The sequence below is a fragment of the Streptomyces sp. NPDC051909 genome, assembly GCF_040681095.1.
In the GTDB taxonomy this organism is placed as follows: Bacteria; Actinomycetota; Actinomycetes; order Streptomycetales; family Streptomycetaceae; genus Streptomyces.
This window is the reverse complement of the sequence record NZ_JBFAYA010000014.1, coordinates 1-113,313: the sequence shown is the minus strand read 5'-3', so window position 1 is coordinate 113,313 and position 113,313 is coordinate 1. Positions and strand designations below refer to the sequence as shown.

The 113,313-nt window shown below is 73.7% G+C and carries 98 protein-coding genes and 3 pseudogenes (1 of these 101 only partly in view); 40 read left to right on the top strand and 61 right to left on the bottom strand.

Features of this window, described 5'->3' with window-relative positions; translation table 11 throughout:
* Positions 1-765, top strand: the 3' portion of a protein-coding gene (locus tag AB0M18_RS22815; protein WP_365760793.1) for a phosphoribosyltransferase family protein. The gene continues 504 nt to the left of window position 1, outside the view; 765 of the gene's 1,269 nt are visible here — the last part of the coding sequence; the start codon falls outside the window, past its left edge; its stop codon occupies positions 763-765.
* Positions 766-921: 156 nt separating this feature from the next.
* Here AB0M18_RS22815 and AB0M18_RS22810 read toward each other — a convergent pair whose 3' ends face one another.
* The 3 genes from AB0M18_RS22810 to AB0M18_RS22800 all read right to left on the bottom strand — a co-directional run bounded on the left by AB0M18_RS22810 (position 922) and on the right by AB0M18_RS22800 (position 4,632).
* On the bottom strand, positions 922-1,068 hold the full coding sequence (locus tag AB0M18_RS22810) for a hypothetical protein (RefSeq protein ID WP_365760791.1): 147 nt from the start codon (positions 1,066-1,068) through the stop codon (positions 922-924).
* 86 nt (positions 1,069-1,154) lie between these two features.
* Positions 1,155-4,025 (bottom strand): SpoIIE family protein phosphatase, encoded by a 2,871-nt coding sequence (locus AB0M18_RS22805; RefSeq protein WP_365761017.1) that lies wholly within the window; start codon positions 4,023-4,025, stop codon positions 1,155-1,157.
* A 97-nt stretch (positions 4,026-4,122) separates the two neighbouring features.
* Positions 4,123-4,632, bottom strand: a complete 510-nt coding sequence (locus tag AB0M18_RS22800) for an SRPBCC family protein (protein WP_365760789.1) — start codon at positions 4,630-4,632, stop codon at positions 4,123-4,125.
* 126 nt (positions 4,633-4,758) lie between these two features.
* Here AB0M18_RS22800 and AB0M18_RS22795 point away from each other — a divergent pair, with 126 nt between their 5' ends.
* Positions 4,759-5,829 (top strand): enoyl-CoA hydratase/isomerase family protein, encoded by a 1,071-nt coding sequence (locus AB0M18_RS22795; protein WP_365760787.1) that lies wholly within the window; start codon positions 4,759-4,761, stop codon positions 5,827-5,829.
* A gap of 18 nt (positions 5,830-5,847) precedes the next feature.
* On the opposite strand, the gene AB0M18_RS22790 is transcribed toward AB0M18_RS22795, so the two are convergent.
* Entirely contained in the window at positions 5,848-6,651 is an 804-nt protein-coding gene (locus AB0M18_RS22790) for a VOC family protein (protein ID WP_365761015.1), read from the bottom strand.
* Positions 6,652-6,776: 125 nt separating this feature from the next.
* Complete coding sequence (locus AB0M18_RS22785) at positions 6,777-7,727, bottom strand: endonuclease/exonuclease/phosphatase family protein (RefSeq protein WP_365760785.1); 951 nt, start codon at positions 7,725-7,727, stop codon at positions 6,777-6,779.
* 122 nt (positions 7,728-7,849) lie between these two features.
* On the opposite strand from AB0M18_RS22785, the gene AB0M18_RS22780 reads away from it, so the two are divergent.
* Positions 7,850-8,767 (top strand): glutaminase, encoded by a 918-nt coding sequence (locus tag AB0M18_RS22780; protein WP_365760783.1) that lies wholly within the window; start codon positions 7,850-7,852, stop codon positions 8,765-8,767.
* A 17-nt stretch (positions 8,768-8,784) separates the two neighbouring features.
* Here the strand turns inward: AB0M18_RS22780 and AB0M18_RS22775 are convergent, their stop codons facing one another.
* The 5 genes from AB0M18_RS22775 to AB0M18_RS22755 all read right to left on the bottom strand — a co-directional run bounded on the left by AB0M18_RS22775 (position 8,785) and on the right by AB0M18_RS22755 (position 14,387).
* The gene (locus tag AB0M18_RS22775) at positions 8,785-9,432 is read right to left on the bottom strand and encodes a 1,4-alpha-glucan branching protein (RefSeq protein ID WP_365760781.1); all 648 of its coding nucleotides are present in this window, start codon (positions 9,430-9,432) and stop codon (positions 8,785-8,787) included.
* 100 nt (positions 9,433-9,532) lie between these two features.
* A complete protein-coding gene (locus AB0M18_RS22770) occupies positions 9,533-10,978 on the bottom strand; it encodes a GH1 family beta-glucosidase (protein ID WP_365760779.1) in 1,446 nt (481 codons plus the stop codon).
* An 83-nt stretch (positions 10,979-11,061) separates the two neighbouring features.
* The gene (locus AB0M18_RS22765) at positions 11,062-11,928 is read right to left on the bottom strand and encodes a carbohydrate ABC transporter permease (RefSeq protein ID WP_365760777.1); all 867 of its coding nucleotides are present in this window, start codon (positions 11,926-11,928) and stop codon (positions 11,062-11,064) included.
* Between the two features lie 3 nt (positions 11,929-11,931).
* Positions 11,932-12,948: a sugar ABC transporter permease gene (locus AB0M18_RS22760; protein WP_365760775.1), complete on the bottom strand. Its 1,017-nt coding sequence runs from the start codon at positions 12,946-12,948 to the stop codon at positions 11,932-11,934.
* An 89-nt stretch (positions 12,949-13,037) separates the two neighbouring features.
* Positions 13,038-14,387 carry an ABC transporter substrate-binding protein gene (locus AB0M18_RS22755; RefSeq protein WP_365760773.1) on the bottom strand — a complete coding sequence of 450 codons (1,350 nt, stop codon included), beginning with the start codon at positions 14,385-14,387 and terminating at the stop codon, positions 13,038-13,040.
* A gap of 359 nt (positions 14,388-14,746) precedes the next feature.
* Between AB0M18_RS22755 and AB0M18_RS22750 the strand changes: the two genes are divergently transcribed.
* On the top strand, positions 14,747-15,793 hold the full coding sequence (locus tag AB0M18_RS22750) for a LacI family DNA-binding transcriptional regulator (protein ID WP_365760771.1): 1,047 nt from the start codon (positions 14,747-14,749) through the stop codon (positions 15,791-15,793).
* Positions 15,794-15,864: 71 nt separating this feature from the next.
* On the opposite strand, the gene AB0M18_RS22745 is transcribed toward AB0M18_RS22750, so the two are convergent.
* From AB0M18_RS22745 to AB0M18_RS22735, 3 genes are all read right to left on the bottom strand, one after another.
* On the bottom strand, positions 15,865-16,614 hold the full coding sequence (locus AB0M18_RS22745) for a dienelactone hydrolase family protein (protein WP_365760769.1): 750 nt from the start codon (positions 16,612-16,614) through the stop codon (positions 15,865-15,867).
* A gap of 188 nt (positions 16,615-16,802) precedes the next feature.
* The gene (locus AB0M18_RS22740; RefSeq protein WP_365760767.1) at positions 16,803-18,527 is read right to left on the bottom strand and encodes a glycoside hydrolase family 6 protein; all 1,725 of its coding nucleotides are present in this window, start codon (positions 18,525-18,527) and stop codon (positions 16,803-16,805) included.
* Positions 18,528-18,543: 16 nt separating this feature from the next.
* Positions 18,544-20,097 carry a cellulase family glycosylhydrolase gene (locus AB0M18_RS22735; protein WP_365760765.1) on the bottom strand — a complete coding sequence of 518 codons (1,554 nt, stop codon included), beginning with the start codon at positions 20,095-20,097 and terminating at the stop codon, positions 18,544-18,546.
* 272 nt (positions 20,098-20,369) lie between these two features.
* Here AB0M18_RS22735 and AB0M18_RS22730 point away from each other — a divergent pair, with 272 nt between their 5' ends.
* Both AB0M18_RS22730 and AB0M18_RS22725 read left to right on the top strand, forming a co-directional pair.
* Positions 20,370-23,294: a glycoside hydrolase family 48 protein gene (locus AB0M18_RS22730; RefSeq protein ID WP_365760763.1), complete on the top strand. Its 2,925-nt coding sequence runs from the start codon at positions 20,370-20,372 to the stop codon at positions 23,292-23,294.
* Between the two features lie 140 nt (positions 23,295-23,434).
* Positions 23,435-23,869, top strand: a complete 435-nt coding sequence (locus tag AB0M18_RS22725) for an archease (protein ID WP_365760761.1) — start codon at positions 23,435-23,437, stop codon at positions 23,867-23,869.
* 8 nt (positions 23,870-23,877) lie between these two features.
* Here AB0M18_RS22725 and polX read toward each other — a convergent pair whose 3' ends face one another.
* Entirely contained in the window at positions 23,878-25,614 is a 1,737-nt protein-coding gene (gene polX / locus AB0M18_RS22720) for a DNA polymerase/3'-5' exonuclease PolX (protein ID WP_365760759.1), read from the bottom strand.
* Positions 25,615-25,742: 128 nt separating this feature from the next.
* Here polX and AB0M18_RS22715 point away from each other — a divergent pair, with 128 nt between their 5' ends.
* Positions 25,743-27,167: an RtcB family protein gene (locus tag AB0M18_RS22715; RefSeq protein ID WP_365760757.1), complete on the top strand. Its 1,425-nt coding sequence runs from the start codon at positions 25,743-25,745 to the stop codon at positions 27,165-27,167.
* Positions 27,168-27,264: 97 nt separating this feature from the next.
* A complete protein-coding gene (locus AB0M18_RS22710; RefSeq protein WP_365760755.1) occupies positions 27,265-27,894 on the top strand; it encodes a 3'-5' exonuclease in 630 nt (209 codons plus the stop codon).
* Here AB0M18_RS22710 and AB0M18_RS22705 read toward each other — a convergent pair.
* The 3 genes and pseudogenes from AB0M18_RS22705 to xylA form a co-directional block, all read right to left on the bottom strand.
* Positions 27,854-28,993, bottom strand: coding sequence for a right-handed parallel beta-helix repeat-containing protein (locus AB0M18_RS22705; protein ID WP_365760753.1), 1,140 nt, complete (start codon positions 28,991-28,993; stop codon positions 27,854-27,856). The two genes, AB0M18_RS22710 and AB0M18_RS22705, sit on opposite strands and share 41 nt — an antisense overlap.
* A gap of 57 nt (positions 28,994-29,050) precedes the next feature.
* Positions 29,051-29,290, bottom strand: a pseudogene (locus AB0M18_RS22700) (pectin esterase); the annotation flags it as partial.
* Positions 29,291-29,348: 58 nt separating this feature from the next.
* Entirely contained in the window at positions 29,349-30,518 is a 1,170-nt protein-coding gene (gene xylA / locus AB0M18_RS22695; protein ID WP_365760751.1) for a xylose isomerase, read from the bottom strand.
* A 154-nt stretch (positions 30,519-30,672) separates the two neighbouring features.
* Here xylA and xylB point away from each other — a divergent pair, with 154 nt between their 5' ends.
* Positions 30,673-32,148, top strand: a complete 1,476-nt coding sequence (xylB, locus tag AB0M18_RS22690; RefSeq protein WP_365760749.1) for a xylulokinase — start codon at positions 30,673-30,675, stop codon at positions 32,146-32,148.
* A 65-nt stretch (positions 32,149-32,213) separates the two neighbouring features.
* Here xylB and AB0M18_RS22685 read toward each other — a convergent pair whose 3' ends face one another.
* On the bottom strand, positions 32,214-32,675 hold the full coding sequence (locus AB0M18_RS22685; protein ID WP_365760747.1) for a MarR family transcriptional regulator: 462 nt from the start codon (positions 32,673-32,675) through the stop codon (positions 32,214-32,216).
* Positions 32,676-32,901: 226 nt separating this feature from the next.
* Here AB0M18_RS22685 and AB0M18_RS22680 point away from each other — a divergent pair, with 226 nt between their 5' ends.
* The 6 genes from AB0M18_RS22680 (at position 32,902) to pcaD (ending at position 38,336) form a co-directional block, all read left to right on the top strand.
* Entirely contained in the window at positions 32,902-33,681 is a 780-nt protein-coding gene (locus tag AB0M18_RS22680; protein ID WP_365760745.1) for a CoA transferase subunit A, read from the top strand.
* Positions 33,678-34,388 carry a CoA transferase subunit B gene (locus tag AB0M18_RS22675; RefSeq protein ID WP_365760743.1) on the top strand — a complete coding sequence of 237 codons (711 nt, stop codon included), beginning with the start codon at positions 33,678-33,680 and terminating at the stop codon, positions 34,386-34,388. The genes AB0M18_RS22680 and AB0M18_RS22675 overlap by 4 nt, the downstream gene beginning before the upstream one ends.
* Before the next feature lie 60 nt (positions 34,389-34,448).
* Entirely contained in the window at positions 34,449-35,228 is a 780-nt protein-coding gene (pcaH, locus tag AB0M18_RS22670) for a protocatechuate 3,4-dioxygenase subunit beta (RefSeq protein ID WP_365760741.1), read from the top strand.
* The gene (gene pcaG / locus AB0M18_RS22665) at positions 35,225-35,803 is read left to right on the top strand and encodes a protocatechuate 3,4-dioxygenase subunit alpha (RefSeq protein ID WP_365760739.1); all 579 of its coding nucleotides are present in this window, start codon (positions 35,225-35,227) and stop codon (positions 35,801-35,803) included. Before pcaH ends, pcaG begins: the two co-directional genes overlap by 4 nt.
* A 77-nt stretch (positions 35,804-35,880) precedes the next feature.
* Positions 35,881-37,209, top strand: coding sequence for a 3-carboxy-cis,cis-muconate cycloisomerase (pcaB, locus tag AB0M18_RS22660; RefSeq protein WP_365761013.1), 1,329 nt, complete (start codon positions 35,881-35,883; stop codon positions 37,207-37,209).
* The gene (pcaD, locus tag AB0M18_RS22655; protein ID WP_365760737.1) at positions 37,206-38,336 is read left to right on the top strand and encodes a 3-oxoadipate enol-lactonase; all 1,131 of its coding nucleotides are present in this window, start codon (positions 37,206-37,208) and stop codon (positions 38,334-38,336) included. Before pcaB ends, pcaD begins: the two co-directional genes overlap by 4 nt.
* 25 nt (positions 38,337-38,361) lie before the next feature.
* Here pcaD and AB0M18_RS22650 read toward each other — a convergent pair whose 3' ends face one another.
* Complete coding sequence (locus tag AB0M18_RS22650) at positions 38,362-40,032, bottom strand: IclR family transcriptional regulator C-terminal domain-containing protein (protein ID WP_365760735.1); 1,671 nt, start codon at positions 40,030-40,032, stop codon at positions 38,362-38,364.
* 200 nt (positions 40,033-40,232) lie between these two features.
* Here AB0M18_RS22650 and AB0M18_RS22645 point away from each other — a divergent pair, with 200 nt between their 5' ends.
* Positions 40,233-41,417: a 4-hydroxybenzoate 3-monooxygenase gene (locus AB0M18_RS22645; protein ID WP_365760733.1), complete on the top strand. Its 1,185-nt coding sequence runs from the start codon at positions 40,233-40,235 to the stop codon at positions 41,415-41,417.
* Positions 41,418-41,452: 35 nt separating this feature from the next.
* On the opposite strand, the gene AB0M18_RS22640 is transcribed toward AB0M18_RS22645, so the two are convergent.
* A complete protein-coding gene (locus AB0M18_RS22640) occupies positions 41,453-42,055 on the bottom strand; it encodes a TetR/AcrR family transcriptional regulator (RefSeq protein ID WP_365760731.1) in 603 nt (200 codons plus the stop codon).
* Positions 42,056-42,190: 135 nt separating this feature from the next.
* On the opposite strand from AB0M18_RS22640, the gene AB0M18_RS22635 reads away from it, so the two are divergent.
* Positions 42,191-43,048 carry an NAD(P)H-binding protein gene (locus AB0M18_RS22635; protein WP_365760729.1) on the top strand — a complete coding sequence of 286 codons (858 nt, stop codon included), beginning with the start codon at positions 42,191-42,193 and terminating at the stop codon, positions 43,046-43,048.
* 27 nt (positions 43,049-43,075) lie between these two features.
* Here the strand turns inward: AB0M18_RS22635 and AB0M18_RS22630 are convergent, their stop codons facing one another.
* The 5 genes and pseudogenes from AB0M18_RS22630 to AB0M18_RS22610 form a co-directional block, all read right to left on the bottom strand.
* The gene (locus tag AB0M18_RS22630; RefSeq protein ID WP_365760727.1) at positions 43,076-43,747 is read right to left on the bottom strand and encodes an LUD domain-containing protein; all 672 of its coding nucleotides are present in this window, start codon (positions 43,745-43,747) and stop codon (positions 43,076-43,078) included.
* Positions 43,744-45,171: a lactate utilization protein B gene (locus tag AB0M18_RS22625; protein WP_365761011.1), complete on the bottom strand. Its 1,428-nt coding sequence runs from the start codon at positions 45,169-45,171 to the stop codon at positions 43,744-43,746. The genes AB0M18_RS22630 and AB0M18_RS22625 overlap by 4 nt, the downstream gene beginning before the upstream one ends.
* Before the next feature lie 14 nt (positions 45,172-45,185).
* The gene (locus tag AB0M18_RS22620; RefSeq protein ID WP_365760725.1) at positions 45,186-45,908 is read right to left on the bottom strand and encodes a (Fe-S)-binding protein; all 723 of its coding nucleotides are present in this window, start codon (positions 45,906-45,908) and stop codon (positions 45,186-45,188) included.
* 30 nt (positions 45,909-45,938) lie between these two features.
* A pseudogene (locus AB0M18_RS22615) lies at positions 45,939-46,196 on the bottom strand (MarR family transcriptional regulator); the annotation flags it as partial.
* Positions 46,197-46,309: 113 nt separating this feature from the next.
* Positions 46,310-47,083 carry a LysR family transcriptional regulator substrate-binding protein gene (locus AB0M18_RS22610; protein WP_365761009.1) on the bottom strand — a complete coding sequence of 258 codons (774 nt, stop codon included), beginning with the start codon at positions 47,081-47,083 and terminating at the stop codon, positions 46,310-46,312.
* Between the two features lie 202 nt (positions 47,084-47,285).
* Here AB0M18_RS22610 and AB0M18_RS22605 point away from each other — a divergent pair, with 202 nt between their 5' ends.
* Together AB0M18_RS22605 and AB0M18_RS22600 are read left to right on the top strand one after the other, a co-directional pair.
* Positions 47,286-47,705, top strand: coding sequence for a DUF5997 family protein (locus AB0M18_RS22605; RefSeq protein WP_365760723.1), 420 nt, complete (start codon positions 47,286-47,288; stop codon positions 47,703-47,705).
* 79 nt (positions 47,706-47,784) lie between these two features.
* Positions 47,785-48,882 carry an aminoglycoside phosphotransferase family protein gene (locus tag AB0M18_RS22600; RefSeq protein WP_365760721.1) on the top strand — a complete coding sequence of 366 codons (1,098 nt, stop codon included), beginning with the start codon at positions 47,785-47,787 and terminating at the stop codon, positions 48,880-48,882.
* Here AB0M18_RS22600 and AB0M18_RS22595 read toward each other — a convergent pair.
* Complete coding sequence (locus tag AB0M18_RS22595; protein ID WP_365760719.1) at positions 48,840-49,769, bottom strand: methyltransferase domain-containing protein; 930 nt, start codon at positions 49,767-49,769, stop codon at positions 48,840-48,842. The two genes, AB0M18_RS22600 and AB0M18_RS22595, sit on opposite strands and share 43 nt — an antisense overlap.
* Before the next feature lie 67 nt (positions 49,770-49,836).
* A complete protein-coding gene (locus AB0M18_RS22590; RefSeq protein ID WP_365760717.1) occupies positions 49,837-50,781 on the bottom strand; it encodes a LysR family transcriptional regulator in 945 nt (314 codons plus the stop codon).
* A gap of 72 nt (positions 50,782-50,853) precedes the next feature.
* Between AB0M18_RS22590 and AB0M18_RS22585 the strand changes: the two genes are divergently transcribed.
* Both AB0M18_RS22585 and AB0M18_RS22580 read left to right on the top strand, forming a co-directional pair.
* Complete coding sequence (locus AB0M18_RS22585) at positions 50,854-51,792, top strand: dihydrodipicolinate synthase family protein (RefSeq protein WP_365760715.1); 939 nt, start codon at positions 50,854-50,856, stop codon at positions 51,790-51,792.
* Positions 51,793-51,991: 199 nt separating this feature from the next.
* Entirely contained in the window at positions 51,992-52,654 is a 663-nt protein-coding gene (locus tag AB0M18_RS22580; protein ID WP_365760713.1) for a hypothetical protein, read from the top strand.
* A gap of 392 nt (positions 52,655-53,046) precedes the next feature.
* Here AB0M18_RS22580 and AB0M18_RS22575 read toward each other — a convergent pair whose 3' ends face one another.
* Positions 53,047-53,412, bottom strand: a complete 366-nt coding sequence (locus AB0M18_RS22575; protein ID WP_365760711.1) for a YrdB family protein — start codon at positions 53,410-53,412, stop codon at positions 53,047-53,049.
* A gap of 255 nt (positions 53,413-53,667) precedes the next feature.
* On the opposite strand from AB0M18_RS22575, the gene AB0M18_RS22570 reads away from it, so the two are divergent.
* Together AB0M18_RS22570 and AB0M18_RS22565 are read left to right on the top strand one after the other, a co-directional pair.
* The gene (locus tag AB0M18_RS22570; RefSeq protein ID WP_365760709.1) at positions 53,668-55,521 is read left to right on the top strand and encodes a S8 family serine peptidase; all 1,854 of its coding nucleotides are present in this window, start codon (positions 53,668-53,670) and stop codon (positions 55,519-55,521) included.
* A gap of 330 nt (positions 55,522-55,851) precedes the next feature.
* Positions 55,852-57,045: a M48 family metalloprotease gene (locus tag AB0M18_RS22565; protein ID WP_365760707.1), complete on the top strand. Its 1,194-nt coding sequence runs from the start codon at positions 55,852-55,854 to the stop codon at positions 57,043-57,045.
* A 16-nt stretch (positions 57,046-57,061) separates the two neighbouring features.
* On the opposite strand, the gene AB0M18_RS22560 is transcribed toward AB0M18_RS22565, so the two are convergent.
* Positions 57,062-57,274 (bottom strand): ferredoxin, encoded by a 213-nt coding sequence (locus AB0M18_RS22560; protein WP_365760705.1) that lies wholly within the window; start codon positions 57,272-57,274, stop codon positions 57,062-57,064.
* Between the two features lie 14 nt (positions 57,275-57,288).
* A complete protein-coding gene (locus AB0M18_RS22555; protein ID WP_365760704.1) occupies positions 57,289-58,479 on the bottom strand; it encodes a cytochrome P450 in 1,191 nt (396 codons plus the stop codon).
* 208 nt (positions 58,480-58,687) lie between these two features.
* On the opposite strand from AB0M18_RS22555, the gene AB0M18_RS22550 reads away from it, so the two are divergent.
* Positions 58,688-59,014: a putative quinol monooxygenase gene (locus AB0M18_RS22550; RefSeq protein ID WP_365760702.1), complete on the top strand. Its 327-nt coding sequence runs from the start codon at positions 58,688-58,690 to the stop codon at positions 59,012-59,014.
* A 113-nt stretch (positions 59,015-59,127) separates the two neighbouring features.
* On the opposite strand, the gene AB0M18_RS22545 is transcribed toward AB0M18_RS22550, so the two are convergent.
* From AB0M18_RS22545 to AB0M18_RS22535, 3 genes are all read right to left on the bottom strand, one after another.
* On the bottom strand, positions 59,128-59,646 hold the full coding sequence (locus AB0M18_RS22545; RefSeq protein WP_365760700.1) for a DUF1801 domain-containing protein: 519 nt from the start codon (positions 59,644-59,646) through the stop codon (positions 59,128-59,130).
* 140 nt (positions 59,647-59,786) lie between these two features.
* Positions 59,787-60,452: a class I SAM-dependent methyltransferase gene (locus tag AB0M18_RS22540; RefSeq protein WP_365760698.1), complete on the bottom strand. Its 666-nt coding sequence runs from the start codon at positions 60,450-60,452 to the stop codon at positions 59,787-59,789.
* A gap of 52 nt (positions 60,453-60,504) precedes the next feature.
* Positions 60,505-61,182 (bottom strand): metalloregulator ArsR/SmtB family transcription factor, encoded by a 678-nt coding sequence (locus AB0M18_RS22535; protein ID WP_365760696.1) that lies wholly within the window; start codon positions 61,180-61,182, stop codon positions 60,505-60,507.
* Positions 61,183-61,291: 109 nt separating this feature from the next.
* Between AB0M18_RS22535 and AB0M18_RS22530 the strand changes: the two genes are divergently transcribed.
* The 5 genes from AB0M18_RS22530 to AB0M18_RS22510 all read left to right on the top strand — a co-directional run bounded on the left by AB0M18_RS22530 (position 61,292) and on the right by AB0M18_RS22510 (position 66,181).
* Positions 61,292-62,671, top strand: coding sequence for an MBL fold metallo-hydrolase (locus tag AB0M18_RS22530; protein WP_365760694.1), 1,380 nt, complete (start codon positions 61,292-61,294; stop codon positions 62,669-62,671).
* Positions 62,668-64,002 (top strand): MFS transporter, encoded by a 1,335-nt coding sequence (locus AB0M18_RS22525; protein ID WP_365760693.1) that lies wholly within the window; start codon positions 62,668-62,670, stop codon positions 64,000-64,002. The genes AB0M18_RS22530 and AB0M18_RS22525 overlap by 4 nt, the downstream gene beginning before the upstream one ends.
* A 10-nt stretch (positions 64,003-64,012) precedes the next feature.
* The gene (locus AB0M18_RS22520; protein ID WP_365760692.1) at positions 64,013-64,495 is read left to right on the top strand and encodes a diadenosine tetraphosphate hydrolase; all 483 of its coding nucleotides are present in this window, start codon (positions 64,013-64,015) and stop codon (positions 64,493-64,495) included.
* Positions 64,496-64,629: 134 nt separating this feature from the next.
* Complete coding sequence (locus tag AB0M18_RS22515; protein ID WP_365760690.1) at positions 64,630-65,721, top strand: chitinase; 1,092 nt, start codon at positions 64,630-64,632, stop codon at positions 65,719-65,721.
* A gap of 22 nt (positions 65,722-65,743) precedes the next feature.
* The gene (locus AB0M18_RS22510) at positions 65,744-66,181 is read left to right on the top strand and encodes a glutaredoxin domain-containing protein (RefSeq protein WP_365760688.1); all 438 of its coding nucleotides are present in this window, start codon (positions 65,744-65,746) and stop codon (positions 66,179-66,181) included.
* 18 nt (positions 66,182-66,199) lie between these two features.
* On the opposite strand, the gene AB0M18_RS22505 is transcribed toward AB0M18_RS22510, so the two are convergent.
* The 3 genes and pseudogenes from AB0M18_RS22505 to AB0M18_RS22495 form a co-directional block, all read right to left on the bottom strand.
* Positions 66,200-67,807 carry a DUF4139 domain-containing protein gene (locus AB0M18_RS22505; protein ID WP_365760686.1) on the bottom strand — a complete coding sequence of 536 codons (1,608 nt, stop codon included), beginning with the start codon at positions 67,805-67,807 and terminating at the stop codon, positions 66,200-66,202.
* 5 nt (positions 67,808-67,812) lie between these two features.
* Positions 67,813-69,971, bottom strand: a pseudogene (locus AB0M18_RS22500) (DUF4139 domain-containing protein).
* Positions 69,972-70,084: 113 nt separating this feature from the next.
* Positions 70,085-70,612, bottom strand: a complete 528-nt coding sequence (locus tag AB0M18_RS22495) for an NUDIX hydrolase family protein (RefSeq protein ID WP_365761007.1) — start codon at positions 70,610-70,612, stop codon at positions 70,085-70,087.
* 175 nt (positions 70,613-70,787) lie between these two features.
* On the opposite strand from AB0M18_RS22495, the gene AB0M18_RS22490 reads away from it, so the two are divergent.
* Complete coding sequence (locus tag AB0M18_RS22490) at positions 70,788-71,501, top strand: DUF2993 domain-containing protein (RefSeq protein ID WP_365760684.1); 714 nt, start codon at positions 70,788-70,790, stop codon at positions 71,499-71,501.
* Between the two features lie 25 nt (positions 71,502-71,526).
* Here AB0M18_RS22490 and AB0M18_RS22485 read toward each other — a convergent pair whose 3' ends face one another.
* The 4 genes from AB0M18_RS22485 to AB0M18_RS22470 all read right to left on the bottom strand — a co-directional run bounded on the left by AB0M18_RS22485 (position 71,527) and on the right by AB0M18_RS22470 (position 76,335).
* Positions 71,527-72,924, bottom strand: coding sequence for a GH1 family beta-glucosidase (locus tag AB0M18_RS22485; protein ID WP_365760682.1), 1,398 nt, complete (start codon positions 72,922-72,924; stop codon positions 71,527-71,529).
* Between the two features lie 72 nt (positions 72,925-72,996).
* On the bottom strand, positions 72,997-73,917 hold the full coding sequence (locus tag AB0M18_RS22480; RefSeq protein WP_365760680.1) for a carbohydrate ABC transporter permease: 921 nt from the start codon (positions 73,915-73,917) through the stop codon (positions 72,997-72,999).
* Positions 73,914-74,867, bottom strand: a complete 954-nt coding sequence (locus AB0M18_RS22475) for a sugar ABC transporter permease (RefSeq protein ID WP_365760678.1) — start codon at positions 74,865-74,867, stop codon at positions 73,914-73,916. The genes AB0M18_RS22480 and AB0M18_RS22475 overlap by 4 nt, the downstream gene beginning before the upstream one ends.
* 145 nt (positions 74,868-75,012) lie before the next feature.
* The gene (locus tag AB0M18_RS22470) at positions 75,013-76,335 is read right to left on the bottom strand and encodes an extracellular solute-binding protein (protein ID WP_365760676.1); all 1,323 of its coding nucleotides are present in this window, start codon (positions 76,333-76,335) and stop codon (positions 75,013-75,015) included.
* A gap of 290 nt (positions 76,336-76,625) precedes the next feature.
* On the opposite strand from AB0M18_RS22470, the gene AB0M18_RS22465 reads away from it, so the two are divergent.
* Positions 76,626-79,415 (top strand): glycosyl hydrolase, encoded by a 2,790-nt coding sequence (locus tag AB0M18_RS22465; RefSeq protein WP_365760674.1) that lies wholly within the window; start codon positions 76,626-76,628, stop codon positions 79,413-79,415.
* A gap of 99 nt (positions 79,416-79,514) precedes the next feature.
* On the opposite strand, the gene AB0M18_RS22460 is transcribed toward AB0M18_RS22465, so the two are convergent.
* Complete coding sequence (locus AB0M18_RS22460; RefSeq protein ID WP_365760672.1) at positions 79,515-80,540, bottom strand: LacI family DNA-binding transcriptional regulator; 1,026 nt, start codon at positions 80,538-80,540, stop codon at positions 79,515-79,517.
* Positions 80,541-80,771: 231 nt separating this feature from the next.
* Here AB0M18_RS22460 and AB0M18_RS22455 point away from each other — a divergent pair, with 231 nt between their 5' ends.
* A complete protein-coding gene (locus AB0M18_RS22455) occupies positions 80,772-81,353 on the top strand; it encodes an ATP-dependent Clp protease proteolytic subunit (protein ID WP_365760670.1) in 582 nt (193 codons plus the stop codon).
* A gap of 6 nt (positions 81,354-81,359) precedes the next feature.
* Here AB0M18_RS22455 and AB0M18_RS22450 read toward each other — a convergent pair whose 3' ends face one another.
* Positions 81,360-82,541, bottom strand: a complete 1,182-nt coding sequence (locus tag AB0M18_RS22450; RefSeq protein ID WP_365760668.1) for a M20/M25/M40 family metallo-hydrolase — start codon at positions 82,539-82,541, stop codon at positions 81,360-81,362.
* Positions 82,542-82,646: 105 nt separating this feature from the next.
* Between AB0M18_RS22450 and AB0M18_RS22445 the strand changes: the two genes are divergently transcribed.
* Positions 82,647-83,183 carry a hypothetical protein gene (locus AB0M18_RS22445; RefSeq protein ID WP_365761005.1) on the top strand — a complete coding sequence of 179 codons (537 nt, stop codon included), beginning with the start codon at positions 82,647-82,649 and terminating at the stop codon, positions 83,181-83,183.
* A 14-nt stretch (positions 83,184-83,197) separates the two neighbouring features.
* On the opposite strand, the gene AB0M18_RS22440 is transcribed toward AB0M18_RS22445, so the two are convergent.
* Both AB0M18_RS22440 and AB0M18_RS22435 read right to left on the bottom strand, forming a co-directional pair.
* Entirely contained in the window at positions 83,198-84,343 is a 1,146-nt protein-coding gene (locus AB0M18_RS22440; RefSeq protein WP_365760666.1) for a DUF6596 domain-containing protein, read from the bottom strand.
* 2 nt (positions 84,344-84,345) lie between these two features.
* Positions 84,346-84,753 carry a YciI family protein gene (locus tag AB0M18_RS22435; RefSeq protein ID WP_365760664.1) on the bottom strand — a complete coding sequence of 136 codons (408 nt, stop codon included), beginning with the start codon at positions 84,751-84,753 and terminating at the stop codon, positions 84,346-84,348.
* 241 nt (positions 84,754-84,994) lie between these two features.
* On the opposite strand from AB0M18_RS22435, the gene AB0M18_RS22430 reads away from it, so the two are divergent.
* Complete coding sequence (locus AB0M18_RS22430; RefSeq protein ID WP_365760662.1) at positions 84,995-87,505, top strand: ABC transporter permease; 2,511 nt, start codon at positions 84,995-84,997, stop codon at positions 87,503-87,505.
* Positions 87,506-87,552: 47 nt separating this feature from the next.
* On the top strand, positions 87,553-87,717 hold the full coding sequence (locus AB0M18_RS22425; protein ID WP_365760660.1) for a hypothetical protein: 165 nt from the start codon (positions 87,553-87,555) through the stop codon (positions 87,715-87,717).
* A 531-nt stretch (positions 87,718-88,248) separates the two neighbouring features.
* Here the strand turns inward: AB0M18_RS22425 and AB0M18_RS22420 are convergent.
* From AB0M18_RS22420 to AB0M18_RS22370, 11 genes are all read right to left on the bottom strand, one after another.
* Positions 88,249-88,803, bottom strand: coding sequence for a Clp protease N-terminal domain-containing protein (locus AB0M18_RS22420; protein ID WP_365760658.1), 555 nt, complete (start codon positions 88,801-88,803; stop codon positions 88,249-88,251).
* On the bottom strand, positions 88,804-89,013 hold the full coding sequence (locus AB0M18_RS22415; protein ID WP_365760656.1) for a helix-turn-helix domain-containing protein: 210 nt from the start codon (positions 89,011-89,013) through the stop codon (positions 88,804-88,806).
* A gap of 37 nt (positions 89,014-89,050) precedes the next feature.
* Positions 89,051-89,647 carry an NUDIX domain-containing protein gene (locus AB0M18_RS22410; protein WP_365760655.1) on the bottom strand — a complete coding sequence of 199 codons (597 nt, stop codon included), beginning with the start codon at positions 89,645-89,647 and terminating at the stop codon, positions 89,051-89,053.
* On the bottom strand, positions 89,644-91,083 hold the full coding sequence (locus tag AB0M18_RS22405) for a phosphotransferase (RefSeq protein ID WP_365760653.1): 1,440 nt from the start codon (positions 91,081-91,083) through the stop codon (positions 89,644-89,646). The genes AB0M18_RS22410 and AB0M18_RS22405 overlap by 4 nt, the downstream gene beginning before the upstream one ends.
* 1 nt (position 91,084) lies before the next feature.
* Complete coding sequence (locus tag AB0M18_RS22400) at positions 91,085-91,858, bottom strand: methyltransferase domain-containing protein (protein WP_365760651.1); 774 nt, start codon at positions 91,856-91,858, stop codon at positions 91,085-91,087.
* The gene (locus AB0M18_RS22395; protein ID WP_365760649.1) at positions 91,855-92,319 is read right to left on the bottom strand and encodes an NUDIX domain-containing protein; all 465 of its coding nucleotides are present in this window, start codon (positions 92,317-92,319) and stop codon (positions 91,855-91,857) included. Before AB0M18_RS22395 ends, AB0M18_RS22400 begins: the two co-directional genes overlap by 4 nt.
* Positions 92,320-92,483: 164 nt before the next feature.
* A complete protein-coding gene (locus AB0M18_RS22390; RefSeq protein ID WP_365760647.1) occupies positions 92,484-94,532 on the bottom strand; it encodes an ABC transporter ATP-binding protein in 2,049 nt (682 codons plus the stop codon).
* A gap of 339 nt (positions 94,533-94,871) precedes the next feature.
* Positions 94,872-95,738 (bottom strand): GNAT family N-acetyltransferase, encoded by an 867-nt coding sequence (locus tag AB0M18_RS22385; RefSeq protein WP_365760645.1) that lies wholly within the window; start codon positions 95,736-95,738, stop codon positions 94,872-94,874.
* 87 nt (positions 95,739-95,825) lie between these two features.
* Entirely contained in the window at positions 95,826-96,128 is a 303-nt protein-coding gene (locus tag AB0M18_RS22380; RefSeq protein ID WP_365760643.1) for a hypothetical protein, read from the bottom strand.
* Positions 96,129-96,476: 348 nt separating this feature from the next.
* Positions 96,477-96,953, bottom strand: a complete 477-nt coding sequence (locus tag AB0M18_RS22375) for a cytidine deaminase (RefSeq protein WP_365760641.1) — start codon at positions 96,951-96,953, stop codon at positions 96,477-96,479.
* Positions 96,954-97,083: 130 nt separating this feature from the next.
* The gene (locus tag AB0M18_RS22370; RefSeq protein WP_365760639.1) at positions 97,084-97,545 is read right to left on the bottom strand and encodes an Lrp/AsnC family transcriptional regulator; all 462 of its coding nucleotides are present in this window, start codon (positions 97,543-97,545) and stop codon (positions 97,084-97,086) included.
* A 99-nt stretch (positions 97,546-97,644) separates the two neighbouring features.
* Here AB0M18_RS22370 and AB0M18_RS22365 point away from each other — a divergent pair, with 99 nt between their 5' ends.
* Positions 97,645-98,598 (top strand): SMP-30/gluconolactonase/LRE family protein, encoded by a 954-nt coding sequence (locus AB0M18_RS22365; RefSeq protein WP_365760637.1) that lies wholly within the window; start codon positions 97,645-97,647, stop codon positions 98,596-98,598.
* A gap of 59 nt (positions 98,599-98,657) precedes the next feature.
* Positions 98,658-99,578, top strand: coding sequence for a TauD/TfdA family dioxygenase (locus AB0M18_RS22360; RefSeq protein WP_365760635.1), 921 nt, complete (start codon positions 98,658-98,660; stop codon positions 99,576-99,578).
* Positions 99,579-99,595: 17 nt separating this feature from the next.
* On the opposite strand, the gene AB0M18_RS22355 is transcribed toward AB0M18_RS22360, so the two are convergent.
* On the bottom strand, positions 99,596-100,516 hold the full coding sequence (locus AB0M18_RS22355; RefSeq protein WP_365760633.1) for an NAD-dependent protein deacetylase: 921 nt from the start codon (positions 100,514-100,516) through the stop codon (positions 99,596-99,598).
* A gap of 169 nt (positions 100,517-100,685) precedes the next feature.
* Positions 100,686-101,726, bottom strand: coding sequence for a vWA domain-containing protein (locus tag AB0M18_RS22350; protein ID WP_365760631.1), 1,041 nt, complete (start codon positions 101,724-101,726; stop codon positions 100,686-100,688).
* Between the two features lie 176 nt (positions 101,727-101,902).
* Between AB0M18_RS22350 and AB0M18_RS22345 the strand changes: the two genes are divergently transcribed.
* From AB0M18_RS22345 to AB0M18_RS22335, 3 genes are all read left to right on the top strand, one after another.
* Positions 101,903-102,283: a hypothetical protein gene (locus AB0M18_RS22345; protein ID WP_365760629.1), complete on the top strand. Its 381-nt coding sequence runs from the start codon at positions 101,903-101,905 to the stop codon at positions 102,281-102,283.
* A gap of 24 nt (positions 102,284-102,307) precedes the next feature.
* A complete protein-coding gene (locus tag AB0M18_RS22340; protein WP_365760627.1) occupies positions 102,308-104,365 on the top strand; it encodes a helix-turn-helix transcriptional regulator in 2,058 nt (685 codons plus the stop codon).
* 89 nt (positions 104,366-104,454) lie between these two features.
* On the top strand, positions 104,455-105,009 hold the full coding sequence (locus tag AB0M18_RS22335) for an XRE family transcriptional regulator (RefSeq protein WP_365760625.1): 555 nt from the start codon (positions 104,455-104,457) through the stop codon (positions 105,007-105,009).
* 317 nt (positions 105,010-105,326) lie between these two features.
* Here AB0M18_RS22335 and AB0M18_RS22330 read toward each other — a convergent pair whose 3' ends face one another.
* From AB0M18_RS22330 to AB0M18_RS22315, 4 genes are all read right to left on the bottom strand, one after another.
* Positions 105,327-105,959, bottom strand: coding sequence for a dihydrofolate reductase family protein (locus tag AB0M18_RS22330; RefSeq protein WP_365760623.1), 633 nt, complete (start codon positions 105,957-105,959; stop codon positions 105,327-105,329).
* A gap of 287 nt (positions 105,960-106,246) precedes the next feature.
* Entirely contained in the window at positions 106,247-108,064 is a 1,818-nt protein-coding gene (locus AB0M18_RS22325) for a hypothetical protein (protein ID WP_365760621.1), read from the bottom strand.
* The gene (locus AB0M18_RS22320; protein WP_365760619.1) at positions 108,061-112,071 is read right to left on the bottom strand and encodes a DUF5682 family protein; all 4,011 of its coding nucleotides are present in this window, start codon (positions 112,069-112,071) and stop codon (positions 108,061-108,063) included. The genes AB0M18_RS22325 and AB0M18_RS22320 overlap by 4 nt, the downstream gene beginning before the upstream one ends.
* Positions 112,068-113,222, bottom strand: coding sequence for an AAA family ATPase (locus tag AB0M18_RS22315; RefSeq protein ID WP_365760617.1), 1,155 nt, complete (start codon positions 113,220-113,222; stop codon positions 112,068-112,070). The genes AB0M18_RS22320 and AB0M18_RS22315 overlap by 4 nt, the downstream gene beginning before the upstream one ends.
* Between the last annotated feature and the right edge of the window lie 91 nt (positions 113,223-113,313).

Below are 113,313 nucleotides of genomic sequence, written 5' to 3'. Positions count from 1 at the left end.
GCGGGCGTGGCGGACGAGACGTACTGCGTGCGCGAACCGGAGTCCTTCTATGCCATCGGCCAGTTCTACGGGGACTTCGCGCAGACCCCGGACGAGGAGGTGGTCGCGGCGCTGCGGCTGCGGCGCTCCGGCCCCGTGGCCGATCCCGAGGTACGCATCCCGCTGGGCGGCCGGGAGACCGGCGGCCGGCTCGCGGTGCCCGAAGGCGCCACCGGCGTGGTGCTCTTCGCGCACGGCAGCGGCAGCAGCCGGCACAGCCCGCGCAACCAGGCTGTGGCCGAGACCCTGAACCGGGCCGGGGTCGGGACCCTGCTGTTCGACCTGCTGACCGAGGAGGAGGCCGCCGACCGGTCCAATGTCTTCGACACCCCGCTGCTCGCCGAACGCCTGCGGCAGGCCGGCGACTGGCTGGCCGGCCGCCCCGAGGCCGCGGGCCTGCGCTTCGGCTACTTCGGGGCCAGTACGGGCGCGGCGGCCGCGCTGTGGGCCGCCGCCGAGCCGGGCAGCACCGTCGCCGCCGTGGTCTCCCGGGGCGGGCGCCCCGACCTGGCCGAGGAGCGCCTCGGCGGCGTCACCGCACCCACCCTGCTGATCGTGGGCGGCGCCGACCCGCTGGTCCTCGACCTCAACCGGCAGGCCGAGCGGCTGCTGCGGTGCGAGCACCGGCTCGTCACGGTCCCGGGCGCGGGTCATCTCTTCGAGGAGCCCGGCGCGCTGGCGGAGGTGGGCCGGCTGGCGGCGGGCTGGTTCGCCGAGCGGCTGTGACGCCGGGGCGGGTGCCGCCGACCTTCCCGGTCCTGCCGTCGGTCCGGGTCCGGTCGTCGTTCCGGGCGCGGTCGGCCCGGTGCCAGATCATCCGCATCCCGAGGGCCGGGACCACCAGGGCCAGGACCACGATGCCCACCTTGACCAGGCGGTCCATCAGCACGCGGTGCCCGGCGGGACGGCCGCCTCGGTGTCCACCGAGCGGAAGGTGAGGCCCCGGGCGCCCTCGCGGGCCAGCACCTCGATCGCGGCGTCCACCAGCGCCGCCCGGCGCTCCGGGTTCCTGCGCGCTATCGTGCCCACTCCTGTCGCTCGCCTGGCACCGCCGATACGCCGCCGAGAGTACGACGGCTGGAGTGGAACCCGGTTCGCCGAACCGGCCCCGACCGTCACCAGGCCAGGTCCTCCAGGGCGTCCAGGTCCGGCACCGGCCCCGCCCCGTTGCCGTTCGGCTCGTCCGGGGCCACCGGGAGCTCCGCCCAGATCGTCTTGCCGCGCCGCGCGTACCGGGTGCCCCAGCGCTGGGCGAACTGCGCCACCAGGAACAGGCCACGACCGCCCTCGTCGGTGTCCGCCGCATGCCGCAGGTGCGGCGAGGTGCTGCTGCCGTCGGAGACCTCGCAGATCAGCACCCGGTCGTACACGAGCCGCACGCGCACCGGCGGACGCCCGTACCGGATCGCGTTGGTGATCAGCTCGCTCAGCACCAGTTCCGCGGTGAACCCGACGTCCTCCAGGCCCCACTCGGCGATCCGGGCGGCCGCCGCGGCGCGCACCGGCGACACCGCCGACGGGTCCGCGGGCACCTCCCACTCGGCGATCCGGTCCGTCGGGACCCGGTCGGCGCGTGCCACGAGCAGCGCGATGTCGTCGCCCGGCACCGGGAACAGCAGTGTCGCGAGCACGTCCGCACAGGTCTGCTCGGGCGTCCGGCCCGGCCGGGTCAGTGCCTCCCGGAGCAGTTTGAGCCCGGAGTCGTAGTCGCGCTGCCGGCCCCCCAGAAGCCCGTCCGTGAACAGCACCAGCTTGCTGCCCGGCTCCAGTTTGAGCCGCGCCGACGCGAACGGCCGGTCGCCGAGCCCCAGGCCGAGCGGCAGGCCGGCCGGCACCGACGGGAACTCCACGCTGCCGTCCGGCCGCACCAGGGCCGGGCCCGGATGCCCGGCGCTCGCCATCGTGCACGCCCCCGAGGTCGGGTCGTAGATCGCGTACAGACAGGTCGCGCCCGCCGTGCCCTCGGCGGTGTCCCCGTCGCCGCCGACCCCGACCTCGCCCCGCGGTCCCGGTTCGGTCTCCTCGCCGAGCCGGTCGATCAGCTCGTCCAGATGGCTCAGGAGCTCGTCCGGCGGCAGATCGAGGGTGGAGAAGTTCGCCACCGCCGTACGCAGCCGGCCCATCGTCGCCGCCGCGTGCAGCCCGTGCCCGACCACGTCGCCCACCACCAGAGCCACCCGCGCCCCCGGCAGCGGGATCACGTCGAACCAGTCGCCGCCCACGCCCGCCGTCGCCGGGAGATAGCGGAAGGCGACCTGCATCGCGTTCTGCTCGGGCAGCACCCGCGGCAGCAGACTGCGCTGCAGCGCCACCGCCATCGAGTGCTCCCGGGTGAACCGCCGCGCGTTGTCGATCGCGAGCGCCGCGCGCGCCGCCAGCTCCTCCGCGAACGACAGGTCCTCCTCGCCGTACGGCTCCGGCGTGTTCGCGCCGCGCCAGAAGTTCGCCATCCCGAGCACCACCCCGCGGGCGAGCAGCGGCACCGTGACCAGCGAGTGCAGTCCGTACGCCAGCGCCCGCGCCGCGCCCTCCGGGTCCTGCGCGCGCCAGCCCTGCGCGGCGGCCAGATCGGCCTGGATGACCGCCCGGCCCTCGTCGAGCGCCGTGGCCATCGGCGTGGTCGGCACCACGAAGCGGATCAGGTCGCCCACCGGCTGCAACGGGGTGTCCGCGCGCACCCCGCTCAGCGCCGTCCGCCGCATCTCCGTGAACGCCCCCGAGGGTTCCTCGCCCCGCACCACCGGGTCGAGCAGCTCCACCGTCACGAAGTCGGCGAACCGCGGCACCGCGACCTCCGACAGCTCCTCCGCCGTCCGTACGACGTCCAGCGTCGTCCCGATCCGGGTGCCCGCCTCGTACAGCAGCCGCAGCCGACCCCGCGCCACCTCCGCCCGGCCCGTGAGCGCCGTGAGCTCCGTGGTGTCGCGCATCGTCATCACACAGCCGCCCTCGGCCGGCCGGTACCCGGTGGGCCGCACGTTCACGGCGAGCAGCCGGTCCCCGGCCAGGTGCACCTCGTCCGTCGCCGCCCGCCCGGACAGCAGCAGCGCGGCGGTACGGGGTTCCAGGCCGAGCTCGCGGACATGGCGCCGCTCCGCGTCCTCCGGAAGCTTGAGCAGCCGGCGCGCCTCGTCGTTCGCGAGCAGCAGCCGCCCGTCGCCCCCGACGATGACCACACCCTCCTTCACCGAGTGAAGGACCGCCTCGTGGTGCTCCTTCAGACGGGTCATCTCCGCCGGGCCCAGGCCGTGGGTCTGTCGCCTCAGCCGGGCGCTGACCAGGCCCGCGCCGCCCACCGCGAGCGCGAGACCGCCCGCCGCCGCGCCGAGCAGCAGCGGCAGCCGGCCCTCCACGGCCTGGCCGACCGTCTCCACCTCGATGCCGCTGCTCACCATGCCGACGACGGTGCCCCGGTCGTCCCGGACCGGCACCACCGCGCGCACCGCGTCGTTCGGCGCGCCGTGGAAGATCTCCGTGAACGACTCGCCGCCCGCCGCCCGCGCCACGTCCCCGCTGGCCTTCTGGCCGATCAGGGCCGGCTCCGTGTCCGTGTAGCGGGTGCCGTCGACCGCGAGGACCGCGACGAAGTCGACGCCCGAGGCCAACCGGGCGGCCTCGGCGCGCGGCTGCAGCACCGCCGTCGGATCGGGGGACGTGAGCGCGACCGCCGTGCCGGGCGCGCGCGCGAAGGCCTCGGCGACGGCCAGTGACCGGTTGCGGGCGTCGCGCTCGCTGTCGTACCGCCCCTGCAGCACCAGTGCGACCGCCGCGGCGGCCACGATCAACAGGGCGATGACCGCCTGCAGGGCGAAGACCTGGCCCGCTACGCTCCGCAGCCCGGTCGGTCGCGCGCGCTCGCCACCCGCGGACCGGTCCGCCCGTCCCGTCACGGTGCGCTCCTTCCCGCCCTGCTCGCCGGGGCCTCTTACCATGCTGCCCCCGGCCCCGCCTACAGGGGAAACGGAGACGCGGGGGAGCCCCGACATGAGCAGCCCGGACCCCGTGACGGTCACGGAGCGCGGTCGGGGGGAGCCGCCACGGAGAGCGACCGGGAGCGGGGCCGGGATCGGGATCGGGAGCGGGTCAGCCGGCGGTGCCCGCCGTGGCCGTCCGGGCGAGCCGGTCGAGCGTGGTGCGCATCCCGTGCCGGTTCACGGCGATCCGGCGGTGCGCGTTCGTCCCCGCGAACACCGTGCCGAGCAGCGTCGCGAGCCCGCCGCCGCGCCCGGTGCGCAGGTCCTCCCAGGTCTCGGTGACCAGCGTGGCACCGCCGGGGTCCTGCTCGTCCTCCTCGAAGCGGTAGCCCCAGCGCGCGATCGGCAGCCCGAGCACCCCCACCTCGAAGACGAAGGCCTCGCCCGGGCGTGCGGTGGTGACCCGGCCGGTGGTGAACCAGACGAAGGGGCCGCGCCGGTTGAATCCGACGAACCGGGTGCCGGGCCGCACCGGCGGCCGCCGCACCCACACCCCCCGGCACTCGGGGCTCCAGCGCCCCATGTTCCGCAGGTCCGCCACCAGGCCGTACAGGGTCGCGCGGTCCGCGTCCACCCGTACCGACTCCTCGAGACTCCACCGCCGTGCCGCGTCCGCCATCGGTCCGCTCCCCTCCACCGTTGTGTTACCCGCGGGTACGGTAGCGGACGGAGGGCCCTGTGCGGACGCCGCCGGGACCGTTACGGTGGACGGAAGATCGTTTCGGCAGCCGGAAGGACACCACCCATGTCGGTCACCGCCGACCTCCCCGAGCCCGAGGTCCTCGTCCACACCCAGGGCCGCGCGGGCCTCCTCACGCTCAACCGGCCGCGCGCCATCAACGCCCTCACCCACGGCATGGTGCGCCGGATCGACGAGGCGCTCACCGCCTGGGCCGGCGACCCCGCCGTCGGCACCGTCGTGCTGCGCGGCGCCGGCGAGCGCGGACTGTGCGCGGGCGGGGACATCCGGGCCATCCACGCCGACGCCGTCGCCGGCGGCAGCGCCTCCGTCGCCTTCTGGCGCGACGAGTACCGCCTCAACGCGCGCATCGCCCGCTACCCCAAGCCGTACGTCGCCCTCATGGACGGCATCGTCATGGGCGGCGGCGTCGGCGTCTCCGGTCACGCGTCCGTCCGCGTCGTCACCGAACGCTCCCGGGTCGCCATGCCCGAGACCGGCATCGGCTTCGTCCCCGACGTCGGCGGCACCTGGCTGCTCGGCCGCGCCCCCGGCGAACTCGGCACCCACCTCGCCCTCACCGGAACCCCCGTCGGCGCCGCCGACGCGATCCTGGTCGGCCTCGCCGACCACCATGTGCCCGCCGCCGAGCTGCCCGCCCTCACCGCCGCCCTCACGCACGAGGACGCCGCCACCGCCGTCGCCCGCTTCGCCCGCCCCGCCCCGGCCGGCGAGCTCGCCGGCCGCCGCGCCTGGATCGACGCCTGCTACGCCGCCGACACCGTCGAGGAGATCGTCCAGCGGCTCACCGACTCCGGCGTCCCCGAGGCCAAGGAGACCGCCACCCTCCTGCTCACCCGCTCGCCCACCGCTCTCAAGGCCACCCTCGCCGCCGTCCGCCGCTCCCGCACCCTCGACTCCCTCGAAGCGGCCCTCACCATGGAATTCCGCCTCTCCTGCGCCGCTCTGCGCTCCCCGGACCTGACCGAGGGCATCCGCGCCCAGGTCGTCGACAAGGACCGCGACCCCCACTGGACCCCGGCGACCCTCGCCGAGGTGACGGAGCAGGACACGGTGACGTGGTTCGCGCCGGGGGCGGAGGGCGAGCTGGGCCTGGAGGCGCTGGAGCGCGGCTGAGCGGCCCGGGCCGGTGGCTCAGTCCTCCACCCACTCGTCCAGCGTGAACAGCCCGCCCTGCGGGTCCCGGACCGCCGTGCGGCGGCCCTCCGGGGCGGGCCAGCCGTGATCGGCCTCCGGGACCAGGTGCCCGCCGAGGTCCAGGACGGCGGTCTTGGCCCGCTCCAGGTCGGGGACCCGGAAGTGGACCAGCCAGCGGGGGCGCAGCTGGGGCTGGGGGGAGGCCGCCTCGGCGGGGCCGCTGTTGAGGCGGGCGACCGCGGCGCCCTGGCGGCGGAGGACGACCTGGTCGTCCTCGTAGGCCACCTCGAAGCGCTGCGGCGCGTCCTCCGTGCCGTTGACCCAGTTCAGGACGCCGCCGTAGAAGAGGGCCGCGTCGAAGGCGTTGCGGGTGCGGAGCTCCAGCCAGGCCGGCGCGTGGTGCTCGCCGATCCGCCACCGCGAGGACACCCGGCCCTCCCAGACGCCGAACGCCGCGCCCTCCAGGTCCGTGGCCAGGGCCGCCCGCCCGCGCGGCGGGTAGGCCACCGGGCCGACCCCGACCGTGCCGCCGCGTTCCCGGATCCGCGCCACCGCCGCGTCCGCGTCGGCCACCGCGAAGTACACCGTCCACGCCACCGGCACCGACATCCGGTCGGCCACCTCGCCGATCCCGGCCACCGGCATGCCGTCGCGCTCGCCGACCGCGAAGCCGTGGCCCAGCGGCCCGTGCCGGAAGGTCCAGCCGAGCACCGCCCCGTAGAACACCTCCGCCGCGCCGAGGTCGCGCGCCGCCAGGCTCAGCCAGCAGGGCGCGCCCGGCTCGTCCGCGGTCAGCGGCACCCGGCTCACCTCCGTCCCAGTCAGCCCCCACGGGGTGGTCACGCCCCATGTCACCCTCACCCGGACGCCTCGGCTCCGCCACTCGCGGGCACCCGCCCGCGAGGCGCCCAGGGGCCCGGCGGGGGCTACCTGACGGTCACCGTGCCGACGAGTATCCGATGGTCGGAGCAGGCTGCGACGTTCGCGCACGCGGTCGAGATCGCGAGCGAGTCCGCGCTGTACGGTCCCGCCAGTGCGCTCTCCCGGACGAAGATGTGGTCGATCTTCGCGTACCCGCCGCACGGCGGGGTCGCCCCGGGCGTCCCGTCCGCCGTCCACTCCCCATAGCCCGGGCAGTGCTCGGCGTCGCTGTCGTCGAGCTCCCGGTACTGGCCGGTGTTGTTCGTGTTGTACGGCGTGTCCAGACTGGGCGCGTAGTACGAGTTCAGCCGGCCGTAGTGCGGCTGGGCGTTGAAGTCGCCCGCGATGAGCGCCGTCTCACCTGCGCCCGCGTACTCCTCCAGCTTCTGCCGCACGAACTCCAGCTGCGCCACGTTGAAGTCCTGGCTCGTCGTGATGTGCGTCGTGCAGAACCGGGTCGACGTGCCGTCGGTCAGCGGCGCGCACAGCATGTTGCGCTTCTCCGCCGTCCCGTCGTCCGGGAGCGCGAAGCGGGCGGCGGAACCGAGCGGCCGCTTGCTGAACAGCGCGTTGCCGAACGCCTCGCCGCCGCACACCGCCGCGTTGCCCGCCGGGCGGCTCGGCTCGAAGCGGGCGAAGTTCTGCGGGTCCTGCGGCCAGCCCTTGGCCCGCAGTTCGTCGACCAGGGCGCTGTACTGTCCCTGACACAGCTCGTTGAAGGCCGCGAAGTCGGCAGAGCGGTTGACGACCGAGGCGGCGGCCTGGGTGACCAGGCCGTCGGTGGTCGAGCCGTGGTGGATCGTGTTCCCCGCCACGTTCCACTGCCAGACCGTGTACGTGCGCGGGCTCGGCGTCGCCGCCCGGGCCGTGGCCGTCGTCGCGGGCAGCAGCACCGCGGCCACCACCCCCGCGAGAACCGTTCGAAGACCGCCCCGTCGGGCCAGTCGTCGGTGCATGAGACAACCCCTCCCCCTTGACCGGCCGCACCGCGGCCGGGTGCCGGCACCTGCGACACAAGACAAGATCATAGGAGGGGGTACCGACAGCGACCCGGGACCGCACAGCGCATGATGTGATCATGCTGTTGACGTTCGAACCCGTCCTCGACCGGATCGCCGAGGAGATCGCCGTCCTCGCGGAACGCGGGCGACCCGCCGACTACATCCCCGCACTCGCCTCCGGCGACCCCGGCAGCTTCGGCATGGCGGTCGCCGAACTCGACGGCACCGTGTACGGCGTGGGGGACTGGCAGCGGCCCTTCTCCACCCAGTCCGTGACCAAGGTCTTCACCCTCGCCCTCGCCCTGGCCCGCAAGGGCGAGGCACTCTGGGAGCACGTCGGCCGCGAACCCTCCGGCAACCCGTTCAACTCGCTGGTCCAGCTGGAGTACGAGAACGGCATCCCGCGCAACCCGTTCATCAACGCCGGCGCCCTCGTCGTCACCGACCAGCTGCACCGCATCACCGGCGACGCCTCCGGCGTCCTGCTCGACTTCCTGCGCGCCGAGAGCGGCAACCAGGACCTCGACTTCGACCGCGACGTCGCCGCCTCCGAGACCGCGCACGGCGACCGCAACGCCGCCCTCGCGCACTTCATGGCCGGTTACGACAACATCGCCAACCCGGTGCCGACCCTGCTGCGCGAGTACTTCCGCCAGTGCTCCGTCGAGGCCTCCTGCGCCGACCTCGCCCTCGCCACCGGCTTCCTCGCCCGGCACGGCATCCGCGCCGACGGCTCCCGGCTGCTCACCCGCAGCCAGGCCAAGCAGGTCAACGCGGTGATGCTGACCTGCGGAACGTACGACGCCGCCGGCGACTTCGCCTACCGGGTCGGGCTGCCCGGCAAGAGCGGTGTCGGCGGCGGCATCATCGCCGTCGTGCCCGGGCGCTGCACACTGTGCGTGTGGAGCCCCGGCCTGGACGAGCGGGGGAACTCGGTCGCCGGCGTCACCGCCCTCGACCGGTTCACCACCATCACCGGCCTGTCCGTGTTCTGACCGGCCGGCCGACGGCCTCAGGAGGCGTCGAGCACCAGGACGTACGCCCCGCGGCGCGCCCCGCCGTCCGGCAGCGACCAGCCGGTGACCACATGGCCGCGCGGGCCGGCCGCCTTCTCGTCGAGCACCCGGGCCAGCCGCAGCGGCGGCGCGCCCGCCCCGAGCCGTATGTCCGTGCCGTACGCACCCTCCTCGACGACCGGCGCGGCCGACACGTCCCACGCGCCCGCCGGCCCGTCGAAGGAGGCCTCGACCGTCGGGTCCGGCGTGTCCGTCTCGCTCTGCGCCTGGGGGACCGCCCGGCCCTCCAGGAGCGCGGCCAGCCGGCCGAGCAGGACCGGGTCGTGAGCGCCGTCGTAGATCCACCGGGTGCCGAGCACCCCGTGCTCCGAGGTGCCGATCAGCGCGTGCTCGGCGCCCGCGAGCGGCGCCCCGCGATAGGTCATCGCCGCCAGATACGCGTGGACCTCGTCGCCGGCGGAGTCCGCGACCACCATGAACTCGATGCCCACCTCGCCTTCCGGGTCGTCGAGCCGGAAGCCGCCCGCCTTCGCCAGCTCGGGCACGCCGCCCTCGCCGCCCCGGTACCAGGGACGGGTCGGCAGCCAGGCCGTGAGCAGCTCCAGCTTGGTCGGCGCCATGGTGGTCCTGTGGATCACAGACATACGCGAGCACTTCCTCCGTGACGGTACGGTTCCCGGTCGGCGGACCGCCCGGAAACCGTACCTCTACACGATCTTCGCCCGGACACCCGATCCGGTGCGATCAGGCGTCCGCCCCCGGGGCGTGCAGCTCGCCCGACCGCGCCACCTCCGCGTACCACCGGGCACTCGACTTCGGCGTGCGCCGCTGCGTCGCGTAGTCCACGTGCACCGCGCCGAACCGCTTCGCATAGCCGTACGCCCACTCGAAGTTGTCGAGCAGCGACCACAGGAAGTAGCCGTGCACGGGCGCGCCCGCCTCCACCGCCCGGTGGACCGCCTCCAGGTGCGCGTGCACATAGGCCGTCCGCTCCGGGTCGTGCACCGAGCCGTCCGCGCCGACCACGTCCTCGTACGCCGCGCCGTTCTCGCTCACCACCAGGGGCAGGTCCGGGTAGCGGGCCGCGACCCGGGTCAGCAGGTCCGTCAGACCGGACGGGTCCACCGGCCAGCCCATCGCCGTGCGCGGCCCGTCCGCCTGGTGGAAGGCCACGTCGTCCGCGCCCGGCCACGGCGAGAACGGGCTGGCGCCGTGCCCGTCGTCCTGCGGCTTCGCCTCGCCCTCGGCGACCTTCGAGACCACCGTCGGCGTGTAGTAGTTGATGCCCAGCCAGTCGAGCCGCTGCCCGGCCGTCGCCTCGTCCCCGGCCCGGACGAAGCCCCAGTCCGTCAGGTGCGCGGTGTCCGTGAACAGCTCCTCGGGATAGCGGCCCTCCAGCATCGGGCCCAGCCACACCCCGTTGCCGACGGTGTCGATCCGGCGGGCCGCCTCGCGGTCCTCCGCGGAGCCGGTCAGCGGCCGCACCTCGTGCAGATTGAGCGAGACCGCCAGCTTCGCCCCGGCCGGCAGCGCCGCACGCAGCGCCTGCACCGCGAGCCCGTGCCCCAGGTTCAGGTGGTGCGCGGCGCGCAGCGAGGCCACCTGGTCGGTCCGGCCCGGCGCGTGCACCCCGGATCCGTACCCCAGGAAGGCGCTGCACCACGGCTCGTTCAGGGTGGTCCAGCGGCTCACCCGGTCGCCCAGCGCGTCGGCGACCAGCGTCGCGTACGCGGCGAAACGCTCCGCCGTCGCCCGCTCCGGCCAGCCGCCCGCGTCCTCCAGCTCCTGCGGCAGGTCCCAGTGGTACAGGGTGAGCGCCGGTTCGATGCCGGCCGCGAGCAGCTCGTCCACAAGGCGTCGGTAGAAGTCCAGACCCTTCTGCACCGCCGGGCCGCGCCCGGTCGGCTGCACCCGCGACCACGACACCGAGAAGCGGTACGCGTTCAGTCCGAGCTCGGACATCAGCCGGACGTCGTCGCGGAAGCGGTGGTAGTGGTCCACGGCGACATCGCCCGTGTGGCCCTCGAAGACCTTCCCGGGGGTGTGCGAGAAGGTGTCCCAGATGGACGGCGTCCGGCCGTCCTCGGCCGCCGCTCCCTCGATCTGGTACGCGGCGGTGGCCGCGCCCCACAGGAAGTCGGACGGGAATCGGCGGACGGCGGTCAGCGGCCGGGTTTCGGACGCGGTCATAGGAGAGCGCTCCCAACGGAAGACAGAAGGGGTGACATGAGGACGTACCGGGGCGGTACGGGAAAGGAAGCGGCGGCCGGGCGTCAGCTCTTGACCGCGCCCGAGGTGATCCCGCCGACGATGTGCTTGCCGAGCACGGCGAACACGAGCAGCAGCGGCACCGTCGAGATCAGCGCGCCGGTCAGCACCACGGCCTGGTCGACGGTGTGGTTGCCCGCGCCCAGGCCCGCCAGGGCCACCTGGAGGGTCGGGTTGCCGTCCGGGGTGAGCGCGATGAACGGCCAGAAGAAGTCGTTCCACGCCTGCACGAAGACCAGCATGCCGAGCACCGCCATGGCGGGCCGGGCGACCGGGAACACCACGTGCCAGATGATCCGCAGCGAGTGCGCCCCGTCCATCCGGGCGGCCTCCACCAGCTCGACGGGCAGCGCCTCGACGAGGAACTGCCGCATGAAGAACACGCCGAAGGCGGCGACGAGCGAGGGCAGCACCACCGACTGCAGCTGGTCGACCCAGCCCAGGTCGGTGATGATCTGGTACAGCGGGATCACGCTCAGCTGCGGCGGCACGGTCATCGTCGCGACCACCAGGGCGAGGAGCACGTTGCGGCCCTTGAACGGCAGCTTGGCGAAGGCGAAGCCGGCCAGGGTGGAGAACAGCACGGTGGACAGGGAGACCAGCGCGGCGACGATCGTCGTGTTGACCAGCGCCTCGCCCATGTCGACCTGGTTCCAGGCGAAGGACAGGTTGTCGAAGAGCCGCGGCCCGGGCAGCAGCGGCGCCGGCGGGCTGACCACCCGCTCACCGGTGTGCGAGGCCGCCACCAGGTTCCAGTAGAGCGGGAACAGCGAGACCAGCGCGGCGAGGCCGAGCAGGACGTAGGTCAGCGGCCCGGCGTCGTGCTGCCGGCCGGCCGACTGACGGAACGACGGGCGGAATCGGGTGCGCACGGGTCAGCCCCCCAGCTTCTTGCGGTTCGCGCGGGCGACGAGCGACTGGACGCCGCCGATGAGGAGCAGGAGCAGCAGCATCACCCAGGCGATCGCCGACGCCTGGCCCAGCGCCCCGGTGACCCAGCCCTTCTCGTACATCAGCAGGCTCAGCGTCTGGAACTGGTTGCCGCTGCCGCCGGAGATGCCGACACTGCCCCCGTAGAGCATCGGCTCGCCGAACAGCTGGGTGGCGCCGATGGTCGAGACGATGATCGTGAACATGATCGTCGGCCGGATCGAGGGGATGGTCACGCTGAGGAACTGCCGCCAGCGCGAGGCCCCGTCGAGGGCGGCCGCCTCGTACAGGTCCTGCGGCACGGCCTGCATCGCGGCCAGGTAGATCAGCGCGTTGTAGCCGGTCCACCGCCAGGTCACGATCACCGAGATGGCGATCTGCGCGGGCCACTTGGAGGACTCCCAGTCGACCGGGTCGAAACCGACCAGGCCGAGAGCCGAGTTGATGAGTCCGTAGTCCTTGTTGAAGAGCTGGGTGAAGACCAGCGTCGCCGCGGCGATCGAGGTCGCGTACGGGGCGAGGACCGCGACCCGGAAGAAGCCCCGGCCGCGCAGCTTGTAGTTGAGCAGGTGCGCGAGACCGAGCGCCATGAGCAGCTGCGGGACGGTCGAGATCACACCGATGGTGAAGGTGTTGCCGAGCGCGTTCCAGAAGAACTCGCTGCCGGCCAGGTCGGTGTAGTTCTCCAGGCCCTTCCACTGCGGATCGCCGCCCAGCTCGACCCGGTTGAGCGACAGCCAGCCGGTGTAGAGCAGCGGGAAGAGCCCGAAGGCGGCGAAGGTGAGGAAGAAGGGGGCGACGAAGGCGTACGGGGTCGCCTTCAGGTCCCAGCGGTAGAGCCGGCGGCGCAGGGCGGACGGGCCGCCGCCGTCCGGGCGCCGGGCGCCGGGACGCGAGGAGCGGGCGGGCGGTGCGTCGGGCGACGCGGAGCCGCCCTTCCTCGCCCGTACGGAGGTGGCCACGGGGGCGTCCTTCCAGTTCGGTGCGTACGGGTGGGGCGCTGCGGCGGGGACCGCGGCCGTGTGAACGGCCGGGCCCCCGCCGCCTCCCGCTACTGGTCGATCTTGTCGTCGACCAGCTTCTTGACGTTCTCCCAGGCCTTCGCCGGATCGGTGCCGCGCTGCTCGATGTCGAGGATGCCGTTGTCGGTGAGGAAGGTCTTCACCTGGCCGTCGTAGCGGCTGATCGGGGCGGGCTTGATCTGGGCGGCCGCGGCCGCGTAGATCTCACCGACCGGGGTGTCGCCGAAGTAGGGGATCTTCGCGCCGACCACGGCGGCGGAGGACAGCGTGTCCTTGGTGGACGGGATGTTGCCGTTCACCGCGAACACCTTGGCGTGCTGGGCCGGGGCGGTCAGCCAGGCGGCCAGCTCCGCGGCCTCCTTGGCGTGCTTCCCGGACTTCGGCACGGCGAGGAAGGAACCGCCCCAGTTGCCCGCCACCGGCGGCGTGGCGATGTCCCACTTGCCCTGGTTGCCCGGTCCTGCCTGGTCCTTGATGTAGCCGGTCATCCAGCTCGGGCAGGCGACGGTGGCGAACCTCGAGTTCTTGAAGGCGGCGTTCCAGGTGCCCTTCTCGTCGAACTGGCGCAGCTTGGCGGTGATTCCGGCCTGCGCCGCCTTGACGGCGGTGTCCCAGCCCTTCTTCACGCCGGGGCTGGTCTCCCAGACGAGCTCGCCCTTGGTGTTCGCGTACTGCTCGGGGTCGCTGTTGACGACGGCGTTGAACAGGCCGCTTGCCGAGTCGTGGAAGAAGGTCCCGGCCGGCGCGCTCTTCTGGTAGTTCTTGCCGGTCTCCAGGAACTTCTCCCAGTCGCCCGCCCACAGCCGGCCGACCTCGGTGCGGTCGGTGGGCAGCTTGGCCTTGGCGAAGAGCTCCTTGTTGTAGCAGATGGCCATCGGGCCGATGTCGGTGCCGAGGGCGATCACCTTTCCGTCGGGGGTGCTCGCCTGCTTCACCTTCCAGTCGAGGAAGGTATCGAGGTCCGCGCCGCCGGTCTTGGACAGGTCGACCCACTTGTCCGCCATCGCGGGGCCGGTCGCCTCGGCGATGTAGCCCACCTCGACGGCCTGGATGTCCGCCAGGCCGCTGTTGCGGGAGAGGCGCAGCTTGAGGGTGTCCCAGTACTTCTGTCCGTCGGCCACGTTCGACTCGACGATCTTGATGTTGGGGTGGCTCTTCTCGTACTCGGCGTAGAGCTTGGCGCCGGTGTTGTTGTCGTAGCCGAAGGAACCGTAGGTCCCGACCCGCAGCGTGATCGTGCCGCCGTCGGCGGAGTCCCCTCCGTCGCCGCCGTCCCCGCAGCCGGTGAGCAGGGCCGTACCGGTGACCAGGGCCGCCGTCGCCGCCAGCGCGGTACGGCGGGCGCGGCCGGGGGCCCGTCTGCTGCTGGATGTGCGCATTCCACTCTCCTCGTCCCAAAGGTGGTGCTCGTCGTGCGCCGAAGTCTCGGTGCGCGGGGAGCGCGCGACTCGCCCCGCCGGTCCCCGATGGGACCGGATGGGAGCGCTCCCACGTCGTCGTTGCCGGAAGGTTCCTGCCTCTCGGGCGGCAGTGTCAAGACATGAACGCGGATTCGTTACGAGGGGCCGCGGCCGGTGCGCCGTGTCCTGGTTCGGGTAATGTGGGAGCGCTCCCACCGCAGGGAACCGCCTTCGCTTTCCGAACGGTGCCGTGCGCGACGGGCGCCTGGATCGTGGCCTATCTTGACCTGATCGCCGCAAGGAACGGGGCGAGGCCGCACGAGGGGAGTACGAGGGTCGTGAGCGGACGGCACAGTGGCAGGCCCACGCTGGAACAGGTCGCGGCCCGGGCCGGAGTCGGCCGGGGCACGGTGTCCCGGGTCATCAACGGCTCGCCCCGGGTCAGCGACCAGGCCCGCGAGGCCGTCCACCGGGCCATCGAGGAACTGGGATACGTGCCCAACCAGGCCGCCCGCACCCTCGCCGGCAGCCGCACCGACGCCATCGCGCTGGTCATCCCCGAGACCGAGGCACGGCTCTTCGCCGAGCCGTACTTCCTGGACATCATCCGCGGCATCAGCGCCGAACTCGGCGAGGCCGACCAGCAGTTGCTGCTCACCCTGGTTCGCACCGAGCGGGAGCGGCAGCGCTTCGAGCAGTATCTGGCCGCCCGGCGCGTGGACGGCGTCCTGCTCGCCTCCGTGCACGCCGACGACCCGCTGCCCGACCGCGTCCGCGAACTCGGCCTGCCCGTCGTCCTCAACGGCCGGCGCACCGCCGACGAGCCCGCCGCCTACGTCGACTCCGACAACACCGGCGCCGGCCGCGCCGCCGTCGCGCACCTCGCCGCCCGCGGCCGCCGCCGGATCGCCACCATCACCGGCCCGCTCGACATGTACGTGGCGCGGGCCCGCCTCGACGGCTACCGCGAGGGGATCACGGGGGCCGGTCTCGCGCCCGACGAACTCCTCGTCGCCACGGGCGACTTCACCGAGGAAGGCGGCCGCCGCGCCATGCGCGCCCTGATCGACCGCGCGCCCGACCTGGACGCCGTCTTCGCGGCCTCCGACGTCATGGCCGCCGGCGCCCGCGGCGTCCTGCGCGAGACCGGCCGCCGGGTCCCCGAGGACGTCGCCCTCGTCGGCGTCGACGACTCCGCCGTCGCCCGCCTCATGGACCCGCCCCTCACCAGCGTGCGCCAGCCCATCGAGGAGATGGGCCGCACGATGGCGCGGATGCTGCTGCGGGAGCTGTCCGGCGAGGCCGGGGGCGAGGGGGAGCCGGCCGCCGCGGAGGGCGCGCGCCAGGTGCTGCCGACGGAGCTGGTGGTGCGGGAGTCCTCGTGAGGCGGGCGCCCGCACCACGGACGCCCGCATCACGGCCGCCCGCACCACGGGCAGGGATCGGCGGGCAGCGGTCAGCCGAGGTGGCGGGCGAAGAACCGCACCGCGCTGTCCAGCTCGTACGCCGGGATCCCGCCGTGCGGGCCGGGGTTGGCGTGCAGGGTCTTCTCCGTCGAGCCCAGGGCGTCGAACAGCGCCAGGCCGTCGGCCCGTGGCACCCGCTCGTCGTCCCACTGGACCAGGAACTCCACCGGTACGGTGATCCGGGCGGCGGCCTCGGCCGAGGCGAGTGCCCCGCCCAGGCCCAGGACGGCCGCGCGGACCCGGGCCTCGGCGGCGACGAAGGGGACGCCGAGGCCGCAGCCCAGACAGACGCCCCAGTAGCCGACCGGGCCGGTGCCCACGTGCCCGAGCCGCTGGACCGCGTCCAGGACCGCCCGCCACTCCGGCACGGTCCGCCGGGCCACCATGGCCTGGAACTCGGCGACCAGCGGCGCCAGTTCGGCCCCCGCCGCCACCCGGGCCTGGTTCTCGGCCGCCAGTCGGTCGTACTCCTCGACCTTCGGCCGGTCGCCATGGGCGGGGACGTCGACCGCCACGACCGCGTAGCCGCACTCGGTCACGAAGCGGTGCGCCCGGGTCACGATGTCGGGCGCCTTCTTGTGCTGCCCGCCGCCGTGGCCCATCAGGACGAGCGGACGCGTCCCGGCGGCGCCGGCCGGCGTCCACAGCACGCCGGGAAGCTCGCCGAGGCTGAAGAGCTGTTCGCGGACGCCGGCGGACGACGTCTCGGAGGTGAAGGAGAGCGAAGAGGGGAAGCTCATGGCGTTTCGAGCCTTTCGGGATGCCTTCTGCGGGCTCCCTAGGCCATGCGGGGGAGGGAAGCCCGACCTGTCATCGTGTTGATCGGTCTCACCTCCTGAAGTCGCAGCAACGCACGGCGCCGCGAAACGTATCACGGAGGGGGCGCGGGCGACGTCCCGCGCCCCCTCCGTGCCCGTCGGTCAGTGCGTCACAGTGCCGGGTACGCGTTCTTCATGAGCTCCTGGAACTGGGCCGAGAACCACTTGCCCGACAGCGGGGAGTTCGGCAGGGCGCCGGACAGGTTGTTGTTGTTCCGGGGGTTGCCGGTGTACGTCGGGTCGCACATGCGGTCGAAGCCCTTGCCCTCGTCGTTCGGGATCTCGGAGCTCGCCCCGTCGGACTCGCCCGGGGGCTTCATCCAGACGTACGCGTCGATGCCCGGCTCCGGGGCCGCCTTCGGACGTTCCCCGAGTCCCGCGCCCGCCTGGTTGCACCAGTTGCCGGGGTTGATGCGGCGGTCGTAACGACCGCCGTCGACATAGGTGTTGACGTCGGTCGTCGCGCCCGGGCCGGTCGGCCGGGCGGTGCCGCCCCAGCCGTTGCGGGAGGTGTCGATCAGCATGCCGATCTTCGGGTCGAAGCCGATCGAGACCAGCTTGTCGCGCATCGCCTGGGCGTACGACAGCTCGTCGGTGTAGCGGTTCCAGTCCACCCACGTGGACTGGCGCACCGTGGTCCCGTTCACGGTGTCGTTGATGGTGAAGTGGTCCTCCTTCAGGGCGCTGTAGTTGGCGGTGTTGACGATGAAGCCGGTCACGTTGGCGAGGGTCGAGCCCTCGGCGGTCGCCGCCGTCTTGAACAGCTCTGCGGAGGGCCCGAAGTTGTCGTCCCAGCCGAGCCAGCCATGGTGGCCGGCGTCCAGGTAGTTGTAGACGTTGGGGATCGCGCCCAGCTTCTTGAGGGCGTAGCCGACGCCCTTGATGTAGTTGCCGTTGGACTTCATCACGTCGCAGTTCGGGGTCGCCGTGGGGCGTCCGCTCACATTGGTGACGAGGTTGGGCAGCGAGTCGAGCTCGACCGTGGTGACGATCCGCAGGCTCGCGTACTTCGGGTCGGAGAGGATCGCCGCGATCGGGTCGATGTACTGCGTCTCGTACGTGCCGATCTCCGTCGGGCCGAGCTCGCCGTTGGAGGAGAGGGCCGCGCAGTCACGGCCGGGCAGGTTGTAGATGACGAACTGGACGACCAGCTCGCCGTCGCCCTTCTGGCGGAGCGCTTCGTCGAGATGCGCGCGCACGCCCATGCCGCCGTTCGCGCCGTCGATGGCGGCGATCCGGTCCACCCAGATGCCGGTGGGCTGGTTCGACACCCGGGTGCCACCGGGCTCCGCCGCCGCGTTGGCGGACCACTCCGGGTTCACGTACACCCGCGCCCCGGCGTACGGGTTGTCGGCCTTGGTGCCGGCCGGCGGCGGCGTCGTCGGGGGAGTGGTGGGCGGGGTGGTCGGCACCGAGCCGGTGCAGGCGACGCCGTTGAGCGTGAAGGTCGCGGGCACGGCGTTGGTGCCGCTGTACGTGGCGTTGAAGCCGAAGGAGGTGGACCCGTCGGTCGCGAGGGTTCCGTTGTAGGAGAGGTTCTTCGCGGTCACGGCGGCGCCGGTCTGGCTGATGTCGGCGTTCCAGCCCTGGGTGACCTTCTGGTCGCCTCCGTAGCTCCAGCCGAGCGTCCAGGCGTTGACCGGGTCGCCGAGGTTGGTGACGACGACGTTCGCGGTGAAGCCGGTGTTCCACTGGCTGGCGATCTGGTAGTCGACCTTGCAGCCCGCGGCGGCGGCGCCGGCGGTGGCGGTGCTCAGGGCGGTGGCCGTCGCGCCGGTGGCGGCGACCAGGCCGAGCGCCGCGAACAGGGCGGTGCGGCTCTTCGTGCGGCTCATGGGGGTGGGGGCCCTTTCAGTGTCCGTTCAGGGTGCGCAGGTGGTCGCGCAGCCCGATGCCGAATGCGGTGGGAGTGCCGTCGTACGAGGTGATCAGGGCGGGCCCGGAGCCGCAGTTCCAGGTGTTCCAGGTCCAGCCCAGATAGGACAGGCCGCGGTCGTCGAACCACTTCATGACCCGGTCGACGAATCCGTGTGCGCAGGTGTTCTCACCGATCTCGCCCGCGAGCAGCGGCACTTGGGCGGCAACAGGGGCGAGGGTGTCGTTCCAGCACGTCTCGGTGGAGCAGCTGTTGAAGTTGTAGACGTGCCAGGCGGCGGCCAGATTGCCCGCCGGGTCCGCGGGGCGGTTCTGCAGCCACCGGCTCAGGTCGTTGGAGTACGCGATGCCGGGCACCAGGACGAGGTTCTTCGCCCCGGTCGTACGGACCGCGTCCACCAGGTCCTGCATGCCGGCGACCTCGTAACCGATGCCGGGGCAGCTGCCGCCGTCCCGCCAGCAGCTCCAGGCCTGGGCGGCGGTGGAGGTCGCCCGGTCCGGGTACGGTTCGTTGAACAGGTCGAAGACCACCCGCATGTCGTCCTTGAAGGTGTTCGCGACCGAGGTCCAGAACGCGGGCGTGTACTGGGCGTTCGGCATCGGCTTCTGACAGGACGCGTGGACGTCGGAGCAGCCGGCCGAGTTGCCGGTGTACTGGCCGTGGGTCCAGTGGAGTTCGACCACCGGGGTCAGGCCGTGGGCGAGTACCCGGTCGACCAGGCCCTCGACCGCGGAGACGTAGTTCGCCCCGCGGTACTCGGGCTTGATGTTGTCGAGACCGAGCCAGCACTCCTCGTTGAGCGGGATGCGGACGGTGTTGGCCTTCCAGTCGGCGATCGCCGCGATCGAGGCGTCGTCGACGGGACCGTCCCAGATGCCGTAGCCCTGGACGCACATGAACTCGCCGCCGGAGCGGTTCACGCCGAGCAGCCGGCGGGTCGCGCCGTTCTGGTCGGTGAACCTGTTGCCGGAGACGCTGAGTTCGGGCGCGCCGGTGACCGGGCTGGGCGGTGTGGTCGGCGGCGTGGTCGGGGGAGTCGTCGGATCGGTGGGGTTGGGGGTCGGTGTCGTCGGCGTGGGTGTCGGAGTGGTGGGGGTGGGAGTGGGCGTCGATCCGCCCGTGTCGCACGGTGCGCCGTTCAGGGTGAACGCGGTCGGGGCCGGGTTGCTGTCCGTCCAGGAGGCGATGAAGCCGGCCGTCACCGTCGCGCCCGTGCCGAGTGCGCCGTTCCAGCTCTCGTTCACGACGGCCACGGACGTCCCGGACTGGGACCACTTGCCGCCCCAGCCCTGGCTCACCGCCTGACCTGCGGGGAAGCCGAAGCCGAGGGTCCAACTGCTGAGCGCCGTGCTGTTGTTCGTGACGCTGACGGCACCCTGGAAGCCCCCGGACCACTGGTTCGTGACCGAGTACTCCACGGTGCAGGCGGTGGCGGCTCCCGAGGCCGTACCGGTGACGACGAGAGCGGTGCTCGCCGCCGTGAGCGCCGCTCCCGCGAGCAGCGCCGTCAGACGTGGGGGATGTCGCATGAGCGAGTCCTCGCAGCGAGGACACCCCGGGAAGGGGTGCCGACGGGATGGATTCGCTCCCACTGGTCCGGCAGACCGTAGCGCCAACCGCCGCCAAGGAAAAGAGGAGTTGAACAAATTTCCCGGGCGGGTGCGTTCGCCTGCCTTCGACTCTTCGGCCGTCTTGACGGGGTCACGCCGGATCTGCACAGTGGGAGCGCTCCCACTGGTTCAGAGCTTGACCACTCACCCTCGCACCACCCCATCTTCGAGCCGCGAGGAGAACCACCCGCATGCCATCACGCCCCCGCCGGCCCCGCGGCCCACGCCGCCCGGTCCGGCCCCTCACCGCGCTGGCCGCCGTACTGGCCCTGCCCGCCGCACTGCTCGCGGTCGGACCGCCCACCGCCCAGGCCGCCGACGTGCAGTGCAGCGTCGACTACACGACCAACGACTGGGGCTCCGGCTTCACCGCCGAGCTCACCCTCACCAACCGCGCCACCACCGCCCTCAACGGCTGGACCCTGGGCTACACGTACGCCGGTGACCAGAAGCTGAGCAACGGCTGGAACGGCACCTGGACCCAGTCCGGCAAGAACATCACCGTCACCAACGCCGCCTGGAACGGCACCGTCGCCGCCGGGGCCGCCGTCACCACCGGCGCCCAGTTCTCGTACACCGGCAGCAACACGGCGCCCACCTCCTTCACCGTCAACGGCACCCCCTGCACGGGCGCCCACCAGCCCCCGGTCGCCGTCCTCACCAGCCCCGCGCCCGGCGCCGTCTACACCCAGGGCGATCCCGTCCCGCTCGCCGCCACCGCGGCCGCCGCCGACGGCGCCACCGTGAGCAAGGTCGAGTTCTACAGCGACACGACCCTCCTCGGCACCGACACCACCGCCCCCTTCACCCTCGGCGCCACCTCCCTGGCCGCCGGCACCCACTCCCTCTACGCCAAGGCCTACGACTCGCTCGGCGCCACCGGCGAATCCGCCCCCGTCGGCATCACCGTCGCCGCCGGAGCCGCGCTCGTCGCCACGCCCGCCCAGCTCTCCGTACGCCAGGGGACGACCGGCACCTTCGACCTCAGGCTCTCCACCCAGCCGGCCGCGAACGTCACCGTGAGCGTCGCCCGCACCTCCGGCGTCACCGGTCTCACCGCGAGCCCGGCCACCCTCACCTTCACCCCGGCGAACTGGAACACCGCCCAGAAGGTGACCGTCACCGCCGCGCCCACCGGCACCGGCACCGCCGTCTTCACCGCGACCGCCCCCGGCCACACCAAGGCCGAGGTCACCGTCGCCCAGTTGGCCGCGAGCTCGACCTACGAGGCCCGCTTCCTCGACCTCCACGGGAAGATCACCAACCCGGCCAACGGCTACTTCTCGCCCGAGGGCATCCCGTACCACTCCGTCGAGACCCTGATCGTCGAGGCCCCCGACCACGGCCACGAGACGACCTCGGAGGCGTACAGCTATCTCGTGTGGCTCCAGGCCATGTACGGGAAGATCACCGGCGACTGGTCGAAGTTCAACGGCGCGTGGGACACCCTTGAGCGCTACATGATCCCCACCCACGCCGACCAGCCGACCAACTCCTTCTACAGCGCCTCCAAGCCCGCCACCTACGCACCCGAGTGGGACCTGCCGTCCCAGTACCCGGCGAGGCTGGACACCGGTGTGACGTCCGGCGTCGACCCGATCGCCGCCGAGCTGAAGAGCGCGTACGGCACCGACGACATCTACGGCATGCACTGGATCCAGGACGTCGACAACGTCTACGGCTACGGCAACGAGCCCGGGAAGTGCTCCACCGGCCCCACGGCGACCGGCCCCTCGTACATCAACACCTTCCAGCGCGGCCCGCAGGAGTCCGTCTGGGAGACCGTCACCCACCCCACCTGCGACAACTTCTCCTACGGCGGCAGGAACGGCTACCTGGACCTCTTCACCGGGGACTCCTCCTACGCCAAGCAGTGGAAGTTCACCAACGCCCCCGACGCCGACGCCCGGGCCGTCCAGGCCGTCTACTGGGCCGACGTCTGGGCCAAGCAGCAGGGCAGGGGCGCCCAGGTCGCCACGACCGTCGGCAAGGCCGCCAAGATGGGCGACTACCTGCGCTACTCCCTGTTCGACAAGTACTTCAAGAAGGCCGGCGACTGCGTCGGACCGACCACCTGCCCGGCCGGCACCGGCAAGGACAGCTCGATGTATCTGATGTCCTGGTACTACGCCTGGGGCGGCGCCACCGACACCAGCGCAGGCTGGGCCTGGCGGATCGGCTCCAGCCACGCCCACGGCGGCTACCAGAACCCGCTCGCCGCGTACGCCCTGAGCACCTACGCCCCGCTCAAGCCGAAGTCGGCGACCGGCGCGGCGGACTGGGGCACCAGCCTGGACCGGCAGCTGGAGTTCTACCGCTGGCTCCAGTCCGACGAGGGCGCCATCGCGGGCGGCGCCACCAACAGCTGGCAGGGCCGCTACGCCACCCCGCCGGCCGGCACCCCCACCTTCCACGGCCTCTACTACGACGAGAAGCCCGTCTACCACGACCCGCCGTCCAACCAGTGGTTCGGCTTCCAGGCCTGGTCGATGGAGCGCGTCGCCGAGTACTACCAGCAGACCGGCGACACCGACGCGAAGACCGTCCTCGACAAGTGGGTCGCCTGGGCGCTCTCCAAGACCACCGTCAACCCCGACGGCACCTACCGCATCCCCGCCACCCTCCAGTGGTCCGGCGCCCCCGACACCTGGAACGCGGCGAACCCCGGCGCCAACGCCGGTCTGCACGTCACCGTCGCCGACTACACCGACGACGTCGGCGTGGCCGCCGCCTACGCCAAGACCCTCACCTACTACGCGGCCAAGTCCGGTCACGCCGAGGCCGGGCGCGTCGCCAAGGCCCTCCTCGACGGCATGTGGACCCACCACCAGGATCCGCTCGGCATCGCCGTCCCGGAGACCCGCGCCGACTACAACCGCTTCGACGACCCCGTCTACGTCCCCAGCGGCTGGACCGGCACCATGCCCAACGGCGACGCGGTGAACTCCTCGTCCACCTTCGCCTCGATCCGCTCCTTCTACCGGAACGACCCGGCCTGGCCGAAGATCGAGGCCTACCTGGCGGGCGGCGCCGCCCCCGTCTTCACCTACCACCGGTTCTGGGCCCAGGCGGACATCGCCCTGGCCATGGGCTCGTACGCGGAACTGCTCGAATAACAACCGCCGCCCCGCGAAGAGCATCCGCTCCGCGTACGAACCGGCCGGGCGGGCCCGAGAAGGGGCCCGCCCGGCCGCATGCCACGGGGAACAGGCCGGGGTAGGCTCGGCACCCGCTCCGAGGAGGAGGGAGAACGTCCGTGGGACCGGACCCGTCGGCGGGCCGCAGTGGCCACCGCAGCGTGCCGCACACGGCGGACCTGCGGGTGGAGGCCTGGGCTCCCACCCGGGAGGAGTGCCTTGCGCAGGCCGTACGGGGTGTCTGCGCGTCGTTCCTGGACCTGACGGGGGCGGTGGGTGACCACAGGCGGGACGTGGAGGTGCGGGCGGACCGGGACGAGGACGTCCTGGTCGCTCTCCTCGACGAGGTGGTGTACCGGCTGGACACGGAGGGAGAGGTCCCGGTCGAGGTGGAACTGGTCCCCGTGGACGGAGGCGTGCGGGGCGTCCTGTGGACGGCTGACGCGGGGGCGTTTCCGGTGACGGGCGCCGCGCCGAAGGCCGTCACGCTGCACGAGACCGCGATGACCCCGGGGCCGGGCGGCTGGACCTGTTCGGTGACGCTCGACGTGTGAGAGCGCACTCACGCCGACCGGCCCGCCCGGTCCTTCTTGAGGAAGCGGCGCAGCCGCCGCAGCGGCCAGGTGTTGATCACGTCGTCGGCGGTGAGCCATCCGCGTTGCGCCGTGCCGACGCCGTAGCGGAGGTGTGCGAGCTGGGGGATCGAATGGGCGTCGGTGTCGACGGCGAACCTCACCCCGTACTCCTTGGCCCGCAGGATGTCCTCGTCGCCCAGGTCGAGGCGGTCGGGCTGGGCGTTGATCTCCAGGGCGGTGCCGGTGCGGGCGCAGACGGCGAACACCTCGTCGAGGTCGGCGTCGACGCCTGGGCGTCTGCCGATCAGCCGGGTGGTGGGATGGCCGATGACGTTGACGTACGGGTTCTCGCAGGCACGGACGAGCCGCCGGGTCATCGCGTCCCGGTCAAGGCCGAAGTGGGAGTGCACCGAGGCCACACAGAGGTCGAAGTCCCGGAGGAACGCGTCTGGCCAGTCCACCTCGCCGTCCGGCCCGATGTTGAGTTCGGTGCCGTGCAGGAGCCGCATCCGGTGGTGCCTGCCGTCGAGCTCGCGTACCCGCTCGCGCTGGGCGAGGATCTTGTCGTCGGTCATCTGCTGCATGGCCAGGCCGGGTGCGTGGTCGGTGACCGCGTAGTACGCGTATCCGTGCGCGGCGGCCGCCTTCACCATGTCGTCCAGCGGCGCGAGGCCGTCGGTGAGATCGGTGTGGGTGTGCAGATCACCTTTGATGTCGCCCTCCGTCACCACTGCGGGCAGCTGGCCGCGCAGGCCGGCTTCGATCTCCCCGCGGTCCTCCCGCAGGGTGGGCGGGATCCACGGCAGGCCGAGCCGGTCGTACACCTCCTCCTCGGTCCGGGAGGCGACCCGTTCGCCGCTCTCCGTCTCGAACAGGCCGTACTCGGAGAGCTTCAGACCCGCGCGGACGGCGATCGTGCGGGTGTGGATGTTGTGCGCCTTGGAGCCGGTGAAGTACTGCAGGGCGGCGCCCCATGACTCCGGCTCCACCACCCGCAGGTCGACCTGGATGTTGTCGACGGTGCGGACGGAGGTCTTCTTGGGGCCGTGTACGAGGACCTCCGCGGTGGCCGGAAGTTCGGTGAGCGCGTTCATGAACGGCGCCGACCGGGCGGCGGCGACAAGGATGTCGAGGTCCCCGACCGTCTCCCTCATCCGGCGCAGCGACCCCGCGTAGGCGCAGTCCTCACAACCGCTGATCCCGGACAGTGTCGTGACGATGTCCTCGGCGGTCTCCATGGCGGCGCTCAGCAGGATCCGCCCACCGGCCCGCCGCATCAGCTCGATGCCGTGCAGGATGTTCGCCTCGGTCTTCTCGCCGAAGCCCCGCAGGTCGCGCAGACGCTCCGCCTTGATCGCGTCGGCCAGCTCGTCCACGGAGGAGATGTGCAGGTCCTCGTAGAGCGCCAGGGCCTTCCTGGGGCCGAGGGTGGGGATGGCCATCAGCTGCCGCACACCGTCCGGAATCCTCGCCCGCCGCTTCTCGATCATCTCGACCCTGCCGGTGCGGAAGTACTCGACGACCTTCTCGGCGATGGACCTGCCGACGCCGGGGATCTCCCGCAGACCCGCCGCGTCGAGCCGGGACACGTCCGCGGGGTGCCCGCCGATGGCGCGGGCGGCCTTCTCGTAGGCGCGCGCCTTGAACGCCTCGCCTCCGGTGATGGCGATGAGGTCCGCGTACTCCTGAAGGAGCGCCTCGACCTCTTCGTTGGGCCGGGCCACGCCTTCCAGTCTAGGAACCGGGCGCCCGCCGTGCCCGACGGTGCGCGAAGCCGGGATGCCGAGGGTCTACTGGAAGAGGGCCCACCGGAAGGCACCGGAAGGCAGGGGACGGGGAAGGGACGACGGGCATGGACATCACCCTGGTGGAAGAGACTCCGGTACGGTTCCGCATCGCGAAGCAGGGCCCGATGCGGGTTCCGGGCGTCGTCTTCGCGACACGGGAGCTCCTGCCGGAGGCGGCCGGCGACAAGGCGCTCGAACAGGTCGCGAACGTGGCGACGCTGCCGGGCATCGTGCGTGCCTCGTACGCCATGCCCGATGTGCACTGGGGGTACGGCTTCCCGATCGGAGGCGTGGCAGCCACGGACATCGACGCCGGCGGAGTGATCTCGCCGGGCGGCGTCGGATTCGACATCTCCTGCGGTGTGCGACTGCTCGCCGCCGACATCGATCGCAGCGCCCTGGTCCCCCACACGCGCCGCCTGATGGACATCCTCGGAGACACCGTTCCGCGCGGTCTGGGGCGCGGCGGGCTGTGGAAGCTGTCCGGACGCCCCCAGCTGGAGGAACTCCTGGCCACCGGTGCCGCGTACGCGGTCGAGCACGGCCGGGGCGTCCCCCGCGACCTGGAACGCTGCGAGGACGGCGGGACGCTGGCGGGGGCCGACCCGTCGCAGGTCGGTCAGCGGGCGGTGGACCGCGGGCTCCAGCAGGTGGGGAGTCTGGGGTCGGCCAATCACTTCCTCGAAGTGCAGGCCGTGGACCGGGTGTACGACCTGCCGACCGCCACCGCCTTCGGCCTGCGTCCCGGCCAGGTGTGCGTCATGATCCACTGCGGCTCGCGCGGCCTGGGACACCAGGTGTGCAGCGACCATGTCCGCGTGATGGACCAGTCCCTGCGCTCCTTCGGCATCCAGCTGCCGGACCGGCAGCTGGCCTGCGCCCCCGCCGTCTCCACGCCCGGCCGTGCCTATCTGGGGGCGATGGCGGCCGCCGCCAACTACGGGCGCGCCAACCGGCAGCTGCTCACCGAGGCCGCGCGGCACGCCTTCGACGTCGCGGCCGGGGCGAGTCTGGACCTCGTCTACGACGTCTCCCACAACATGGCGAAGATCGAGACCCACGACGTCGGCGGTGTCCGGCGCCGACTGTGCGTCCACCGCAAGGGCGCCACCCGGGCCCTGCCGCCCGGCCATCCGGACCTCCCGGAGGACCTGGCCGAGGCCGGGCAGCCCGTGCTGGTGCCCGGCACGATGGGGACCGCCTCGTACGTGATGGCCGGCACCGCCGGCAACGACGCCTTCTGGTCCTCCGCCCACGGCGCCGGCCGCGTCTGGAGCCGCCACCAGGCGCTCCGCCGCGTCCGCGGCGAGGAACTGCATCGGGAACTGGAGTCCCACGGCATCGCCGTGCGGCCGATCTCGTGGCGGGCGCTCGCCGAGGAGACGCCCGACGCCTACAAGGACGTCGACGCCGTGGCCACCGCGACCGAGCGCGCGGGACTCGCGAGGCTGGTCGCCCGACTCGTACCGCTCGGGGTCGTCAAAGGATGAACGATCGGGGGGGCGTCGGGGCGGGCCGTGGGCGAACGGCGGTTCGTCCGCGGAAAACCGGATGACCCGCCCCGTGCCACGTCCCTACCCTGCCGCCATGGAACACGGACCCGCCCTGCTGAACGTCGTCGACGTCGAGGCCACCTGCTGGGACGGGCAGCCGCCGCCCGGCGCGGTGAGCGAGATCATCGAGATCGGGCTCACCGTCGTGGATCTGACGGCGCGTCGGCGCGTGGGGCGGCACCGGATTCTCGTGCGGCCCGAGCGCTCCGAGGTGAGCGGCTTCTGCACCGAGCTGACCGGGCTCACCCCGGCCGAGGTCGCCGGAGGCGTCGGCTTCGCCGAGGCGTGCCGGATCCTCGCCGAAGCCCACGACGCGCGCAGCCGCCCCTGGGCGAGCTGGGGGGACTACGACCGCGGGCAGTTCGAACGGCAGTGCCGGGCGGTCGGCGCGCCCTATCCGTTCGGGCGTCCGGCCGAGGAGTGGCACACCAACGCCAAGGCCGTGTTCACCGAGGCGTACGGGCTGCGCAAACGGCCCGGCATGGCCGGCGCCCTGCGGATCGCCGGGCTGCCGCTGGAGGGGCGCCACCACCGAGGCGAGGACGACGCGTGGAACATCGCCGCCCTCGTCCTGGACCTGGTGGAGCGCGGAGCCTGGGCGCGGGGGAGCGGCCCTGCACGGATCAGTTCATCGTCGAGCCGATCGTCGTCGACCCCGTCGTGAGGAAGGTCGTCGCCGGCAGCGAGCCGTCCGCCTTCCTGGCCCCGTAGGCCATGGCCGGGTTCGTGGAGACGAAGGCCGGCGTCGCGACCCCGGAGTCCCAGTTGTTGCCCGCCGACACCGCCGAGGACCCCTTGTTGGCCAGGCCGGAACCGTTGCCGACGGCCAGGTTCCTGCCCAGCCGGGCCGCACCCGTGGCGAAGTAGTACCCCCACTTGCCGTTCGCGTACGCCGTCGTGCGGTTGATGACGATCGCGCCCTTGTTGCTGTTCTCGGTGAAGCCGTTGCCGGCGTTGGACCAGGCGGCGGAGTTGTTGACGACATGGGCGACCACCTCGCCGTCGCCGCCGAGCTTGTAGCCGTTCCCGTCGCCCGCGAAGGCGGAGTCCGACCAGCGGTTGCGCCCGTTGCCCCAGGCCCAGGTGTGCTCGATCGTCACCGGCGAGGACCAGGACCACAGGTCCACGCCGTCGTCCGAGTTGTCGGACAGGCGCGCCCCGGTGATCAGATTGCCCGAGCCCGAGCCGAACTTGATCGCGAGCCCGTCCGCGTTCTCGCCGTGGTCGGCCGCGTCGTAGTGACCGTACGAGTCGAGGTTGCGGACGGTGTTGTTGTTCGTGTCGGCGCCGGTCAGCGTGAAGCCGGAGTCGCCGCCGTTGCGCGTCGTGATCCGGTTCCACACCGTGCCGGTGCAGGAGGTGCAGACGACCGCGCTGTCCGGGGAGTTCTGGAAGGTCAGGTTCGACACCGTCCAGTAGTCCGCGGTCAGTTTGAGGATCCACGAGCCGGCGGGCAGGCTCGAACCGTCGATGACGACGCTCTCGGAGCCGTACGGCTCCAGGCGGATCGGCGCGGAGGCGGTCCCGTTCGCCGTGGACTGCAGGGTGGCGGTGGGGCGGTAGGTGCCGCCCCTGACCTGGATGACGGTGCCGGGCGCCGCGTTCTTCACCGCGCTCGCCAGCTCGGTGGCCGTCGACACGACGACCGTGGCGGCGTGGGCGGGGGAGGCGAGGACGACCGGGCCGGCGACGGCCGCGGCCAGGACGGTCAGGGTGAGGAACGAGCCCCGGGAGCGTGCTGCGGTACGAGACGTACGGGACATCACGTGCGGGTCCTCTCGTGGTGGGGGGTGGGTGGTGCATGAGGCGAGCGAAGGGGCTTACGGGGCGACCGGCGACCAGTCGCCCAGATACGCGGCCCGGGTGGCCGAGGCGGCCTCCGCCGCGGTGAGCTGCGGCCGGTTCTCCGGCACGGCGATCTCCGCGCCCGGCCCCGTGTTGCGGTACTCGCCGAACCGCTGCGCCTGCCGCGGATACGCCTCGCGCATGTTCGCGTAGGACGCCACCGCCTCGATCCCCGGCCCGAGGACGCACTCCCGGACGACGAGCGACGGCCACGCCGCGCGAGGTCGTACCGACCACGCGGAGCGTCGCCGTCACCGGAATGTCTCCCGTGCGTCAGCGCACCGCGAGCAGGTGCTCCAGGGCGAGCTGGTCGAGCCGTTCGAAGGCCATGGAGCGCTCGGCCGCCGCCGTCACGTCGAAGTCCTCGTACGCGGCGGGGTCGCCGAGCAGGCCCGCGAGCCCGTCCGGGGCGGTCGGGACGGCGAGTTCGTCGAGCCGGGAGGCGGCGAGCGCGGCCGTGACCTCCGGGTCGGCGCGGAAGGCGGCGGCGCGCTCCTTGAGGACCAGGTAGTTCCGCATGCAGTTCTTCGCGGACTCCCACACCCCGTCGAAGCCGTCCGTGCGCACCGGCTTGAAGTCGAAGTGGCGCGGACCGGTGTAGCCGGCCGTCTCCAGGAGGTCGACCAGCCAGAAGGCCTGGCGCAGATCACCGGCGCCGAAGCGGAAGTCCTGGTCGTACTTGATCCCGGACTGTCCGTTGAGGTCGATGTGGAAGAGCTTGCCCGCCCACAGCGCCTGCGCGATGCCGTGCGGGAAGTTCAGGCCCGCCATCTGCTCGTGCCCGGTCTCCGGGTTGACGCCCACGAGCTCGGGCCGCTCCAGGCGCTCGATGAACGCGAGGGCGTGCCCGATGGTCGGGAGCAGGATGTCGCCGCGCGGCTCGTTCGGCTTCGGCTCGATCGCGAAGCGCAGGTCGTAACCCTGCTCGGTGACGTACTGGCCGAGCAGGTCGAACGCCTCCTTCATCCGGTCGAGGGCCACCCGCACGTCCTTCGCCGCGCCCGACTCCGCGCCCTCCCGGCCGCCCCAGGCCACGTACACCGAGGCACCGAGTTCGACGGCGAGGTCGATGTTCCGGATCGTCTTGCGGAGCGCGAAACGGCGCACGTCACGGTCGTTCGCCGTGAAGGCTCCGTCCTTGAAGACCGGGTGCGTGAAGAGGTTGGTGGTGGCCATGGGGACCTTGAGACCCGTGCGGTCGAGGGCGGCCCGGAAACGCTTCACCGTCGCCTCGCGCTCGGCCTCCGGCGCCCCGAACGGGATCAGGTCGTCGTCGTGGAAGGTCACGCCGTACGCGCCGAGCGCCGCGAGCCGCTCGACCGACTCGACCGGGTCGAGCGCCGGCCGGGTCGCGTCCCCGAACGGGTCGCGGCCCTGCCAGCCGACCGTCCACAGGCCGAAGGTGAAGCGGTGGTCGGGGGTGGGGAGGAATCGCTGCGACATGTCCGGCTCCTTCGTGGCGCGGCCATGAGCGGGAAGGCTGGCCGCGAGATTTGTTTTCTGAGATAACTAATACCGCCGGGCGCCGCCCGGCGCCAGAGCCGACCCCGTATCCGGGGCACGAGAGCCCCCGCATCCGGGGAACGAGAGGTGGTCCATGACCCAGCGCCCGGTGGTCATCGGCATCGACAGCTCCACCCAGTCCACCAAGGCGGCCGTCGTGGACGCCGAGGACGGCACGCTCCTCGCCGTCGGCCGCGCGCCGCACACCGTCGCCGGAGTCGGCGGCGCGCGCGAGTCCGACCCCGAGGAGTGGTGGTCCGCCCTCGCCCTCGCCGTCGCCGACGGGCTCCGGCGGGGCGCCGTGCCGCCCGCCGCCGTGACCGGCATCGCCGTCGCCGGACAGCAGCACGGCCTCGTCACCCTGGACGAGGCCGGCCGTCCGCTACGGCCCGCGCTCCTCTGGAACGACACCCGCTCCGCGCCCCAGGCCGCCGCCCTGACCGGCGCGCTCGGCGGACCGGAGGCCTGGCTCGCCCGCACCGGATCCGTGCCCGTCGCCTCCATGACCGCCGCCAAGTGGCAGTGGCTGCGGGAGCACGAACCCGCCGTCGCCGACCGCGCGGCGGCCGTCCGTCTGCCGCACGACTTCCTCACCGAACGGCTCGGCGGCGCCGCGGTCACCGACCCCGGCGACGCCTCCGGGACCTGCTGGTACGACACCGGGCGCGCGGCCTACGACCCCGAGCTCCTCGCCCTCATCGCCCTCGACCCCACCCTGCTCCCGGCCGTCGCTCCCACCGGCGCCACCCGCGTCGGCACCCTCACCCGCGCTGCCGCCGAGGCCCTCGGCCTGCCCGCCGGGGTGGCCGTCGCCGCCGGGACCGGCGACAACATGGCGGCCGCCGTCGGACTCGGCCTCGGTGGGGGCGGGCTGCTCGACCACCCGGTGGTCAGCCTGGGCACCTCGGGCACCGTCTTCGCCGCCACCCGCGCCCGGCCCGCGAGCCCCGGTCTGTCCGGCTTCGCCGCCGCCGACGGCGGCTACCTGCCGCTCGGCTGCACGCTCAACTGCACCCTGGCCGTCGACCGGATCGCCGCCCTGCTCGGCCTCGACCGCGAGGACGCCGCACCCGGCGACGGCCTCGTCCTCCTGCCGTACCTCGACGGCGAACGCACCCCCGACCTCCCCCACGCCACCGGCCTCCTCACCGGCCTGCGGCACGCCACCACCCCGCACGCCCTGCTCGGCGCCGCCTACGAGGGCGCCGTCTTCACCGTGCTCCGCGCGCTCGACGAGGTGCTCACCGCCTGCGGGCTCGACCCCGCCGACCCGGCCGTACGGGACCGGCCCCTGCGCATCGTCGGTGGCGGCGCCCGGGGCCGGACCTGGACCGACACCGTCCGCCGCCTCTCCGGGCGCCCCCTCGTCGTCCCCGCCGCGACCGAACTCGTCGCCCTCGGTGCCGCCGCCCTGGCCGCTGCCGCCGTCAACGGCACCGATCCCGTCGCGCTCGCCCGGGAGTGGGGCACGGGGGAGGGCGAGACGCTGTCGCCGGTGGCCCGTGACACCGCCACCTGGGACCGGATCGACCGGGTGCTGCACGGGGCGCAGCCCCTGCTGACGGGCTGAGGGGCCGCGAGGGGCCGGGGCCGGTCGTCCGGTCGTCAGTGCACCGAGGGTTTCGGCGCGGACCCTCAGGTGGCGGCGACCGGCTCCGCCGGCGCCCGCAACTGCTCCGCCGCGTCGGACACCCGGCGCATCAGCGACAGGAACTGGGTCTGCTCCTCGGGGGAGAGGGGCGCCAGGAAGATCTGGTTCATGCGCGCCGTCCGCACGATGAGGCGGCGGTGGGTCCGGGTGCCCTCGTCCGTGAGGCGGAGCAGGAAGCGGCGGCCGTCCTCGGGGTCGCGCACCTTGTCGAGGAGGCCGCGCCGGATGAGCCGGCTCACCACCTCGGCGATCGTCGAACGGTCGAGGCCCACCCGCTCGCCCACCGTCCGCTGGTCGAGACCGGGTTCGGCGACCAGGGCGTTGAGGACGCCGAACTGCGGTGAGGTGATCTCCTCCGAGACCACCGTCGTCCACAGCAGATGGTGGGCCTGCTGGAGTCGCCGGGCCAGGTGTCCGGGGTGTGTGGTCAGATCCACCGCGCCCATCGTGCGCTCCTTCAGCCGTGCCTGCCGCTTGGTCGGTGCACGGAACGATACCCGGCGCCCCGATCCCGGCCGGGCCCGTTCGCCCGGAACCCGTTGACGGTGGCGCACACGGCTGCCAGCATGGCCCGGTCGGCGCAGATGCTCAGTGCACTGACTAATTTCATCGATCGATTCCACCGACTCATTCGCGGTCGACGCGGTCGTCGGCGAGGACGAGAGGCTTCCCATGGACAAAGTGGTCACCGGCGCCGCCGAGGGGGTGGCCGACGTTCCGGACGGGGCGACGCTCGCCGTCGGCGGCTTCGGCCTCAGCGGCGTACCCACCGCCCTGATACAGGCGCTCCACGCCCGCGGCGTCGGGGGACTGGGGGTCGTCTCGAACAACTGCGGCGCGCTGGACAGCGGCCTCGCCGTGCTGCTCGCCGCGGGCCGGATCGCCCGCGTCACCGGCTCGTACATCGGCGCGAACAAGGAGTTCGCCCGCCAGTACCTGGCCGGGGAGCTGGAGGTCGAGCTCATCCCGCAGGGCACCCTCGCCGAGCGACTGCGCGCCGGCGGCTGCGGCATCCCCGCCTTCTACACCCCGGCCGGCGTCGGCACCCAGGTGGCCGACGGGGGACTGCCCTGGCGGTACGACGGGGAGGGCGGCGTCGCGCTCGCCTCGCCGCCCAAGGAGGTACGGGAGTTCGACGGCGTGCCGTACGTCATGGAACGCGCCATCCGCACCGACTACGCCCTGGTCCGAGCCGCCCGCGGCGACCGGCACGGCAACCTCGTCTTCCACGCCGCCGCCCGCAACTTCAACCCCCTCGCCGCCATGGCCGGCCGCGTCACCGTCGCCGAGGTCGAGGAACTCGTCGAACCCGGCGTCCTCGACCCCGACGAGGTGCACCTGCCCGGCGTCTTCGTCCAGCGCGTCGTCGCGCTCACCCCCGAACAGGCCGCGGACAAGGGAATCGAACGGCGCACGATCGTCGCGTCTCCGACACGAAGGACCACCCGATGAGCTGGACCCGCGAAGAGATGGCCGCGCGCGCCGCCCGCGAACTGCGCGACGGCCAGTACGTGAACCTCGGCATCGGCCTGCCCACGCTCATCCCCAACCACCTGCCGCCCGGCGTCGAGGTCGTCCTCCACTCGGAGAACGGCATTCTCGGCACCGGCCCCTACCCGACCGAGGACGAGGTCGACCCCGACCTCATCAACGCGGGCAAGGAGACCGTCACCGTCCTGCCCGGCGCCGCCTACTTCGACTCCGCGCTCTCCTTCGGCATGATCCGCGGAGGTCACGTCGACGTCGCCGTCCTCGGCGGCATGCAGGTCTCCGCCCGCGGCGACCTCGCCAACTGGACCGTGCCCGGGCGCCTCGTCACCGGCATCGGCGGCGCCATGGACCTCGTCCACGGCGCCCGCACCGTGATCGTCGTCCTCACCCACACCGCCAAGGACGGCACCCCCAAGATCGTCGCCGAGTGCGACCTGCCCCTGACCGGCCGGGCCTGTGTCGACCGTGTCATCACGGACCTCGCCGTGCTCGACGTGACGCCGGACGGCCTCGTCCTGGTCGAGACCGCGCCGGGTGTCACCGCCGGGCGGGTCGCGGCCCTGACGGCGGCCCCGGTCCTCGGCCCGGACCGGCAGCCGATCCCGCCGGAGGCGGACCGCGCCGAGGACCCCGAGGCCCCTGCCTCCGAGGCCCCTGCCCACGCCTGAGCAGGTCGCCCCGCCGCCACCCTGCCCGCCTTTCCGCTCCGAGAGGAAAGAACCCGCCGCATGGACGACGAACTCACCCAGCACCGCATGGACCGCGAGATGGCGGCCCTCCAGAGCGCCTACGACGCGGCGCTCGCCGCGGGCGCCCCGCCCCGCCACCACCCGCCGCGCGACTACGCCCCGTACCGCAGCTCACTGCTCCGCCACCCCCGGCAGCCGCTGGTCGCCGTCGACGCGGGCGGCGACCCGGAGGCGGTCGAGCTCGCCGGACCGGTCTTTGGGCCCACCGACGTCACCGAGCACGACAACGACCTCACCCGGATGCACGCCGGAGAGCCGCTCGGCGAGCGGATCACCGTCACCGGCCGGCTCCTCGACCGGGAGGGGCGGCCCGTGCGCGGACAGCTCATCGAGCTCTGGCAGGCCAACGCCTCGGGCCGTTACGCCCACCACCGCGACCGCCACCCGGCCCCGCTCGACCCCCACTTCACCGGCGTGGGACGCACCCTGACGGATCATCAGGGGCGCTACACCTTCACCACCATCAAGCCCGGCGCCTACCCCTGGCGCAACCACACCAACGCCTGGCGCCCCGCCCACATCCACTTCTCGGTGTTCGGTACGGCGTTCACCCAGCGCCTCGTCACCCAGATGTACTTCCCCGGCGACCCGCTGCTCGCCGGCGACCCCATCATCCGCTCGGTGACCGACCAGGCGGCCCGCGACCGGCTGGTCGCCCGCTACGAACACACCCTGTCCGTCCCCGAGTTCTCCCTCGGCTACGCCTGGGACATCGTCCTCGACGGACCCGCCGCCACCTGGATGGAGGAAGGCCGATGAACACCGCCCACCCCGCCGCCCGGCCGCTGCCCACGCCGTCCCACACGGTCGGCCCGTTCTACGGCTACGCCCTGCCGTTCCCCGACGGCGAGTGCGTCGCCCCCGCCGGGCACCCCGACCGCGTCACCCTGCACGGCTACGTCCTCGACGGCGCCGGCCACCCCGTCCCCGACGCGCTCCTGGAGTTCTGGCAGGCCGCCCCCGACGGCTCCCTCAGCGGCGCGCCCGGCTCGCTGCGCCGCGACCCCGTCACCGGCGGCCACCTCGGGCGCAACGGCACCGACTTCACCGGCTTCGGACGCGTCGCCACCGACGCCGACGGCCACTACACCCTGCACACCCTGCCGCCCGGCAACCCTGGTCAACCCCACATCTCCGTCTGCGTGTTCGCCCGTGGCCTGCTCCACCACCTCTACACCCGCGCCTATCTCGCCGACGGCCCCGACCCGCTGCTCGACCGGCTCCCCGCCGACCGGCGCGCCACCCTGATCGCCGCCGAGGAGCCGTACCGCACCCACCGCTTCGACATCCGCCTCCAGGGCGAGGGCGAGACGGTCTTCCTGGAGTTCCCGTGACCGCCGACCCGGATGCCCGCGACCCGGGCGCCCCCCTTCCGTACGCCGCCCTTCCGTACGCCTCCCTTCCATACGTCATCGACGCAGGCCTGCTCGACCCGGTACGGGCGGGCCTGCCCGCCGAGGCCGCGACCGGCGACGGCGCCTTCCTGCGTGCCCTGCTCGACGCCGAGGCGGCCCTCGTCCGCGCTCAGGCCGCCATCGGCGCCGCGCCCGTTGAGGCGGCGCGCGCCATCACCGAGGCGGCCGCCGACCCGGGCCGCTTCGAGCCGCGACGGCTCGCCCTGCGGGCGCGCGCCGGCGGCAATCCGGTCATCCCGCTCGTCGGCGAACTGACCGAGGCGGCGGGGGAGTGGGGCCCGTACGTGCACCGGGGCGCGACCAGCCAGGACATCCTGGACACCGCCGCCATGCTGGTCGCGGCCCGCACCCTCGGCCTCGTCCTGGACGACCTCGCCCGCGCCGAGCAGGCCCTGGCCGCCCTCGCCGTAGCCCACCGCGACACCGCGATGCCCGGCCGCACCCTCACCCAGCACGCCGTCCCCACCACCTTCGGGCTCAAGGCCGCGGGCTGGCGCGCGCTCCTCCTCGACGCCCGCGACCGGACCGATGCGGTACGGGGCGGGCTGCCCGCCCAGCTCGGCGGCGCCGCGGGCACCCTGGCCGCCCTCGCCGACCACCACCCCGACGGGGACGCCACCGGACTGCCCGCCGCGTACGCCGCCGAACTCGGCCTCGCCGCACCCCTCTTGCCCTGGCACGCCCTGCGCACCCCGATCGCCGACCTGGCCGGCGTCCTCGCCCTCACCGCGGGCGCGCTCGGCAAGATCGCCGCCGATGTCCTCACCCTGTCCCGGACCGAGATCGGCGAGCTCGCCGAGGGCACCGGCGGCGGCTCCTCCGCCATGCCCCACAAGGCCAACCCGGTCCGAGCCACCCTGATCGCCTCCTCCGCCCGCCGCGCCCCGCACCTCGCCGCGAGCCTCTACGGCTGTCTGGCCGCCGAGGACGAACGGCCCGCCGGCGCGTGGCACGCCGAATGGGAACCCCTGCGCGAGCTGCTGCGGCTCGCCGGCGGCGCCGCCCACCACACCGCCGCCCTCGTCGAGACCCTCCACGTCGACCCGGCCGCGATGCGCGTCAACCTCGACCGCACCGGCGGCCTCCTCGTCGCCGAACGCCTCGCCACGGCCCTCGCCCCCCGGCTCGGCCGCGCCGCGGCGACGAAGCTCGTCGCCGAACTCGCCGCCCGAACCCGCACCGAGGGCCGACCGCTCGCCGAACTCCTCGCCGAACAGGCGGAGTCCACCGGCCTCGACCCCGCCGCACTCGCCGTCCTCGCCGACCCCACCCGGGCCACCGGACACGCCGGCATCCTCACCGACCGCGCCCTGGAGCGACGTTGACCACCACCGCGACCACCCTCCACCACCGCGCCGAAGGACCCGCCGGTGCCCCGGTGCTCATCCTCGGGCCCTCGCTCGGCACCTCCATCGCCCTGTGGGACGTCGTCGCCCCCGAACTGTCCACCACCCACCGGGTCGTGAGATGGGACCTGCCCGGCCACGGCGGCTCGCCCGCCGATCTCATCGGGCCGGGCGCGACCGTCGCCGACCTGGCCCGGCTCGTCCTCGACCTCGCGGACACGCTGGGCGCCGACCGCTTCTCGTACGCCGGGGTATCCCTCGGCGGCGCCGTCGGCCTCCACCTCGCCGCCCACCACCCCGATCGTCTCGACCGGCTCGCCGTGCTCTGCTCCTCCGCCCACTTCGGCGGCGCCGAACCCTGGCGCGCCCGGGCGGCCGACGTGCGCCGCGAGGGCCTGGCCCGGCTCGCCGACACCGCCGAGGCCCGCTGGTTCACCCCCGGTTTCGGCGTGCCCCGGCTGGTCGAGGACCACCGCACCGCCGACCCCGCCGCGTACGCCGCCTGCTGCGACGCGCTCGCCGCCTTCGACCTGCGCGACCGGCTTGCCGGCATCACCGCGCCCACCCTGCTGATCGCGGGGCGCGAGGACCCGGCCACGCCGCCCGCCCATCTGCGCGAGATCGCCGACGCCGTGCCCGGTGCCGCGCTCACCGAACTCCCCGGCGCCTCCCACCTGGCCCCCGCCGAACAGCCCGGCGCCGTCACCGCCGCCCTCCGCGCGCACTTCGGGATTCGTTCCGCTCCGAGCGGAATGAAAACCCGCCGCGAAGTCCTCGGCGACGCCCATGTCGACCGCGCCCAGGACCGGCAGACCCCGCTCACCGCCCGCTTCCAGGACTTCATCTCCCGCTACGCCTGGGGCGAGATCTGGACCGACCCCACCCTCACGCGCCGAGAACGCAGCCTCGTCACCCTCACCGCGCTCGTCGCCCACGGCCACCACGAGGAACTAGCCCTCCATCTGCGCGCGGCACGCCGCAACGGACTCAGCGACGCCGAGATCGCCGCCGTCCTCCTCCAGACCGGCGTCTACTGCGGCGTCCCGGCGGCCAACGCCGCCTTCGCCGTGGCCCAGCGCGTCCTGGAGGAACCCGACGGCGAGTGACCACCACCGAGCACCATCGGCGTCCTCAGCACGCGGGCACGCGGGCGAACCGCTCCGTGACATGCAGATCGGCCTCGATGCCGGCGATCGCCGCCGCCAGCTCCGGCAGCACCTCGGTCACGCACTCCTCGGGGGAGCGGCGGCTCGCGTGCAGGGCCACGTTCACCGCGGCGACCGCACGCCCGGCCCGGTCCCGTACCGGCATCGCGATCGACCGCAGACCCTCCTCCAGCTCCTGGTCGACGAGCGCGTAGCCCGCCCGCGCCACGCCGTCGAGCAGCGTGCCGAGTTCCGCGCGATCCGTCACCGTGTACGGGGTCAGGGCCCGCGGCTCGGCCGCCGCCAGGCGCGCCGCCCGCTCCCCGTCCGGCAGGCCGGCGAGCAGCACCCGGCCCATGGAGGTCGCGTACGCCGGGAAGCGGGTGCCCAGGGTGATGTGGACGTTCATGATGCGGCTGGTCTCGACCCGGCCCGTGTACTGCACCTCGTCGCCCACCAGGACCGCCAGGGACGTGGACTCGCGCACCCGCTCGGCCAGATCCGCCAGGTGCGGCTGCGCGATCCGGGTGAGCGTCGTGCGCGACAGCGGCGGGAAACCGAGATCGAGGACGCGCGGCGTCAGCCGGAACTCCCGCCCCTCCACCGCCACACAGCCGACGTGCTCCAGAGTGATCAGCGCCCGCCGCGCGGTCGCCCGCGCGAGACCCGTGGCCTCCGCGACCGCCGTCAGCGGCAGCGCCGCCCGGCCGGCGCCGAACGCCGTGAGCACCGTGAGCCCGCGTGCCAGCGACTCCACGAACTCCCGCCCCAGCTCCTGCTTGGACGCCGAGGTCCACGCCGCGAGCCCGCTGGGCGCGGCCGGCTCCTCCGCCGGCGCCTCGCGCAACGCCTGCTCCATCGCGCCGGCCGCGTCCCGCAGCCGCGGCAGCAGCGCCGTGCGCAGCGAGTCCGTGTCGTGCCGGCTGGTGTGGCTGACCGTGCTGAGCGCGCAGACGATCCGCCCGTCCCCGTCCCGTACGGGCACGGAGAGCGCCACCAGGCCCGGCTCCACCAGCTGGTCGTCGAGCGCCCAGCCGAGCCGTGCCGCCTCGGCGGCCCGCTCGGCGAAGTCCACGGCGCCCGTCCGCCCGCCCGCCGGCACGGCGGGGAAGCCCCGCCCCGCCGGATCGCCCGCCCGCCGCTGCCGCCACTGCGCCCAGCCCGACGCGTCCCACTCGGAGGCGAACAGCAGCCCCGGCGCGGTGCGCTCGGCCGGCAGCAGATCGCCGATGCGGAAGCTCACCGACATCGCGCGGCGCCGGGTGGCCTGGTGCACGAAACGGATGCCGTCGCCGTCGGCCACGGCCAGCGACACCGACTCGTCCAGCTCGTCCGCGAGCGCGTCGGCGAGACCGCCCAGGAGGCCGGGGAGCCGTACGGAGGCCAGATAGGCGTTGCCGAGTTCGAGCAGCGGCGGCGCGAGCACCACGTCGCGCCCCTCGATCCGTACGTACCCCATGCGGGCCAGCGTGCCGGTGATCCGGTCGACCGTGGAGCGCGCGAGCCCGGTGGCGCGCTCCAGCTCGCCGACCGGCATCCGCCCGCCACCCGCCTCGGTCAGCCGGCGCAGCACGCAGATCCCGCGCAGCAGCGGCGTCACCGCCTCGGGCGGGGCCGCGGCGGCGGAGTCGTCGATGGACGCGTCGATCGATGGCATGGGCTCGGCTCTCCGTGGTGGATCTTCGGTCCCCGAAGTGAACACGACGAGGACGGGGGTGCGGCAGCCCGTTGACAGGCACACCCGGCCGCGACCAGACTCCCATCATAGTGAAAGTCTCTTCACTATGCGAACAGGCTGGTTGTGTCGGCCAGTCACCACGCCAACAAGCCCGTGATCCACGGCGACGAGGAGATTCCATGCGCACCACCGTCGGCATCATCGGCGGCGGCCCCTCCGGCCTGCTGCTGGCCCGGCTGCTCCACCGCTCCGGCATCGACAGCGTCGTCCTGGAGAGCCGGGACCGCGACTACGTCGAGCGGCGGCAGCGTGCCGGCATCCTCGAACAGGCCACCGTCGACGCCCTGCGCACCGCCGGCGCCGCCGCCCGTCTCGACACCGAGGGCATCCCGCACGACGGCATCGAACTCCGCCACGACGGCCGCGCCACCCGCATCGACTTCCCCACCCTCACCGGCGGCCGGCGCGTCTGGGTCTACGCCCAGACCGAGGTCGTCAAGGACCTCGTCGCCCTCCAGCTCGCCGACGGCGGCCCGCTGCTCTTCGAGGCCGAGGTCACCGCCGTCGAGGGGGCCGACACCGACCGCCCCCGCGTCCACTACACCCACGAGGGCCGCGCGCGGATACTCGACTGCGACTACGTCGTCGGCTGCGACGGCTACCACGGCGTCACCCGGCACGCCGTCCCCGCGCACCTGCGCCGCACCCACGAGCGCACCTATCCCTACTCCTGGCTCGGCATCCTCGCCGACGCCCCGCCCGTCTACGACGAGCTGATCTACGCCCACTCCGAGCGCGGCTTCGCCCTCGCCAGCATGCGCTCGCCCGCCGTCAGCCGGCTCTACCTCCAGGTCCCCAACGGCACCGACCCCGCCGACTGGCCCGACGAACGCATCTGGGACGAGCTCGACGCCCGCCTCTCCCTGAATGCCGAACCCGGCTGGCGCCTCGCCCGCGGCCCCGTCACCCAGAAGTCCGTCCTGCCCATGCGCAGCTCCGTCACCGAACCCATGCGCCACGGCCGGGTGTTCCTGGCCGGCGACGCCGCCCACATCGTCCCGCCCACCGGCGCCAAGGGCCTCAACCTCGCCGCCGCCGACGTCGTCGTCCTCGCGCGCGCCTTCGCCCACCACCACGCCACCGGCTCGGCCGAACTCCTCGACGCCTACTCCGACACCTGCCTGCGCCGGGTCTGGCGCGCCGAGCACTTCTCGTACTTCATGACCACCACCCTCCACGCCGACCCGGACCAGGCTTCTTTCGACACCCGGCTCCAGCTCTCCCAGCTCGACCGCATCGCAGGCTCCCGGCACGCCGCCGCCGAACTCGCCGAGAACTACACCGGGCTGCCGCTCGACCTCTGAACGGACCCGCGCGGCGCCCGGCGCTCAGTGCTCGGTCAGAGCTGTCCGTCGGGCGCCGTCAGGGCGTCGAGCCGCGCGAGCAGCCGTGCCCCCTCGCGGCTCATCACCTCAGGCTCGCGCAGCGCGTTGGCGAGCAGCGACATCCCCTGGTACGCGGCGACCAGGGTGAGCGCCAGACCCTCCGGGTCCGCCATGCCCAGGGCCCGGAACTGCGCCCCGGCCCAGTCGAGCAGCTCCCGGATCACCGCCCCCGCCTCGGCGTCCAGCGTCCCGTCGGCCCGCTTGTCGAGCTCGACCGCCAGCGTGCCCGTCGGGCAGCCGCGCCGCGCCGCCACCTCTCGCTGCTCCACCCAGGACTCGACCAGGCCCTTCAGGCGCTCGCGCGGATCCGGCAGCTTCTCCAGGCGCTCGGTCAGCAGCGCCAGATACGCGCGGTGCTCGGAGAGCGCGGCCAGGACCAGGTCGTCCTTGGTCTTGAAGTAGTAGTAGACGTTCCCGACGGGCACCTCCGCCTCGCGCGCGATGTCGGCGAGGGTGGTGCGCTCGACGCCCTGCTCATGGAGCACCCGGGCGGCCGCCGCGACCAGGCGCTGCCGCTTCTGCGAGGCCCGCGTCCGTCGATTCACTGAGTCAGTCACCCGACTGACTATAGACAACCGCCGGTCGGTCATGGTGTGCTGTCTCTCACCTAAGTCAGTCAACTAACTAACTAACTAGCTGACTGGCCAGGCGACTACTGACTCGCTCAGCACCCACTCACTCCAGGGGGAGACATGATCACCGTCACCGGAGCCACCGGAAACGTCGGACGCACGCTGGTGGAACTGCTTGCCGGAGCCGGCGAGGAGGTCGTCGCCGTCTCCCGGCAGGCCGACCCCGCCGCGGCCTTCGCCCCGGCCGCGCCCGGCGTCCGCTGGGCCCGCGCGGACCTCGGCGCGGCCGACAGCATGCGCCCCGTCCTCGAAGGGTCCCGCGCCCTGTTCCTGTTGCTCGGCGGCGAGCTCAACAGTCATGGCGAGCACCCGGGCGCGCTCCTCGACGCGGCGAAGGCGGCCGGCGTCGAGCGGGTCGTCCTCGTCTCCTCGCAGGGCAGCGCGACCCGCCCGGACGCCGTCTCGCACGCCCGGCTGCGCGAGTTCGAGACGGCCGTACGCGAGTCGGGGCGGGAGTTCACCGTCCTGCGCCCCGGCGGCTTCGCCTCCAACGCCTTCGCCTGGGCCGAGTCGGTCCGCACCCGGCGCACCGTCCTCGCCCCGTTCGGGGACGTGGCCCTGCCCGTCGTCGACCCGGCGGACATCGCCGCGGTCGCCGCGGCGGCGCTCACCGGGGACGGCCACGCGGGCCGCACGTACGAACTGACCGGCCCCGAGCCGATCAGCCCGCGCCGCCAGGCGGCGGTCCTCGCCGAGGCGCTGGGGGAGGAGGTCCACTTCATCGAGCTCTCCCGCGAGGACGCCCACGCGCACCTGGCGGGCTTCATGCCCGAGGAGGTCGTCACCGGCACCCTGGACATCCTCGGCGTCCCCCTCCCGGCGGAGCTGCGGATCAGCCCCGACATCGAGACCGTCCTCGGCCGGCCGGCCGCCCCGTTCGCCGCCTGGGTCGCCCGCAACCTCCCCGCGTTCCGCTAGTCCCGCCAGGGCGGCCTCGTCCGCGGCTCAGTCGGAGAGGAGGACGACCTCCAGCCGGCGCGGTCCGTGCACGCCCTCGACCCGGTCCAGCTCGATGTCGCTGGTCGCCGAAGGCCCCGAGATCCAGGTCAGCGGCCGCAGCGGATCGAGGCGCGGCAGCGCCAACGGCACGGACGCCACGACCTGGTCCGGCACCCGTACGACACACACGTGCAGATCGGGTACGAGGGTGAGCGCGCGCCGTCCCTGGGCCGGGCCTCCGTCGAGCACGATCGTCCCCGTCTCGGCGACGGCGACGGCGCAGCCCGTCACCACGGCGTCGGTCACGTCCAGCTGGTGGGGCGTCAGACCGCCGTCGTCCGGGCGGAGTTCGACGTCCTCGGGCAGCCCCGTCAGCCACTCCTCCGGCAGTCCCGGCGGTACGGCGACACTCCGGGCCCCGTGTCCGGCGAGCAGCCGGGCGACGAGCCCCGCCAGGCCGACGGTGTCCGTGCGGTGGACGACGGCCCGGTAGTCCGCCAGGTTCTCGTGCAGCAGGTCGACGAGCGCCGCCGGATCGTCGGGCGCGTGCTGCCGCAGATAGGACCGCTCGGGTTCGGGCGCCTCGGGCGCGCCGGCGACGGCGGCCCTGATCCTGCCCAGGATCCGCTCCCGGGAGCCGGTGCCGGGCGTGGCGTGGACATGGTCGTCGGAGCTCATGTGCGGTTCTTCCTCCACCAGTCGCGGAACGGCTCCACCGGCATCTCGGGCAGGTCGCGGCTCTCCGTCCACGCCCACGCGCCCGGCGGGTTCTTCGGGTGCAGGGCGCGGGTGCGGGAGGCGAGGCGTTCACCGGCGGCAAGGACCTTCGGATGGTCGAGGACCCAGCCGGCCGCCTTCATCGCCGCGCGTTCCAGGCGGTGACCGGGGCCGCCCGCCTCGGCGACCCGCTCGCGCAGATGCACGAGCACCTCGGGGATGTCGATGGCGACCGGGCACACCTCGTAGCAGGCCCCGCAGAGGGTTGAGGCGTACGGCAGCGAGGCGTCGATCTCGCTCGCGGTGCCGCGCAGTTGGGGCGTGAGGATCGCGCCGATCGGCCCCGGGTAGACGGAGCCGTAGGCGTGGCCGCCGGCCCGCTCGTACACCGGGCAGACATTGAGGCAGGCCGAACACCGGATGCAGCGCAGGGCCTGCCGGCCCGTGGCGTCGGCGAGCACGTCGGTGCGGCCCGCGTCGAGCAGCACCAGGTGGAAGGCGCGCGGGCCGTCGCCGTCGGTCGTGCCCGTCCACATCGTGGTGTACGGGTTCATGCGCTCGGCCGTCGAGGAGCGGGGGAGGGTCTGCAGGAACACCTCCAGGTCCCGCCACGAGGGCACGACCTTCTCGATGCCGACGACCGAGATCAGCGTCTCGGGAAGGGTGAGGCACATCCGGCCGTTGCCCTCGGACTCGACGACGACCAGCGTCCCGGTCTCGGCCACCATGAAGTTGGCGCCGGAGATGCCGACCTTGGCCCGCAGGAACTTCTCCCGGAGGTGCAGGCGCGCGGCCTCGGCCAGTTCGGCGGGCGTGTCGGTGAGGTCGTTTGGGGCGGGACGGCCCCAGCCGCTCATCTCGGAGCGGAAGATGTCGCGGATCTCGCCCCGGTTGCGATGGATCGCCGGAACCAGGATGTGCGAGGGCCGGTCGTCGCCCAACTGCACGATCAGCTCGGCGAGATCGGTCTCGTAGGCGCGGATGCCCTCCGCCTCCAGGGCCTCGTTCAGGCCGATCTCCTGGGTGGCCATCGACTTGACCTTGACGACCTCGGTCTCGCCCGTCGCCTTCACCAGGCCGGCGACGATCCGGTTCGCCTCGGCGGCGTCCGCCGCCCAGTGCACGGTGCCGCCCGCCGCCGTGACCGACTCCTCCAACTGCACGAGGTAGCGGTCGAGATGACGGAGCGTCCGGTCCTTGATGCGCTGGCCGGCCTCGCGGAGCTCGGCCCAGTCGGCCAGCTCGGCCACCGCCCGCGCCCGCTTGTCGCGGATGGTGTGGGTGGCGTGGCGCAGATTGCCGCGCAGCGTCTCGTCGCGCACGGCCTCCCGCGCCGCCTCCGGGAACGCCGGGAAGGCCGGCATGCCCAGGAACGTACCGCGCACGCCAGGGGTGCCTTTCATGCCAGGGACTCCTTCTCCGTGCTCGCCAGGATCTCCGCCAGGTGCACCGGCCGCAGCCCCGGCAGCACCCGCATCCGGCTCATCGTGCCACCCAGATGCATCAGACAGGAGTTGTCCGCCCCGCACAGCACCTCGGCTCCGCTCGCCAGCGCGTTGCGCACCTTGTCCGTACCCATCGCGGCCGACACCGCCGGGTTCTTCACGGCGAAGGTGCCACCGAAGCCGCAGCACTCCTCGGCGCCCGGCAGCTCGACAAGCTCCAGGCCCCGCACCTCCCGGAGCAGCCGCAGCGGCCGGTCGCCGAGCCCGAGCATCCGCAGCCCGTGGCACGACGGGTGGTAGGCGACCTTGTGCGGGAAGTACGCGCCGACGTCGGTCACCCCGAGCACCTCGACCAGAAACTCCGTCAGTTCGTAGGTCCGGGGCCCGAGTTCGGCGGCCTCGGGGCCGAACCGCCCGTAGTGCTCGCGGACCATCGCCGCGCACGAACCGGACGGGGTGACGACGTACTCGTACCCCTCGAACGCGCGCACCGTGCGCCGGACCAGGGGACCGGTCGCGGCGCGGTAGCCGGTGTTGAACTGCGGCTGGCCGCAGCAGCTCTGCGCGGCCGGGAAGTCGACGGTGACACCGAGACGTTCGAGCAGCCGGACGGTCGCCACCCCCGTCGCCGGATACAGGGCGTCGTTGACGCACGTGACGAACAGGGCGACGCGCATGTGCGGGCTACCTCCGGTGTGGGGTCCTGGTCAGGGGCGGGGCCAGGGCCGCCCGTCGAGTCGTTCGATGTCCCGGTCGAAGCGTTCCAGAACGGCGGCGAACCCCGCCACCTCCTCGGGCGTCCAGTCGGCGAGCACCCGCTCCAGGCCGCCGATGTCGAAGCTGCGGTCGGCGTCGAGGAGCCGCGCGCCCTCCTCGGTGATGCGGAACTTCCGGGCGATGCCGCCGTCCGGGTCGGGAATCCGCTCGACGACCCCGGACCGCAGTATCGCCGCCGTCTGCCGGTCCGCCCCACGCCCCACAGGCGGCATCGTCGGCGTGCTCGCCGGTCCCGGCGGCCGAGCCGGCCGCCTGATCCCCGTACCGGCACAGCGCAGAAGGCGGGCGGGCCCGGTGTGGGCTAGGAGCGGCGGCGCGGCTTCCCGGAGCGAGAGCTCTTGGGCGCGGCGCCGCCGGCCTTGCGGCGGCCGCCCCCGCCGGGCTGCTGCTTCTGTCCCTGCTTCTGTCCCTGCTTCTGGCCCTGCCGGGGCTGCTGCTTCTGTCCCTGCCCCTTCGGCTTCGCCGTTCGCGCCGCCTTCTCCGCCTTCTCGTCGGGCCTGCGCCCGCGCGAACTGTTCACCGTCCGCCCGCGCACGATCCCGATGAAGTCCTCCACCAGGTCGGTGGTGGCCTCCTCCGGCCAGGACAGGGCCACCTGCGACTGCGGGGTGCCGGTGATCGTCCGGTACGTGAGGTCCTTGCGGTGGTGGAGCCGGGCCAGCGACTGCGGCACGATCAGGAGTCCGATGCCCGCCGCCACGAGTTCGATCGCGTCCGCCGTCGTCGCCGGGCGCTCGAACGCCGGCTCACCCGGCGGCCGCTCCCAGTCCAGGGTGTCGTCCAGCGGGTGCAGCACGATCTCCTCGGCGATGTCCTCGACCGTGACCTCGTCCGCCGCCGCGACCAGATGGTCCTTGGGGCACACGACGACGGTCGTCTCGGTGTAGAGGGGGATCGCGCTGAAGACCGTGCGGTCCACTGGGAGGCGCAGCAGAGCGGCGTCCGCACCGCCCTCCCGCAGCACGCCCTCCGCCTCGGCGGCGGTCACCTGGTTCAGCTCGAGCCGCACGTCGGGCTGCCGCTGGGTCCAGATCCGCACCCACTTCCCGGGCGTCACACCCGGCACGTACGCCAGCCGGAACGACGGCCCGGCGGCGCCGGGCGGCGCGGCTTCGGGCCCGTCGGCCTCGGGCGCGAGGGCCTCGACCGGCTCCGGGGCGCCGTCGGGCTCCTGGGCCGGTGCGGGAACGGGGGCGAGGGATGCGTCCGAGCCTGTCACCAGGCCAGATTACCGGCCGTGGTCGGCGGCCGCGCACCTGCCCGATATTCTTGTCGGCATGACGCAGCACCAGAACGCCCAGACCATGAAGCCCGCCACCGCGGCGAAGAAGCTGGGCGTCTACCTCGACGCCACCCCCGCCGATTTCCGCGAGGGTTCCGTCACCCGCGCCGAGCTGAACGCCCTCCAGACCGACCCGCCGGAGTGGCTGCGCGACCTGCGCCGCGACGGCCCGCACCCCCGCCCCGTCGTGGCGGCCAAGCTGGGCATCTCCATCTCCGGCCTGGCCCGCGGCGGCATCACGGAGGCCCTCACCACCGAGCAGATCGAGGCCCTGAAGGCCGAGAACCCGGAGTGGCTCCAGAAGGAGCGCGCCACCCAGGCCGAGGTCCGCAAGGACAACGTCCGCATCAAGGAGATGCGCGCCGAGAAGGCCGAGCGGGCCGGGAAGGCCGCCCGCGCCGCCGACCGCGACTGACACCGACCCGCCGCGTCCGGTCCCGGGCCGGCGCGAAAACCGGGTGCACCAGCCCGCGCGCCGGTGGTGCAATCGCCGGATGCGCAGGGACACGCAGGCCAGGACGAAGCGGGAGACAGCGGCCGGATCAGGGACCGGGACAGGGACCGGCCCCGGCGCCGGGGCCGCCGCCGGGACGGCCCGGCCGACCACCGTCGACCGCGGCCGGTTCGCCGACGCGGTCACGCCCTGGGAGCGGCCCGGCTGGCGCGCCGACGCGCTCGGCTGGGCGGAGGAACACCTCGCCCGGCACGGGCTGACCGAGACCGGCCCGCGCGAGGCCCGCATCCGCCCCTGGTCCGTCCTGGTCCGCTTCCGCACCGGCCCGGGCGAGCGCGACGCCGTCTGGTTCAAGGCGAGCGCCCCGGCCGCGGGCTTCGAGGCCGCCCTCGGCGGCGCGCTCGCCGCCTGGGTGCCCGAGCACGTGATGATCCCGCTCGCCGTCGACGCCGCACGCGGCTGGGCACTCTGGCCGGACGGCGGCCCGCTGCTGCGCGGCGCCCTCGACCGGGGCGAGGCCGGGCGGGCCGACTGGCTCACGGCGGTCGGCCGGTACGCGCGGATGCAGCGCGCCCTCACCCCGTACGCCGACCGCATGACGGAGCTCGGCGTGCCCGGCGCCCGTACCGCCGACCTGCCGGAGATCTTCGACGGCCTCGTCGAGACCAACCCCACCCTCGCCCCCGACGCCCGCCGCGCCCTGCGCGCCGGGCGGCCGCGGCTGCTCGACTGGTGCGCCGAGCTCGACACCTCCGGCATCCCCGACTCGCTCGACCACGCCGACCTCCACGACGGCCAGGTCCTGACCCCCGCTCCCGGCCGCTTCACCTTCTTCGACTGGGGCGACGCCAACGTCGCCCACCCCTTCGCCAGCCTCCTCGTGCCGGCGAGGGACGTGCGCGAGCGGTACGGCCCCGAGTCCGTCACCGCCGTCCGCGACGCCTATCTGGAGCCCTGGACCGGGCTCGGGATGCCGCTGCCGGAGCTGCGGCGCGCCGCGACCCTCGCCGTCCGGCTGGCCGCGCTCTCGCGCGCCGTGTCCTGGTTCCGGCTCTTTCCCGGCACCCCGGCCGCAGACTGCCACGAGGCGAGCGCCTACTGGGTCGAGGCGCTGTTCGCCGACCCCGACCTGCTCTGACCGCCCGCCGCGCCGTCCCCGCTCGCCCTCTTGACGGCCACGAGGTGCAGCAGCCGGGCGGTGTGCCGGTAGGGCGCGCGGCCGGCGGTCGCGATCTCCAGGCGTTCGAGACGGGCGTAGTAGGCGGGGTCGAACTTGACGGCGTCGTCCGGGATGTAGTCGCAGAACACCCGGATCCCGTACGGGTGCACCTCGGCGCAGCCGAGCTCCCGCAGCGCGCCGTCCAGCTCCTCCTCCGTGTGCAGCCGCAGCTCCGCGTCGAAGAGGTCGGTGTGCACGGTCTCGGCGTCGAGCGCCGCGAGCACACCGTCCGGGTCCATCGTGCGTACGGCCGCGCGCAGCGGCTCGGAGTGCCGGTTCATGGCGATCACCGACACGAGCCCGCCCTCCCGGGCCGCTCCGAGCGCCACCCCGAGGGTGCCGGCGGTGTCGCAGGCGTACGGCAGCACGCCGTGCAGCAGGACGAGATCGAAGCCGCCGCACGCCAGCGTGCCGGGCAGTGCGGTGACATCCGCCGCCACGCACGTGATCCGGTCGCCGAGCCCCGCCCGGACGGCCCGGCGCGCGGCGGTCGCCAGCATGGCGGGCGCGTAGTCGACGAGCGTGACGTGATGGCCGCGCGCGGCCAGCCCCAGCGCGTCCCCACCGTCGCCGCCGCCGAGGTCGAGCACCCGCAGCGCCCCGCCGGCCGGTGCCGCTTCCGGTGCTGCTCCCGCTTCGGGTTCCGCTTCCGGCCGTACGGTGAGGGGCACCGCCGCCGGCAGATGGCGGGCGAGGTTCGCCTCGGCCACGGCGTACCGCAGCCGCCCCCACGGCTCCTCCTGCCACTCCCGCCACGCCTCGGCCCCCGTGTCGAACGCCTCCGCGTCCCCGTCCCGTTCCGTCATCGGTCCCGCTCCCCTCCGGCCGTCTCCGCCGGTCTGCGTGTCCGGAACGGCGGAATCCGGGACTACGTTACGGCGCCGGGACCGGCCCCCTCTCGCCGTTCGGCCGGCGCGGGGTGCCGAGCCGCTCCGGCACGGACTCGCGGAGCGCCAGGGTGAGCGCGGCCACCGCCGGGTGCGGTCCGGCGCCGCTGCGGAAGGCGATCCGGGTCCTGCGGCGTACCGGCAACGAGGTCAGGCACACCCCGGGCGGCGGGTCCGCCGCTCCCAACTGCGGGACCACCGCCATGCCCTGACCGGCCGCCACGAAGGCAAGGACGGTCGCGAACTCGTCCACCTGATGTCGTACCCGGGGCACGAACCCGGCGGCCCGGCACATCTGTTCGGTCACCGCCCGGCACAGCGTGTCGGGCCCCGGCATGATCCACGGCGCGTCCCGCCGGAACGCGAGCACCGCGAGCCCCTCGACCCCCTCGGGCGCGGGGGAGGGGGACGCCAGATACATGTCCTCCTCGCACAGGGGCACCGCCGCGAGACCGGGCTCCAGCGGCGCGGGCACCAGGTCGTAGTCGTGGACGAGGACCACGTCCAGGTCCCCGGCGCGCAAGGCGTGCGCCGCGCCCGCCGGATCGGTCTCCGAGACCATCGGTTCCAGGGCCGGGTGGCGGGCCGCCAGGCGGGCGAGCGCCGCCGGCACGATCGACCGGGACGCGGTCGGGAAGGCTCCGATCCGCAGCGGGCCCGCCGGACCGTGCCGGGCCTCGGCCAGTTCCGCCGCCGCCCGCTCCAGGCGTTCGAGCACCGCCTCGGCGTGCCGTACGAGGTTCTCGCCGGCGGGCGTGAGCCGTACCCCGCGCCCGGAGCGTTCGAGCAACGGCACCCCGGCCTCCCGCTCCAGGGTCGCGAGCTGCTGGGACACCGCCGAGGGAGTGAAGGACAGGGCCTCCGCCACGGCGGCGATGGTGCCGCGCAGGGCCAGTTCGCGCAGCAGGCGCAGACGTCGTACATCGAGCATCAGCTCAGCTTACGGTTCCCATCGGAAAAGCGAACTGGACCTGAGGGTTCGGCGCCCGTCACCCTCGAAGGCATGGCTGAAGACATGGCAGAAGACACGGCACAGGACTTCACTCCGCACGGCATCCACGTCCCCCTCATCACTCCCTTCGGCGCCGACGGGCGCCCCGACCTCGACGCGCTCGACGCCCTCGCGCACTCCGTCCTCGACGGCGGGGCCGCCGGGATCGTCGCGCTCGGCACCACCGGCGAGGTCGGTGCCCTCGACCCCGCGGAACGCGCCGCCGTCATCGACACCTGCGCGCGGGTCTGCCGCCGGCGCGGCGCCCCGCTGATCGTCGGAGCGGGCAGCGGCGCCACCGCGGCGGCCGCGCGGGAACTCGCCGGACTGGGCGGCCGGCCCGAGATCGCCGCCGCCCTCGTCACCGTCCCCGCCTTCGTACGCCCCTCGCCCGACGGCGTGCTCGCCCACTTCGAACGGCTCGCCGCCGAAAGCCCCGTACCGCTGATCGTCTACCACATCCCGTACCGCACCGGCCGGTCCCTCGACGCCACCACCCTCCGTGCCCTCGGCGCGCTCCCCGGCGTCATCGGCGTCAAGTACGCCGTCGGCGGCATCGACCAGGACACCGTCGCCCTCCTGGGCGACCTCCCCGACGACTTCGCCGTCCTCGCGGGCGACGACACCTTCGTCTCTCCGCTGCTCGCCCTCGGCGCCACCGGCGGCATTCTCGCCTCCGCCCATCTGGCCACCGACCGCTTCGCGGCCCTCGCCGACGCCTGGCGCACCGGCGACATCCCCCGCGCCCGCACCCTCGGCCACCGCCTCGCCCGTCTCTCCAGTCACCTGTTCGCCGAGCCCAACCCCGCCGTCGTGAAGGCCGTCCTCCACGACCAGGGCCGCATCCCCACCCCCGACGTACGCCTTCCGCTGCTCCCCGCCTCGGAGGCGTCGGTGAAGGCGGTGACGGCGGCCCTGGCCGAACTCGCCGAACTCGCCGAACCGGTGTGACGGGCGGGCCGGGCACTCGGGGTCCGCGAAGCGGAACCATGGCATGTACACCGCGCGTCCCCGTGGATGCGCCGGGGGCGCCCGGGGGAAGCGTGACGGATCGCCGTGACGGCCCCTCCCCGTGGGCCGTTCCGGCGCCCCGTCCCCACGAGGCCCGTCACCCACGCCTCGGCACCACCCCGAACCAGGAGGAGCCTCCATGGCCATGCCCAGCCCGACCCCGCCGCCACCGGCCCGGAGGCAGGGCGGCTGTCTGCCCGCGCTGCTGATCCTCGCCGTGATCCTCGGCCTCGCCTACGGCGCCTCCAAGGTCTTCGACGACCAGGGCTCGTCCTCGTCCTCGTCCTCTTCCTCCTCGGCGGGCGGCTCCGGGGACAAGGAAGCCTCCTGGAACGTCGGCGACTGCGGCGGCCCCGACCCCGACGACCGGCCCGACGGCTACCGCGCCGTGGACTGCGGCGACTCCGGCGCCACCTTCAAGGCGCTCGCCGTCATGGAGGCGAGCATCCTCCCGGACGCCATCCAGTGCCCGGCCGGTACCGACCTCATCATCCAGGTCAAGATCACCTTCGGCTCCGGCGGCAACAAGGGCGGAGGCCTCCCCAGCAAGACGGTCTGCGGACGCAACCTCTCGGCGAGCCACCCCGGCGACGCGGGCGCCGGCGGCGGCCAGCTCGTGAAGGGCGACTGCATCACGGACACCGCCCAGGAGATCCCCTGTACCTCCGCGGCCGGCAGCGGCTACAAGGTGCTCGACCTCGTGAAGGACGCGAAGTCCTGCCCCTCCGGCACGACCGAGCCCATGCGGCTCACCCTCGCGATCGGGCGCCCGTACGACGTGATCTGCGCCGCCAAGGCCTGACGGCGGCGAAAACGGAGTGAGGAAGAGAGGCACCCCGGCCGGCGTCAGCCGGGTGGCGAGCCCCGAGTCGGACAGAACCGGGCCGCCGGTCGTTCGACTCCGGCGGCGCACCGACCGCTGAGCCGGAACCGCAGAGGTCCCGGCCCCGCCGCGCCGCCCCGTGCCCCGAGTGACCGGACCGAGAAGTCCCTCGTCCACGACTCGTCTCCGGAGCCGTCTCCGTGCCTCTCTTCCTCCATGTCCCGGGCGCTCGCCGTGTTCGCCCAGGGCCGATGGCCTGGGCGCGAGACGTGTTCGGGTCCCTCCAGCGGTACTTCCACGCTGCCGCGGCCGCCGGGCACGCCGTGGTGCTCTGGAACGACTGAGCCGGGCTTCGGCCTCCTTCCCGGTCCTCAGGTCCGGTGCATCGCCGCCCGGCGGTCCGCCGTCGCCAGGGCCGTGTTCACCACCGCCACCGCGCCGAAGGCGATCCCCCAGGCAGGGCGGTCCGAGGCGACGAGCGCGAGCGTGGCCGCGCCGAAGACGAGGGCCTTGACGGCGAGGACGGCCGGGAGGGGGACCGGGACGCGGGCCCTCGGGGCGGCGAAGAGGCCCCACAGGACGGCGGCGGCCGCGGGGGCGGCGACGGCGAGGAGGAGGCGGAGGGCGACGGGATCGGCGCTCGCCCAGCCCCACCACGCGAGGACGGCCAGGGCCGCCGGCTCCAGGAGGAAGGCGAGGCCCTCGTTGAGGACGTGCAGGGGAGTGGGAAGCCGCATGGCGGTCATTCTGCGCCGTGATCGGCCGACCGCCGAAGGGTTTTCCGGAGACCGGTGCACATACCGCAGGAATGCCCCAACAGCCCCCGTACGCCCCTGACATGGCGTTCCGTCAGATCAACAATGGGTAACGGAAAGGGATATGGCGGGCAGAATCCTTCCCTCCGCTCCCGCTGACCTGGGATCTTGCGTCCACCCCACACATCACAGGGCCCGGCCGGCGCCACCCGCGCCACCGGGCCATCGGAGGACGCATTGTTTTCCCACATATCGAGCCGGCTGAGACTCCCGCTCGCGGTCGCCGCCGTCGTCGGCACCACCGTCGCCATCGCCGCTCCGGCGCAGGCCGACGTCCAGCCCCTGGGCGCCCAGGACCGGACCGCGGCCACCACCACCAAGGAATCGGCGAAGACCGAGACCTTCCGGGCGGCCCCTCGGACGGCCGCCGCCCAGACCGCCGCGGCCGCCTGGGCCGCCGGCACCCGCGCGTACCTCGTCATCACGACGCCCGGTGACACCACCGCCGTACGCTCGGCCGTCACCACCAACGGCGGCACCGTCTTCGCCGCCTACGACGCCATCGGCGTCGTCGTCGCCCACTCGACCTCCGCCTCCTTCGCCACCACCCTCCGCGGCGTCGCCGGCGTGCAGCAGGTCGGCGCGACCCGTACCTCCGACGTGCCCGCCGACGCCTACAACCCGGCGCTGCCCGCCAACCCCGCCCAGTCCACGACGACGCTCACCGAGTCGAACCGCTGGGACATGACGCAGATCAAGGCCGACCAGGCCTGGGCCGTCACCACCGGCTCCGCCGCCGTCAAGGTCGGCGTCCTCGACACCGGCGTCGACGACCAGCACCAGGACATCGCGCCCAACTTCGACGCCGCCGACTCCGTCTCCTGCGCCTACGGCAAGGCCGACGCCCGCGCCGGCGCCTGGCGCGACGTCGACACCCACGGCACGCACGTCGCCGGCTCCATCGCGGCCGCGAAGAACGGCAAGGGCGTCATCGGCGTCGCACCCGGCGTCAAGATCGCCTCCGTGCGCATCGCCGAGCCCACCAGCACCCTGTTCTTCGCCGAGAACACCGTCTGCGGCTTCATGTGGGCCGGCGACCACGGCTTCAAGGTCACCAACAACAGCTATTTCACGGACCCGTGGCAGTTCAACTGCCCGGACAACGTGGACCAGGCCGCCATCATCGAGGGCGTCCGCCGCGCCCAGGCCTACGCCGAGTCCAAGGGCTCCCTCCAGGTCGCCGCGGCCGGCAACTCCAACTACGACCTGGCCAACAAGACGACCGACAGCGAGAGCCCCAACGACTCCACCCCGGTCACCCGCACCCTCACCAACGCCTGCATCGACATCCCCACCGAGCTCCCCGGCGTCGTGACCGTCTCCGCGCAGGCCAGCGGCGGCGCCAAGGCCTCGTACTCCAACTTCGGCAACGGCGTCATCGACATCGCCGCCCCCGGCGGCGACGGATCCACCGGCGTCTACTCGACGCTGCCCGGCGGCAAGTACGGCTCGAAGAGCGGTACGTCCATGGCGTCCCCGCACGTCACCGGCGTCGCCGCGCTCATCGCGAGCGCCAACCCGGGCTTCACCCCGGCCGACATCCGCAACGCCCTCGCGACCCAGGCCACCGACAAGGCCTGCCCGTCCGACAGCCGTTGCACCGGCACCGCGACCAAGAACGGCTTCTTCGGCGAGGGCCAGGTCGACGCGCTGAAGGCGGTCGCGGGAACGACCCCGCCGCCCACCGGCCCGTACTTCGAGAACCTCACCGACGTCACCATCGCCGACAACGCCACCGTCGAGAGCCCGATCACGGTCTCCGGCGTCACCGGCAACGCCCCCGCGACCCTCAAGGTCGGTGTCGACATCAAGCACACCTACCGCGGTGACCTGGTGATCTCCCTCGTCGCCCCGGACGGCACCGTCTACCTCCTCGAGGACTTCACCAACAGCGACAGCACGGACAACGTCGCCAAGACCTACACCGTCGACGCCTCCGCCGAGACGGCGAACGGCACCTGGAAGCTGCGCGTCCAGGACATCGCGAGCCAGGACACGGGCCGCATCGACGCCTGGAACCTGACCTTCTAGTCCCCGCGCCACGCGGGACCCGAGACACCGAGCCCCCGGGAGGCCGCTTCCGGGGGCTCGGCACGTGGCCGGTAAGGTCCCCTCCCACATGCGTGATCACAAGGGGTGGGGATGACGAAGGACACATCAGACAGACCGACGAGCACCGGTGCGGGTGCGGGTGCGGGTACGGGTACGGGTGCGGCCACAGGCACGGTCACCGCTGCGGGTCCGGCGGCCGCCGGACCGGCCGAGCGCGACTGTCCCGACTGCGGCGCACGGGTCCCCGCAGACCCTCGGTTCGTCGCGTGGTGCACCGCCTGTGGCTGGAACGTGTGCCCCGATGACGCCGTGCCCGACGAGCCCGAGCCCGACCGCATCGAGCGGCTGCGCCGGACCCTCGCGCACCGGTACGGAGAGCAGCTCTTCGCGGACCTGGCCGCCCCGGGGGCGGACGGGCCCGCCGCCTCGCACCGCACCGGCGGCGCCGCCCTCCTCGCGACCGTCCTGGCCCTGACCGTGCACGGCCTCACCGTGGGACTGGCCGTCCTCGGCCTGTGGCTGCTCGTCGCCCGCTGGGGCGAGGGCCTCCAGCCCGCGGTCGGCGGACTGCTCCTCGCCCTCGCCTTCGTCCTCCGCCCCCGTTTCGGCCGGGCCCGGAAGGAGCTCTCCGAACTGCCCTTCCTGGAACGCGCCGACGCACCCCGGCTCTTCGCGCTCATCGACGAGATCGGCGCGGGAGTCGGCACCCGGGGCGTCGACCTCGTCGTCCTCGACGCGAGCGTGAACGCCTCCGTCGGCGCGTACGGCATCCGCCGACGCCGCGTCCTCGTCCTCGGCATGCCGCTGTGGGCCACCCTGGACCCGCAGGAGCGGATCGCGCTGCTCGGCCATGAGATCGGGCACTACGCCCACGGCGACACCCGCCACGGCTTCCTCGTCGGCAGTGCCCTGGGATCGCTCGACACCTGGCGCTACATGCTCGCGCGGAGCGACGACGGCGACACCCTGTCGGACACCTTCATCAACGTGCTCACCGCACTGCCGCGCTGGGCCGTGCACGGCCTCACCGTCCTCCTGGACGGGGCGACCCTGCGCGCCACCCAGCGCGCCGAGTACCTCGCCGACGGCGCCGCCGCCCATACCGCGGGCCACGCCGCCGCCGTCGCGGTCCTGCAGCGTCAGTTCGTCTCGCGGAGCATCGACTCGGCCCTGCGGCGCGAGGTCGTCGGGGCCCGCACCCGGGTCGGCGGCCGGACCCGCCGCGAGGTCCAGGCCGAGGGGCTGTGGGAGCGGGTTGCCGCCGAGGTCCGGACCGTACCGGAGCGCGAGTACGAGCGGCTGCGCCGCGTCGCCGAACTCCGCGGCCACTGCGTCGACTCCACCCATCCGCCCACGCACCTGCGCATCCGCAACCTCGAGCGCGGCGAGCCGCGCCCGCCCGCACTCGCCCTCGCCCCGGACCGCGCCGCCGCCCTGGACGCCGAACTGGCGGCGCCGGCCCACAAGGTGGCGGCCCTGGTCCTGCGCGACGGCGAGGTCTGACCGGGCGCCGGTCGCGCTACGCCGGCGCGGCGTCCGTCACCGTGATCGCGCGGACCGGGCAGGCGCGGGCGGCCTCGCGGATCAGCGGGCCGCCCCCGCCGGGCTCGACCGTCTCCCGTCCGGGGAGGACGGCGCCGAAGCCGTCGTCGTCCTGGGTGAAGACGTCGGGGGAGACGAGGGCGCACTGGCCGGCGCCGATACAGACGTCCGTGTCGATGGTGATGCGCATCGGGCGGGCTCCCTTCACCAGGTGACCGGGAGTTCGAGCATCCCCTGGATGGTGTCTCCCGGCTTGAACGGGATCTCGTCGGCCGGCGCGGCGAGCCGCAGCCCCGGCAGCCGCCGCAGCAGCGTGCCGAGCGCGATCTCCAGCTCCGCGCGGGCCAGGTTCTGGCCGAGGCACTGGTGGATGCCGTAGCCGAACGCGAGGTGGTGGCGCGCCGAGCGGTCCCAGTTGAGGGTGTCCGGATCCGGGTAGGCGGTGGTGTCGCGGTTGATGAGGGAGGTCGAGAAGACCACGCCCTCGCCGGCGCGGATCACCGCCCCGTCGACCTCGACGTCCTCGCGCGCCACCCGCAGCATCCCGTCCGCGATCGACAGGAAGCGCAGCAACTCCTCGACGGCGCCGGGCAGGAGCGCGGGATCGGCGCGCAGTTCCGCGAGGCGCTCGGGGTGCCGCAGGAGGGCGAAGACGCCGAGAGAGATCATGTTCGCGGTGGTCTCGTGCCCGGCGACCAGCAGGATCGTCGCCAGCTGGATCAGCTCCGCGCGGTCGGGCGCGCCGTCCTGGAGCTGCCGGGCGACCAGATCGTCGAGCACCCCCTCGCCCGGCTTGCGGACCTTGCCGTCGACGAGCTCACCGAGGTAGTCCTCCAGCCGGGCGAGGGCGTCCTCCGTGTCGGCGCCCGTCGGGCCGCGCAGCAGCCGCCGGGACTGCTCCTCGAAGAAGGCGTGGTCCTCGTACGGCACACCGAGCAGGTCGCAGATCACGATCGAGGGCACCGGCAGCGCGAACGCGCCCACCAGCTCGGCCGGCGGACCCGCCGCCTCCATGGCGTCGACGAGCCGGTCGACGGTGGCCTGGATGCGCGGCCGCATGCCCTCGATCCGGCGTACGGCGAAGCTCGGGATCAGCATCCGCCGCTGGGTGTTGTGTTCGGGGTCGTCCCAGCCGAGCAGCGCGGCACGTCGCCGCCTGCGCACCGCCGCGGCGCGCTCGACCGGGATCGGGAAGTCCGGGCGCGTCGAGTCGGTGGACAGACGCTGGTCGGCGAGCAGCGCGCGGGCGGCCTGGTGGCCGGAGACGAGCCAGACCCGCCTGCCGTCCCAGAGGGTGACCCGGGACAACGGGCGTTCCTCGCGCAGTGGATCGTAGGCGGTGGGCGGGTGGTAGGGGCAGGTGCGGTCCTGGGGGAATGCCACGAGTTCGGCCATGGGGGTCCTCGCAGACGGCGATCGTCAGGTTCTTCCTCTTCTTCCTCACCACTACATGCCTCAGGCATCTATTCGGTCTACGCGGAGTTCGGCCAAACCACCGGAACGGGTGGGTCCGTCCGCCGTGCGTCCTCGTTCCCATCCCCGGTGCCGTCCGGGGAGTGGAAATCCGTTTCCCCGTGACGGCTCCCGCCTTAGGCTCCTGCCCATGTCACAGCCTTCGCAGCAGCCCCGGTCGCAGCCTGTTCGTCTGCACGTCCACATCACCACGCTCCCCGGCCGCGGTCGCGACCAGATCGCGGCCTACGAGCGACTCGCCCCGCTCGTACGGGCGGAGGAGGGCTGCCTGCAGTACGACCTTCACCAGGTGTTGGGCGACGCCGACCGCTTCGTGCTCGTCGAACACTGGGCCTCGCGGGAGGCCCTGGCGGCGCACGACGTCGCCCCGCACATGACCGCGGCCGCCACGGCCAACTCCGCCTTCCGGGCCGGGCCGGTCCAGGTCGTCGAGATCGCCGCCGATCCCGTGGCCTGATCCCGCGCCACGAACTCCCGGGCTGGTGCCCGTCCTTCGCCGGGCACCCCGCATGGCTCCCCGGCATCGGCATGCCGGACGGCGAGGGGGACGCCGCTGGTCGCGCCTGCAGCTCAGTGGACGGCGGTCTTGAGGAGGGCGGCGATCCGGTCCTCGACCGCCGGGTCGAGGCCGGTCAGCGCGAACGCGGTCGGCCACATCACGCCCTCGTCCAGGGTGGCCACGTCGTTGAAGCCGAGCGTGGCGTAGCGGGCCTTGAACTTGGACGCCGGCTGGAAGAAGCACAGCACCTTGCCGTCCTTGGCATAGGCGGGCATCCCGTACCAGAGGCGCGGCGCGAGCTCCGGCGCGTTGGCCTTGACGAGCGCGTGGACCCGCTCGGCGAGGACGCGGTCCTCGTCCGGCAGTTCGGCGATCTTGGCCACGACCTCGGCCTCGGCCTCCGCGGCCTTCTCCGCCTTGCTCGCGCGGGAGCCACCGCGCGAGGCGGCCCGGAGCTCCTTCGCGCGCTCCTTCATCGCGCTGCGCTCCTCCTCGGTGAAGCCGTCGGCCGCGGCGTCCGTCCGGTCCGTCGGCTTCGTCCGCCGGGTGGGCGTGGTGGCCTTCTTCTGTGCCTTCTTCGCGTCCGTCATGACTGCTCGTCTCCCTGTGCGACTGTGGCCCGGCCCAGGTCCTTCGGTCGGCGTCCCTCGGCCCGTTGCCATCCTAGGAACGGGCCGGCCGCACCGGCTTCTCCGAAACTGATCGGCTTCCGCACCGCACGGATGGGCGGTCAGGCGGGGAGGCGCTCGGCCGTGCCCAGGATGTGCGTGGAAGCGGGGGAGGGGATCTTGGACTCGGGGAAGGAGAAGGTGTCGACCGAGGTGAGCTCGAACCCCGCCGCCTCGATGTCCGCCCGCGTGTCGCGCCCGGTGTGGCAGCCGCCGACGAGCAGCGGCCAGACGGTCGCGTCGAGCACGCGTTGCACCCGGCGCATCCCGGGAGTTCCGGCGCGCACGTGCTCGAAGAAGCGCAGCTGCCCGCCGGGCCGCAGGACGCGGTGGAGCTCGGCCAGCGCGGCGTGCGGATCCGTCACCGAGCAGAGCGTCAGACAGACCACGGCCGCGTCGTACGACGCGTCCGCCACCCCCGCCAGGTCCTCGGCGACCCCGGCCGTCACCTGTACCGGTACCGGCGCCGTGCGGGCGGCCTCCTCGGCGAGGTCGCGCAGCCGCGGCTCCGGCTCGACGGCCAGGACCCGGCGCACGCCGGGCGGGTAGTGGGCGAAGTTCAGACCGTTGCCGGCGCCGATCTCGACGACCTCGCCGGTGAGACCGGCGAGGAGCCGTCGGCGGTGCTCGGCGATTCCGGCCTTGTCGAGGGCGGGACCGGCGACCGCGGCGTAGAAGCGGGCGAAGAACGGGTGCGGACGGTCGGGCGCTCGGGTCGGTCCGGACATGGTCACCCTCCTCTGCCGTCACCCCACGATAGTCCCGCCCGGGGTGACGCAGTCAGCGGTCCGCTCCCGCGGCGACCGGCAGATCGGCGAGGCGCCATTCGAGCATGCCGTCGTCGAGCCGGATCGCGCGCCGGCCGCGGTCGGCGAGGAGCCGGACGGCGTCGTGGGCGAGCACGCAGTACTCGCCGCGGCAGTACACGACGATCTCGATGCCGTCGGGCAGTTCGTCGATGCGCCCGGCGAGCTCGTCGACCGGGAGGGACAGCGCCCCCGGGATGTGTCCGGCCCGGTACTCCTCGGCCGGGCGCACGTCGAGCACCACCACGTCGCCGGCCGCGACGCGGGCCCGCAGCTCCTCGCGGTCGAGGCCGTCGGCGGCGTCCTCGCCCAGGTAGGCGTCGCGAGCGGGGGGCACGGCGGCCTGGTGGGTCTCCGCGACCTTGCGCAGCAGCGCGAACAGCCGGGCGACATCGTCCCCGGCGAGCCGGTAGTGGATGCGCACGCCCTCGCGGCGGGTCACGACGAAGCCCGCCTGCTTGAGGGTCTGCAGATGCGCCGACGCGGTGGTCAGGTTCAGCCCGGAGGCCTTGGCGAGCGCGTCCACGGTGCGTTCGCCCTGGGCGAGCAGATCGAGCAGCTCCAGGCGTTTTCCGCTGGCCAGCGCCTTCCCGCTGGCCGCGAACGCCTCGTAGAGCCGCGCCTTCGAGTCGGCCCGGGTGGTCTCCGTCATGACATCCTCCATGATTCCATGGATTATTGTAGGTGAGAGGGAGGAGCCCGGCCACCCCGTGCACGAGGGCCTTCCCGCCCCGCCACCGCCCGCTCCCCGGAGGACCGCCATGGGCTTCGCCGACGACCATCTGATCCCTCTGGTCGACACCGGTCTTGGCAACAGCGCCTATCTCGTCGACCTCGGCGACGGCCGCGCCCTCGCCGTCGACGCCGCCCGCGACCTGCGCGCCCTGCACACCGCCGCCCGCCGGCGCGGCCTCACCGTCGCGTACGCCGCGGACACGCACCTGCACGCGGACTTCCTGTCCGGCGCCGTCCAGCTCGGTCACGACAGCGGCGCCACGGTGCTCGCCTCCGCTGCCGGCCGCCGCGCCTTCCCGCACCGCGGCCTCGCGGACGGCGACGAGGTCGACCTCGGTGGGCTCACCCTGCGCGCCCTCGCCACCCCCGGGCAGACCGACGAGCATCTGTCCTTCCTGCTCCTCGACGGCGCCCGCGCCCTCGGCGTCTTCACCGGCGGATCGCTCCTCGTGCACTCCGCCGCCCGCACCGACCTCCTCGGCGCCGACCGCGCCGATGCGCTCGCCCGCGCGCAGTACCGGTCCCTGCGGCGCCTCGCGACCCTGCCCGAGGCCACCGCCGTCTGGCCCACCCACGGCGCCGGATCCTTCTGCTCCGCCCCGCCCGGCACCGAACGCACCTCCACCGTCGGCGCCGAGAAACGTGCCAACCCGCTGCTCGCCGCCCGCGACGAGGACACGTTCGTGCGTCTGCTCACCGCGAGCCTCGGCAGCTACCCCGCGTACTTCGACCGCCTCGCCGAGCACAACCGGCGCGGCCCCGCGGTCCTCACCGCCGAGCCCGTGCTCCCCGAACTCGACGCCCGCCGGGTCCGCGAACTCCTCGCCACGGGCGGCCAGGTCGTCGACGCGCGCCCGGCCGCCGCGTACGCCGCCGGGCACATCCCCGGCTCGCTGTCCGTAGCGCTGCGCGACCAGTTCGCCACCTGGCTCGGCTGGCTGCTGCCCGACGACGTCCCGCTCGTCTTCGTCCTCGACCCCGACCAGGACGCCGACGAGCTCGTCCGGCAGGCGTACAAGATCGGTTACGAGCGGCTGGCCGGCCGGCTCCAGGGCGGCATGGCCGCCTGGGCGGGCGACGGCAACGCCCAGGCCACCACCCCGTTCGTCACGGCCGACCGGGCCGGCGACCGCCCGTACCTCGACGTACGGCAGATCGCCGAGTTCACCGCCGGACACGTTCCGGGCGCCGTCCCCCTCGAACTCGGCGAGCTCACCGCCCGGGCCGCCGACGCCCCCGCCGGCGCGCTGGTGGCCTGCGGTCACGGCGAACGCGCCATGACCGCCGCCAGTCTGCTCGAACGCGCCGGCCGCACCGACGTCGCCGTCCTCGACGGCGGACCCCGCCAGTACGCCGCCGCACACGAGCGGCGTCTGGTCCGGGGCACGGAGGAAACGCGCCCGTGACCACCCCGAACCCCGAGGCGCCCGTCCCGACGCCCGCCACCGCGAAGGCCCCCACCGGGCCGACCGCCGCCGACCCGGCGCCCACCGCCCCCGTCCGTCTCGGCCTGCGCGAGAACTGGCCGCAGTTCACACTCCTCGTCCTCGTCAACATCGCCGTGGGCGGACTCGTCGGCCTGGAGCGCACCACCGTCCCGCTCATCGGCACCGAGGTCTTCGGCCTCACCAGCGACCTGGCCGTCTTCTCCTTCATCATCGCCTTCGGCCTCTCCAAGGCCCTCACCAACCTCGCCGCCGGCGCCCTGACCGCCCGCTTCCGTCGCCGGCAACTGCTGCTCACCGGCTGGCTGATCGGCGTCCCCGTCCCCTTCGCGCTCGCCTGGGCGCCCTCCTGGGGCTGGATCGTCGCCGCGAACGTCCTGCTCGGCCTCAGCCAGGGCCTCACCTGGTCGATGACCGTCAACATGAAGATCGACCTGGTCGGCCCGGCTCGCCGCGGCCTCGCCACCGGCCTCAACGAGGCCGCCGGCTACACCGCCGTCGGCGCCACCGCCCTGCTCACCGGCTATCTGGCCACCAGCCACGGCCTGCGCCCGGTCCCCGAACTCATCGGCGTCGTCTTCGTCGTAGCGGGCCTCGGTCTCTCCCTCGTCGTCCGCGACACCGCCGCCCATGTCGCGCTCGAACTCTCCCAGCACTCCAAGCCGGTCCCCGGCCAGGAGAAGACCGGCCTCGCAGCCACCTTCGCCCGCACCTCCTGGCGCGACCGCTCACTGCGCGGCGCCAGCCAGGCCGGCCTGGTCAACAACCTCAACGACGGCCTGACCTGGGGCGTCTTCCCGCTGCTCTTCACCGACCACGGACTCGGCCTGGCCGCCGTCGGCCTCATCAAGGGCCTCTACCCGATCCTCTGGGGCATCGGCCAGATTCCGACCGGCCATCTCGCCGACCGGATCGGCCGCAAGCCCCTCATCGTCACCGGCATGCTCGTCCAGGCCGGCGGCTTCGTCCTCGCCCTCGCCCTGCTCGACCGCCCCCTTCTCGCCGGCCTCCTGTCCGCCGTCGCCCTCGGCCTCGGCACCGCGCTCGTCTACCCGGCCCTGATGGCGTCCGTGTCCGACCACGCACACCCCTCCTGGCGGGCCAACGCGCTCGGCACCTACCGCTTCTGGCGCGACCTCGGCTACGCCGCCGGCGCGCTGCTCGCCGGCCTCCTCGCCGACGCGCTCGGCCTGAACGCCACGGTCATCGCCGCCGCCGCCCTCACCGCCGCCTCCGGCCTGCTCGCCGCCCACTGGATCACCGAGCCCCGCCCGAAGCGGGGCGCCGGGTAGGTTCACCCCCATGAACCCTGCCGACTGGCGCGCGGACCGCATCGGAGCGGCACTGCGCGGCGAGAATCCGACGGTCCTACGACGTCTGGACGCGGGCTTCGCCGTGATCGGCGACGTCCAGTTCCTGCCCGGCTACGCGGTCCTGCTCACCGACGAACCGGAGGCCCAGCGCCTCTCCGACCTGCCGCGACCCAGGCGACTCGCCTTCCTGTCCGACCTCGACCGCCTCGCCGAGGCCGTCGAGCGGGCCTGCCGACGCCTCGACCCCGCCTTCCGCCGGGTCAACCTGGAGATCCTGGGCAACCGCGACCCGTTCCTGCACGCCCACGTCTGGCCGCGGTACGCGTGGGAGCCCGCCGAGCTCGTCCACGCACCCGTGTGGCTCTACCCGCGCGACCACTGGACCGCCGAGCGGCACCGGCTCGGCCCCGAACACACCCCGCTGCGGGAGGAGATCGGGCGGGAGCTCGACCGGCCGGCCCCGCCCGAGTGACAGGGAAGGGGCTGCGGAGGGGTCGTCAAACGCCGTGCGTGGCACGGGTGTTGACGGTTGGTCTGGACCAATCTACGGTCGTGGGGACCGCATCTCATGCTCAGGCCCTTCCCCCCACAGCTCAGGGAGCACGCATGACAGGCCACCGGATCGTCCATGCCGTCGGAGCGGGGCTCGCCACCCTGCTCGCCGCCGTCACCGCGCTCGCGGCCCCCGCCGCGGCCGAGAGCGCCGGCGCCCCACCCGCCAGGACCGCCACCGTCACGGCCGAGACCTGCGCGCTCAAGCCGAAGCCCACCGGAAAGGTGCTCCAGGGCTACTGGGAGAACTGGGACGGCGCCGCCAACGGCGTCCACCCGCCCTTCGGCTGGGCGCCCATCGACGACCCGCGCTTCGCCGCGCACGGCTACAACGTCATCAACGCCGCCTTCCCGGTGATCCGTTCCGACGGCACGGTGCTCTGGGAGGACGGCATGGACAACACCGTCCGCGTCCCCACCCCCGCCGAGATGTGCCGCGCGAAGGCCGCCGGCGCGACCGTCCTCATGTCGATCGGCGGCGCCGCCGCGGGCATCGACCTGAGCTCGCGGGCCGTCGCCGACCGCTTCATCGAGACCATCGTGCCCCTCCTGAAGGCGAACAACTTCGACGGCATCGACATCGACATCGAGACCGGCCTCGTCGGCAGTGGCAGCATCGGCACGCTCTCCGCCTCCCAGGCCAACCTGATCCACATCATCGACGGCGTCCTCGCCCGGATGCCTGCCGGCTTCGGCCTCACCATGGCCCCCGAGACGGCGTACGTCACCGGCGGCAGCATCGTCTACGGCTCGATCTGGGGCGCCTACCTCCCGATCGTGAAGAAGTACGCCGACAACGGGCGCCTGTGGTGGCTCAACATGCAGTACTACAACGGCAGCATGTATGGCTGCTCCGGCGACTCCTACTCGGCCGGCACCGTCGCCGGATTCGTCGCCCAGACCGACTGCCTCGACCGCGGCCTGGTCATCCAGGGCACCACCATCCGCGTCCCGTACGACAAGCAGGTCCCCGGCCTCCCCGCGCAGCCCGGCGCCGGCGGCGGCTACATGTCCCCGTCCCTGGTCGCCCAGGCCTGGAACCGCTACTCCGGAAAGCTGAAGGGCCTGATGACCTGGTCCGCCAACTGGGACGGCTCGAAGAACTGGACCTTCGGCGACAACGTCAAGTCCCTCCAGTCCCGCTGACCTTCACGTAACCTTCGTGAGCATGACACGCGCCTGGACCCTGCCGACCCTGTTCCTGCTCGCCGGCCTGCTCGTGGCCACGCCCGTGCTCATCCGGGGGAGTCTCGTCGAAGGCGGCGTCCTCCTGGCGGTGTTCCTCATGATCGCCGTGACGCACTCGCCGCTGGTCTTCCCGCGACCGCTGCGGCACGACGAGGCGCGACGGCGCAGCGCCGAGGACGGGTGGCCGGTCGTGTACTGGCGGCCGGGGTGCCGGTACTGCATCCGCCTGCGGTTCGGGCTCGGGCGGGACGCACGGCGTGTGTACTGGGTCGACATCTGGCGCGACGCCGACGCCGCGGCGGCGGTGCGGGCGGTCAACGACGGCAACGAGACCGTGCCCACGGTCTTCGTCGACGGCCGCCCCCATGTGAACCCGGGCCCCGCCTGGGTGCGCGAGCAGCTGGCCCGCCGCGCGTGACGCGGCGGGCCGGCCGCCCTACAGGCCGCTGGTGTTCGACTTCGCCGTGATCTCGTACGCGAGGGTGAGCGTGCGCCGCCCGCCCGGCGGCAGCGCCGTGTCCCAGCGGACGATGCCGTCCGCGTCGACCTCGTCCGGCAGCGGTGAACACGCCTCCTTGCGGACCCGGACCTGCACCGCCGACACCTCCGAGACCGGTATCCGCTCGCGCACCGTCACCACCCGCTCGTCCTCCTCCCCGGGGCCGGAGAGCCGGGAGAGATGCACCCGCACCGTGCGCGAGACGACGGTCCGCTGGGAGAGCGCGGTGGTGTCCCGGGCCTCCTCGACACGCCGCACCACCCGGTAGGCGTCCTGACTGCCGAAGGCCAGCTCCGCCGGTGCGCCCGGCGCCGTGAAGTCGAGGGTCCCCCGGCCGCTGAAGCCGCTCGCGCGGACCAGGTCGACCGGACCGGTGAGCAGGGCGTGCCCGGAACGGTTGTCGAACCGCACCAGCTGCGTGACGAGCGGCGACAGCTCCGGCGAGCACGCGTACTCCGTCGCCGCCGCCGTCGTGAACGAGCTCAGCGGTACGCGATGCGCGCGCCCGTCCGACGGGACGCCCACCGGCGCCGGCGCGGTCAGCACCCGCGTCTCGCCGCCGTCGTCGACTCCCGGCAGCCCGACCACCGGCAGCGGCCCGAGCGCCGAGATCGTCTCCTCGCGCACCTCCAGGTCGATCGTGCGGCGCTCGGCCGCCGAACGGTCGACCAGCGTCAGCCGGTCCTCGACCAGCTTCGGCGGCTCGGTCGCCTGCGCGGTCCGCGCCGTGGACAGGGTCAGCCGGACGCCGGTCCAGTCCTCGCCGGTGCGCTGCCACACCACGGCGTCGCTCTCCAGCGTCAGCGACTCCCCGTCGAGCACCGCCCGGTAGGCCGGCCGCCACAGCGCGCACGGCGTCAGATGGATGACCCGCAGCCGCGCGGAGCCCGCCGCCGCGGCCCGCACCGTCAGCTCTATGTGCCCGACCAGCTCGGCCGGCTCCTCCTCGGCCCGGTACATCGCCTCCGTGGCCGCGCCCAGTTCCTCGCCGACCCTGGTCAGCTCCGCGCCGACGGTGTGCAACCGCTCGGCGTACGCGTCCCGCTCGCCGTCGATCCGGTCCAGTTCGCGGGTCCAGCGCGCGGGGTCGGTCTCCCCGTGTCCCGTGCCCTCGCCGATCTCCCGCAGCAGGTCGGCGGCGAGCCGACCGAGCAGGTCGAGCCGGGTCGTCAGCCGGTCCCGCCGCTGTTCCAGCGCGGCCCGCTCGGTGGTGAGGGCGTGGACGCGCCGGCGCAGGGCCGAGTCGTCGTCGGACGGGCGCGGTCCGCGCGGGGTCCACTCCCGGACGATCCGCACGTCGAGGACGTCGAGCGCACCCTGCGGCCCGTCCGCCTGTTCGGCCGTCAACTCGGCGTGCAGCGTACGGTCGACGGCCAGTGCGCTGACCGGCCCGAGCCGCAGCCGCCGCACCCCCGCTTCGAGCGAGAGCCGGGCGGTGCGCTCGATGTGGGCGCGGTCCTCCAGACAGGTGACGGCGGTGACGGGGAGGGCGATCGGCGGCGTGTCCGCGGCCGCCGGGGCGTTCGTGTGCGAGGTCGTGGTCATGTCTGTCAGCTCCTCCGGTCGCCGCCGGCGAGGGCCTTGCCGGCCGGGATGCGGATCTCGTAGCCGCCGTCGAGTGCGGCGGTGGCGCCGGCGGGCAGGTCGACCCGCCACAGGCGGGTGCCGAGGGCGAGGGCCTCCGGCTCGGGGCCGGCGCCGGATCCGCCGTCCTCACGGTGTGCGGGATCGGTCCAGTCGGCCCGCTCCTGGATCTTCACATCCGCCTAGAGCTGACCGGAACCCGCTCCTGCACCTCGACGACGACCGGCCGGGCCAGCGTGTTGGCCAGTTCGACGCGCACCCGGTGGTCCAGGACGATCGTGCCGCCGCGCAGGCCCGCCGTCGACTCGTGCAGCCGGGTCCGGCGGGTCACCCGGATCCCGTCGGCCGGGCCGAGGCCCACGCGACGCTCGCCGCCGGGCGCGAGAGTGGGCAGCGCCGCCGTCACCATCAGGCCGTCGCTGCCCGCCACCTCCATGCCGCCGGCGAGCAGCGCCTGCCCACTGGTGTTGGACAGCACCAGCGTCGCGTACACGGTCTCCTCGACGGACGGCACGCACAGGTACTCCGTGCGCAGACCGACCGTGATCTCGCCGACGGTGACGGTGTGCCAGGTGCCGTCGGACGGGATGTCCGCGCGGGCCGCCGCGTCGTAGCGGTGGTCGAAGGAACCGGCCGACGTGCGCGGCCGCACGGCGTGCCCGGGCAGCGGCAGCAGCCCCGCCACCTTCTCGGCCCGCAGCCGGTGCTCGGCGGCCACCGGGTCGGCCGCGGCCGTCCCCGGGAACAGCCGCCCCCGGCGGGCCGCCGGCTCGTCCGGACCGCTCAGCACCAGCGTCGCGTAGTCGAGTTCGGCACCGCTGGGCCGCGGCGGCCCGGCCACCGGTTCGGCGGCCGGCGGTACGGCGGCCGGGGCGGGCATCCCTTGCATGGGCGGGGGCGCACCGTACGCGCCTCCGTACGGGCTGCCGCCGTAGGCGGCGCGGGGCGCGGCGCCGGGCGCCTGCGGACCACCCGGCGCCTGCGGACCACCCGGCGCCGGAGGCGGAGGCGGCGGCATCACGGCGGCGGGAGCCGGTACGGGCCGGGGGACCGCGGCCTCGGGCCGGGCGCCGAACCCACCCCCGCTCCTGGCCCTCTTCCGAGCCGGGCCCCCGGACCCGGACCCGGACCCGATTCCGCCCCCGACCGCTGCCGGCAGGCCGAACGGCCCGCGCGGTCCCGGCTTCGGACCCGTCGCGTCGTACCCGGAGAACAGATCGCCGAGCCCGGCCGGCGGCTCGCGCCACCCCGCCGGGGCCGGTGCGGGCCGGCTGCGCCCGACGCGGATCGAGGCGAGCCGGGGCAGGTCGCTGCGACGGCTCAGATCGGCGGTCGCGAAGGCGACCCGTACCCCCGTCCAGTCCTCGCCGGTGCGCTGGGCGACCGAGGCCCGCAGCACCAGCCGGCCGCCGCCGTCGCCCTGCCGGGCGTCCAGGCGGTACGACGGGACCCACACGGCACCCGGTACCCCGTACTCCACGGCCAGCTCGACCTCCCGGCCGACCGGGCCGTCGAGCGTGAGGACCGCGCTCACCGTGGTGTCCACGTGCGCGTCCGGACGGGCGTCGGAGGCGCGGGCCATCCGGTCCTCCAGGACCTCCGCCTCGTGGTCGAGGTCCTGGAGCTCCTCCTCCAGCTCGGTGAGCCGGGCGTGCAGCCGGGCGAGCCGCTCGTCCACGAACTCCGTGAGATCCAGCCACGCCTCGACCGGCGCGGGCCGGTGCGGCTGCGGATCGTCGCGTCTGCGCGGCGGCGCGACCGGACGCAGCGCCGCGACCTCCTCGATCAGGGCCGACTGACGGTCCCGGCGTGCCCGCACGCGCGTCTGCTCCTCGCGCAGCCGCTCCGCCTCACGGCGCAACGCGTCCCCGCCGCCGTCCGCGACCGGCTCGGCGGCGATCTCGACGCGCGCCTCGGTGACCCGTACCTCCGAGCCGCCCACCACGCGCACCCGCAGCGAGGCCGGGTCCGCCACCCGCGGCAGACCCGTCACCCGCACCCGGCCGCCGGGCGGGACCACCCCACGCGCCAGCCGCGTGCACAGCGCCCCCTGCGCGTACACCACCACACCGTCGAGCACCGACCCCCAGCCGAGGGCCCGTGCGCGCTCCGTGTCCACCGTCATTCCCCGCCCCCGAAGGCCGTGTTCGTCCCAGCGGCCGAAAGCCTACGCGGCGCCACCGACAGTCCGACGGGGTTCAGCGCCCCGACAGCCGGGCCCGCCGGCCGGTCATGAGCTCAGAACGCCAGCCCCACATGAGCCAGCGCCTGCCGCAGCAGCGCCCCGTGCCCGCCGGGCATCTCGCCCTGCACCGCCGCCGAGGCCGCCTCCTGCGGGCTGAACCAGACCAGGTCCAGGGCGTCCTGGCGCGGCCGGCAGTCGCCGGTCACCGGGACGACGTACGCGAGCGAGACCGCGTGCTGGCGCGGATCGTGGAACGGGGTGATGCCGGCCGTCGGGAAGTACTCGGCGACCGTGAACGGCTGGAGGGAGGACGGGATCCGGGGCAGCGCCACCGGGCCGAGGTCCTTCTCCAGGTGCCGCAGCAGCGCGTCGCGGATCCGCTCGTGGTGCATGACACGGCCGGAGACGAGCGTGCGGCTGATCGTTCCGTCCGCGCCGATCCGCAGAAGCAGGCCGATGCTGGTGACTTCGCCGCTGTCGTCCACGCGCACGGGCACGGCCTCGACGTACAGGATCGGCATGCTGCCCCGGGCGGTGTTCAGCTCGTCCGCCGACAGCCAGCCAGGCGTGGTTTCGGTCATGTCAGACATCGCTTGATCATACTTTCCCGGCCGTGCCGCGTCTCGGGAAACACGCCTGCCGGGCGGGTGGAAGCCCCCGCATCCGTACGACATAAGATCGACTCCCGGTCATGAGTACGGCCGGTGACGAGCCGACGCCCGTCGGGGGCGCGGTGCGAAACGGGGGAGTACGGGGATGGGACGGCGCTGGGTCAAGGTGCTGCTGATCGTGTTCGGCATACTCGCGGGGCTGTTCATCGCGGTGGACCGGATCGCCGTGCACTACGCGGAGAAGGAGGCCGTCGCCCTCGCGCAGGAGAAGTACGGCTACGGCAACTCGACGAACGGCTTCACCGAGCTGTCGATCCACGGATTCCCGTTCCTCACCCAGGCCGCCTCCCTCGAGTTCGACCACGTCACCCTGAGCGCCGGGAACTTCTCGGTCAACACCACCACGAACGCCCAGGGCGACCACCTCGGCATCCGCCGGCTCGACCTCGAGCTGCACGACCTCGCCGCCGGCTCCCTCAGCTCCCGCCGTGTCGACGCGAACCTGGTCACCGGCCGCGTGACGATCGGATACGACGCCCTGTCCGGTGTCCTGTCCCGGCTGATCGACCAGGGCGGCGCCCTCACCGTCGCCCAGGGCACCGCCCCGGCCTCCGGCGGTGCCGCCGCCACCGAGGCGCCGCTGCGCATCACGGGCACCAAGGACGGGCAGACCAAGGACACCGCGGCGAGCATCGCGGTGGCGGCCGACGAGTTCCAGATCCGCGTCCCCGAGCTCGCGCCCCAGCCGTACACCTGGCGCATTCCGCTCCCGCAGAACATCAACATCACCGCCGTCCGCTCCACCGCGGACGGCGTCGAGTTCGAGCTGACCGGCCACCAGGTCGTCCTCGGCGGGTGACCCGGCCTGCCCGTCGCCGCCCGCGTCAGCCGGACGTGAGCAGGCCGCCCCGGGCGATGACGTCCGCGTACCAGCGGGCACTGTCCTTCAAGGTGCGCCGCTGCGTGGCGAAGTCGACGTGCACGATCCCGAACCGCTTGCTGTAGCCGTACGCCCACTCGAAGTTGTCGAGCAGCGACCACAGGAAGTAGCCGCGCACATCGGCGCCGTCCGCCAACGCCCGGTGCACGGCGGACAGATGGGCGTGCAGATAGGCGACCCGCTCGGGATCCCTGACCTGGCCGGACGGATCGGCGTAGTCGTCGTACGCCGCGCCGTTCTCGGTCACCATCAAGGGCACACCCGGAAGCTCGTCCCGCAGCCGCCCCAGCAGCTCGTACAGTCCGTCCGCGTCGACCGGCCAGTCCATGGCCGTGCGCGGCCCGGCCACCGGCACGAACCGCACATGCCGCTCCGCACCCGCCCACGGCGACGGCTCCCCGGGGTCCGTCTCCGTACCGGCCGCGACCTCGGTGGGGGAGTAGTAGTTGATGCCGAGCGAGTCGATCGGCGTGGCCGCCGTCGCGAGGTCCCCGTCCCGTACGAAGGACCAGTCGGTGACCTGCGCCGTGTCCTCGACGAGGTCCTTCGGCAGACGCCCGTGGAACACCGGGTCGAGGAAGATCCGGTTGCCGACGGCGTCGATCCGGCGGGCCGCGTCACGGTCGCCCGGCTCGTCCGAATGGGCCCGCACCGCATGGAGGTTGAGGGTGAGCGACACCTCGGCCGGGTCCGTCTGAGGACGTACGGCTGCGCGCAGCGCCCCGACCGCCAGGCCGTGCGCCAGGGTGAGGTGGTGCGCCGCCCGCAGGGAGGCGACGGCGCTGGTGCGGCCCGGGGCGTGCACCCCGCTGCCGTACCCCAGGAAGGCGGCGCACCAGGGCTCGTTGAGCGTCGTCCAGGTCGCCACCCGGTCGCCGAGCGCCTCGGCCGCGAGCCCCGCGTACTCGGCGAAGCGGTACGCGGTCTCCCGCTGCGGCCAGCCGCCCGCGTCCTCCAACTCCTGGGGCAGGTCCCAGTGGTAGAGCGTGGCCACCGGCCGGATCCCGGCCTCGCGGAGGTCGTCGGTGAGCCGCCGGTAGAAGTCCAGGCCCTGCTGCACGGCCGGACCCCGGCCGGTCGGCTGCACGCGCGGCCAGGCGATCGAGAAGCGGTAGTCCGTCACACCGAGCCGGCGCAGCAGCGCGATGTCCTCGGCCGTCCGGTGGTAGTGGTCGGCGGCGATGTCGCCGGTGTCGCCGTTGCGGACCCGTCCCGGCGTCCGGCTGAAGGTGTCCCAGATGGACGGCGTGCGGCCGTCCTCGCGGGCGGCCCCTTCGATCTGGTAGGCGGCGGTGGCGGTGCCCCAGCGGAACCCGGGCGGGAAGCGGAGCGGCATGGTCATGAGGACACGACTCCCTGAGAGTGAAGAGAAGGCCGATGAGATTCGGAAGAGGGGTGGGCGCCCGGTTCGCGGTCAGCCCTTGACCGCGCCCTGCATGATCCCGCCGACGATCTGCCGGCCGAGAAGGCCGAAGACGAGGAGCACGGGCAGGGTGCCGAGCAGGGTGCCTGCCATGATCACGGACTGGTCGTTGACGTAGCCTCCGCCGAGCTGGCGCAGGGCGACCTGCACGGTCGGCTCGGAGGAGGAGAGGGCGACGACGGGCCAGAAGAAGTCGTTCCAGGCGGTCATGAAGGTGAGCAGGCCGAGCACGGCCATGCCGGGCCGGGCGATCGGTATCACGATCGACCAGAAGATCCGGCCGGTGGAGGCGTCGTCGACCCGGGCCGCCTCGATCAGTTCGTCCGGCAGCGACTGCACCAGGTACTGGCGCATGAAGAACACGCCGAACGCGGAGACGAGTCCGGGCAGGATGACGGCCTGGAGCTGGTTCACCCACTGCAGCTTCGCGATGAGCATGAACAGCGGGATGACGCCGAGCTGCGGCGGGATCATCATGGTGCCGACGGTGATCGCGAGCAGTGCGCCCCGGCCGCGGAAGCGCAGCTTGGCGAAGGCGAACCCGGCGAGGGTGCAGCACAGGACCGTGCCGAGGGTGATCGACCCGGAGACGATCAGGGAGTTGAGGAGCGCCGTGCCGATGTCGGCCTCCTGCGTCACCGCCTGGATGTTGTGGGCCAGGTTCGGGCCGGGAAGGAGCGCCGGGGGCACCTTCGCCAGGTCGGCGTTGGAGCGGCTTGCCGCGACGAGCGTCCAGTAGAAGGGGAACGCCGAGACGAGGACCGCGAGGACGAGGACCGCGTAAACGAGCTTCCCGCCCCGCAGGGTGCGACCGGCGCCCGAGCGGCGCAGGCCTCGGCCTCGGCCTCGCCGGGTGACCCGCTCCGGAGCGGACTCCCGGACGGGCGGGGGCGGTGCGGCGAGTGCGGTCATCGGCCGGCCTCCTTGCGGGAACGGCGCCGGGCGACCAGGGCGTTGGCCCCGACGACCAGCAGGATCAGCAGGAACATCACCCAGGCGATCGCCGCCGCCCGCCCCAGGTGGAAGAAGCCCCAGCCCTGCTCGTACAGATAGAGGCCGAGCGTCTGGTACTGGTGCGAGATGCCGCCCGACACCGAGCCCTCGAAGAGCAGCGGCTCGCCGAAGAGCTGGGTCGCGCCGATCGTCGACACGACGACCGTGAACACGATCGTGGGGCGAAGCCCGGGCAGCGTCACATGCCAGAACTGGCGCCACCGCGAGGCCCCGTCCATCTCCGCGGCCTCGTACAGCTCCCGGGGGATGGACTGCATGCCGGCCAGATAGATCAGCGCGTTGTAGCCGGTCCAGCGCCAGATCACGATCGTGGAGACCGCGACCTGGGAGGCCACCGTGCCGGTCTGCCAGTCCACCGGGTCGATGCCCACCAGCCCGAGGACGACGTTCACCAGTCCGAAGTCGCGGCCGAAGAGCTGCGCGAAGACGAGCGTCGCGGCGGCGACGGAGGTCGCGTACGGCAGCAGCATCGCCGTGCGGAAGAACGTCCGCCCGCGCAGCCGGTAGTTGAGCACATGGGCGAGACCCAGCGCCATCACCAGCTGGGGCACGGTGGACAGCACCCCGATGGTGAAGGTGTTGCGCAGCGCCGTCCAGAAGTACGCGTCGCCGAGCAGCGCCGTGTAGTTGCCGAGCCCGCGCCACTCCATCTCACCGGGCGTCTGCAGCTCCACCCGGTACAGCGACACGAACGCCGTGTAGAGCAGCGGGAAGAGCCCGAAGGCGGCGAAGAGGGTGAAGAAGGGGGCGAGGTACGCGTAGGGGGAGGCCTTCCGCCAGGCGCGCCGCAGCGCGGGCGGAGGGCTCGCCGCCCTCGGTCCGGTGGTCGTCGGTGCGGTCAGGGTCACGCTGCGGCCCTTCGGGAGGGAGGGGTGAGGGGGAGGGGGACAGGGCCACCGCCCCGGGGGAGGGCGGGGCGGAGGCCCGGACGGGGTGGCGCCGGACCGAAGGAGCGGGCACGGCGCCGGACCGGGGGAGCGGAGCGGGGCCGGCTCAGCCGATGGTGTTCTCGACGCCCTTGGCGGCGTTCGCCCAGGCCTGCTTCGGGTCCGTGCCCTTGCGTTCGACCTCGCCGAGGGCGTTGGTGATCTGCTGGGCCACGCTCTGGTCGTGCACGCCGAGCACCTGCACCGGGGCCCCCTTCGCCGCGTCGCCGAAGATGCTGCCGATGGGCGCGCCGGAGAAGTACGGGTCGGTGGCGCCGGCGATCTGTCCGATGGCGGCGGTCGCGGACGGGAAGCTGCCCTGCTTCTGGAACAGCCGGGCCTGCTGGGCGGGGGCGGTGAGCCAGGCGATCAGCTCGCAGGCCTCCTTCTTGTGCTTCGCGGCGCGCGGCACCGTGAGGTAGGAGCCGCCCCAGTTGCCCGCGCCGCCGGGCAGCTTCGCGATGTCCCACTTGCCCTTGCCCGCGTCACCGGCCTGGCCCTTGATGTAGCCGAGCATCCAGGCGGGGCAGGGGAGGGTGGCGAAGGAGCCGGCGGAGAAGGCCTGGTTCCACTGCGGCGACCACTGGTCGAGTCTGGCGCTGAGCCCGTCGTGGGCCGCGGTGACGGAGGTGTTCCAGGCGTTCTTCAGGGCCGGGTTGGTGTCCCAGATCAGCTTCCCGGAGGCGTCGTAGTAGCGCTCCTTCTCCTGCCCGATCATCACCGAGTAGAGACTGCCGACGCTGTCCAGCCAGGCACTCTTGGCGGAGGCCTTCGCCTTGTACTGCCGGCCGAGGTCCAGATAGCCCTCCCAGGTCGACCACTTGCGGGCGAGTTCCTGGCGGTCGCTGGGCAGGCCCGCCGCGGCGAGGAGGTCGCTGCGGTAGCACATCGCCTCCGGGCCGATGTCCGCGCCGAGACCGAGCACCTCGCCGTTCTTCCCGATGGCGGCGGCCCACTTGGCCTCGGAGAACTGCCCCTTGAGCCGGTCCGCGCCGTGCTTGCGCAGGTCCTCGAAGCGGTCGGCCTGCTGCTGTGCGACCGAGGCGATCCGGCCGACCTCGACCGCCTGGACGTCGGCGAGACCGCCGCCGCCGGCCAGCCGGGTCTGCAGCGACTTCCAGTAGTCGGCCTCGTCCTCGGTGTCCGTCTGCTTGATCGTCACGCCCGGGTGCAGCTTCTCGTACTCGGCGTAGAGCCCGGCCTCCTGATAGCCGAACGAACCGAACAGGTCCACGGTGATCGTGACCTCGCCGCCCGCGCTGTCGGAGGCGCCGTCCGGCGAACCCCCGCAGGCGACGAGCAGGACCCCGGCGAGCGCGACCGCCCCCAGGCGGACGGCGGCCCTCCGGGGGGCTCCCGCGGTTCTTCCGGCGGCTCGGGCAGTGGGCATGGGAAGCCTCCCTTGGCTTCGGGACCGAACGAGAGCGCGTGATTGAGAGCGCTCTCAAGCTGCGAGGGGAGCGTGCCCGGGGTGTGCGCTTTCCGTCAAGAGTCGAACGCGTAACGGCCCTGAAACCGCACGGACTTCAGATGTTGCGTCATGTATTGACACCACTGTTCGGAGCGCCCTACGTTTCCAGCCGTCTGAGAGCGCTCTCACCTGTAGTCATCCGGGCGTCCTCATCCGCACGTCGTCACCCGCACGTCGTCACCCCACCTGCCGACCCGAGGTGTATCCCCATGCGAGTCCCCCACCCGCGCCACGCCGCCTCGTTCCTCCTCGCGACCGCCCTGGCCGCCGCCCTCGCCGCATACGGCCTGGGTCCCGGTGCGGCCCCCGCGGCCGCCGCCGGCGTCCCCGTGGGCGCCGGCAGCTACTCCGACAGCCGCCCGGCCGGCACCTCCGGCCCCACCACCAACACCGGCACGCCCGTCACCCCCAAGGTCACCCCGGCCGCCCAGGGCAGGCCCGTCCCCACCAACGACTGGTGGTCCTCACTCGCCTTCCAGCGCTACGGGGACAACCCCTACTCGACCCCCATGTACGGGCACCCGCTCACCTACCAGGCCACCGCGGGCGGACTCGACATCGGCTACCCGACCAGCCCCGCGATCGTGGGCGACGGGCGCCAGTACGAGTTCGCGCACAAGCGCGACCTCACCGTCGGGCTCGCCGGGCTCAACGCCCCCGACACCAGGGCGGACGCCTGGTCCGACTGGACCGTCACCCCCTACTGGTCCGACGGCACCCGCACCCTGCGCACCACCATCGGCCACGGCAGTCCCTTCGTGTACGCCCGGGGCGCCGGCGGGAACGCCCAGGTGACCACGGCCGGCACCCCCGCCGTCTTCGCCGACCAGGGCAACGTCCTCGGCATCACCGTCGCCGGCCACCACTACGCCCTCTTCGCGCCCACCGGCAGCGACTGGACCGTCAACGGCAGCACCATCAGCGCCGGCCTCGGCGGCCGGGACTACTTCTCCGTCGCCGTACTGCCCTCCACCGACGCGCTCGCCACCTACCGGAAGTACGCCTTCAGCTTCGTCACCGGCTCCCGCGTCGACTGGAGCGCCACCGGCGGCACCGTGCGGGCCACCTACACCCTCACCACCGAGGCCAGGGAGGGCACCGAACGCGGCACCCTCCAGGCCCTCTACCGCCACCAGTGGCTGCACACCACCGACGCCCTCACGCCGTACACGTACGTCTCCCCGCGCGGCACCATGAAGGTCCGCGAGGCCACCGCCTTCACCACCGTCCAGAAGGCCGCTCCCGTCCTGCCGGCGCTGCCCCGCACCGACGCCGTCGACACCGCCCGGCTGCGCGGCCACCTGAACGAGGTCGTCAACTCCGCCGACCCGCTCAACGGGGCCGTGGACACCTACTGGACCGGCAAGGCACTCGGCCGACTCGCCCAACTCGTCCCCGTCGCCGACCAGATCGGCGAGACCGCGACCCGTGACCGTCTCCTCGCCCTCCTCAAGGGACGGCTGCAGGACTGGTTCACCGCCGGCGGCGCCAACGAGTTCTCGTACGACCAGAACTGGCGCACCCTCATCGGCTACCCCGCCTCCTACGGCAGCGACACCGAACTCAACGACCACCACTTCCACTACGGCTACTATGTCCTCGCCGCCGCGATCGTCGCCCAGTACGACCCCGGCTGGGCCGCCGACTCCGCCTGGGGCGGCATGGTCAAGACCCTGATCCGCGACACCGCCAACCCCAGCCGCACCGACGGCGCCTTCCCCTTCCTGCGCGGCTTCGACGTCTACGCGGGCCACAGCTGGGCCTCCGGACACCAGGGCTTCGCCGCCGGCAACAACCAGGAGTCGTCCTCCGAGTCCACCAACCTCAGCGCTGCGCTCGTCCTCTGGGGATCGGCCACCGGCGACACCACCCTGCGCGACCTCGGCAGCTATCTCCTCGCCACCGAGGGCGAGGCCGTCGCCCAGTACTGGTTCGACGCCGACCAGCAGGTCTTCCCCGGCTCCTTCGCCCACGACACCGTCGGCATGGTCTGGGGGAGCGGCGCCGCCTACTCCACCTGGTGGACCGCCAACCCCGAGGAGATCCACGGCATCAACGTCCTCCCGGTGACCGGCGGTTCGCTCCAGCTCGCCGCCCGCAAGGACGCCGTCCGCCGCAACATCGCCGAGATGGAACGCGAGAACGGCGGCCCCGCCGTCGAATGGCGCGACATCCTCTGGGAGTTCCAGTCCCTCGCCGACCCCGCCGCCGCCCGCGCCAAGTGGGACGCCGGCAGCGCCGCGTACACCCCCGAGGCGGGCGAGTCCAAGGCCCACACCTACCACTGGATCACCACCCTCGACGCCCTCGGCGCGCCCGACCCGTCGGTCACCGGCGACCTGCCGACCTCCGCCGTCTTCAGCAAGAACGGCGTCCGCACCTACGCCGCCCACAACCACGGCGCCACGGCCCGCACCGTCACCTTCTCCGACGGCAAGACCCTCACCGTCCCCGCCCGGTCCACCGCCACCGGAACCGGCACCGGCGGCACCGACCCCGATCCCGACCCTCAGCCGTCCACCGGCAACACCTTCCGCCCCCGCTCCGGCGGCACCCTCACCACCGCCACCGACACCACGCCCGGCAGCGACGTCATCCCGTCGGCCGGCGGCACCAACCACGACGGCACCCCCTACCGCCCGCTCGTCTACGAGGCCCGCGGCGTCAACGGCACGCTGAGGGCGGGCGGTGCGACCGCGTTCCGCCTCCCGGTGGACGCCGGCACCGTCGTCGGCCTCGGCCAGCAGGTCCGCGTCAGCTACGACCTCACCGGCGACGGCACCTTCGACCGCACCGAGACCTACCACTACTTCGCCACCGACCCGGTGACCGGCTGGGAGGAGTACAACCAGAACCGCGGCCTGCAGACCGCCACCGGCACCCTCGGCAACCTGACCGGCGGCACCGTACGCCTGGAGGTCTGGAGCGCCATCGGCAATGCCGACTCCCGGCTGAGGACCGGCGCGGCGGACTCCGTCCTCGTCATCCCGTACGACTGAGACGGGCCCGGGCCCGGGCTCGGGCCCGGGCGCAGGCCCGGGCTTGAGGGCGGCGGCGTGGCCTCGGTGGCCGCGCCGCCGCCTCCTCGTCCGTTCCCGTCAGGCGGAGGACCGCCGGACCAGACTCGTCTCCGTGATCACCGAGGCCGTCGCCGCGTCCGCCGCCCCGTCGAGCAGCCGCATCAGCAGCCGGACCATCAACCGCCCCATGCCCTCGATGTCCTGACGGATCGTCGTCAGCGCGGGATCGGTCTCCCGCACCACCGACTCCATGTCGTCGAAACCGACCACCGCGATGTCCTCCGGCACCCGGATCCCGCGCTCGCGCAGCGTCCGCAGCGCGCCCGCCGCCATCAGGTCGTTCGAGGCGAAGACGGCATCGACGTCCGGCCGCCGGTCGAGGAGTTCGGCCATCGCGCGCGCCCCGCTCTCCCGGGTGAAGTCCCCCTGGCACAGCAGCTCCGGATCCGCGTCCACCAGCACGTCGTGGTAGCCGGCGATCCGGTCGAGCGCCGAGGTCTGGTCACGCGGACCCGCGAGATGCGCGATCCGCTCCCGTCCCAGGGACACCAGATGCCGTACCGCGTCCCGTGCCCCGCCCCGGTTGTCGCAGTCGACGTACGGCACGGTGGGCCCCGAGGCCGCCGGCCGGCCGCCGAACACCGCCGGGACCCGGCTGCGCGCGATCAGCGCCGGCAGCCGGTCGTCGCTGTGCAGCGAGAACGCGAGGGCCCCGTCCACATGCCCGCCGTCCAGATAGCGCGCGATCCGCCCGTGGTCCCCGGGGCCCTCCACCCACAGCAGCACCAGCTGGGTGTCCCGGGCGGTCAGCTCCCGGCTGATCCCGCGCACCTGCTGCTCGAAGAAGGGATCGGAGAAGATCCGGAACTCCGGCTCCGCGATGATCACGGCGACCGCGCCCTGCCGCCGTGTCACCAGGGAACGCGCGGCCTGGTTCGGCACGTAGCCCAGCTCCTCGACGGCCTCGCGCACCTTGTCGACCAGCGGCTGCCGCACCCCCGCGGCGCCGTTGACGACCCGCGAGACCGTCGCCCGGGACACTCCGGCCCGTGCCGCGACGGCCTCCAGGGTGGGGCGGGACGGCTCCGTGGTCTCCTCGGGCAAGGCAGGCACTCCTCGATCCTCCGTTCCGCACGGCCGGTACGACGCCGATCAGGATAGACGCTGGACGGCGGCTTTGAGAGCGCTCCCAGGATGCGGGGGCGGGAGCCGGGCCGCTGCTCCGATCGGCTGGCGGCTGTGATGCCGGGCGGGCCGCGGGGAACCCCTGCAGAGGTATGCCGTACGAGGGCGGCACGAGCCCCGTCCCCTCGCCACAGGAGGGAGAAGCCCGGTATGAGCTCCGCCCCCGACGAGCCGGCCGGCGGTCCCGGCACGGACCCCGTCGTCGAGCGGCTGCTGCGGCACGGCATCCTCCACATCAGCGAGCCGATCACCGGCGCGACCGCCGACCGCATCACCGCCGAGCTGCTGCTCCTCGCCGCCGAGAACGCCCGCCCCGTCACCCTCTACATCAACTCGCCCGGCGGATCCGTGTCCGCCGGCATGGCGATCTACGACGTCATGCGGCACATCGACAACGACGTCGTCACCATCGGCCTCGGCCACTGCGCCTCGATGGCCCAGTTCCTCGTCTCCGCCGGCACCCCGGGCAAGCGCTACGCCCTCCCCAACGCCCGCATGATGCTCCACCTGCCGGCCTTCGCCCAGCCGCCCACCGGCACCACCGAGGGCCCGCAGCACGAGGAACTGCGCTACAGCCGGGACCGCATCGCCGACCTCCTCGCGGACTTCACCCATCGCGAAGTCGCCCAGGTCGTACGGGACTTCGCCGACGACCGCTGGCTCACCCCGGCGGAGGCCCTGGAGTACGGCCTCATCGACCGCGTCCTGGACACCACCCCGCCCGAGCCCTGACCGGGGTCAGCCCGCCGCGCCCAGCAGGTCCAGTACGGCCCGGCGGTACACGGCGTACACCGTGGGCAGCTCGGCGAGCGAGGCCCGCTCGTCGATCCCGTGCAGCCCCTCGTACGGGACACCGAACCCCGCCGTCGCCGGGATCCCCGCACCGGCGAGCAGGTTCCCGATGTTCGACGGCCCGGCGGTCTTCGCCCGCACCACCAGGCCGGCGTCCCTGGCGGCGGCGAGCAGCGCCGCCGCGGGCTGCCGCCCCGCGTCGAGCCGGTACGCCGGCCAGTCCGCCACCTCCGCGATCCCGGTCGGCCTCGGCCCGGGCCGTACGGCATCGAGCGCGGCGACCTCCCGCCGTACGAGCCCGGCGGCGGCCCCCGCACCGAACTCCGGCGTCGTCCGCACGTCGACGTGGACATCCACCCGGTCAGGGGTGACGGAGAAGCCCTCGCCGCCGTGGAACGCGGTCACCGTCAGTCTCGGACCGAGCGGGAAGCCGGAGTCCCGGTCCGGGCCGGGCAGTTCGGCGGCGTCGAGGAGACCGACGAGGTGCGCGGCCCGCCCGATCGCCCCCACGCCCGCCCGGCGCGCACCGGAGTGCCCGGCCTCGCCGTACACCGTGACGGTCGCCCGCCACAGCCCGCGCCCGCCCACGACGACCTCGTCCAGGCCCGGGTAGCCGATCATCACCCCAGCCGGCTTCGGGGCCTGCGGATCGGCGAGGAACGCGCGGGCGCCGCCGAAGGCACCCGTGTGCTCGTCCACGTCGAGCAGCACGGCGAGCCCGCCGGTGAACTCCTCCGCACGCGGCGCGAGTTCGGCGGCGAGGTGACAGAACAGGGCCGCGGCCAGCTTCGAGTCGGCCGCCCCGCGCCCGAGCAGCCACTCGTCACGCACCTGCCCGGACGTGGGGGAGAACGACCAGCGGCCGGTGTCCCCGAACGGCGCGGTGTCCACACACGCGTCCAGCACCCACCACGGCCCCGGCCGCCCGCCCCGGACCTCGACGAGCAGCCCGACGACCTCCCCACCGGGCGACCGCAGCCGCCGCTGTGCCAGTCCCCGCTCCCGCAGCCACCCCTCCAGCACCCCGAGCACCGGCTCGTACGGGTCGACCCCACCCCGGCTCGGCCGCCGCACGAGCGCCTGCGCGAGCGCGACCACGGACCCGACGTCGGCCGGTGTCCGCCTCATCATTCCTCCCCGGGGACGGCAGCGCGGGACTTCTGCTCGGGAGCAAGCCTGGCATGTGCGAGGGTTGGACCTCCCTGCCGCCTCCACCTGGAGCAGCCCGACGTGATGGACCAGGCCGCCGCCCTCACCCGACTCGGCCGTGTCGCGCGACTGCGAGCCTTCGGACGGCACGTCGGCTCCGACCAGCTGATCCGGGCGGGCCTCGACGCGCTGATCGCCGGCGTCGACAGCCCGTCGCTCCCCGAACTCTCCGGCCTCCTGCGGAGCGAGGAACCCGAGGCCCCGGAGCTGTTCGAGCGGGTCCTCGACGAACTCGGGCTCGCCTTCCGGGCGCCGGCGGAGCCCCGGGCCGCCGCCTGGGCCTTCGCCCTCTGGACGGCGGAGCGGATGGTCGACGGCTCGCTCGATCCCGCCTCCGGCGCGCACCTGATCAGCGCGGAGATCGCCGACGACCTGGGCCGCCCCGAGGAACTGGACGCGCTCGTGCACTGCTCGTGCATGCTGGACTCCTGGGAGGAGTCCTGGAGCGTGCCGGTCGCGGCCCTGGAGGCGGAGGCGATCGAGGCGGCCAGGGCGCTGCTGCGCGGCAGGAGGGCGGAGGAAGGGCGGGCCTCGGGACCGGAGCCTGACCCGGGGATCTGATCCCGCCCCGTCCGTCACCCCCGCAGCCGTGTGTTCAGCCGCGCCGCCTGCCGGGTCAGATGGTCCCGCTCGGCGAGGTTCGGCGCCTTGTGGGCCGCGTCCGCGTAGAGCCGTGCCGCCGTCGTCAGGTCGCCGGCGCGCTCGTGGAGGTACGCGGCGGCCGCGGCGTGGCGGGGCAGCGTGGGATCCAGGTCCGCGAGGGCGGCGAGGCCCGCGCGCGGGCCGTCGGCCTCGCCGACGGCGACGGCGCGGTTGAGCCGGACGACCGGGCTGTCGTTGAACCGCGCCAGCTCGTCGTACCACTCCACGATCTGCACCCAGTCCGTCTCCCCGGCCGTCGGCGCGTCCGCGTGCAGCGCCGCGATCGCCGCCTGCGCCTGGAACTCGCCGAGCCGGTCCCGGGCCAGTGCCGACTGCAGGATCTCCACCCCCTCGGCGATCAGCGCCGTGTCCCACAGCCTGCGGTCCTGCTCGGCGAGCGGTACGAGACCGCCGTCGGGCGTCGTCCGGCCCGCCCGCCGGGCGTGGTGGAGCAGCATCAGGGCGAGGAGCCCCGCCACCTCGGGGTGGTCGATCGCCGCCGCCAGCTGCCGGGTGAGCCGGATCGCCTCGGCGGCGAGGTCGACGTCACCGGAATAGCCCTCGTTGAACACCAGATAGAGGACCCGCAACACCGTCCCGACATCCCCCGGCCGGTCGAACCGCACGTCCGAGACAGTCCGCTTCGCGCGGCTGATGCGCTGCGCCATCGTCGCCTCCGGCACCAGATACGCGGCCGCGATCTGGCGCGTCGTCAGCCCGCCCACCGCGCGCAGCGTCAGCGCGACCGCCGACGACGGGGTCAGCGACGGATGCGCGCACAGGAAGTAGAGCCGCAGCGTGTCGTCCGCCTGAGCGGCGGGCCCGGGCTCCGGCTCCACCTCCACGCGCTCCTCGCGGCGCCGCCGGGCGGCGTCCGCCCGCGTCGCGTCCAGGAACCTGCGCCACGCCACCGTCACCAGCCAGCCCTTCGGATCGCGCGGCGGATCGGCCGGCCACACCCGCACCGCCTCCACCAGCGCGTCCTGCACGGCATCCTCGGCCGCCGCGAAATCCGCTCCGCGGCGGACGAGGACGGTGAGCACGCCCGGCGTCAGGCCCCGCAGCAGCGCCTCGTCCATGATCACTCCGTGACGGTGGGCGGCGCGGCGAGGAAGGGACGCAGCTCTAGCCACTCGTGAATCGGCTCCCCGCCCGCCCCCGGCGCCGCCGACAGCTCACCCGCCAGCTCGACCGCCCGCTCGTACGAGTCGACGTCGATCACCATCCACCCGGCGATCAGGTCCTTCGTCTCGGCGAACGGCCCGTCGGTGACCGGCGGGCGCCCCTCGCCGTCGTACCGGACCCACGCCCCCTCGGGCGCCAGTGCCTGCCCGTCGACGAACTCGCCGGTCTTCTCCAGGCGCGCCGCGAAATCGTGCATGTACCGCATGTGCGCCGTGATCTCCTCCGGCGTCCACTGGTCCATGGGGACGCAGTTGATCGCGTCCGGGGCGCCGCGGTAGTGCTTCAGAAGCAGGTACTTGGCCATGGTGTCTCTCCTCGGTGTGGTGCGGCCCATTCTGGTCGCGTTCACACCGGGGACGGAGCGGGCCACGCGTTCTCGACATCACCGGCCGAGAATTCTTCGGGCGCCGCCCCGCGCCTTCGGTCGTACACCGAGTCCTACCGGAGAGGTACGCCCGGCGACGCGCGGTGACGACTCCGGGCTGACCCGGAATCGTGCCTGGTGGGGCCGTGCGGGGGAGTGCTCCGCTCCTAGCGTGGTGGGCATGTCGTCGTCACTCCTCGCCTTCACCGTCAAGGACTTCCGCGCCCAGCTGCGCCAACTCGTCCTCACCGGCGCCGCCGTGGCCGTCGGGGTCGCCTTCCTGCTCCTGTCCGTGGGCGGCGCGGGCGCGCTGGTCCAGTCGTACGAGCAGTCGGCGGCGGCCGACGTCGGCCCCGCGGCCGTCCAGGTCACCCCACGTACGCAGACCGGCTCGCTGCCCGCCGGGGTGGCGGCGCGGATGGCGAGGCTGCCCCAGGTGACCGCCGTCGCCGAACGGCTCACCGGCCACGCCAACGTCCTCACCCCGGACGGACGCCCGCTCGACGCCCGTGCCCGGCTCACCACCGTGGCCGGCGACCCCGCCCTGCGCTGGCAGCGCCTCGACAGCGGGCGCTGGCCCGAGGGCACCGGTGAGGTCGTCCTCGACCGGGACAGCGCGGCGCGCGTCGGCGCGGGCGTCGGCGACACCGTACGGATCACCCGCGCGGCCGGCGGCACCACCGACGTGCGCCTCACCGGTCTCCTCGACACCTCCGCCTCGCAGACCCTCGGCTCCGGGCCCGCGATCGGCGTCCCGTACGCCGCGGCCGGCCGCTATACGACCGCCCCGCGCGCCACCCACCTCGACCTGGCCGTCGCCCCCGGCGCAGACCCCCGCGCCGTGACCGACGCCGTACGGCACGCCCTCGGCGACGACGAGGTCGCCGTCCGAACCCACGCCGCGGCCGTGGCGGAGGCCGAGCAGAGCGGCCGGACCATGTACGCGGTCGTACTGACCGCCGCGCTGTCCTTCGTACTCATCGCCATGGCCGTCGCCCGCATGGTCGTCACCAACACCTTCTCCGTCGTCCTCGCCCAGCGCGCCCGCCGGCTCGCCCTGCTGCGCTGCGTCGGCACCGACCGCGACCAGCTGCGGCGCATCATCCGCCGCCAGGGACTCCTGCTCGGACTGCTCGCCTCCGCCACCGGACTCGCCGCCGGCGCCGCGGCCTGCGCCCTCGGCGGCGCACTCGTCAACGGCCTCGCCGACCTCGGACCGATCCACCTCTCCCTGATGCCGGGCATCTGGACCTTCGTCCTCGGCGGACTCTTCGGCGTCCTGCTCACCCTGTGGGCCGTCCGCAAACCCGCCCGCGCCGCCTCCGCCGTCCCGCCGGTCGCCGTGCTCGCCGCCGGCGGCGACGCCCGGCTCCCCGAACCCGGAAGCCGCGCCCTGCGCGAGATCGTCACCGTCCTCATGCTGATCGGCGGCGGCGCCCTGCTCGGCCTCGGGGCCCTCGGCGGATCCCCGCTCGCCCTGCTCGCCGTCACCCTCGGCGCGATCCTCACCTTCTTCGCCGTGCTCCGGTACGCCCGCCACCTGCTGCCCCCGCTCGTCGCCCTCCTCGGCCTCGCGCTGCGCCGCCCCTTCGGCATCGTCGGCCGGCTCTCCGTGCAGCAACTGCGCGCCAACGCGGCCCGCACCGGTGCCGCCGCCTCCGCCATGCTCGTCGGCGTCACCGTCGCCGTCTCCGCGGTCACCGCCATCGGCGTCACCAAGGGCGGCCTGAACCAGCTCCTCGCCGACCGCATGCCCGCCGTGTTCGCCCTTCAGCCGGACGGCCCGGCCGTCCCCGCCGACGCCGTCGCCGCCCTGCGCGCCGCACCCGGCCTCACCGTCACCCCGGTGCGTACGGCCACGCTCACCGTCGACGGCCACCGCACCGTCGTCGCCGCTGCCGACCCGACCGCGCTCAACCCGGCCGCCGAGGGCGTGGCCGAGGCCCGCGCCCTGCGCGACGGCCAGGCACTGGCCCTCGGCGGCCGCTCGGGAACCCTCCGGGTGGCCGGCCGGGCGACCCCGCTCACCGTCGTCGGCGGCCGGTCCGCCCTGCCGATCGCGCTCCACCCCGAGGCGACGGTGTACGTCACCCCCGCCACCCTCGACCACCTCGCTCCGGAGACCGGCGGACCGTCGGCCGTCCTCGTCAACCCGGCCGACGGCACCGACCACGACAGCGCCCGCGCCACCCTGGACCGCGCCCTGGCCACCCACCCCGAGGTACGCATCGCCGACACCGGCTCCGACGCGCGCCTGGTCCGCTCGATGCTGGACCGCCTGATGCTGGTGGTCACCGTCCTGCTCGGCTTCTCCATGGCCATCGCCGCCCTGGGCGTCGCCGCCACCCTGATGCTCACCGTGGAGGAACGCACCCGCGAGTTCGGCATGCTCCGCGCCATCGGCCTCTCCGGCAGCCGGCTCCGCCGCATGCTGACCCTGGAATCCGTTCTCCTCGCCCTTTCCGGAGCCCTCGCCGGCACGCTCCTCGGCCTGGTCTACGGCACTCTCGCCGCCCGGTCGGTGATGGGCGCCCGCATCTCGCCGCTGACGGTCCTCGCCTCCTCGGGCGGCACCGCCCTCACCGTCCTCGGCATCCTCACCGCCACCGTCCTGACGGGCATCGCCGCCTCGGTCCTCCCGGCCCGCCGGGTGCGCCGCATGATGGTCGTGGACGCGCTGCGGGCGGAGTAGGAACGGCCCGGCCGGGCGGGGCGGTTCCGTGTCCAGCATGGGCGACCATGACGAACACGCGGGTGGAGGCGGCGGGTCGGCTGCTGCGCGAGATGCTCGGGGCCGGTCGGGACACGGCGGACCCGGGGCCGGGGAGCGGCGCCGCGCTGCGCGCGGTGGCGGCCGATGTCGCCGCCGCGGGCGGCGCCGACGACGAGACCGCGCCCTCCTAGGCGAGTTGACGACCGGTCACCTCGACGCGGACGCCACCCGCTGGTGCGCGCTGCACGACGCACCGGCCGCGCGCACCGGGGCAGCCTTCCCGAACTGCTCGCCGCGCTGCCGGCGGCGGCCGTTCCGGCGTCGTCCGAAGAAGCGGTCCGGCCGCCCGCGCCCCGCAGTGTCCACCGCACGCTCGGCCTCCTCGAGCACACGGAACCGCGACACGCCGCGGCCGCGTTCACCGCGCTGCCCGAGCGGGTGACGACGGAACTGCTCGCAGGGGGCCCCGCCCCAGGCCGCCGAGGCGCGCATGCTCCTCGCCGGCTTCGTGCGTACCTCACTCCGCACGGACCCGGAGGCCTGGCGCCGGGTCGCCGGGCGCTGACCGGCCTGGACCCCGGGTGGGATCCGGACTCGACGGTGGAGGCGCTGCTCGCCGCCCACGACCACCCCGGTGCGCCCCCGGAGTCGCCGGACGCGCAGTGGCCACCTCGCCACCGGGCTCCGTACGCGAACGGCCGGGACAGGTCTCGTTCGGCTCGTCAGCCGGCGAGCTCGCGCTCCGCCCGCTCGTAGGTGACGCCGTGGTCCGCGAGGACCTCGGACACCGGACCCGGGCGGGCGACGAGCGCGAGCACCAGATGCCGTGCCCCGATCTCCTTGTCCTTGCGCCCGAGGGCGATCCGCAGGGACTTCTCGAGCACCTGCTTGGTCTCCGTGGCGAACGGACGATGGGACCGCGGCCCGGCCTCGCGCCGCCCGAACAGCCCCGCACCACGCCCCCGGCCCCGCGGCGCCGAGGCGGTCAGGGCGCCCTCGCCGTGGGTCTCCTCGACCCGCGCCACCACCTCGTCGAGATCGATCCCCAGCCCGGCGAGCGCCTCCTCGTCCGCCTTCGACAGCCCGCCCCGCCGGCGCGACTCGACCAGCCCAGCCCGCACGGCCGCCCGATCCACCCCGAGCGGATCCAGCGCCCCCTGCTCCAGCAGAGCCAGCAACAGATGCTCCTCCGCCACCATCGCCGCCTCGGCACTCGCGGCCTCCGCCTGCGCGCCGACCACCGCCGACCGCGCCGCCGCCGTGAACCTCTCGAACATCTACGACCTCCCGTACTTCTTGTGCACGGCCTGCCTGCTGACTCCCAACTCGGCCGCGATCTCCTGCCACGACCACCCCTGCGCCCGTGCACTGCGCACCTGCACGGACTCCAACTGCTCCAACAGCCGCCGCAACGCGGCCACGGCCCGCAACCCCACACGGGGATCCCGGTCGCCGGCGCGGCCGGCCAGATCGGTCGCCTCACTCATGAATGTCAACGTAGGTTGACGGCGGTCTCTTGTCAACCTACATTGACGTCCGAGCTGAGATCGCGCCATCAGGCCAGGGCTGCGACCCGCCGACCTCGGTGACGGCCTGGCGCGCCGCACGGGGGATCCCGAGACCCTCCCGGGCGCGGTGGAGGGCCGCCAGCTGCTCGGCGGCCGGCGCACCCCAGTCGAAGAGCTCCAGCGCCTGCTCCGGAGTGGCGAGCACACGCACGTACGCGGCGCCGGTGGCCGGATCCGACTGTGCGGGACCGAGTTCGGTCAGGGCGGCCGCGCAGCGGACACGGGCGCCGGGCCCGTCGGGGCCGGACAGATGACCCAGCGGCACCAGGTCCCCGAACCGCGCGCCGGCCACACCGCCGCCCGACACCCAGTCCACGGCCAGCCCGCGCTCGACCACCACGTCCACCCCGAGCTCCTCCATCAGCTCGCGGGCCGCGGCCCGGGCAGGCGACTCGCCCGGGTCGACACCGCCGCCCGGCAGCAGACAGGTCTCCAGATAGTCGACGCGCTGGATCAGCACCTCGCCGAACCGGTTGGTGATCAGTACGGACGTCCCGGCCCACAGGGCGGCCGAGGCGCGGAGCGCGCCGTACTCCTCGTCGGTCATGGTCATGTCTCTCCGATCATCGAACCGGTTGAAGGGGCGAAGGCGGTGGTGATGCCGGTGCGGGAAAACGCCGTTCCGTTGCGCAGCGCGGCCAGCGTGCGGTGTCCGCGCTCGACCAGCTCCGGGTCGCCGTTCCGGGACCCGAAGGCGATGCCGGACACCGCGTCCAGGGCCGCCTCCGCCCCCAGCCATGCCACTTCGAGCTCGGTCAGGCGGCGCCCGTATCCGTCGAAGAACGCCTCGAACAGGTCCGGCCGACCACCGAGGGCATCGAGGATCCGGACGAAGTCCCGTACGGCCGGGCCGGGTTCACTGCGCTCGAAGTCGATGACCCGTACGGTGCCGTCGTCGGCGAGCAGAAGGTTCCGCGGCTGGTAATCGCCGTGGGTCACCACCTGCGGCAGCGGACCGAGCCCTGCGACAAGCTCCGCGACCCGCCGGACGTACGCCTCGTCACCGGGACGCAGACGGAGGCGCGCCGCGTCGAGGTGGCGTTCCAGCCGTCCGTACGTGTCCGTTGTCGGCACACCGGATCCGGCGGACGGCAGCGGGCTCGCGTGGATGCGCGCCGCGAGCGCGCCCACCGCGCGGAACACCGCATGCTCCTCGCTCGCCCCGAGCACGGCCCCGTGCAGCGACCGCCCGCCGACCGCGCTCACCACCACGGCAAGGAGTTCCGGATCGGCCGCCACGAGCCGAGGCCCGGCCCCGCCCAGCAGCGGCACCCAGTCGCGCAGTGCCGAGGCCTCCCGGTGGTGGCACCTGGTGTTCTGGTGCACCTTCACGAACCACGTGCCGCCTGCGGCGCCCCGCACCCGCCACACCCGGCTGTTCTCCCGCGCCCACGACAAGTCGGACCACACGGCAACACGGCCGACCGCCCGCTCCACGAGGTCCCGCACCGCCGGCTCGGCGGCGCCGGCCCCGGAGCCCGGCACGGGACGCCACCGATCGACTGCCGGGTCGTACGCGATCGGGTCACCGGCCTCCTGGAAGTGAAGTGCCGCCCCGGCGCCGGAGCCGTAGGCGTCGAGCCCCGCCCTGCAGTACGCGACCATCGGCTCCGGCAGCGCGTCGAGCGGAAACCAGTCCAGGCTGTCGCACTTGTCGGGCTCCAGGATCCGGGGCTCCCCGCCCCAGCGGCGCACCTCGAAGAAGAACCCGACCCGCGCGCCGCCCCCCGGCGCCCGATGATGCACGGTCGACACGGCCCGCACCTCGCCCGGGTCCACCACCAGGCCCGTCTCCTCGACCGTCTCACGCACCAGAGCGGTGACGACGTCCTCCCCGGGCCCGTCGACATGCCCCGACGGCAGGTGCCACAGCCCGGACGCGTAGACCGCCCCGGCCCGTCGTGAGAGCAGCACCTCCGGTCCTCCCGGCCCGTCGCGGACCGCGATCAGATGCACGTCCAAGGGCACCATGTGCCGACCGGTGCTCACCTCACCCACCTCCTCGCGGGGCGCGGGCCACCGTGTGCACCAGTCGCCCCAGCTGCCGGTACGGATCCCGCGTCGAAGCGGCCCACTCCGTCTCCAGCGCGAGCCCGTACTCCTCCGGACCCGGTGCCCAATCCCCCTGGTGATCGTGGAAGATCCGCACGCCCTGCCACGGCTGCGGGACCAGTCCCTGCGCGGCCGCGAGCCGGTCGAGCTCCTCGGCGGTGTCCCCGCGCGTCGCCAGCCCGAGGTTCCCTACGCTCGTCGCGGCATCCCGCTCGATGAGCTCGCGCGCCGCCGCGTAGTCGCCGCGCAGGGCCTCCCGAGCGCCGATCGCGGCACGGTTCTTCGTCAGGATGCTCAGCACTCCGCCTGGCGCGACCAGCCCGGCCAGCCGGGCGACCGCCGTCGTCGGCTCGTCCAGATACATCAGCACACCGTGGCAGCACACCGCGTCGAACTCCTTCGCCCCGAAGGGCAGGTCGTGGATGCCCGCCTCCAGGAGGCGGACGCGCGCGCCGAGTCCGGGCCGGGCGTCCAGACGCCGGGCCGCGGCGGCGAGCATGCCGGCTGACGGATCGACGGCCGTCACGCGGTGCCCGGCCGCGGCCAGCCGCACGGTCATCTCACCGTCGCCACAGCCCGCGTCGAGCACCGTCGAGGGCCGGTCCGGCAGCTCGGCCAGTACCCTGCGGGCCACGAGGTCGTGACGCAGGCGCCCTCGCGCGCTGCCGGAGTGCTCGGCGTAGTGCCGCCCCACGGTCGCGAAGTCCGTCACCGCTCGGCCCACCCCCACTCGGTGTAGGGGCGGCCGGCGAGCACGCCGTCGAGGGCCGCCCGGGTGTACGGCACGAGCTCCTCGGGCAGCTCCTCGGCATCCCACCACCGCCAGGTGACGCACTTGTCCGGCTCACGCAGCTCGGGTGTGCCCTCCCACCTCCGGGCCCGGAAGAAGAGCTGGAGCCGGGGCTGATCCCCGAGCGCGTCGACGACGTGCACGGTGTGCGCGAGCTCGAGGTCGCCCGGCTCGATCACCAGGCCGGCTTCCTCCCAGGCCTCACGCACCAGGCAGGCGGTCGCGGACTCGTCCTCGCAATGCCCCGCCAGGACGTGCCAGATTCCGCCCGCGTAGGCCGAGTCCGGATGACGCAGCCCCAGCAGGACCTGGCCCTCGTGCTCCAGGAGGAGATGCACACCGACCACATGCAGCACGGTCCCGGGCGGCGCACTCGGCCTCACCCGCCGTCCTTCGCCGTCACCGTGCCGCCCGGCAGGACCGGGCACGGAGTGGATCGGACCGGCGCCCGCCGCGCCGGGCCGGGCCGATGCGGGTGCCCCTGAGGACGTACGAGCCGAGTCCGCTCGAGCAGAGTCCGTTTTTCGAGCCGAGGGCGGACGGGGCTTCACAGGACCACCTCCCCCTCGACCGCCGCCTTGGCGGAGCGGTAGCCCGCGGCCTGGAGGGCGAACATCCGGGCGTACACGCAGCCGAGCTCCATCAGCTCGTCGTGGGACCCCGACTCGACGATGCGGCCCTCGGTGAAGACGTAGATCCGGTCGCACTCGACGACACTGGCGAGCCGGTGCGAGATGAGGACCGTGATCTGGTCCTCGCGCAGCCGGCCGCGCAGCACCGCCTCATAGACGGCGTGCTCGGACGGCGGGTCCATGCTCGCCGTCGGCTCGTCCAGCAGGAGGAGCGGTGCGTTCTTGTACAGTCCGCGCGCGACGGCGATCTTGGCCCACTGCCCGCCGGAGAGTTCGTGTCCGCCGCGGAACCGCTTGCTCAGCACCGCCTCCCACCGCTCGGGAAGTCCGGCGATCACTTCGTCCGCGCCCGCGGCGCGGGCGGCGGCCAGAGCCCGGTCGGGATCGGCCTCGGTGAGGCTGCCCGTGGACACCGTGATGTTGGACAGGGCGCTGAAGGGGTAGTGCACGGGATCCTGCAGCACGCACGCGACCTGCCGCTGGAGCGACTGCGCGTCCATGGTGCGCACGTCCACCCCGTCCCAGCACATCCGGCCCTCCTGCAGCTCGTGCAGTCCGGCCAGGACCTTGGCGCAGGTGCTCTTGCCCGAGCCGTTGGGGCCGACGAAGGCGATCCGTTCGCCCGCGGACAGCGTCATCGAGACACCGCGCAGCGCCGGGGTCTCCTTCCCCGCGTACGTGAAGCGGGCATCCTCCAGCGTCACCGTGCCCAACCGGGCCGGGGCCCGCACCTCGGAGGTCCGCTGCTGCAGGCTGCGGCAGCGCGCCTGCACGGCCAACAGGTCGTCGACCCACATCGCGTGCTCGTACACGAGATGTGCGACATCGACGAGGCGGGTGAGGGCGCTCTGCCCGGCCTGGACGGCCAGCACCGCGCCGGCGCCGGCGGCGAGCGGCAGCCACCCGGCGATCAGCATGCCGCCGAGCGCGCAGTAGGTGATCCCGGTGCCGAGCCCGCCGACCCCGCGGCCTGCGAGGTTCAGCCAGGCCGCCCGTACCCCCAGGCGGGTGTCCTCCTCGGCGATCCGGACGATCAGCCGCCCGTGCTCGTCGAGCAGTGCCTGCTGCGCGGTGTCGGAGCGCAGCTCGGCGGCGGCGTCCTGGTCGAGCAGCAGCCAGGAGAAGACGCGGACCCGCCGCTGCAGCGCGTTCCACCGCCGGAACGAATGGAACCTGGCCCGGGCGCTCCGTACCGCCGCCGCGCCGACCGGCAGGACGGACAACAGGAGCAGCGGCAGGAGCGCGGGGTGCAGGATGGCGAGGACACCGGCGGTGCCCGCCAGGCCGAGGACGGCGGAGGCGAGGGCGACGACCTGGCCGACGATCTGGCGGGCGAAGAACAGGCCGCGGTCGTTGGCCCGGTAGACCTCGTCGTGCCAGTCGGCGTCCTCGACCGCCTCCAGGCGCACGTTCGCGGTCAGCCGGAAGAACTCCCGCTCCAGCGCGGTTCTGATCTTGGGCGTCACCCGTGCCTGGGCGACCGCCACCACGGCCTCCAGCAGGGCTCGCGCGGTGAGGAACCCGACCACGAGCAGGATCTGCGGGACGGCGGCGCGCACCCGGTCCGGTGTCGGTCCCTCGGCGAACAGCTTCTGCAGGACCCCGACGGACGCCACAAGGCCGAAGGCGCTGAGCGCGGCCGAGGCGAGCTGACAGCCGACCACCGTCGTGGTCGCGCGGGCGTCGGCCCGCCACGCGAGCCGGCCGATCTGCCGGGTGATCCGGGGCAGTCCGACAAGGACCTGCCGCACCGTCGCCCCGGCAGCGGCCTCGTCGTGGACCGACCAGTACGTCTCCTCCAACTCGCCGGCCGGGTCGCCGTCCGGCGGCCCCGCGTGCACGGTCGGTGGCGGCGGCGGAAGCGTCTCCGCCCAAGGGGCGGGCACGGTGGCCTCGACGGCGCCCCCGCCTGCACGGTCTGTACGGTCGGTCGTGGCGGCGAGCGTGCCGTTCGGCTCGGTCATGCCGACCACCGTGAGTCCGGACATGCCGAGCGGCGGCCGACGGTGGTGCGGCGGGCGTCACGACCGGGAAGAGGGGCCGCGGTGGTGGCGGTGGGACAGGTGGGAAGGGGGATCATCGCGGCCTCCGTGAGCAGCTGAACGGTGTGTCGCGAGGATCAACGACGGCACCCACCCGCTCGAACACATGTGTTTCGGTCGCGGTGCGAACCCCGTGAACAAGCGAAAGCACGTTCGTGCCCGCTACACCGACCGCGTGGTTACGGGTACGAGCCACGGAGGCCGAGTGGCCGAAACGCGCAGGGCGCCCCGACCACCCGCGCAGGAGGCCGAGAAGTCGCCCTAGACCTCCCGATACCGGTCCCGGACCTCCGGGCGACTGCGGAAGCCCGCCGCCTCGTAGGTGGCCACGGCACCGGCATTCGCGTTCGGGGTGCAGACGATCGCGCTCGACGCGCCCAACTCCCGGAGCGCGGCGGCCGCCGCCACGCTGATCGCCTCCCCGTACCCCCGACGGCGATGCTCCCGGTGCACGCCCATCGGTTCGAGCAGGCCCGGCCTGCCCGGGCCGGCCGACCACACGGTCACCGCCGCCACCGCCTCGCCCCGGTCGTCGTACGCGACGAGGCATCGCGCGTCCGCGTACGGCAGACCGGCCGCCATCCTGTGCCAGCGCTCGTCCGTGAACCGGGAGCCGCCGAACGCGGACCGGTGCACTGCGGCGAAGTCCGGCGCCCGTTCCGGCCCGGCGACCTCGACCCGTACGCCCGGATCGCGTACCGGCTCCGACAGATCACGGCGCAGCGGGGTCCACGGCTCGTCCACGGGCCAGCCGGCCTCGGCGAGCAGATCCTGGAGCAGCGCGCCCAGCGGAGCCTCGATGTTCACCTTGCCCTCCGGCAGCACGCCGCGTTCCGGCTCCGTGACGTCCGCGACCAACCGCCGCGCCAGCTCGCCGTCCTGCAGCGCGTCCGGCGCCATCGTCATCCGCAACAGCCCGGGCCCGTCAAGCAGCCCGACGGCGAGGATCCGGCCGCCCCTGCTCCACGTCCTGACCGCCGCGGCGGTCGCCTCGGCCCCCGACTGCCAGAACCAGCCCAGGTCCCCCGGGTGCAACTGCATCGGCGCGCCGTCGTCCTGCCACTCCCGCAGCGCGTTCACGGCGCTGCCCAGTCCGTCAACTCCCGGTGTGTTCAAGGAAATCGCCATGTCGACGAGCACACAGGAGGGCAGGGGCGCCCCGCAACCGGATTCCTTGTTGCAGGGCGGTCGATGCCGGCGCTGTCGTCGCGAGGGTCACGATGTCCACGCGGCGCAGTACTCGACGTGGATCTCGCGTGCGTTGCCGAGGACGCCCTCGTTGGAGTGGAACTGCGTGCAGTAGTGGGTGTGGTTCGGGTGGGCGAGGGCGTGCGCGGGCCCGTTGCGGGCGACGTCGAGGAAGTGGCGGGCGGTCTCCCTGAACACCTTGGCACTGCCGGTCATGAAGAGGGTCTCGGCATGGAGGTGCTGGTGAAAGAGGTCGCGGTTCTCCTGGTGGTGCCGCGCCGCGTGGTCGACCGCGGCATCACCTGCGAGTGCGGAGTCGGGCAGTGTCACCGTCCGTGGACGGCCTGGGCCGAGGCGGTCGCGGACTTCCTTCCAGCGCGCCGGCGCGAACTGGAGCGAGTGATGCAGCAGTACGAGATCGAGCCAACCAGCCGCCCTCCCCCGACAGCTCGGGGGAGGGCGGCTGGTTGGCTCGGATCGGCAGGTGGATCAACGATCGCGGAGAGGTGGCGGCGAGTGCCCACAAGTCGCCGATCCGGAGTGCGGCGTCCGCGTCGACGTAGGCGTTCAGGTACCGGTCGCGATCGATGAGCACCGCGTGGTGCAGCGGCTGGGCAGGGCGGATCACCTTGAACTCCGTCGCCCCGAGGCGGGCGTGGTGGATGACGAGCGGCAGCCTCACCGGTCCGCTCCCGGATGCATGGGCTGCGCGCCGCCGTCGAGCTGGTGGTCGGCCCACACGTACGTCTCGGGCAGCAGCTCGGTGATGCGGACGGCGCGCAGGCTGCCGCCGCTGCGGACGATGACCTTCAGGCCGGGGAAGTAGTCGAGGAGCACCTGGCGGCACCGGCCGCACGGGGGGACGACGCCCCGGTCGCGGTCGCCCACGGCGACGACCGTGGCGAGTTCGTACGCGCCCTGGGCCGCTGCCGTACCGATGAGGACCAGCTCGGCGCACGGCCCGCCGGTGAAGTGGTAGGCGTTCATGGCGGTGACGATCCGGCCGTCCGAGGTGCGGGCCGCGGCTGCCATCGTGTGGTTGTCACCGTGGCTGCGCGTCCGCGCGACACGGGTCGCGGCCTCCACGAGCTCGCGGTCTACGGGTTCGTGGTGCAGGAGTCGGTGGTCGTCGAGGGGACGGGGCTTCGCGGTCATCGTGCCTGTCTGCTTCCGTGGTTCGGTGTCAGATGACGGTGCCCCGGACAGGTCAAGATCCGCAAGCGGAAATCGCACCAGGGACGGGGCCGGGCGGCGCGCCGGGCCGGAGGCCGGCGCGACCATGTCCCTACAGCGCCGGCTCGTCGCCGTCCTGCCGCACCGCCACCGGCCGCTCGAAGAACGTCTCCAGCACCACCGTCGCCTGCGTCCCGCTGACCCCCTCGATCGCGTAGAGGCGGCGCAGTACGTCCTGCAGCTGCTCCGTGGTCGTCGTCCGCACCTTCACGAGCACCGTGGCGCTGCCCGCGATGACGTGTGCCTCCAGGATCTCCGGGAGGGCGGCGAAGGCCTCGGCCGAGTCGCCCATCCAGGCGTTGGAGTCGACCATCACGTACGCGAGGACGCCGCCGCCCACCACGGCCGGGTCCACCTCGACCGTCGTACGGCGGATGACTCCGCGCTCGCGCAGCTTGCGCACGCGCTCGTGCGCGGCACCGGCCGACAGGCCCGCGGCCCGGCCGAGCGCGGCGTAGGACTGGGTGGCGTCCCGCTGGAGTTCAGTCAGCAGGGTCCGGTCTATGTGATCCACAACTCTCCGTTCGGTAAAGGCTTGCAATGACCATAGCTGATCTAGCAGTCTCCCCATCGAGCCGAAGAAAGTTCGGTCGACATGGCACGGAGGGGAACCATGACCGGCGAAGGCCCTGAGCTCTACGAGATGTTCGACGAGCGCTTCCGCACCGGACGGTGCATGAACGGAGACGCGGACCTGGAGGTCCTCTACACCGGCTGCCGCTGGGCGGAAGGCCCCGTCTACATCCCGGCCTGGCGGCAGCTGGTGTGGAGCGACATCCCCAACGACCGGATGCTGCGCTGGGACGAGGAGACCGGGGCGGTCGCCGTCTTCCGCCGCTCCGCGGGTCACGCCAACGGCAACACCCTCGACCGGCAGGGCCGCCTCGTCACCTGCGAACAGGGCAATCGCCGGGTGACCCGGACCGAGCACGACGGCACGATCACCGTTCTCGCCGACCGCTGGCAGGGCAAGCGCCTCAACAGCCCCAACGACGCCGCCGTGAAGTCGGACGGCTCGATCTGGTTCTCCGACCCGGACTTCGGCATCACCAGCGACTACGAGGGCTACCGCGCCGACAGCGAGATCGGTGCCAACAACGTCTACCGCATCGACCCCGACACCGGCGAAGTGCGCCTCGTCGCCGACTGCTTCGGAGCGCCGAACGGCCTGGTCTTCTCCGGCGACGAGCAGCAGCTGTACGTCTCCGACACCCGCGCCGGACACGTCCGCGTCTTCGACGTGCGCGACGACGGCACCCTCTCCGAGGGCAAGGTCTTCGCCGACGCCGCCGGCCGCCCGGCCGCCCGCTTCGACAACCTGCGCTTCGACGACGGCGGCCGCCTGTGGGCGGCGGCCATGGGCGACGGGGTGCACTGCTACGACCCCGACGGCACGCTGCTCGGCCGGCTCGTCGTCCCCGAGGCCGTCGCCAACATCTCCTGGGGCGGCGCCAAGCGGAACCGCCTCTTCGTCGCGGCCGAGACGAGCCTCTACTCCGTGGTCATGGCCGTCACCGGTACCCATCCGACCGGCCCGGGCCGGTCGCCCTGGACCCGCTCGGTTTGAAAGCGCCCCGCCGTCGCCAGCCTGAGAACGACATCGCGCGGGCTGGCCACGGCGGGACGGTGAGCGACTTGACGGACGAACTCCACAAGGTCGAGGGGCCTCTGAGCTGGTGTCCGGCCACACTGAGGACGGAGGACTGGCTGATCCCGGCACCGACATCGGCATCGGCACCGAGATCGGCACCGACATCGCCACCAGAGCCGGAACCGCACAGCGAGGACGCCCTCGCGGCCCGGATCAACGCCGCCCTCTGGTACGGGACGGGCTTCGCCGTCGTCCGCGGCCTCGACCTCAGCGGCCTCACCGACCGACAGTGCGTCGAACTCTGCGCACACCTCGCCGGCCGAGTCTGCGTCCCCGCCGGCCTACGGCTCCAGCGCTCGGCCAACGAACTCCTGACGGCGACCACGGCCCCCGCCCTCCCGCACACACCGGACGACACGGCTCCGGTCGCCCCGGACGCCCACAGCGGCGACCTGGACCTCCTCCTGCCGCACATGGACCGCGGAGAAGGCCCCGAGCCGCCCAGGCTCCTGGCCCTTCTCTGCATCCAGCCGGCCACCGAGGGCGGCGCATCCCTCCTGGCCAGCGGCCCGGCCCTGCACGAGCACCTCGCCACGGCCCACCCGGACGCACTCCGCGAGCTCCGTCAGGACTTCCACTTCGGCCGTGGCCCCGACCTCGACCGCGTCCGCCCGGTCTTCCGCCGCACAGGCCGGACCCTACGCGTCCACTACAACCGCTACTGGATCAACCGCGGCCAGGACGAGGCCGGCACGCCCTTCACCCCCGCACGGCGCACCGCCCTCCAGCGGATGGAGACCCTGCTCCTGGACCCCGCCATGGTGCTGACCCTGCCCCTGCGGCGCGGCGACCTCCTCCTCGTCAACAACTCCGCCGTCCTGCACGGCAGAACACCCTTCATGGACAGCGGCGCACCGGGTACCCGGCGCCGCTGTGCGCGCATCTGGGCGGACTGACAAGGAAGCGGGGTCCGTCACCCGCCCGCTGGACCGTCCGGCGCGCCCGCCAGGTCCTCCAGGGGGACGGCGAGCCGTCCCGCCAGGGCGGTGAGGGCCGCACCGAGGGGGAGCGCGATACGGGTGAGGGCGTGGCGGTCGCCGCGGGTGGGGTCCTGGTTGATGATCAGTACGGTCTTTCCGGCGTCGGCGGCCTGCCGTACGAACCGGAGCCCGGACATCACCGTCAGCGACGACCCGAGAACGAGCAGCGAGGACGCCTCGCGGACCAGGGCGCGGCAGTGCTCGACCCGCTGCGGCGGCACGTTCTCGCCGAAGAACACCACGTCGGGCTTGAGAACCCCGCCGCACCCGGTGCAGGGCACGACACGGAAGTCGGCGACCTGCTCGTCGGTGAGATCGGCGTCCCCGTCCGGGTTCAGCGCGGCCGGCACCGGCGCGAAACCCGGGTTTGCCCCCTCCAGCCGCTCGGCGAGCTCCCGGCGAGCGCTGAAGGCCCCGCACGAGAGACACACGACGCGCCGCAGGCTTCCGTGCAGTTCCACGGCGTCGGTGCTGCCGGCGGCCCGGTGGAGGTTGTCGACGTTCTGGGTGATCACGCCCGACACCAGCCCCTGGCGCTCGAACGCGGCGACGGCCCGGTGCCCGGCATTGGGCAGGGCGCGGCCGAAGGTCCGCCACCCCAGATGGCTGCGCGCCCAGTACCGCCGCCGCGCACGGACACTGCCGGTGAAGTCCTGGTACGTCATCGGGGTGTGCCGGCTCAGGCTCCCGCCCTCGCCGCGGTAGTCGGGGATGCCCGACTCCGTGGAGATCCCCGCCCCGCTCAGCACCAGCGCCTTGCCCGCCCGCAGTGCATCGGCCACCGGCGTCAGATCCGCCGTCGCCGGCGGCAGGTCCTCGGTGGGGGTCCAGCTCAGAGTCGGGCGCGTACGCATGCGCCCAGGGTACGAGACCGCCCGCGCCGGCCACCCGGCCGCGCACCCCGGCCCGCCCCACCCGGCACGCCGCGCCGCGTGGTCCGCCGCGTGCCCCGGCCGGTCGGGGGCCGGCTGGTCGGGTCGGCTGGTCGGGGGTCGGCCGACCGGGGTTGCCCGCCGACGGTGATCAGGTCATGATCAGCAGCCGCGTGTTCGGGACGAGCTTGCGGTTCACGCTGGTGCTCTGCACGAAGATCGTGTACTCGTCGTTGTGGTCGGGCTTGATCCGGACCTCGACGTCGGGCAGCCCGAGCAGGGCCCGCGCCTCGGGCCCGGAGTACACCCGGTCGGTGCTCTTCTCCAGGACGGCGATCTGCTTGCGGGCCTGGATCTTCTCCGGCTTGCTCAGCTGGTAGTACGCGCCGCCGGTGCGGTAGGTGTGACCGCTCTCGACGACCCACTCCTTGATCGCCGCGTCACGGGCGACCGCGACCAGCTGGTACTCCGACGGCTTCACCGGCGTGAGGCCGGCGGCCTTGATGGTGTCCTTGTTGACCGCCTCCGTGCCGGTCGAGAACACCGCCCGCGTGCCGCGGATGCCCTTGGTGCGGCCCACCATGAACTTCTCGGTGGCCTCCTGGATGACCTGCCCGGCCTCCTCCAGACCCTGCGTGCTGGTGGCGTCCCAGATCGCGATGTTGTCCTTGGGGAACCCGCACTGGGTGGCCTCCCGCTTGCCCATCTGGTCCGGCACGAGGACGGCCAGCGTCCAGTTGTCCTGCTGCGTCTCGATCATCTCGGCCACCGCCGCCATCAGGGCTCGCGGATTCTTCGACGGAGCGTCCGGGCTGCGGTGGCTGGCGTTCTCCTGCCCGTCCGTGAGGATGAACGTCAGGAAGCTGTGGTCGCCGTAGAGCTGGGCCGTCTGCGCCAGCTCGCGCTGGGACTTCAGCGCGGCCGCGAGCAGCGCGGTCATCCCGCCCGCCCGGTACATCTGCTTCAGCGACGGCATCCGCAGGACGTCCTTGTCGTAGATGACGCACTCCACCTTGTCGGCGAAGACGTACACCGTCACCCGCGTCTCCTGGTCGAGCTCCCGCGACCGGCGCGCCAGGTAGGCGATCTGCTGGTCGGCGACCTCGACGACCTTGCCGCTCAGGTGCGACATGGACGAGCTGGCGTCCAGGACGAGAGCGACATGGTTGATGTAATTCTGGTTCTTGGACACGGCGGCTTCCCCCTAGTTCCGGTGTTCCGGCTTGATGGATCTACCGTCTCACCCACCACTGACAATCGATCAGATGTTCTGGGCGGCACCGCCCGACGCCCCGCGCGGCGACACACCCACGGAATCAAGGGAACAACGTTTCGTTGTTTCATTGCCCTGCCGGATAGAGTGGCGCCATGGCGGATGACACTCGGCTCGAACCGCGGAACCGGCTCGCCGGCCTCACCGACCACCCGCTGCCCGACGGCGCCCCCGCCCACGCCCTCCAGCAGGACTCCGCCCTGCTCGGCAGGCTGCTGGCAGGCGCGGCACACGGCGACGGCGCGGGGGAGCGGACCGTCTCGGACGAGGACGTGGCCGCGGCGCTGGGGCTGTTCGAGGAGATGCGGACGGCCTTGGACCGGATGGAGGCACAGGTGGTCATCGAGGCCCGGCGCCGCGGGCTGGAATGGCGGGAAATCGCCCGCCACCAGGGAATGAAGTCCTCTCAGGCCGCATCCCAGCGCTACCAGCGGCTGGTGACCCGCCTCGAAGAGATCCGTCAGGGCATTCGGTAACACCGGGCAGGAGACACCCCTTTCATGAGCAACCAGCCCTCGGATCCGCTCGCGGCCGTCGACGCCCTCCTCGCCGCCGTGGAAGCCGGACACGTCCTGCCCGCGCCGGCCGAGCGCGTCCGACTGCGTGAGGCGGCCGGACTGACCCAGGCCGCCGTCGCCCAGGCCCTCGGCGTCCGCCTGCCCAGCATCCAGGCGTGGGAGGAGGGCCGCGCGGAACCCAAGGCCGAACGGCTCCAGGCCTACCGGCGCCTCCTCGACGGCCTCGCCCAGCGCTACCCCGCGCCGCCACAGCGCGAACCCGTACCCGAGCCCGTGCCCGCCGCCCCACGCGTACCGGCCTCCGGGCACGCCCCGGATCCGGCCGCTCCCGCCACCCCACGCGCACGCCGGCCGTCCGCGAAGACCGCCACCTCTCCCGCGCCGGACCGGCGGTTCCCCCATGGTCCGCTCGCCGTCCTGGACGGCGACGGATCCGCGTACGGCGCCGAGGGCATCGTCCTCGACTGCCCCGCCACCACACTCGTGGACCTGGTGGAGTGGACCCTCACCGAGTCCGGACTCGGCGCGCCGCGCCTGCACCGCAACGGCAAGGACGCCGACCCGCTGATCGTGCTCACCCCCTCGGCCGCGGCGCGGCTCGGGCTGCCCGAGCGGCTGGAGGACCGCCGGGGCCTGCGCCTCCCCGAGGACCATCCCGTCGTCCAGCAGCTGGCGAAGGCGAGGTGGAGGCTCACCCGGCGCGGCTTCGGCCCCTGGGCCCGCATCTACCGGCAGGCCGAGGGCAACCGCCGGCTGTGCGTCCAGTTCGCCGTCCTGCCCTGGGACGCCCTCGACGAGCGGTCCTGGCCCGGCGTCACGGACATGGACCCGGCCGACGTCGCCCGCGTACTCGGCATCTACGCCCAGCGCGTCATCACGCCCCGCGGCTCCACCGCCGTGTCCGGCCTGGAACTGATGACGGCGCTGCGCCCGCCGACCCGGGCCGTGCAGGACCGGACGACCGGACAATGGGTGTCCGGTCACCACCCCGGTTCCCTGGGCACGGAGCCCATGGACCCGGCGCCGCCGGAGGCCACCGCCGAGCATCCCGTGGTCGTCGACAGCGGATGGAAGGGCGGCTTCCTCGACGAGGAGGCCTACCAGTGGGTCCGCGACCTCGACCTGCTCTCCGGCGACGAGGCGGCACTGCCGTACGCCGTCGGCCTGGACCTCAACACCGCCTTCCTCGCCGCCTCCTCGCGCCTGACGGTCGGCCTGTCCGAGCCCGAGCACTTCACCCGCCCCCGCTTCTACCCGAAGGTCCCCGGCTCCTGGCTGGTCGACCTCTCCCACATCGAGCTGGACCCGCGCCTGCCCTCACCGTTCACCCCGGACGGCACCCGCCCGGACGGAGCCGCCTGGTACCAGACCCAAACCGTCGCCTACGCCCAGGAACTCGGCCACGACGTCGAGATCGTCGAGGCCTACCTGCGCCGTGAGACCGGCGCGTACCTCGACCCGTGGCACGACCGCCTCAAGGACGCCTACCTCACGACGCTCGCCGAACTCGGCGTCACCAAGGACCTCACCGACACCGAGTTCCTCGCCGCGATGGAACATCACAAGGAGCAGGACCCCGCGCTCGCCGCCGTCCTCGCCGCGATCAAGGCCACCGTCAAGGGCGGTGTCGGCAAACTCCGCGAGCGCCCGCAGGGCAAGGGCTACAAGGACGGCGACCGCTGGCCGGCCCTGGAACGCCCCACCTGGCGCCCCGACATCCGCGCCGCCGTCATCTCCAAGGCGCGCGTCAACATGCACCGCAAGCTGCGCAACATGGCGGAGATGACCGGCCTGTACCCCCTCGCCGTGCTCTCCGACTGCGTCGTCTACCCGAGCCCGGGCGCCTCGCCGCTCGACTTCCTGCCCTACGACTCCTCCGGGAAGCCGAGACCGGGCGGCTTCCGCCTCGGCCCCACTCCCGGCCTGGCCAAGCTGGAAGGCGTCCAGCCGATGGCGTGGGCAGTCGATCTGATGGAGCAGGGCCTCAACCCGGCCCGTCACATCAAGGGCGGCGACGCCGTCCTCGACGAAGGCGAGTGACCATGCCGCCGGCGAACCGAAGCGGAATCGCCCGCACCCCTGGAGCCGACGTACACCGCCGTCCGACAACGGGAGAGAGCTGAACCACCGTGGGAGACATCGACGACGCCCTGGAGCGCGCCGATCGTGAACACTTCACGAAGGCGCCGCCCCGAACGCTCCAGGCCCGGATCAGATTCCTGCTCAAGTACCAGAGCGCCAAGGAGATCGGACAGCAGATCGGCGTCACCGCCGACTCCGTCAACCGCTATCGCCGAGGCACCCGCAAGCACCCGCCCAAGGACGTCGCCGCGCACATCGAAGCGGCCGTCCTGGCCCGCTGGCAGCCCCAGGTCCGCCGGCGCCGGCAGAGGCACGCCGCCACCACCGGCGGGATCACCGTCGAGACACGCGCCCGTTTCGGTTACACCGCCCCCGTCGGCACCACCGACGACGGCCGCTTCCGCCGCCTCACCGTCCACCTCCCGGCCCCCTTCGCCCGCCGCCTCTTCGACGCCCGCGAGGCCGGCGCCGACGACCAGCGGATGCGGCAGATCATCGCCGACGGATTCAAGGAGATCTACTTCCAGGACGGTGGCCACCGCGCGACGGGCCTGTCGGACGTGGAGATCAACGACATCGACTATCTCGACCTGGAATTCTGACCACGCGCGGCGGCCGCTCACTCTCCCCGGGCGTCGTGACCGAGCGCTTCGGCCGAGGACCTCAGAGGCGGCGAGCTCTTCGCCGATCTTGCCGAGGCTTCCCGGTTCTTCCGGGGCGGGGCAAAGGGCTTCTCGGCCACCAGCTCCGGCCGCCACCTCGATGGCATGGAACTGCAGATCAACGCCTGGCACGTGAATGCCGGGCCACCTGTTCGCCGGTCATCGACGAGTGGACGGCGTGTACGTCTCCGGCGTGACTCGGCATGTCCCGACTGCCTGGCCGGCAGGGTGACAGCTGTGCCGGGCTCCCCGTTCCTTCAGGAGTCGTTGCCGAGACCGCGATCGGGTGCGCTCATGTCGCCCGTGGCAGGCGTGCCCTCGGCGAGTGCGTACCGCAGGTGCACGGCGCCCTTCGGGCTGGCCGCCGGCGGATCGAGGAGGGTGACGTTGGTGGGCACCGCGCCGTCGTCGAACACCTTCTTGCCGACGCCGAGCACAATGGGGTGCAGCCAGAGGTCGAGACGGTCGAAGAGCTTCTCGCGCAGGAGCGTCTGCACGAGGTTCAGGCTCCCGACGACCTTCACGTGCTCGTGCCGGTCACGGATCTCGCGCACCGCGTCGGGCAGGTTCGGACCGAGCTGTGTGGACCCGGCCCACGAGAGGTCGGGCTTGCCGCGCGAGGCCACGTACTTCGGGATGCCGTTGAAGAGAGTGCCGAACGCGTCGTCCTGGTGCGGCCAGTAGGCGGCGAAGATGTCGTACGTCCGCCGCCCGAGCAGCAGCGCGTCCGTACCCTCGTAAGCGGCCTCGATCTGGGCGCCGGCGACCTCGTCAAGGAGTGGTGCCTGCCACCCGCCGAACGGGAACCCGACGGGGTCCTCGTCGGGGCCGCCGGGCGCCTGCCCGACGAGGTCGAGGGTCGCGAACATCGCGATGTGGATGAGGCCCATGAGTTGCTCCCGATGCATCGATTGGTCTCGTCAAGAGGTAGACCCGCGGACGCCTCCGGACTCATCGCCGCGGCGCCGGTTTCACCCGGTCGGACGGATCCCTTCCTTCCTTCCTTCCTTCCGTGAGCACGTGAGCACGTGAGCACGTGAGCACGTGAGCACGTGAGGACGCACGGTCGCGACCCGGCGCCACGCGACGGTACGCAACGCCGCACCGGCCGGACCCGGGCTCTCCGGGCACCGCCCGAGTCCACCGGCCCAGGGCGCCGGTGGACTCGGGCGGTGGCTCACGACCAGGACGCGGCCACCAACGACCGCTCCGCGGCAGCCAGATGCACGGCCGAGGCCAGCCATGCCCTCGCGTAGGCGTCGGCCGAGGGGTCGGTCAGGCGGCCGAAGGGGTCGCGGGGGCGGCGGGCCGCCTCCGTTGTCAGGGCCCGGGCGAGGTGGGCCGCTCCGCCGAGGCCCGCCCGCGTCAGGCGGGCGGAGAGCGCGGCCGCGTCCGTCCCACGGCCCGCCTCCGCCACGGCGCGGCGACCGCCCGCCACGCCCGTCTCCAGCAGGCGCCGCACCCGCCACAGGGGTGCGTCCGCCAGCGGGTCGGGGCCTGCCGTCACCGCCTCGCGGGCCGCGGCTCCCGCCGTCGCACGGGGGAGGTGCTCGCCCTGGAGGCGGTCGTAGCCCAGGTCGGCACGGCCCTTCCAGTCGTCCGGGAGCCGCAGCGTGGCGGACGCCCCCGGCACCGGGCCCACCGCGAGCGGCCGGAGCGTCGCCGCCCGGTCCAGGTCGGGACGGCCGAGCACGCGCAGGGCGAGCCCCGGGTGCTCGGCCATCCGGCGCAGGTTGGCGGCGTGCGGCAACTCCGGGTGCGGGTGTGCCGGGCGCAGCCGCAGCAGCGGTCCCTCGCCGACGACCCGGACGACGACGCAGTCGCCGGCCGCCCCGACCACCTCGACGTCGCAACCCAGCAGAACCGGCCCCGTACCCTCGGCGAGCACGGCTGCCATCGCCTCCCGCACCGGCCGGGCGAAGAGAGCGGCGGCCGGTTCCTCCGACCAGTCCACCCCGCGCAGCGGCGTCGCGCCGACCCCCCGCCCCGCCCCGAGCCGCCCGTCCGCGGAGACGGTCGCGCCGACGATCCGCAGACCCCCGCGCGCGAGCCCGGCGTGGTCGAGCACGGCGCCGCCGAGCGCCACGGACGCGGATCCCGCGCCCTTCACGCGCGCGAGGCCACCGGGGCGCACGTCGGACACCGTGTACCCGGCGCCGTCCGAACCGACCAGGTGCGTCGTCACTCCGCCGTACCCGGTCGCGGACAGCACCGGCTCCCGGCACAGGCCGTACACCCGCAGGCTGCCGCCCTGTTCGTAGACCCGGCGTGCGGAGCCCGCCGCCTCCGCGTCGGCCGACCCCGAGGCGAGCAGGGCGGCGCCGGCCAGCAGTTCACGGAAGGCCTCGGTGAGGTCGCCGAGACGTTGTCCCCCGCTCCGCTCCCGCGCCGCCCTCAGGCCCCGCACGACGCGCAGCGCGGCGGCCTCGGCCCGCGGCAGCCCGGCCAGTCGCGCGGTGTGGGCGGCGCAGAGCAGCTCGGCCTGCACCACCGCGCCGCCCGCCGTGACGCCGGCGGACAGGGCCTCGGCGGCGGCCTCCCACAGCGCTGCGGCGGCGCGGACCTGCGCCTCGGTGAGGGCCGCCGGCGCTCTCTCCTCGGGCTCCGCGCGCGCGTCGGGTCCAGCGTCCGAGCCAGCGGCCTCGCCCGTACCCGAGTCGTCACATCGGCCCGCGCCGCCCTCGCCGGCGTCACCCTCGCCGTCGGCGATCGGAGCCGCGCCCAGGACAGCTGCCCGGTGCAGACAGCGCGGGGCCAACAGGCAGGAACACACGGCCTGCTCCGCGCTCGTGACCGCGCCGGACGGGCCGGGGCGCAGCGTGACCGCGGCGTCCTCCCCGAAGCGGACCTCCACCGCCCCGTCGGGTGTGGCGGAGGCCTGGTCGGCGCAGCCCGCGATCGCCGCGTCCAGCTTCTTGCGCAGCCGTGCGCTGAGCCCCTCCACAGCGTCGGCGAGGACGACGGGGGCGACGGGAGGCAGGAGTTCGGTGCTCAACGGGGTTCTCCACGGAGGCGGTCGCCCACCCAGCGGGCGAGTTCGAGCGGGCTGAGGGCGGCCACCGGCATACCGGCCGCGACGAGCTGTCGCGCCACCGACACCGAATAGCGCGGCGTGCCGGTGTCGTCGAGTGCCGCGCAGCCCAGCAGGTGGGCGCCGGAGGAGGCCAGGGCACGCACCTCGCCCAGCAGCCCGCCGAGCGGCGCGCCCTCCTCGAAGTCGCTGACCACGACGACGAGCGTGCGGCTCGGCACGGTGATCAGCGAACGCGCGTGCGCGAGACCGGCCGCGATGTGCGTACCGCCGCCGACCCGTACCTCAAGCAGCAGCGACAGCGGATCCTCGACCCGGTCGGTCAGGTCGATCACCTGCGTGGAGAACGCGAGGAAGTGCGTGGACAGGGTCGGCACCCCGCCGAGGACCGCGGCCGTCAGCGCCGACCAGATCACCGAGGCCTCCATCGAGCCGGAGACGTCGACGACGAGGACCAGGCGCCAGTCCGCCTCCTTGCTCGCCCTCGTGCTGAACAGCGGCCGCTCCGGTACGACGACGAGCCGGCCGTCCTCCGTCCGCCGGGTGTGGGCGAGATTGGCCCGCAGGGTACGGGCGAGGTCGAGGCGGCCGCCGGGCCGTCGGGTCGGGCGCGGGGTGGCCAGGCCGGTGAGCGCCGGGCGCAGACGGGTGGCCAGCTCCTGGGACAGCTCGTCGACGAGCCGCTTCACCAGCGGACGCAGCCGGGCGAGTTGGGCCTCGGGCATGCCGCCGGCCAGGGACAGCACCGAACCGAGCAACTCCACGGACGGGCGCACCGCCGCCGGATCGAGCTGCGCGAGCACATCGGTGCGACCCGTGTCGGCCGCCTCCGCGAGGACCTCCTCGCGCACGTCGGCGCCGAAGAGGGCCTCCAGCTCCTGTGACCATTCCCGGGCGGTGGGGAAGGACGGGTCCTGGCCGCCTCCCTGACCGGGTGCGCCGGCGTCCAGGTCCTGCGCGCCCTCGCCGCGCCCGCGGCCGTAGAGCTCGTCCAGGGCGTGGGCGTAGCGGCGCGCGTCGCCGGTGAGCCGTTCCTTGTGGCGGCCGAGCAGCAGACGCCAGCGGTCGGCGCGGCCGAGCCGGCGGCCCGCGTCGTCCGGGATGGCGGTCTCCGGGGTGGCGGTGCCCACCGCGGGTGCGGGGCCGGGACGGTCGGCTGCGCCCACGTCCGTTCCCACCTCCGCCTCCGTGGCCGGCAGGCCCAGGGCCTTCAGCGCGGCCGTTCCGGCGGCGTCGGCGGCCGCCCAGAGGACGAGCAGCTCGGGTGGGGCGTCCAGCGACAGATCGAGCCGGTCGCCCAGCCGCTCCGTCACCGTGGTGAGCAACCGGTCGCGCGCGGCCGGGGCCAGAGTGTCGAAGCCACCCCGCAGGGCGGGGAGCCGGTCGAGGAACTCCTGGTCGGCCAGCGCGTCGACGCGGTCCATGAGCGGCGCGAGCGCGTCGGGCGACGCCTGGAGCAGGGGACCGGCGGCAGTGAGCAGCCCGGTGAGCCGCTTCGTCAGCGCCCGGCGCGTGTCGGGAGCCGTGGCCCCGTCGATCCAGCCGGCCACGCGCTCGCCGAGACCGGCCGCCTCGTCCAGGTCGAGCAGCACGCGTACGGCGAGGGCGGCGCCCTGGATGAGGGGGGAGCCCTCGGCGGCCAGCTGGGCGAGAGCCCGGTCGAGCCGGAGCCCCAGATGACGGGCGGCCGTCCGGTCCGCCAGCGCCACCAGCGCACCGGCGTCGGCGGCGCTGTCGCTGCTGGCGAGCCCGGGCAGGGAGCGGACGGCGGCCTCGAGCAGCTGCTCCGCGAGGGCACCGGCCGTCGTGCGGGCGTGCCGCGTCGTGCCCGGGTAGTGGCCGCGCCGCAGTCCCTCGGACAGGTCCAGGGCCTGGAGGAGTTCGGGCAGGTCGGCGCTGTCGGGCAGCACGGCGGAAGCCTCGTACAGGCGTGCGTCGACAAGCTCGGGCAGGTCGCAGCGCGCTGCGGCGACCAGCCCGGTCAGGATCTGGTCCGGGGTGGGGCCGCCCTCGGCCGCCTCGTGGCGTGCGGTCGCGGCGAGCGTGCCGGCGGCGGCCTGGGCCGCGGTCACCCCGCGCACGCCCGCGAGGTCGAGGCGCGCGGGCACGGACGGCGTCCACGTCAGCCGCCACCTGGTGCCGAGCGCGGTGCCGTCGCCCGTGCTCGCCACGTCCACGGGTTCGCCGTACGAGGCGCCTATCACCAGCAGGCGCTGGAGCAGCACCTCGCGGCGGCCGTCCAGCGGCGAACGCAGTGGGTCGAGACGCAGGTCGCGGCGGTCGGGGTCGTCCGGCCGGGGCAGTCGCAGTTCCGCGAGCTCGGCCTCCACCGAGGGGCCGAGACCGGACCGGGGCGCGTGCGGGCTGACCCGACCGCGCGTGGTGCCGACGAACACGGCCTCCAGTGCGCGGGCCAGCGCCCGGCCACGGCCGAGGGGCTCGCCCTGACCGAGGACGGTGGTGACGGCCTCCAGGAGTTCGCCGCGCCCGGGCGCGGGCAGTGCCCGCAGGGCGGCCAGGTCGCAGGCCAGGCGAAGGGTCTCGGCGGCCTCGCCGGTTCCGGCGGTGTGACCGCTGCGGCGCATCTCCCGGCACAGGCCGGTCACCGCGTCGGCGGCCGCCTCCCGGATCCGTTCCGGATCACCGGCCGAGGTCAGCACGGCCTGCTGCCACAACGGGTCGCGGATCCCGGCCGGGTATCCCGACCGGGAGTCGAGCAGGTCGAAGGAGTACGGGACGAGGGAGGTCACCGCCGGAACCTCGCGGTCGGCGTGGCCGTCCGCCCCGGCCCCACCGGCCGTTCCCGGGGCTGCCGCGGTCGTACCGGACCCGGCCGGCGCGCCCGTCGACACCCCGCCGGGTGCGTCCGTTCCGGACCGATGCGAGCGGGAGCCGGTTGGGCGGGGTCCGGCCTGCGGCGGGACACCCGCCGGCATCGTGGCGCCGGAGCCGGGGGCCGCACCGGCCGGACCCGCCTCCGGGGCACCGGCCGCTGTGGCTTCGCCGCCCTCCCCGGACGTCGCTCCCACGGCCGCCCCCGCGCCGGCGGCGGCGGTATCGGCCCCGCGCGGCCCGGCCTGCGCGGGGACGGGCGTCCCACCGACAGGAGCCACCCGGCCGGTGCCGGTCGGTGTGGCGTCGCCACCCGCCTCGGAAGGCGGGCCCGAGGCCGACCCCGCCCCGGCGTCCGTCGCTTCGCCCGCCTCCGCCGATGCGACGAGCGCCGGTGCGTGGAACGCGCCGATCACGGCCGCCACCCGGCGCCCGCCCGCCGAAGCGGCGGCGATCACCTTCCGCATCCGCTCCTCCCGCGCCAGATCGGTGGCGGGCACGGCGGAGTCGGCGCGCAGGGCCCAGCCCACGCCCAGTGCGGCCCGGCGCACCGCGTCCGGGGTGCACCCGGGGGCCAGCACCTCCACCGCGCGGTCCCACAGGTCGTCACCGTCCCTGCCGGTCCCGGCCGCGGCGAGCGCCTCGGCGTACGAGCGCCGTCCCCGTGCCGCACCCTCGCCGGGAGCGGTCTCGGGCGCATCCGGCGCACCCGCGTCGCCCCCGGCCGCGGCGCCACTGGCCGCGTCGGGCTCCGCACGTACGGGCGCCGCAGCCTCCGCCGACCAGCCCGGATGGCCCAGGGGAAGGTCGCAGCACACGACCTCCACCCCGCGGTCCCTGGCCCAGCGGACCGCGGCGAGCTCGGGCGAGAAGTCCGCGAACGGGTAGAACGCCAGGCGCCCGCCCTCGCCCGCCCCGGCCAGGGCGACCGGGGCGACGGTCTCGGGGTCGGCCAGGTGCTCCAGCCAGGCCTGGAAGTCGGCGGGCAGCTCGACGCAGACCACCTCGGCCCGCGCCTCCTCAAGCAGGGCGGGCACCACCGCGGCGAGGGCCGGACTGTGGTGGCGCACTCCCAGCAGGTACGGCGCGCGCGACGCGGCCAGCGCGTCCACGGCGGCTCGTGGATCGAGGGTCGTCAACGCAGGCTCCCGCGCAGGTCCCAGAGCCGGCGCCACATCGCCGAGCCGTTCTCGGCGCGACGGCGCACCGGGCCGTCCCAGTAGCCGAGCAGTCGCGCGTGGTCGGCCGGGTCGTCCTTGCGCACCACACCCAGCAGATGCCCCGGCAGCAGGTCCAGCACGTCCCCGCCGGGCAGGTAGGCGGCCGCGACGCCCAGCGACGCCGCCACCTGAACGGCCTCGGCCGTGGACATGACCGTGCCCGGGCGCTCCACGTCCCAGCCCTCGGTGGAACGGCCGGAACGCAGGTCGCGGAAGACGGTGACGAGGGCGTCCAGGACGGCGTCGTCGACGGCGAAGGCCGCGCCCGCCCGCTGTACGGCGGCGACGGCCTGGCGGCGGATCAGCACCGCCTCGGCGTCGGCGTCCGCGATCGGGTCGACGGTCTCGAAGTTGAAGCGGCGCTTCAGCGCGGCGGACATCTCCGAGACGCCCCGGTCGCGCAGGTTGGCGGTGGCGATCACCGTGAAGCCGGGGGCGGCGCGGACGACCGCGTCCTCGGTGGCGGTCAGTTCGGGCACGCTGATCCGCCGGTCCGACAGGATGGAGACGAGGGCGTCCTGGACCTCGGGCAGACAGCGGGTGATCTCCTCGACCCGCACCACCCGCCCGGTCCGCATGGCGGCGAGGACGGGGGAGTCCACCAGGGCCTGCGGAGTCGGACCCTGGGCGAGCAGCAGCGCGTAGTTCCAGCCGTAGCGGAACGCGTCCTCGGTGGTGCCCGCCGTGCCCTGCACGGTCAGGGCGCTGGTCCCGCTGACGGCGGCCGCGAGCAGCTCCGACAGCATCGACTTGGCCGTGCCGGGCTCGCCGGTGAGCAGCAGCCCGCGCTCTCCGGCGAGGGTGACCACACAGCGTTCGACCAGCGCGCGCTCGCCGACGAACTTCGGGGCGATCACGAGCTTCGACGGCAGGCCGGCGCGGCGCCTGGGCAGCGCCAGCTCCGCTCCGTCGCTGCCGCAGACGAACGTGACGACCGCGCGCGGGGTGAGCGCCCAGCCGGGCGGGCGCGGACCCGGGTCCTGGGCGGCGAGGAAGGCGAGTTCGGCGGCGTGGCGCTCCTCGGCCGGCTGGCCCTGCCGGACGGGCGCGGTCTGTTCGGTGACGGTCATACGGTTTCCTTCGGCTTTCTTCATCGTGATGCGACGGGTGCGGGGTACGGGTACGGGGGCGGGGGATCGGCGCGGCGCACCCGGGGGCGGG

Coding starts and splice junctions, on each gene's coding strand:
- AB0M18_RS22740 (WP_365760767.1), bottom strand. CDS start 18,527: ATGAGCCGCACGAAGAGCCGCACCGCCCTGTTCGCGGCGCTCGGCCTG.
- AB0M18_RS22535 (WP_365760696.1), bottom strand. CDS start 61,182: ATGACGGAGACCACCCGGGCCGACTCGAAGGCGCGGCTCTACGAGGCG.
- AB0M18_RS22550 (WP_365760702.1), top strand. CDS start 58,688: ATGTCACAGCCTTCGCAGCAGCCCCGGTCGCAGCCTGTTCGTCTGCAC.
- AB0M18_RS22315 (WP_365760617.1), bottom strand. CDS start 113,222: ATGACCGTCACCGAACAGACCGCGCCCGTCCGGCAGGGCCAGCCGGCC.
- AB0M18_RS22800 (WP_365760789.1), bottom strand. CDS start 4,632: ATGGCGGACGCGGCACGGCGGTGGAGTCTCGAGGAGTCGGTACGGGTG.
- AB0M18_RS22390 (WP_365760647.1), bottom strand. CDS start 94,532: ATGACCGAGCCGAACGGCACGCTCGCCGCCACGACCGACCGTACAGAC.
- AB0M18_RS22590 (WP_365760717.1), bottom strand. CDS start 50,781: ATGCTCGATGTACGACGTCTGCGCCTGCTGCGCGAACTGGCCCTGCGC.
- AB0M18_RS22365 (WP_365760637.1), top strand. CDS start 97,645: ATGACCGGCGAAGGCCCTGAGCTCTACGAGATGTTCGACGAGCGCTTC.
- AB0M18_RS22630 (WP_365760727.1), bottom strand. CDS start 43,747: ATGAGCTCCGACGACCATGTCCACGCCACGCCCGGCACCGGCTCCCGG.
- AB0M18_RS22635 (WP_365760729.1), top strand. CDS start 42,191: ATGATCACCGTCACCGGAGCCACCGGAAACGTCGGACGCACGCTGGTG.
- AB0M18_RS22470 (WP_365760676.1), bottom strand. CDS start 76,335: ATGCCCACTGCCCGAGCCGCCGGAAGAACCGCGGGAGCCCCCCGGAGG.
- AB0M18_RS22340 (WP_365760627.1), top strand. CDS start 102,308: ATGAGCAACCAGCCCTCGGATCCGCTCGCGGCCGTCGACGCCCTCCTC.
- AB0M18_RS22775 (WP_365760781.1), bottom strand. CDS start 9,432: ATGTCTGTGATCCACAGGACCACCATGGCGCCGACCAAGCTGGAGCTG.
- AB0M18_RS22650 (WP_365760735.1), bottom strand. CDS start 40,032: ATGCCATCGATCGACGCGTCCATCGACGACTCCGCCGCCGCGGCCCCG.
- AB0M18_RS22375 (WP_365760641.1), bottom strand. CDS start 96,953: ATGACCGCGAAGCCCCGTCCCCTCGACGACCACCGACTCCTGCACCAC.
- AB0M18_RS22785 (WP_365760785.1), bottom strand. CDS start 7,727: ATGCACCGACGACTGGCCCGACGGGGCGGTCTTCGAACGGTTCTCGCG.
- AB0M18_RS22545 (WP_365760700.1), bottom strand. CDS start 59,646: ATGACGGACGCGAAGAAGGCACAGAAGAAGGCCACCACGCCCACCCGG.
- AB0M18_RS22645 (WP_365760733.1), top strand. CDS start 40,233: ATGCGCACCACCGTCGGCATCATCGGCGGCGGCCCCTCCGGCCTGCTG.
- AB0M18_RS22770 (WP_365760779.1), bottom strand. CDS start 10,978: ATGACCGCGTCCGAAACCCGGCCGCTGACCGCCGTCCGCCGATTCCCG.
- AB0M18_RS22680 (WP_365760745.1), top strand. CDS start 32,902: ATGGACAAAGTGGTCACCGGCGCCGCCGAGGGGGTGGCCGACGTTCCG.
- AB0M18_RS22455 (WP_365760670.1), top strand. CDS start 80,772: ATGAGCTCCGCCCCCGACGAGCCGGCCGGCGGTCCCGGCACGGACCCC.
- AB0M18_RS22575 (WP_365760711.1), bottom strand. CDS start 53,412: ATGCGGCTTCCCACTCCCCTGCACGTCCTCAACGAGGGCCTCGCCTTC.
- xylB (WP_365760749.1), top strand. CDS start 30,673: ATGACCCAGCGCCCGGTGGTCATCGGCATCGACAGCTCCACCCAGTCC.
- AB0M18_RS22435 (WP_365760664.1), bottom strand. CDS start 84,753: ATGGCCAAGTACCTGCTTCTGAAGCACTACCGCGGCGCCCCGGACGCG.
- AB0M18_RS22495 (WP_365761007.1), bottom strand. CDS start 70,612: ATGACCGAAACCACGCCTGGCTGGCTGTCGGCGGACGAGCTGAACACC.
- AB0M18_RS22485 (WP_365760682.1), bottom strand. CDS start 72,924: ATGACCATGCCGCTCCGCTTCCCGCCCGGGTTCCGCTGGGGCACCGCC.
- AB0M18_RS22540 (WP_365760698.1), bottom strand. CDS start 60,452: ATGTCCGGACCGACCCGAGCGCCCGACCGTCCGCACCCGTTCTTCGCC.
- AB0M18_RS22430 (WP_365760662.1), top strand. CDS start 84,995: ATGTCGTCGTCACTCCTCGCCTTCACCGTCAAGGACTTCCGCGCCCAG.
- AB0M18_RS22605 (WP_365760723.1), top strand. CDS start 47,286: ATGACGCAGCACCAGAACGCCCAGACCATGAAGCCCGCCACCGCGGCG.
- AB0M18_RS22600 (WP_365760721.1), top strand. CDS start 47,785: ATGCGCAGGGACACGCAGGCCAGGACGAAGCGGGAGACAGCGGCCGGA.
- AB0M18_RS22755 (WP_365760773.1), bottom strand. CDS start 14,387: ATGCGCACATCCAGCAGCAGACGGGCCCCCGGCCGCGCCCGCCGTACC.
- AB0M18_RS22505 (WP_365760686.1), bottom strand. CDS start 67,807: ATGACCACGACCTCGCACACGAACGCCCCGGCGGCCGCGGACACGCCG.
- AB0M18_RS22675 (WP_365760743.1), top strand. CDS start 33,678: ATGAGCTGGACCCGCGAAGAGATGGCCGCGCGCGCCGCCCGCGAACTG.
- AB0M18_RS22385 (WP_365760645.1), bottom strand. CDS start 95,738: ATGGCGATTTCCTTGAACACACCGGGAGTTGACGGACTGGGCAGCGCC.
- AB0M18_RS22530 (WP_365760694.1), top strand. CDS start 61,292: ATGGGCTTCGCCGACGACCATCTGATCCCTCTGGTCGACACCGGTCTT.
- AB0M18_RS22450 (WP_365760668.1), bottom strand. CDS start 82,541: ATGAGGCGGACACCGGCCGACGTCGGGTCCGTGGTCGCGCTCGCGCAG.
- AB0M18_RS22425 (WP_365760660.1), top strand. CDS start 87,553: ATGACGAACACGCGGGTGGAGGCGGCGGGTCGGCTGCTGCGCGAGATG.
- AB0M18_RS22585 (WP_365760715.1), top strand. CDS start 50,854: ATGGCTGAAGACATGGCAGAAGACACGGCACAGGACTTCACTCCGCAC.
- AB0M18_RS22410 (WP_365760655.1), bottom strand. CDS start 89,647: ATGACCATGACCGACGAGGAGTACGGCGCGCTCCGCGCCTCGGCCGCC.
- AB0M18_RS22555 (WP_365760704.1), bottom strand. CDS start 58,479: ATGGCCGAACTCGTGGCATTCCCCCAGGACCGCACCTGCCCCTACCAC.
- pcaG (WP_365760739.1), top strand. CDS start 35,225: ATGAACACCGCCCACCCCGCCGCCCGGCCGCTGCCCACGCCGTCCCAC.
- AB0M18_RS22595 (WP_365760719.1), bottom strand. CDS start 49,769: ATGACGGAACGGGACGGGGACGCGGAGGCGTTCGACACGGGGGCCGAG.
- AB0M18_RS22345 (WP_365760629.1), top strand. CDS start 101,903: ATGGCGGATGACACTCGGCTCGAACCGCGGAACCGGCTCGCCGGCCTC.
- AB0M18_RS22415 (WP_365760656.1), bottom strand. CDS start 89,013: ATGAGTGAGGCGACCGATCTGGCCGGCCGCGCCGGCGACCGGGATCCC.
- AB0M18_RS22330 (WP_365760623.1), bottom strand. CDS start 105,959: ATGGGCCTCATCCACATCGCGATGTTCGCGACCCTCGACCTCGTCGGG.
- AB0M18_RS22515 (WP_365760690.1), top strand. CDS start 64,630: ATGACAGGCCACCGGATCGTCCATGCCGTCGGAGCGGGGCTCGCCACC.
- AB0M18_RS22465 (WP_365760674.1), top strand. CDS start 76,626: ATGCGAGTCCCCCACCCGCGCCACGCCGCCTCGTTCCTCCTCGCGACC.
- AB0M18_RS22805 (WP_365761017.1), bottom strand. CDS start 4,025: ATGTCGGGGCTCCCCCGCGTCTCCGTTTCCCCTGTAGGCGGGGCCGGG.
- AB0M18_RS22420 (WP_365760658.1), bottom strand. CDS start 88,803: ATGTTCGAGAGGTTCACGGCGGCGGCGCGGTCGGCGGTGGTCGGCGCG.
- AB0M18_RS22510 (WP_365760688.1), top strand. CDS start 65,744: ATGACACGCGCCTGGACCCTGCCGACCCTGTTCCTGCTCGCCGGCCTG.
- AB0M18_RS22620 (WP_365760725.1), bottom strand. CDS start 45,908: ATGCGCGTCGCCCTGTTCGTCACGTGCGTCAACGACGCCCTGTATCCG.
- AB0M18_RS22715 (WP_365760757.1), top strand. CDS start 25,743: ATGGACATCACCCTGGTGGAAGAGACTCCGGTACGGTTCCGCATCGCG.
- AB0M18_RS22780 (WP_365760783.1), top strand. CDS start 7,850: ATGCTGTTGACGTTCGAACCCGTCCTCGACCGGATCGCCGAGGAGATC.
- AB0M18_RS22445 (WP_365761005.1), top strand. CDS start 82,647: ATGGACCAGGCCGCCGCCCTCACCCGACTCGGCCGTGTCGCGCGACTG.
- AB0M18_RS22795 (WP_365760787.1), top strand. CDS start 4,759: ATGTCGGTCACCGCCGACCTCCCCGAGCCCGAGGTCCTCGTCCACACC.
- AB0M18_RS22745 (WP_365760769.1), bottom strand. CDS start 16,614: ATGAGCTTCCCCTCTTCGCTCTCCTTCACCTCCGAGACGTCGTCCGCC.
- AB0M18_RS22560 (WP_365760705.1), bottom strand. CDS start 57,274: ATGCGCATCACCATCGACACGGACGTCTGTATCGGCGCCGGCCAGTGC.
- AB0M18_RS22705 (WP_365760753.1), bottom strand. CDS start 28,993: ATGTCCCGTACGTCTCGTACCGCAGCACGCTCCCGGGGCTCGTTCCTC.
- xylA (WP_365760751.1), bottom strand. CDS start 30,518: ATGTCGCAGCGATTCCTCCCCACCCCCGACCACCGCTTCACCTTCGGC.
- AB0M18_RS22685 (WP_365760747.1), bottom strand. CDS start 32,675: ATGGGCGCGGTGGATCTGACCACACACCCCGGACACCTGGCCCGGCGA.
- AB0M18_RS22480 (WP_365760680.1), bottom strand. CDS start 73,917: ATGACCGCACTCGCCGCACCGCCCCCGCCCGTCCGGGAGTCCGCTCCG.
- pcaH (WP_365760741.1), top strand. CDS start 34,449: ATGGACGACGAACTCACCCAGCACCGCATGGACCGCGAGATGGCGGCC.
- AB0M18_RS22580 (WP_365760713.1), top strand. CDS start 51,992: ATGGCCATGCCCAGCCCGACCCCGCCGCCACCGGCCCGGAGGCAGGGC.
- AB0M18_RS22520 (WP_365760692.1), top strand. CDS start 64,013: ATGAACCCTGCCGACTGGCGCGCGGACCGCATCGGAGCGGCACTGCGC.
- AB0M18_RS22490 (WP_365760684.1), top strand. CDS start 70,788: ATGGGACGGCGCTGGGTCAAGGTGCTGCTGATCGTGTTCGGCATACTC.
- AB0M18_RS22440 (WP_365760666.1), bottom strand. CDS start 84,343: ATGGACGAGGCGCTGCTGCGGGGCCTGACGCCGGGCGTGCTCACCGTC.
- AB0M18_RS22730 (WP_365760763.1), top strand. CDS start 20,370: ATGCCATCACGCCCCCGCCGGCCCCGCGGCCCACGCCGCCCGGTCCGG.
- AB0M18_RS22735 (WP_365760765.1), bottom strand. CDS start 20,097: ATGCGACATCCCCCACGTCTGACGGCGCTGCTCGCGGGAGCGGCGCTC.
- AB0M18_RS22710 (WP_365760755.1), top strand. CDS start 27,265: ATGGAACACGGACCCGCCCTGCTGAACGTCGTCGACGTCGAGGCCACC.
- AB0M18_RS22355 (WP_365760633.1), bottom strand. CDS start 100,516: ATGCGTACGCGCCCGACTCTGAGCTGGACCCCCACCGAGGACCTGCCG.